This is a genomic window from Bacillus sp. EE-W1 (assembly GCF_009760835.1).
Lineage (GTDB): Bacteria > Bacillota > Bacilli > Bacillales > Bacillaceae_G > Bacillus_A > Bacillus_A wiedmannii.
The window spans coordinates 193,739-309,081 of the sequence record NZ_WIPE01000056.1 but is presented as its reverse complement, the minus strand read 5'-3'; the positions used below and the strand labels follow the sequence as shown (position 1 = coordinate 309,081).

At 33.9% G+C, this 115,343-nt stretch carries 108 protein-coding genes, 5 pseudogenes and 2 other annotated features (1 of these 115 cut by a window edge); of the genes and pseudogenes, 22 read left to right on the top strand and 91 right to left on the bottom strand.

The genetic code is table 11. The features are described 5' to 3' along the window. Nucleotides 1-867, top strand: partial view of an ABC transporter ATP-binding protein gene (locus tag GFJ36_RS09185; RefSeq protein ID WP_087982832.1) — the 3' portion only. It extends 237 nt beyond the left edge of the window; the window shows 867 of its 1,104 coding nt (coding positions 238-1,104); its start codon lies beyond the left edge, outside the window; it ends in the stop codon at nt 865-867. A 145-nt stretch (nt 868-1,012) separates the two neighbouring features. Here the strand turns inward: GFJ36_RS09185 and GFJ36_RS09180 are convergent, their stop codons facing one another. The 3 genes from GFJ36_RS09180 to GFJ36_RS09170 form a co-directional block, all read right to left on the bottom strand. Further along, nucleotides 1,013-1,963 (bottom strand): serine protease, encoded by a 951-nt coding sequence (locus GFJ36_RS09180; RefSeq protein ID WP_098146049.1) that lies wholly within the window; start codon nt 1,961-1,963, stop codon nt 1,013-1,015. A 275-nt stretch (nt 1,964-2,238) separates the two neighbouring features. Further along, nucleotides 2,239-2,526 (bottom strand): AbrB/MazE/SpoVT family DNA-binding domain-containing protein, encoded by a 288-nt coding sequence (locus GFJ36_RS09175; protein ID WP_048543174.1) that lies wholly within the window; start codon nt 2,524-2,526, stop codon nt 2,239-2,241. 115 nt (nt 2,527-2,641) lie between these two features. Next, nucleotides 2,642-4,522 carry an ABC transporter permease gene (locus tag GFJ36_RS09170; RefSeq protein ID WP_087982837.1) on the bottom strand — a complete coding sequence of 627 codons (1,881 nt, stop codon included), beginning with the start codon at nt 4,520-4,522 and terminating at the stop codon, nt 2,642-2,644. 270 nt (nt 4,523-4,792) lie between these two features. On the opposite strand from GFJ36_RS09170, the gene nadE reads away from it, so the two are divergent. Beyond that, on the top strand, nt 4,793-5,611 hold the full coding sequence (gene nadE / locus GFJ36_RS09165; protein WP_087982839.1) for an ammonia-dependent NAD(+) synthetase: 819 nt from the start codon (nt 4,793-4,795) through the stop codon (nt 5,609-5,611). A gap of 45 nt (nt 5,612-5,656) precedes the next feature. Here nadE and GFJ36_RS09160 read toward each other — a convergent pair whose 3' ends face one another. The 4 genes from GFJ36_RS09160 to GFJ36_RS09145 all read right to left on the bottom strand — a co-directional run bounded on the left by GFJ36_RS09160 (nt 5,657) and on the right by GFJ36_RS09145 (nt 8,504). Continuing rightward, nucleotides 5,657-6,118, bottom strand: a complete 462-nt coding sequence (locus GFJ36_RS09160) for an NUDIX hydrolase (RefSeq protein WP_046954986.1) — start codon at nt 6,116-6,118, stop codon at nt 5,657-5,659. Between the two features lie 30 nt (nt 6,119-6,148). Further along, nucleotides 6,149-6,346, bottom strand: a complete 198-nt coding sequence (locus GFJ36_RS09155; RefSeq protein ID WP_087982841.1) for a DUF4083 domain-containing protein — start codon at nt 6,344-6,346, stop codon at nt 6,149-6,151. 99 nt (nt 6,347-6,445) lie between these two features. Further along, nucleotides 6,446-7,606: a transglutaminase domain-containing protein gene (locus tag GFJ36_RS09150; protein ID WP_097889413.1), complete on the bottom strand. Its 1,161-nt coding sequence runs from the start codon at nt 7,604-7,606 to the stop codon at nt 6,446-6,448. 145 nt (nt 7,607-7,751) lie between these two features. Continuing rightward, on the bottom strand, nt 7,752-8,504 hold the full coding sequence (locus GFJ36_RS09145) for a YwqG family protein (protein ID WP_097889412.1): 753 nt from the start codon (nt 8,502-8,504) through the stop codon (nt 7,752-7,754). 223 nt (nt 8,505-8,727) lie between these two features. Between GFJ36_RS09145 and GFJ36_RS09140 the strand changes: the two genes are divergently transcribed. Then, nucleotides 8,728-8,874, top strand: a complete 147-nt coding sequence (locus GFJ36_RS09140) for a YjcZ family sporulation protein (protein ID WP_000540425.1) — start codon at nt 8,728-8,730, stop codon at nt 8,872-8,874. 87 nt (nt 8,875-8,961) lie between these two features. Next, nucleotides 8,962-9,927 carry a patatin-like phospholipase family protein gene (locus GFJ36_RS09135; protein WP_087982847.1) on the top strand — a complete coding sequence of 322 codons (966 nt, stop codon included), beginning with the start codon at nt 8,962-8,964 and terminating at the stop codon, nt 9,925-9,927. Nucleotides 9,928-10,036: 109 nt separating this feature from the next. Here the strand turns inward: GFJ36_RS09135 and GFJ36_RS09130 are convergent, their stop codons facing one another. Continuing rightward, nucleotides 10,037-10,204 carry a DUF3933 family protein gene (locus GFJ36_RS09130; protein ID WP_087982849.1) on the bottom strand — a complete coding sequence of 56 codons (168 nt, stop codon included), beginning with the start codon at nt 10,202-10,204 and terminating at the stop codon, nt 10,037-10,039. Between the two features lie 12 nt (nt 10,205-10,216). Beyond that, nucleotides 10,217-11,659 carry an aminotransferase-like domain-containing protein gene (locus GFJ36_RS09125; RefSeq protein WP_087982851.1) on the bottom strand — a complete coding sequence of 481 codons (1,443 nt, stop codon included), beginning with the start codon at nt 11,657-11,659 and terminating at the stop codon, nt 10,217-10,219. A gap of 118 nt (nt 11,660-11,777) precedes the next feature. On the opposite strand from GFJ36_RS09125, the gene GFJ36_RS09120 reads away from it, so the two are divergent. Further along, a complete protein-coding gene (locus tag GFJ36_RS09120) occupies nt 11,778-12,392 on the top strand; it encodes a LysE/ArgO family amino acid transporter (RefSeq protein WP_097889411.1) in 615 nt (204 codons plus the stop codon). A 53-nt stretch (nt 12,393-12,445) separates the two neighbouring features. Here GFJ36_RS09120 and bcbE read toward each other — a convergent pair whose 3' ends face one another. The 20 genes and pseudogenes from bcbE to GFJ36_RS09020 all read right to left on the bottom strand — a co-directional run bounded on the left by bcbE (nt 12,446) and on the right by GFJ36_RS09020 (nt 34,182). Beyond that, a complete protein-coding gene (gene bcbE / locus GFJ36_RS09115; protein ID WP_097889410.1) occupies nt 12,446-13,675 on the bottom strand; it encodes a bacillibactin exporter BcbE in 1,230 nt (409 codons plus the stop codon). Between the two features lie 237 nt (nt 13,676-13,912). Beyond that, entirely contained in the window at nt 13,913-14,119 is a 207-nt protein-coding gene (locus tag GFJ36_RS09110; protein ID WP_000113545.1) for an alpha/beta-type small acid-soluble spore protein, read from the bottom strand. 126 nt (nt 14,120-14,245) lie between these two features. Then, complete coding sequence (gene asbF, locus GFJ36_RS09105; protein ID WP_087982857.1) at nt 14,246-15,088, bottom strand: petrobactin biosynthesis 3-dehydroshikimate dehydratase AsbF; 843 nt, start codon at nt 15,086-15,088, stop codon at nt 14,246-14,248. A gap of 25 nt (nt 15,089-15,113) precedes the next feature. Next, nucleotides 15,114-16,109: a petrobactin biosynthesis protein AsbE gene (asbE, locus tag GFJ36_RS09100; RefSeq protein WP_097889409.1), complete on the bottom strand. Its 996-nt coding sequence runs from the start codon at nt 16,107-16,109 to the stop codon at nt 15,114-15,116. Nucleotides 16,110-16,153: 44 nt separating this feature from the next. Further along, nucleotides 16,154-16,408, bottom strand: a complete 255-nt coding sequence (asbD, locus tag GFJ36_RS09095; protein WP_073518665.1) for a petrobactin biosynthesis protein AsbD — start codon at nt 16,406-16,408, stop codon at nt 16,154-16,156. Beyond that, nucleotides 16,405-17,643, bottom strand: coding sequence for a 3,4-dihydroxybenzoic acid-AMP ligase AsbC (gene asbC / locus GFJ36_RS09090; protein WP_087982861.1), 1,239 nt, complete (start codon nt 17,641-17,643; stop codon nt 16,405-16,407). Before asbC ends, asbD begins: the two co-directional genes overlap by 4 nt. Further along, on the bottom strand, nt 17,630-19,468 hold the full coding sequence (locus tag GFJ36_RS09085) for an IucA/IucC family protein (protein ID WP_137035786.1): 1,839 nt from the start codon (nt 19,466-19,468) through the stop codon (nt 17,630-17,632). The genes asbC and GFJ36_RS09085 overlap by 14 nt, the downstream gene beginning before the upstream one ends. A 58-nt stretch (nt 19,469-19,526) precedes the next feature. Further along, complete coding sequence (asbA, locus tag GFJ36_RS09080; RefSeq protein ID WP_087982863.1) at nt 19,527-21,335, bottom strand: petrobactin biosynthesis protein AsbA; 1,809 nt, start codon at nt 21,333-21,335, stop codon at nt 19,527-19,529. 297 nt (nt 21,336-21,632) lie between these two features. Then, complete coding sequence (locus tag GFJ36_RS09075; protein ID WP_097889408.1) at nt 21,633-22,154, bottom strand: GNAT family N-acetyltransferase; 522 nt, start codon at nt 22,152-22,154, stop codon at nt 21,633-21,635. 94 nt (nt 22,155-22,248) lie between these two features. Continuing rightward, nucleotides 22,249-22,929, bottom strand: a complete 681-nt coding sequence (locus GFJ36_RS09070; protein WP_097889407.1) for an MgtC/SapB family protein — start codon at nt 22,927-22,929, stop codon at nt 22,249-22,251. Nucleotides 22,930-23,087: 158 nt separating this feature from the next. Further along, the gene (locus GFJ36_RS09065) at nt 23,088-23,744 is read right to left on the bottom strand and encodes a YkyA family protein (protein WP_097889406.1); all 657 of its coding nucleotides are present in this window, start codon (nt 23,742-23,744) and stop codon (nt 23,088-23,090) included. Nucleotides 23,745-23,758: 14 nt separating this feature from the next. Then, nucleotides 23,759-24,580, bottom strand: coding sequence for a peptidoglycan-N-acetylglucosamine deacetylase (locus tag GFJ36_RS09060; RefSeq protein WP_097889405.1), 822 nt, complete (start codon nt 24,578-24,580; stop codon nt 23,759-23,761). Between the two features lie 100 nt (nt 24,581-24,680). Then, nucleotides 24,681-25,136: pseudogene (locus tag GFJ36_RS09055) on the bottom strand (sensor histidine kinase); the annotation flags it as partial. 83 nt (nt 25,137-25,219) lie between these two features. Beyond that, complete coding sequence (locus GFJ36_RS09050) at nt 25,220-26,221, bottom strand: LCP family protein (RefSeq protein WP_000093639.1); 1,002 nt, start codon at nt 26,219-26,221, stop codon at nt 25,220-25,222. Nucleotides 26,222-26,504: 283 nt separating this feature from the next. After that, on the bottom strand, nt 26,505-28,808 hold the full coding sequence (locus GFJ36_RS09045; protein ID WP_087982871.1) for a glycoside hydrolase: 2,304 nt from the start codon (nt 28,806-28,808) through the stop codon (nt 26,505-26,507). Between the two features lie 213 nt (nt 28,809-29,021). Then, nucleotides 29,022-29,231 (bottom strand): DUF6366 family protein, encoded by a 210-nt coding sequence (locus tag GFJ36_RS09040; protein ID WP_087982873.1) that lies wholly within the window; start codon nt 29,229-29,231, stop codon nt 29,022-29,024. 112 nt (nt 29,232-29,343) lie between these two features. After that, nucleotides 29,344-30,237, bottom strand: coding sequence for a homoserine kinase (gene thrB, locus GFJ36_RS09035; RefSeq protein ID WP_087982875.1), 894 nt, complete (start codon nt 30,235-30,237; stop codon nt 29,344-29,346). Beyond that, complete coding sequence (gene thrC / locus GFJ36_RS09030) at nt 30,234-31,292, bottom strand: threonine synthase (RefSeq protein WP_000276442.1); 1,059 nt, start codon at nt 31,290-31,292, stop codon at nt 30,234-30,236. The genes thrB and thrC overlap by 4 nt, the downstream gene beginning before the upstream one ends. Further along, nucleotides 31,285-32,580 carry a homoserine dehydrogenase gene (locus tag GFJ36_RS09025; protein ID WP_087982880.1) on the bottom strand — a complete coding sequence of 432 codons (1,296 nt, stop codon included), beginning with the start codon at nt 32,578-32,580 and terminating at the stop codon, nt 31,285-31,287. Before GFJ36_RS09025 ends, thrC begins: the two co-directional genes overlap by 8 nt. Nucleotides 32,581-32,731: 151 nt before the next feature. After that, nucleotides 32,732-32,963: a binding site (T-box leader), on the bottom strand. A gap of 115 nt (nt 32,964-33,078) precedes the next feature. Further along, nucleotides 33,079-33,310: a binding site (T-box leader), on the bottom strand. A 233-nt stretch (nt 33,311-33,543) separates the two neighbouring features. Next, on the bottom strand, nt 33,544-34,182 hold the full coding sequence (locus GFJ36_RS09020; protein WP_088608616.1) for a pyridoxamine 5'-phosphate oxidase family protein: 639 nt from the start codon (nt 34,180-34,182) through the stop codon (nt 33,544-33,546). An 81-nt stretch (nt 34,183-34,263) separates the two neighbouring features. Between GFJ36_RS09020 and GFJ36_RS09015 the strand changes: the two genes are divergently transcribed. Then, nucleotides 34,264-34,872: an NUDIX hydrolase gene (locus GFJ36_RS09015; RefSeq protein WP_097889404.1), complete on the top strand. Its 609-nt coding sequence runs from the start codon at nt 34,264-34,266 to the stop codon at nt 34,870-34,872. An 88-nt stretch (nt 34,873-34,960) separates the two neighbouring features. On the opposite strand, the gene GFJ36_RS09010 is transcribed toward GFJ36_RS09015, so the two are convergent. The 5 genes from GFJ36_RS09010 to GFJ36_RS08990 all read right to left on the bottom strand — a co-directional run bounded on the left by GFJ36_RS09010 (nt 34,961) and on the right by GFJ36_RS08990 (nt 38,926). Then, nucleotides 34,961-35,788, bottom strand: a complete 828-nt coding sequence (locus tag GFJ36_RS09010; protein ID WP_088063072.1) for a peptidoglycan-N-acetylglucosamine deacetylase — start codon at nt 35,786-35,788, stop codon at nt 34,961-34,963. Nucleotides 35,789-35,905: 117 nt separating this feature from the next. Next, complete coding sequence (locus GFJ36_RS09005; RefSeq protein WP_097889403.1) at nt 35,906-36,778, bottom strand: aminoglycoside 6-adenylyltransferase; 873 nt, start codon at nt 36,776-36,778, stop codon at nt 35,906-35,908. A gap of 125 nt (nt 36,779-36,903) precedes the next feature. Then, nucleotides 36,904-37,344 (bottom strand): ASCH domain-containing protein, encoded by a 441-nt coding sequence (locus GFJ36_RS09000; protein ID WP_087982892.1) that lies wholly within the window; start codon nt 37,342-37,344, stop codon nt 36,904-36,906. A gap of 53 nt (nt 37,345-37,397) precedes the next feature. Then, nucleotides 37,398-38,069: an O-methyltransferase gene (locus GFJ36_RS08995; RefSeq protein WP_087982894.1), complete on the bottom strand. Its 672-nt coding sequence runs from the start codon at nt 38,067-38,069 to the stop codon at nt 37,398-37,400. A gap of 137 nt (nt 38,070-38,206) precedes the next feature. After that, entirely contained in the window at nt 38,207-38,926 is a 720-nt protein-coding gene (locus GFJ36_RS08990) for a 3-ketoacyl-ACP reductase (RefSeq protein WP_000818985.1), read from the bottom strand. 196 nt (nt 38,927-39,122) lie between these two features. Between GFJ36_RS08990 and GFJ36_RS08985 the strand changes: the two genes are divergently transcribed. Next, nucleotides 39,123-39,710, top strand: coding sequence for a DUF3139 domain-containing protein (locus tag GFJ36_RS08985; RefSeq protein WP_137035593.1), 588 nt, complete (start codon nt 39,123-39,125; stop codon nt 39,708-39,710). 23 nt (nt 39,711-39,733) lie between these two features. Here the strand turns inward: GFJ36_RS08985 and hitS are convergent, their stop codons facing one another. The 3 genes from hitS to GFJ36_RS08970 all read right to left on the bottom strand — a co-directional run bounded on the left by hitS (nt 39,734) and on the right by GFJ36_RS08970 (nt 43,330). Beyond that, nucleotides 39,734-40,807, bottom strand: coding sequence for an envelope stress sensor histidine kinase HitS (gene hitS / locus GFJ36_RS08980; RefSeq protein WP_097889402.1), 1,074 nt, complete (start codon nt 40,805-40,807; stop codon nt 39,734-39,736). Beyond that, entirely contained in the window at nt 40,804-41,481 is a 678-nt protein-coding gene (hitR, locus tag GFJ36_RS08975) for a response regulator transcription factor (protein ID WP_217993520.1), read from the bottom strand. The genes hitS and hitR overlap by 4 nt, the downstream gene beginning before the upstream one ends. A gap of 88 nt (nt 41,482-41,569) precedes the next feature. Continuing rightward, entirely contained in the window at nt 41,570-43,330 is a 1,761-nt protein-coding gene (locus GFJ36_RS08970) for an ABC transporter ATP-binding protein (protein ID WP_087982900.1), read from the bottom strand. A 240-nt stretch (nt 43,331-43,570) separates the two neighbouring features. Between GFJ36_RS08970 and GFJ36_RS08965 the strand changes: the two genes are divergently transcribed. Then, the gene (locus GFJ36_RS08965; RefSeq protein ID WP_060490040.1) at nt 43,571-44,335 is read left to right on the top strand and encodes an alpha/beta fold hydrolase; all 765 of its coding nucleotides are present in this window, start codon (nt 43,571-43,573) and stop codon (nt 44,333-44,335) included. A 98-nt stretch (nt 44,336-44,433) separates the two neighbouring features. Here the strand turns inward: GFJ36_RS08965 and entFM are convergent, their stop codons facing one another. Further along, the gene (gene entFM / locus GFJ36_RS08960) at nt 44,434-45,714 is read right to left on the bottom strand and encodes an enterotoxin EntFM (protein ID WP_000755539.1); all 1,281 of its coding nucleotides are present in this window, start codon (nt 45,712-45,714) and stop codon (nt 44,434-44,436) included. Between the two features lie 700 nt (nt 45,715-46,414). Between entFM and GFJ36_RS08955 the strand changes: the two genes are divergently transcribed. Then, nucleotides 46,415-46,585: a hypothetical protein gene (locus GFJ36_RS08955; RefSeq protein WP_048543210.1), complete on the top strand. Its 171-nt coding sequence runs from the start codon at nt 46,415-46,417 to the stop codon at nt 46,583-46,585. On the opposite strand, the gene GFJ36_RS08950 is transcribed toward GFJ36_RS08955, so the two are convergent. After that, nucleotides 46,576-47,178 (bottom strand): nitroreductase family protein, encoded by a 603-nt coding sequence (locus tag GFJ36_RS08950; RefSeq protein WP_170968397.1) that lies wholly within the window; start codon nt 47,176-47,178, stop codon nt 46,576-46,578. The two genes, GFJ36_RS08955 and GFJ36_RS08950, sit on opposite strands and share 10 nt — an antisense overlap. A 245-nt stretch (nt 47,179-47,423) precedes the next feature. Further along, nucleotides 47,424-48,377: a D-alanyl-D-alanine carboxypeptidase family protein gene (locus GFJ36_RS08945; protein WP_087982905.1), complete on the bottom strand. Its 954-nt coding sequence runs from the start codon at nt 48,375-48,377 to the stop codon at nt 47,424-47,426. 186 nt (nt 48,378-48,563) lie between these two features. Between GFJ36_RS08945 and GFJ36_RS08940 the strand changes: the two genes are divergently transcribed. Next, nucleotides 48,564-49,565 carry a S66 family peptidase gene (locus GFJ36_RS08940; RefSeq protein WP_087982907.1) on the top strand — a complete coding sequence of 334 codons (1,002 nt, stop codon included), beginning with the start codon at nt 48,564-48,566 and terminating at the stop codon, nt 49,563-49,565. A gap of 91 nt (nt 49,566-49,656) precedes the next feature. Here the strand turns inward: GFJ36_RS08940 and GFJ36_RS08935 are convergent, their stop codons facing one another. The 15 genes and pseudogenes from GFJ36_RS08935 to GFJ36_RS08865 all read right to left on the bottom strand — a co-directional run bounded on the left by GFJ36_RS08935 (nt 49,657) and on the right by GFJ36_RS08865 (nt 65,763). Further along, nucleotides 49,657-50,103 carry a DUF6376 family protein gene (locus GFJ36_RS08935; protein WP_087982909.1) on the bottom strand — a complete coding sequence of 149 codons (447 nt, stop codon included), beginning with the start codon at nt 50,101-50,103 and terminating at the stop codon, nt 49,657-49,659. A 90-nt stretch (nt 50,104-50,193) separates the two neighbouring features. Beyond that, nucleotides 50,194-50,415 carry a hypothetical protein gene (locus tag GFJ36_RS08930; protein WP_087982911.1) on the bottom strand — a complete coding sequence of 74 codons (222 nt, stop codon included), beginning with the start codon at nt 50,413-50,415 and terminating at the stop codon, nt 50,194-50,196. A 128-nt stretch (nt 50,416-50,543) separates the two neighbouring features. Then, nucleotides 50,544-51,110 (bottom strand): acyltransferase, encoded by a 567-nt coding sequence (locus GFJ36_RS08925; RefSeq protein ID WP_088608624.1) that lies wholly within the window; start codon nt 51,108-51,110, stop codon nt 50,544-50,546. Next, nucleotides 51,103-52,233, bottom strand: a complete 1,131-nt coding sequence (locus GFJ36_RS08920) for an aminotransferase class I/II-fold pyridoxal phosphate-dependent enzyme (RefSeq protein WP_087982915.1) — start codon at nt 52,231-52,233, stop codon at nt 51,103-51,105. Before GFJ36_RS08920 ends, GFJ36_RS08925 begins: the two co-directional genes overlap by 8 nt. A gap of 19 nt (nt 52,234-52,252) precedes the next feature. Then, on the bottom strand, nt 52,253-54,814 hold the full coding sequence (locus GFJ36_RS08915; protein ID WP_087982917.1) for a glycosyltransferase: 2,562 nt from the start codon (nt 54,812-54,814) through the stop codon (nt 52,253-52,255). 106 nt (nt 54,815-54,920) lie between these two features. After that, on the bottom strand, nt 54,921-56,069 hold the full coding sequence (locus GFJ36_RS08910; RefSeq protein ID WP_141542722.1) for a hypothetical protein: 1,149 nt from the start codon (nt 56,067-56,069) through the stop codon (nt 54,921-54,923). A 162-nt stretch (nt 56,070-56,231) separates the two neighbouring features. Next, on the bottom strand, nt 56,232-57,956 hold the full coding sequence (gene cydC / locus GFJ36_RS08905) for a thiol reductant ABC exporter subunit CydC (protein ID WP_097889401.1): 1,725 nt from the start codon (nt 57,954-57,956) through the stop codon (nt 56,232-56,234). Between the two features lie 2 nt (nt 57,957-57,958). Beyond that, complete coding sequence (gene cydD / locus GFJ36_RS08900; protein WP_087982922.1) at nt 57,959-59,674, bottom strand: thiol reductant ABC exporter subunit CydD; 1,716 nt, start codon at nt 59,672-59,674, stop codon at nt 57,959-57,961. Beyond that, nucleotides 59,674-60,690: a cytochrome d ubiquinol oxidase subunit II gene (gene cydB, locus GFJ36_RS08895; protein WP_097889400.1), complete on the bottom strand. Its 1,017-nt coding sequence runs from the start codon at nt 60,688-60,690 to the stop codon at nt 59,674-59,676. Before cydB ends, cydD begins: the two co-directional genes overlap by 1 nt. Then, nucleotides 60,677-62,080 (bottom strand): cytochrome ubiquinol oxidase subunit I, encoded by a 1,404-nt coding sequence (gene cydA, locus GFJ36_RS08890; protein ID WP_087982924.1) that lies wholly within the window; start codon nt 62,078-62,080, stop codon nt 60,677-60,679. The genes cydB and cydA overlap by 14 nt, the downstream gene beginning before the upstream one ends. A gap of 617 nt (nt 62,081-62,697) precedes the next feature. Further along, a complete protein-coding gene (locus GFJ36_RS08885; RefSeq protein ID WP_087982925.1) occupies nt 62,698-63,753 on the bottom strand; it encodes an LLM class flavin-dependent oxidoreductase in 1,056 nt (351 codons plus the stop codon). An 83-nt stretch (nt 63,754-63,836) separates the two neighbouring features. Further along, entirely contained in the window at nt 63,837-64,280 is a 444-nt protein-coding gene (locus tag GFJ36_RS08880) for a MarR family winged helix-turn-helix transcriptional regulator (protein ID WP_001205523.1), read from the bottom strand. A gap of 152 nt (nt 64,281-64,432) precedes the next feature. Continuing rightward, a complete protein-coding gene (locus tag GFJ36_RS08875) occupies nt 64,433-64,756 on the bottom strand; it encodes a carboxymuconolactone decarboxylase family protein (protein WP_087982928.1) in 324 nt (107 codons plus the stop codon). 1 nt (nt 64,757) lies between these two features. Then, nucleotides 64,758-65,172, bottom strand: a pseudogene (locus GFJ36_RS08870) (tautomerase family protein). 42 nt (nt 65,173-65,214) lie between these two features. Further along, complete coding sequence (locus tag GFJ36_RS08865; RefSeq protein WP_087982932.1) at nt 65,215-65,763, bottom strand: DUF4865 family protein; 549 nt, start codon at nt 65,761-65,763, stop codon at nt 65,215-65,217. A 120-nt stretch (nt 65,764-65,883) separates the two neighbouring features. On the opposite strand from GFJ36_RS08865, the gene GFJ36_RS08860 reads away from it, so the two are divergent. Then, complete coding sequence (locus tag GFJ36_RS08860; RefSeq protein ID WP_097889399.1) at nt 65,884-66,672, top strand: LysR family transcriptional regulator; 789 nt, start codon at nt 65,884-65,886, stop codon at nt 66,670-66,672. A 92-nt stretch (nt 66,673-66,764) separates the two neighbouring features. Here GFJ36_RS08860 and GFJ36_RS08855 read toward each other — a convergent pair whose 3' ends face one another. The 6 genes and pseudogenes from GFJ36_RS08855 to GFJ36_RS08830 form a co-directional block, all read right to left on the bottom strand. Continuing rightward, nucleotides 66,765-67,718 carry a branched-chain amino acid ABC transporter permease gene (locus GFJ36_RS08855; protein WP_131933559.1) on the bottom strand — a complete coding sequence of 318 codons (954 nt, stop codon included), beginning with the start codon at nt 67,716-67,718 and terminating at the stop codon, nt 66,765-66,767. 49 nt (nt 67,719-67,767) lie between these two features. Beyond that, nucleotides 67,768-68,628 carry a branched-chain amino acid ABC transporter permease gene (locus GFJ36_RS08850; protein WP_000382797.1) on the bottom strand — a complete coding sequence of 287 codons (861 nt, stop codon included), beginning with the start codon at nt 68,626-68,628 and terminating at the stop codon, nt 67,768-67,770. A gap of 21 nt (nt 68,629-68,649) precedes the next feature. Further along, nucleotides 68,650-69,351 (bottom strand): branched-chain amino acid ABC transporter ATP-binding protein, encoded by a 702-nt coding sequence (locus GFJ36_RS08845; RefSeq protein ID WP_097889398.1) that lies wholly within the window; start codon nt 69,349-69,351, stop codon nt 68,650-68,652. After that, nucleotides 69,329-70,102, bottom strand: a complete 774-nt coding sequence (locus GFJ36_RS08840) for an ABC transporter ATP-binding protein (RefSeq protein WP_087982938.1) — start codon at nt 70,100-70,102, stop codon at nt 69,329-69,331. The genes GFJ36_RS08845 and GFJ36_RS08840 overlap by 23 nt, the downstream gene beginning before the upstream one ends. Before the next feature lie 90 nt (nt 70,103-70,192). After that, a complete protein-coding gene (locus GFJ36_RS08835; RefSeq protein ID WP_097889397.1) occupies nt 70,193-71,410 on the bottom strand; it encodes a substrate-binding domain-containing protein in 1,218 nt (405 codons plus the stop codon). Nucleotides 71,411-71,589: 179 nt separating this feature from the next. Beyond that, nucleotides 71,590-72,022 (bottom strand): annotated as a pseudogene (locus tag GFJ36_RS08830) (3-oxoacyl-[acyl-carrier-protein] synthase III C-terminal domain-containing protein); the annotation flags it as partial. A 199-nt stretch (nt 72,023-72,221) separates the two neighbouring features. On the opposite strand from GFJ36_RS08830, the gene GFJ36_RS08825 reads away from it, so the two are divergent. Beyond that, nucleotides 72,222-73,217, top strand: a complete 996-nt coding sequence (locus GFJ36_RS08825) for an S-layer homology domain-containing protein (protein ID WP_087982942.1) — start codon at nt 72,222-72,224, stop codon at nt 73,215-73,217. 110 nt (nt 73,218-73,327) lie between these two features. Here the strand turns inward: GFJ36_RS08825 and GFJ36_RS08820 are convergent, their stop codons facing one another. Next, nucleotides 73,328-74,251 carry a CobW family GTP-binding protein gene (locus tag GFJ36_RS08820; RefSeq protein WP_097889510.1) on the bottom strand — a complete coding sequence of 308 codons (924 nt, stop codon included), beginning with the start codon at nt 74,249-74,251 and terminating at the stop codon, nt 73,328-73,330. 104 nt (nt 74,252-74,355) lie between these two features. Further along, nucleotides 74,356-75,792, bottom strand: a complete 1,437-nt coding sequence (locus GFJ36_RS08815) for a flavin monoamine oxidase family protein (protein ID WP_097889396.1) — start codon at nt 75,790-75,792, stop codon at nt 74,356-74,358. 201 nt (nt 75,793-75,993) lie between these two features. Here GFJ36_RS08815 and GFJ36_RS08810 point away from each other — a divergent pair, with 201 nt between their 5' ends. Continuing rightward, nucleotides 75,994-76,938, top strand: coding sequence for an L-lactate dehydrogenase (locus tag GFJ36_RS08810; protein WP_000715320.1), 945 nt, complete (start codon nt 75,994-75,996; stop codon nt 76,936-76,938). Nucleotides 76,939-77,023: 85 nt separating this feature from the next. Here the strand turns inward: GFJ36_RS08810 and GFJ36_RS08805 are convergent, their stop codons facing one another. The 3 genes from GFJ36_RS08805 to GFJ36_RS29960 all read right to left on the bottom strand — a co-directional run bounded on the left by GFJ36_RS08805 (nt 77,024) and on the right by GFJ36_RS29960 (nt 80,066). Beyond that, nucleotides 77,024-78,037 (bottom strand): AI-2E family transporter, encoded by a 1,014-nt coding sequence (locus GFJ36_RS08805; protein WP_087982946.1) that lies wholly within the window; start codon nt 78,035-78,037, stop codon nt 77,024-77,026. 177 nt (nt 78,038-78,214) lie between these two features. Beyond that, entirely contained in the window at nt 78,215-79,825 is a 1,611-nt protein-coding gene (locus GFJ36_RS08800) for an amidase family protein (protein ID WP_097889395.1), read from the bottom strand. Nucleotides 79,826-79,934: 109 nt separating this feature from the next. After that, nucleotides 79,935-80,066 carry a hypothetical protein gene (locus tag GFJ36_RS29960; protein ID WP_000997338.1) on the bottom strand — a complete coding sequence of 44 codons (132 nt, stop codon included), beginning with the start codon at nt 80,064-80,066 and terminating at the stop codon, nt 79,935-79,937. 184 nt (nt 80,067-80,250) lie between these two features. Between GFJ36_RS29960 and GFJ36_RS08795 the strand changes: the two genes are divergently transcribed. After that, the gene (locus GFJ36_RS08795) at nt 80,251-80,670 is read left to right on the top strand and encodes a GNAT family N-acetyltransferase (protein WP_097889394.1); all 420 of its coding nucleotides are present in this window, start codon (nt 80,251-80,253) and stop codon (nt 80,668-80,670) included. Nucleotides 80,671-80,821: 151 nt separating this feature from the next. On the opposite strand, the gene GFJ36_RS08790 is transcribed toward GFJ36_RS08795, so the two are convergent. The 4 genes from GFJ36_RS08790 to GFJ36_RS08775 all read right to left on the bottom strand — a co-directional run bounded on the left by GFJ36_RS08790 (nt 80,822) and on the right by GFJ36_RS08775 (nt 83,624). Then, nucleotides 80,822-81,424 (bottom strand): nitroreductase family protein, encoded by a 603-nt coding sequence (locus GFJ36_RS08790; protein ID WP_001277030.1) that lies wholly within the window; start codon nt 81,422-81,424, stop codon nt 80,822-80,824. A 57-nt stretch (nt 81,425-81,481) separates the two neighbouring features. Further along, the gene (locus GFJ36_RS08785; RefSeq protein WP_000216675.1) at nt 81,482-82,132 is read right to left on the bottom strand and encodes a DsbA family oxidoreductase; all 651 of its coding nucleotides are present in this window, start codon (nt 82,130-82,132) and stop codon (nt 81,482-81,484) included. Nucleotides 82,133-82,202: 70 nt separating this feature from the next. Next, entirely contained in the window at nt 82,203-82,634 is a 432-nt protein-coding gene (locus GFJ36_RS08780) for an Rrf2 family transcriptional regulator (RefSeq protein ID WP_097889393.1), read from the bottom strand. Between the two features lie 120 nt (nt 82,635-82,754). After that, nucleotides 82,755-83,624 (bottom strand): LysR family transcriptional regulator, encoded by an 870-nt coding sequence (locus GFJ36_RS08775; protein WP_097889392.1) that lies wholly within the window; start codon nt 83,622-83,624, stop codon nt 82,755-82,757. Nucleotides 83,625-83,721: 97 nt separating this feature from the next. Here GFJ36_RS08775 and GFJ36_RS08770 point away from each other — a divergent pair, with 97 nt between their 5' ends. Both GFJ36_RS08770 and GFJ36_RS08765 read left to right on the top strand, forming a co-directional pair. After that, nucleotides 83,722-84,627, top strand: coding sequence for a DMT family transporter (locus GFJ36_RS08770; protein ID WP_000192802.1), 906 nt, complete (start codon nt 83,722-83,724; stop codon nt 84,625-84,627). Between the two features lie 119 nt (nt 84,628-84,746). Further along, nucleotides 84,747-85,523, top strand: coding sequence for an alpha/beta fold hydrolase (locus GFJ36_RS08765; protein WP_097889391.1), 777 nt, complete (start codon nt 84,747-84,749; stop codon nt 85,521-85,523). Nucleotides 85,524-85,646: 123 nt separating this feature from the next. Here GFJ36_RS08765 and GFJ36_RS08760 read toward each other — a convergent pair whose 3' ends face one another. From GFJ36_RS08760 to GFJ36_RS08740, 5 genes are all read right to left on the bottom strand, one after another. Beyond that, nucleotides 85,647-86,267, bottom strand: a complete 621-nt coding sequence (locus GFJ36_RS08760) for a YcnI family copper-binding membrane protein (RefSeq protein WP_097889390.1) — start codon at nt 86,265-86,267, stop codon at nt 85,647-85,649. Nucleotides 86,268-86,357: 90 nt separating this feature from the next. Further along, a complete protein-coding gene (locus GFJ36_RS08755) occupies nt 86,358-88,007 on the bottom strand; it encodes a copper resistance CopC/CopD family protein (RefSeq protein ID WP_098230245.1) in 1,650 nt (549 codons plus the stop codon). Nucleotides 88,008-88,339: 332 nt separating this feature from the next. Next, a complete protein-coding gene (locus GFJ36_RS08750) occupies nt 88,340-88,759 on the bottom strand; it encodes a VOC family protein (protein ID WP_000750833.1) in 420 nt (139 codons plus the stop codon). Nucleotides 88,760-88,842: 83 nt separating this feature from the next. Next, nucleotides 88,843-90,198, bottom strand: coding sequence for a branched-chain amino acid transport system II carrier protein (brnQ, locus tag GFJ36_RS08745; protein ID WP_001284769.1), 1,356 nt, complete (start codon nt 90,196-90,198; stop codon nt 88,843-88,845). A gap of 235 nt (nt 90,199-90,433) precedes the next feature. Beyond that, nucleotides 90,434-91,126 (bottom strand): FMN-dependent NADH-azoreductase, encoded by a 693-nt coding sequence (locus GFJ36_RS08740; RefSeq protein ID WP_088063037.1) that lies wholly within the window; start codon nt 91,124-91,126, stop codon nt 90,434-90,436. Nucleotides 91,127-91,571: 445 nt separating this feature from the next. Between GFJ36_RS08740 and GFJ36_RS08735 the strand changes: the two genes are divergently transcribed. Continuing rightward, nucleotides 91,572-92,528, top strand: coding sequence for an arsenic resistance protein (locus GFJ36_RS08735; RefSeq protein WP_088063036.1), 957 nt, complete (start codon nt 91,572-91,574; stop codon nt 92,526-92,528). 133 nt (nt 92,529-92,661) lie between these two features. Here the strand turns inward: GFJ36_RS08735 and GFJ36_RS08730 are convergent, their stop codons facing one another. Both GFJ36_RS08730 and topB read right to left on the bottom strand, forming a co-directional pair. Next, nucleotides 92,662-93,909 carry a DUF4153 domain-containing protein gene (locus GFJ36_RS08730; protein ID WP_098082528.1) on the bottom strand — a complete coding sequence of 416 codons (1,248 nt, stop codon included), beginning with the start codon at nt 93,907-93,909 and terminating at the stop codon, nt 92,662-92,664. 267 nt (nt 93,910-94,176) lie between these two features. Next, nucleotides 94,177-96,321 (bottom strand): DNA topoisomerase III, encoded by a 2,145-nt coding sequence (topB, locus tag GFJ36_RS08725; RefSeq protein ID WP_097889387.1) that lies wholly within the window; start codon nt 96,319-96,321, stop codon nt 94,177-94,179. 333 nt (nt 96,322-96,654) lie between these two features. Between topB and GFJ36_RS08720 the strand changes: the two genes are divergently transcribed. Then, nucleotides 96,655-97,206 (top strand): hypothetical protein, encoded by a 552-nt coding sequence (locus tag GFJ36_RS08720; protein ID WP_098082527.1) that lies wholly within the window; start codon nt 96,655-96,657, stop codon nt 97,204-97,206. Nucleotides 97,207-97,624: 418 nt separating this feature from the next. On the opposite strand, the gene GFJ36_RS08715 is transcribed toward GFJ36_RS08720, so the two are convergent. The 5 genes and pseudogenes from GFJ36_RS08715 to GFJ36_RS08695 form a co-directional block, all read right to left on the bottom strand. Next, nucleotides 97,625-99,118, bottom strand: coding sequence for an SH3 domain-containing protein (locus GFJ36_RS08715; RefSeq protein WP_097889385.1), 1,494 nt, complete (start codon nt 99,116-99,118; stop codon nt 97,625-97,627). Between the two features lie 139 nt (nt 99,119-99,257). Then, entirely contained in the window at nt 99,258-99,422 is a 165-nt protein-coding gene (locus tag GFJ36_RS08710; RefSeq protein WP_097889384.1) for a sulfite exporter TauE/SafE family protein, read from the bottom strand. Nucleotides 99,423-99,713: 291 nt separating this feature from the next. Next, a pseudogene (locus GFJ36_RS08705) lies at nt 99,714-99,805 on the bottom strand (BlaI/MecI/CopY family transcriptional regulator); the annotation flags it as partial. A gap of 432 nt (nt 99,806-100,237) precedes the next feature. Continuing rightward, nucleotides 100,238-101,878: a multicopper oxidase family protein gene (locus GFJ36_RS08700; RefSeq protein WP_097907228.1), complete on the bottom strand. Its 1,641-nt coding sequence runs from the start codon at nt 101,876-101,878 to the stop codon at nt 100,238-100,240. Between the two features lie 117 nt (nt 101,879-101,995). Beyond that, nucleotides 101,996-103,279, bottom strand: a complete 1,284-nt coding sequence (locus GFJ36_RS08695) for an aminopeptidase P family protein (protein ID WP_098133639.1) — start codon at nt 103,277-103,279, stop codon at nt 101,996-101,998. A gap of 221 nt (nt 103,280-103,500) precedes the next feature. On the opposite strand from GFJ36_RS08695, the gene GFJ36_RS08690 reads away from it, so the two are divergent. Then, entirely contained in the window at nt 103,501-104,484 is a 984-nt protein-coding gene (locus GFJ36_RS08690) for a F510_1955 family glycosylhydrolase (RefSeq protein ID WP_098230244.1), read from the top strand. 15 nt (nt 104,485-104,499) lie between these two features. Further along, nucleotides 104,500-105,219, top strand: a complete 720-nt coding sequence (locus GFJ36_RS08685) for an urease accessory protein UreH domain-containing protein (RefSeq protein ID WP_222124026.1) — start codon at nt 104,500-104,502, stop codon at nt 105,217-105,219. A gap of 46 nt (nt 105,220-105,265) precedes the next feature. Here the strand turns inward: GFJ36_RS08685 and GFJ36_RS08680 are convergent, their stop codons facing one another. Beyond that, a complete protein-coding gene (locus GFJ36_RS08680) occupies nt 105,266-106,189 on the bottom strand; it encodes a hypothetical protein (RefSeq protein WP_142314800.1) in 924 nt (307 codons plus the stop codon). Nucleotides 106,190-106,436: 247 nt separating this feature from the next. Here GFJ36_RS08680 and GFJ36_RS08675 point away from each other — a divergent pair, with 247 nt between their 5' ends. Next, complete coding sequence (locus GFJ36_RS08675) at nt 106,437-106,667, top strand: DUF896 domain-containing protein (protein ID WP_000789775.1); 231 nt, start codon at nt 106,437-106,439, stop codon at nt 106,665-106,667. 50 nt (nt 106,668-106,717) lie between these two features. Here the strand turns inward: GFJ36_RS08675 and GFJ36_RS08670 are convergent, their stop codons facing one another. From GFJ36_RS08670 to GFJ36_RS08640, 7 genes are all read right to left on the bottom strand, one after another. Continuing rightward, nucleotides 106,718-107,197, bottom strand: coding sequence for a CcdC family protein (locus GFJ36_RS08670; RefSeq protein WP_088063026.1), 480 nt, complete (start codon nt 107,195-107,197; stop codon nt 106,718-106,720). 217 nt (nt 107,198-107,414) lie between these two features. Continuing rightward, a complete protein-coding gene (locus GFJ36_RS08665; RefSeq protein ID WP_000358522.1) occupies nt 107,415-107,810 on the bottom strand; it encodes a cytidine deaminase in 396 nt (131 codons plus the stop codon). A gap of 33 nt (nt 107,811-107,843) precedes the next feature. Then, nucleotides 107,844-109,145 carry a pyrimidine-nucleoside phosphorylase gene (locus tag GFJ36_RS08660; protein WP_001983022.1) on the bottom strand — a complete coding sequence of 434 codons (1,302 nt, stop codon included), beginning with the start codon at nt 109,143-109,145 and terminating at the stop codon, nt 107,844-107,846. 36 nt (nt 109,146-109,181) lie between these two features. After that, a complete protein-coding gene (locus GFJ36_RS08655) occupies nt 109,182-110,363 on the bottom strand; it encodes a NupC/NupG family nucleoside CNT transporter (protein WP_000876170.1) in 1,182 nt (393 codons plus the stop codon). Between the two features lie 102 nt (nt 110,364-110,465). Then, a complete protein-coding gene (gene deoC, locus GFJ36_RS08650) occupies nt 110,466-111,137 on the bottom strand; it encodes a deoxyribose-phosphate aldolase (protein ID WP_001017444.1) in 672 nt (223 codons plus the stop codon). A gap of 307 nt (nt 111,138-111,444) precedes the next feature. Continuing rightward, entirely contained in the window at nt 111,445-112,392 is a 948-nt protein-coding gene (locus GFJ36_RS08645; protein WP_098230242.1) for a sugar-binding transcriptional regulator, read from the bottom strand. A gap of 387 nt (nt 112,393-112,779) precedes the next feature. After that, a complete protein-coding gene (locus GFJ36_RS08640; protein ID WP_098230241.1) occupies nt 112,780-113,370 on the bottom strand; it encodes a TetR/AcrR family transcriptional regulator in 591 nt (196 codons plus the stop codon). A 674-nt stretch (nt 113,371-114,044) separates the two neighbouring features. On the opposite strand from GFJ36_RS08640, the gene GFJ36_RS08635 reads away from it, so the two are divergent. Then, nucleotides 114,045-114,698, top strand: a complete 654-nt coding sequence (locus GFJ36_RS08635; protein WP_157349530.1) for a CPBP family intramembrane glutamic endopeptidase — start codon at nt 114,045-114,047, stop codon at nt 114,696-114,698. A 568-nt stretch (nt 114,699-115,266) separates the two neighbouring features. Here the strand turns inward: GFJ36_RS08635 and GFJ36_RS29460 are convergent. Further along, a pseudogene (locus GFJ36_RS29460) lies at nt 115,267-115,343 on the bottom strand (LysE family translocator); the annotation flags it as partial.

Below are 115,343 nucleotides of genomic sequence, written 5' to 3'. Positions count from 1 at the left end.
ATGGTATTTCAAAATTACGCACTATACCCGCATATGACTGTTTATGATAATATCGCGTTTGGCTTAAAACTACGCAAACTTCCAAAAGATGAAATTAATCGCCGAGTAACGGAGGCAGCGAAAATCTTAGGGCTTGAAGATTACTTACAACGAAAACCGAAGGCATTATCAGGTGGGCAACGCCAACGGGTTGCCCTAGGAAGAGCTATCGTCCGTGACGCAAAAGTATTTTTAATGGACGAGCCTCTATCGAATTTAGACGCAAAATTACGCGTCAGTATGCGTTCAGAAATCTCCAAACTGCATCGTCGTTTAAATACGACCACTATATATGTAACACATGATCAAACAGAAGCTATGACAATGGCATCACGCCTTGTTGTTATGAAAGATGGGCTCATCCAGCAAGTTGGTACTCCAAAAGAAGTATATGATACTCCTGAAAACATATTTGTTGGTGGATTCATTGGTTCTCCAGCTATGAATTTCTTTACCGGGACATTACAAGAGAACTATTTCTATATAGAAAATATTCGCTTCAAAGTACCAGATGGCCAACTAAAAACATTAAAGCAAAAAGGATATAATGGGCAGAAAATCATACTCGGCATTCGTCCTGAAGACATTCATGATGAACCAATTGTTCTTCAATCTTCGCCTGAATCAACAGTCGAAATTACAGTAGAAGTTGCTGAATTATTAGGTGCTGAAACGATGATTCATGGAAAACTTTCGAATCAAAACTTTATTGCGCGAATTAATGCTCGTTCCGAGATTAAAGCTAACGATACACTTCTATTAGCTTTTAGTTTAGCGAAAGCACACTTTTTCGATATCGCTACCGAACAACGTATTCGTAATATTTAATGGATGCATAGCTTCTATTTCAAAAAAATAGATATAGTTGTGTCAACCCTTTCGTAAAAAAGAATTAAATACTAGATTCCCCTGTATATGCGACAGAACCATACGAAAAACATCTCATATTCATATGAGATGTTTTTCGTATTTGCTATTCTTTTAATAAATCTATTAATCCATTCCCTTCAGATGTACGTTCATACCCTAAAGGTACAGTTCTTTTAATAAGTTGTGCATATATTTCTGGCTCTGATAACTTTCTACCATATTCTCTCTCGCACTGCTTAATGAGCAATGCCAGCGCTCCAGCGACATGCGGTGTCGCCATAGAAGTTCCACTTAATACCGCATATTTCCCTTCAGGATACGTAGATAATATTTCATCACCTGGCGCCACTAAATCAATTTCTTGATTCGAATTACTAAAACATGCGATTTTCCGTTCTAAATTGATAGCGCCGACTTCAATTACTTCGGAATAAGCACCTGGGAAATCTAGTTCCTCTGTATTATCATTACAATCTCCATTATTCCCAGCAGCACATACGACGAGAACATCTTGCTTTACTGCATTTTGAATCGCTTCATGTAATTCTGGAACGTCCTGCGGGCCACCAAGTGACATTGAAATAACTCTAACTCTTTCTTTATTAGGCCCTCTCCAATTTACAGCATAATGAATCGCCTCAATAATTTGCTCATAACTTCCAGAACCATCTCCCGCTAAAACCTTTAACACTAACATTTTAGCAAGTGGTGCGACTCCTAAAACACCGACACCATTTTCAGTCGCTGCAATTGTCCCCGCTACATGAGTACCGTGTCCGTTATTATCAAGATAAATATTTGGATCCCCTTCGTAATCTTTCGTGAAATTTCTTCCACCGATAATGCGATCCTTTAAATCTATATGATTCACATCACAACCTGTATCTAATACGGCAACAACAATATCATTTCCTTTCGCACTCTTCTCCCATACTTGTGGAGCATGAATGAGTTGTACACCTGGTGGAATTTCATTTACTTGTTCAACCACCTTATCTACTGTAAAAGGAATCAATTGTATACCTTTTTGTTTATTCGCTGTACTACTATTCATCGTAATCCCTCCTGAAAATATATTATTTTCATTTCAGACCACTTTTGAAAAGGTTTAAATGTAACATTCGTTTTATTCGTTTCGTTTTCCTTCCTTAAAAATATTTCTCAATATAGCTTACTAATTCTATACTACTCTTTTTATTTATCTCGTAATTTTTATTCACCAAAAATTCGATTGGTACAACCAATAACCAAAATAAAAGGACCAATTTAATGGTCCTTTTATAGTTTTTAAAGAATGATATGAAATTTTAAAAATAAAATAAATTAAGACTAAGCCTCACTCTTATTTAAAAACTTCTCTATTTCTTTTATTAAATGTTTCGCTCCATCTATACTAACAGTAATGTTTCCATTTGCTAATGATATGTTTTGATTTGAAACATCACCTGTTATTTGACAAGCATTGTAAGGTTGATATTTTTGTAAAATGACTTTATCTTCTTCTACGAAAATTTCAAGTGGTGATTTGATTTGTATTCCTAATACTTCTCGTAACTCTTTAGGAATAACAATTCGTCCTAATTCGTCTACTTTTCGAATAATTCCTGTTGCTTTCATATTAATCCCCCCTTACTTTCTATTAATTTTTCCACCTCGCTCTTTCCATTTTATCACTTTTTGGTAATACTTGTATCTTTTTAGAAAATTTTGTACTCAAGTTAAAAATACACATTTAACTAATACGTAATCTCTCTTTCAATTGTTTTAAATAACGAGATCGTATCAATAAGAAATATACAACTTGAATTCCTACGAAAACACTTAATACAATCGCATTTTCTTTAAATAATGAGTACTCAAACATCTGTCCCAATGCAGTTAACGCTACTGCCCCGTGTAATGTTGCAACACCTATTGGAACGAAGAATAATAGTGCTAATCGAATTGTAACTACTTTCGATAATTCTCCGCTCGTTAAACCTACTTTTCTAATCATTTCAAACAAACGAGTATCATCCTCTAAATCAGAAAACAAACGGAAGTAAAGGAAGCTTCCTGCACATACGAAAAATACTATACCAATAAAGAAACCTACAAATAAAATTGGTCCTGCTATTTGTAAACTTTGGTTTTGTTCGTACTCTTCCGCACTAAACGTTGCATGTTCTTCATAAGCCTTCATTTGATGAGTAAGCTCTTTACCAACCTCTATTTCATCTTTCGTTCCTTCTGTTTTGTACACATAATCTTTTTCCTCTTTAAATCCATCTTGTAATGCATCATATTGATTTTTAGAGATTACATAAACGTTACCTCTTAGTATTTTACTTAATGAAGAAGTATTAACTTTTTTCACTTTTAAAGATTCATTCAAATGTGGTAAAGTAATTTCTTTTCTTTCTTTCATCGGTGGGCCTGGTATATCGACTGATAAAAATAAAGCTTCTTTATTTGCTACAGTTTGAAATGGTTCTCCTGTTAACTTCGCATATTCCTTATAATCTGATTCTTTTATGAAAATAGCACTTCTTAACGACTGCTCCTCCGCCCTTTTCGTTGAAATAGTAGCTTTAGAAGCTGTTATACTATGTTTCTTTAATCCTTCATCAATCATCTTCAAATGCTGTGATTCATTACTATTTCCTTGCTTAGAATGATACTGAAACGCAATTGGTCTCTCCATAATCCCTTTCGTCATGGACGTGAAACCTACTAATGTACCTATTGCTGAAAATGCTACAGTTGAAATAATAGTTACAATAAAGAACATTCTGGCGTTGTCTCTCATACGGTAAGCTAAATCTGATAACGTAACAATATTTGTCTGTGTCCAATAGAAACGTTTACTTTTTTTACATAGTCTAATAATAAAGACACTCAACTGCTTGTACAGCAAATACGTACCAATAATGACTACCGTTGTAACAGGAATCATCATGACAAATACCATTGCACCGTGTGACATAAGTGCTCCCGCATATCCCGCACTAAGCAATATGACTGCTAATACAGAAGAAATAATGGAAGCTTTCGGTTCCGGCTTCGCTTCTGCTGATCCTCTAAACAATTTCATAATTTTATTTTTCCGAATCATTCCCGCACTAAACAATGAAATGATCATAAATAATACGAAAAACATAATACTCGTTACAACAATGGCTTTCATTGGTATGTAATAAGCTAAGGAAATATCTAATTTTAATATCATCGGAGCTACAAATATTAACATTCCGGAAAATAGCATTCCTGCAAGTATTCCAAAAATAATGGCCCCTATCCCAATCATAATATTTTCAAAGAAGATAAGACGCTTTAATTGATATTTCGTCATACCTAACATCATTAAAATTCCTAATTCACGCTTTCTCGTTTTTAAAAACATTCCCATCGAATATAAAATAAAGAAAAACGTAAATAAGTAAATAATGGACTGTGCAAAAGACATACTTACGAATACGTATCGTCCCAATTCTCCAGCACTTAATGCGGGATGAAACGCAAAAAATGAATAAACAAAAAAGGCCATAATGGCAAATGCACTACTTAAAAAATATGCTGAGTATGTTCGTCTATTTCGCGTTACATTTCGATATGCGAGTTCTCTAATGTTCATATTCCTTCTCCGCCCTTCTACTAACTATGTTCTTATATTAGTAAAGTCCGGAAATACCTTCCATCGATTCAAATGACAAAAACCTTACATTATTGAAAGGTTTCAAAAAAATTGCTTAAACGAAAGAGTTTCATTATAATGACTACATTCATATTCATACACGCATCCTATTGTATATTCGTTAGTTTTGCGAAATAATAAAGGATAGAAGTATGTACCAATATACATATAAACTTATTTACCGCTTTAATATGAATAGGAGGAAACATAATGACATTACAAGAACAGATTATGAAAGCATTACATGTTCAGCCTGTAATTGATCCGAAAGCAGAAATCCGTAAACGTGTTGATTTCTTAAAAGATTATGTGAAAAAAACAGGTGCAAAAGGATTTGTACTTGGCATTAGTGGCGGACAAGACTCTACATTAGCTGGACGTTTAGCTCAGCTTGCAGTGGAGGAAATTCGTAATGAAGGTGGTAACGCAACGTTTATCGCCGTGCGTCTTCCTTATAAAGTGCAAAAAGACGAAGATGATGCACAATTAGCATTACAATTTATTCAAGCTGATCAATCTGTTGCATTTGATATCGCTTCAACAGTTGACTCTTTCTCAAACCAATACGAAAACTTATTAGGTGAATCATTAACAGATTTCAATAAAGGTAACGTGAAAGCACGTATCCGTATGGTTACACAATATGCAATTGGAGGACAAAAAGGTCTACTTGTTATCGGAACTGATCACGCGGCAGAAGCTGTTACAGGATTCTTTACAAAATTCGGAGATGGTGGTGCAGACCTATTACCATTAACGGGTTTAACGAAACGTCAAGGACGTGCTCTTTTACAAGAATTAGGTGCGGATGAGCGACTTTACTTAAAAATGCCAACTGCTGATTTATTGGATGAAAAACCAGGTCAAGCTGATGAAACGGAGTTAGGTATTTCGTATGATCAACTAGATGATTATTTAGAAGGTAAAGCAGTTCCAACTGACGTTGCAGAAAAAATTGAAAAACGTTACACAGTGAGCGAACATAAAAGACAAGTTCCAGCATCAATGTTTGATGATTGGTGGAAATAAATAAAACATAAAAAAGAAGCTAATCTCATTAGCTTCTTTTTTATGTTAACGATACACCCCTACTCTTTTCTCTAGTAAGTCCTGTAAACAATCCTCATGTTGTTGATTAAACAATGGTGGCATTTTGTTTAGCGGGAAAAACTTCAATTCCAACGTTTCATCACCGTCTACTTTTTGCTCTCCACCGGCAATTGAGCATGAAAAGAATATTAAAATTGACTGGGCATTATCTCCATTTGGATATGCTTGAAAATATTTTGTATACACCCCGATAAGCTCATTTATTTCCACGTCATAACCTGTTTCTTCTTTTATTTCTCGAATCGCGGTTTCTGCGGCAGATTCTCCAATTTCCATTGCACCGCCAGGAAATCCCCAAGCGTTAAAATCACCTCTTTTTTGCAGTAATACTTCTCCATGTTCATTCAACACACAACCACCCGCAAAGTTTATGAGAACACAGTCGTGACCTACTTTTTCACGTAATTCTTTTATATAATTAGCCATCCTCTTCCCCTTTTCATACATCTTCTATCATTATTTCTTATCTTTTTCAAGCAATTCAATCATTCGATCTAGCTTATTATTCATATTAATTACATGTTGTTTTTTTGCAGCGCTGTTTTGCAATAATTTTCTAAGGAACAAAGTAAATGATAGGAAAAACAAAACGATAAGTCCGATTACTAAACAAGTATATATCAATGTAAAAATATTACTTTCGAACAAATTCATTCAAATCCCACATCCTTCCTTTTTATATTTTATCACACAATTCTGTTTTTTAAAGTGATACATAATAAAAAGAGCACCTTTTACAGATGCTCTTTTTAATTAATAAGTAAATGTAATTGTCGCTAATGAATAATCTGCCATCGCACTATATGGTGCTACTTCATAAGATACACGTTTTGCACCTTTTGGCCAATTTATTTCATTTAACACTTTCTTTATATCTTGCATTGTTCCATCCATCGATTGCTTATATCGTACTTCTACTTTTTCTGGCTTAGAAGCGAATTGTTGCTGTAATTTTTTCTTAAATTCACTATAATTATCTGCCCCGTATTGTGCAGACAAATATTTTAAATTTGTTTCTTTTAACATTTGTTCATACGCAGCAGTCTTTGAACTACCCGTTTTTATTTTGTTTGTTAATTCATTAAAGTAACTTGCAGTTGCCGCCGGATATTTACTACGATCCCATTCATGATCTTTACTTAATTGCTCATCAGACATATTAAAATATGAATATGTTACACGCCCAGCTTTATCTGGCACTGGATCATCGAATGTCGTATCAATGTGGTACCATTTGTTTTCAATGTTTACTAAATTCCATGCATGAGCTTGTCCATTCCCTGTGCCTGTTACAATATGGTTTTGGATACCTGCTTCTTTTAGCAATTCATATGTTAATAACGTATATCCTTGGCAAACGGCAGAACGATTTGCTAATGCTTCATATGCTGTATACGCTTTATAAGACGTATCATACGATACATGCTTTACAACGTAATCATGAATAACTTTTACTTTCTCATGCTCATCCATTCCAGGTTTTACAATTGAACCGATAATTGCTTTTGCCTGGGATTTTACATATTGTGTTTGCTCTTTTGATTCACGGTATTTCACTTGCAATGTAAACGTATAGTTTCCTGGTAACCCTTTAATAGAATATTTAGTAGACGCTACATTATATTTTACATACTCATCTGCATCTACGATTTTATTAAACTCGCCATACAATTGGTCCATAACATTTCTAGCATTTCTATCTTTCGTTTTATATGTGATTGTAATATTTTCTTCTCGATTATCAACCTGTTTTTTTAATTCTTTTCGGAAATCATCTAATAGCTTTGCATCTGATTGTGTTGTCGCTACAGACGGATTCGTAGCTGCATAAGATACCGTTGACGCGTGTAAGCCTCCCATTACTATAGTTGAACAAAGCAGGGTAGCTGTCACATACTTACTTGTCTTTCTCATCCCGTCACTCCTTACATTCTATAACTATACGAAAAAGTATCGTATAGTTTCAGAGTATACAATACTTTTCCGTATAGGTCATATGAGATTATGCATATTTAACATTGTAAAAAGGTTGTTCTTTTTACAAGAACAACCTTTTTCATTAACAAGTTTGTAATACACAACACGCATTTTCAAAACGTCGATTTTTTAAGTCTTCATTTCCAATACAGAAATAAAGCATTCCTAAATCTCCCCACATCATATTACAATTTTTAGTATCTGAATCGATTTGGAATAAAAGCGTCATTTGCTGCGGGTCTATCCCCATATATTCTCCTGTCTCATATAATACTTCCTCTTGTACAGAGAATGGCTCACCAAACATTTGATGGTTATCATAGTTGTCTGGGATTAGTTCTTCAAGCAATTGTAAGAAACGATCTGAATCAGCCTCATCTTCAATGAAAAGCTCTGGCAATTTATATGTCAGTTCAAAAGTAGTTGCACACTGGTTATAATTTGTTTGCAATTCATCTGCTCTTCGTAATTGCTCTACAGGAACATCATAATAAAGTACACGCCCCGCTTCAGTTGGATTCACATCTTCTTCAAAGTAATTTTCAATGCTAAAGAAATATAACATCCCTGACTTAGGAAGATTGTGACCCATACCAACATTTTGTAAATCATTTAAATTAAATTGAGCGATAAATTGTAATGGATTTCCTTTGTGCATTGGGTATTCCAATGTAGCTGGCAAGTCAGGAACTCCTCCCATTTTCGAACTACCTACCGCAACTGTTTCCTCCTGCTTTGGCACAACTTTTACACAAGGAAATACAGTGTGAATAAGTTCCTCTTTTAAATGTGTCAGCCCATATTTATCAATTAATACTTCAATTTGTTTATTCATAAATTCTCCTTATATTTACATACTTATTTGTATCATCGCACAAAAATTATACTCCATTCTTTGTAAAAACAACAAGCCTCCAAAAAACGGGCTTTTCCTCCATACGCGAACAAGTTTAAAAAAGCATAGTATACATTGTTCCTACAAACACGATAGTTCATTATTTCTTCCAGTACATTTTCCCCTCGTTCATTTTTATTTTTAATTTAAGGAGGAATTCCACATGGGTTACGGATATAGTTGCGGCGGTTACGGTTACGGCGGTAGTTGTGGTGGATGTGGTTATGGAGGTTTCGCTTTATTAATCGTTTTATTTATCCTTCTAATCATCATCGGAGCTAGCTGTTGGGGCGGCTTTGTAGGCTGCTAGTAAATTTAAAAACTATTGCAAAAAAGCACGTACAATACGTGCTTTTTTGCCATTTTCAAATCTTTTATTCGAAAGGAAGTATGATTGATGAAGATTGATGGTGTTTTTGAAGGAGGCGGTGTACGCGGAATTGCGCATGTAGGAGCAATTTGCGCGTTAGCTGAAAAAGGCTATGAATGGGAGCGTGTAGCTGGAACATCAGCTGGTTCCATTATCGCTGCGCTCCTAGCAGCAGGATATTCTTGTTCAGAGTTAAAAACGATTATAACTGATATCAATTATAATAAATTTACGAAGAGAACCTTTATTGACAGAATCCCGTTTATCGGAAAAGGATTAAGCGCATGGACTACTCTTGGTATTTACTCTAATATTTTTATAGAAGAATGGATTGAAGAATTACTTCGCAAAAAAGGAGTTCACTTATTTACAGATTTACCTGATTTAAATAAGCTTAAAATTATCGCTTCTGATATAAGTAATGGCAAAATGGTTATCTTTCCCGATGACTTACCGAACTACGGATTTTTAAATTATCGCTTCTCTATTGCTAAAGCTGTAAGAATGAGTAGTACAATCCCTTTCTTCTTTGAACCGGTAAAATGGAGAACCCCTAAATGGAAGCAACCTTGTTATATGGTTGATGGAGGGATTTTAAGCAATTACCCAATTTGGATTTTCGACTCACCTTCCTCTCCTCGCTGGCCAACATTTGGATTTCATTTCGTAAAAGATGAGATTCAAGCTGATCCTGCCCATTATAACGAGCCTATCTCCATGTTCAAAGGACTTTTTAAAACGATGATGCAAGCCCATGATTTACGTCATTTAGATAAGGAATCAAAAGCAAGAACGATTACAATTCCAACAGGATCCATTACAAGTACAAACTTTGAGTTAACAAAGGAAGAAAAAGAGTGGCTTTACAATTCTGGTTATAACGCCGCAAATAAGTTTTTACAATCTTGGAACTTCAGACAATATATTGATGACTATAGAAACGGAAACCAGGACCGAAAAACAAATCGCTATTTCCGTCAACTTGACTCATAATACTATTATTTTTCATACGAGAACACGTAACGCTTTCAAAAAAAATAAGCCTAGTAATATCATAGATTACGAGGCTTATTTACTCCCTGCATAAATTATTATACGTCTCTTAAGGATACGTTAACCCTTTAGCTTCTTCCGCAGTAATAACGGTATATCGATTTCCCGTTCGTAACCCTAACAATTCTGCTTTTTCAATTGCATCCTGCTTCGTCTCCGCATAAGCAGCTAAATATTTTTCTCCATTAATAATTTGGCAAATTACGTATTGTTTCATTACTTTCTCCTTTTACTTTTTCATTAGTTGTGCAAGCTTTTTTATACCTATTTCAATTTCTTCTAACGTTGCGTATGAATAGGATAGACGCAAAAATTGGTTTGCACTTCTATCATACAAAGTACCTGGATTTAATAAAATCTTTTCTTTCAAAGCTTTGTCGAATAAGCTACGGTTCGAAACGGGTACATTCATATGTAACCAAATATAAAAACCACCTGTAGGTTCATACCATGTTGCTATATCACGACAATATTTCTCTAACATTTGCAACATAAAATCTCTACGTTTTTTCAACTTAGTTCTTACAAACTGTAAATGTTCATCATACAATCCATCTGCAAACCATTCCGCTGCAATTTGCTGGGATATAGAACTTGAACCATAATCTGTTTGCATTTTTATGTCTGCCAATCTTTGAATGACTGGCTCAGATCCAACAATCCATCCAATTCTTAATCCTGGACTAATGACTTTAGACATACTCCCGATATGTAGTACAATTCCGTTTTTATCATATGCTTTTAAAGGCTTTGAAACAGGCTCATCAAACCATAAGTCTTGGTACACCGCGTCTTCTATAATAGGCAAACCAATTTCGTTACATATTTCCATCACTTCTATTCGTTTCTTCACATTCATACTAAAGTTCGTCGGATTATGAAAAGACGGAATTGTATATAAAATAGATGCATTAAATTGCTTCTTATATTTCGTAATATATGATGCATGTAAACCGTTCTCATCCATTGGTATACCAATTAAACGCATTCCTGCTGATTGAAAAACATTAAGAGAATATAAATAAGATGGTTTTTCTAATAAGATAGATGCCCCTTTTGGAAGAAGTCCCATAGAAATAAGTTGCAACGCTTGAATTGCTCCTGAAACAATTAATATAGAATCAGGAGTTACATCTATACCATGTCCTTTTAAATAGTCCGCAATTTTCTTCCTTAAATAGAAATTCCCTTTTGGTTCTTCATACCCAAGTATCATGCTCGACTTTAAAAGCTTATTCATAATATCTTTCATCTTTTTTTCAGGTAAAAGACTCGGCGCGAGCTCACCTGTTCCTAAACGAATTACATGCGGATAAAATTCAGCTTGATTAATCTCTTGAATAGCAGGCAGATTCGGGTAATGAAGTCCTGTTTCTACATAAGACTGCCAATTAGGCGGGGGTGCGTACGTTGAAGCATTCTCATTATTATTTACAACAATTGTTCCTTTCCTGCCATTTCCTTCAATGTATCCCTTTGCCACTAGCTCATCGAAAGCCATTACAATTGTACTCCGGTTCACACCGAATGTATGTGCCAAATCTCTTTGTGAAGGTAATTTCGTTCCAACAGTCCATTCTCCATTAACGATTCTTTCTTTTATATACGTTTCTATTTGTTTATACAGGGGAGTCGCTAGAGACATATTCGGTTTCCAAACTAATCTTTCCATCATATCACCTTATATTCTTTTTGGTTGGTAACCTCTCCAACCATATGGATGGATACAAATTTTCATTTCTTCTATACAATATACACTATCATACTGAATTAAAATAGGAGGTAATATGATGAGTGAAGCAATTATTCATGGTATCATTCTTGCATTTGGTCTTATCATTCCATTAGGTGTCCAAAATGTTTTCGTCTTTAACCAAGGTGCGAGCCAACCAAACATTTGGAGGGCAGCCCCTGTAGTATTAACTGCCTCTATATGTGATACGTTACTCATATTGATTGCAGTGCAGGGTGTCTCCCTTGTACTCCTTACTTTTTCTTGGCTAACTAACACGTTATATATAATTGGATTTTTCTTTCTCCTATATATGGGCTTTGTTATTTGGAGAAGTAACCCTTCCAACGATATAAAAAAAGAAAACAGTATGCCATTAAAAAAGCAAATCCTTTTCGCTGCATCGGTTTCGTTATTAAATCCACATGCTATTTTAGATACAATCGGTGTAATCGGAACAAATTCTATTCAATACATAGGAAGTGAAAAATGGGCTTTCACACTTGCAACTATTATCGTTTCGTGGATTTGGTTTATAAGCTTAGCTTTAGCGGGGAAACTTCTAAAAAGAATAGACTCAACCGGAAAGACAATCGTATTATTAAATAAGTTTTCGGGTCTCATCATTTGGGGTGTCGCGCTTTATATGTTAAAACAAGTTATGTATTCTTAATGAACGAAAGAGAATTGCATGTTCCTTAAAACACCATGCAATTCTCTTACAAATTATGAAGTAGGTTCCCGTTTCTGTTTTACGTTCTTTGCATCTTTTGCTGGTTTAATCCAAATCATCGCTATAACAGCACCGATACCAGCGAAAATACTTGTTACATAAAACACTTCATGGTCAGCACCTTTCATGAAAAAAGAGTATAGAGGTGGGCCGGCTGCTACACCGATAAATCGCATGGAACTATAAAAAGATGTAACCGTTCCCCTTTGCTCCTTTTCAATTCCTTGTGTAATTAGGGAGTCTAAACATGGGAGTGCCATACCAATTCCTATCCCCATGATAACGAGACAAAGAAGTAGTAAATAAATCCCTTTTATAAATAAAGGAATGATGACTGATGCAGCTGCCATTAAAAAACCAATATAAATACACTTCTTCATTACATTTTGATTATCTCCAATTTTTTTACCCGCCATATATGAACTAAGTGACAGTACAAGTAACGGGATAGCAAGTACACAACCTTTCCATATACCATGTATGTCATACTTTGATTCCAGTATTGTCGACAAATAAAAGAGAATTCCGAATAAAATAAGCATAATAATTGCACCTAATACAAAAATGGCAATTAACCATCTTCCCTTTTCTCGAAATGTAGAGATAATCGATTTTATAAACTCTTTAAGTGGTGGCACTTCTCCTTCTTGTTTATTTGCCTTTACTAGAATAAGTAATAAAACAATTGATACTATGCATAAAACTGGAATTGCCCAAAATGGTAAGAACCATACAATGGCAGCAAGAGCAGATCCTACAATAGGGCTCAGCACTTTTCCAAATGTATTGGATGTTTCAATGATTCCTAAACCTGTACTAACTTGTTTTTCATCCTTGTATAAATCACCAACACATGGTATAACAACTGGCATTGCACCAGCAGCACCAATACCTTGAATCGCTCTACCGACCAATATCCAAGTGTAGGGATTATCAACTTTCCATGATACCCAACCAGTTATCGCTCCTCCTATAGCCGCAATCAGCAAACTCGGAACCATTATCATCTTTCGTCCCCATCTATCTGATAAATAACCAGCAATCGGTATAAGAAGAATGGCTACGATAGAGTAAATTGTAATAATCATGGATACTTGAAACGATGAAATATGTAATTTCTTTTCGATTGTCGGTAGAATTGGAATGAGCATTGAATTCCCTAATGTCATAACAAGTGGAACTGATGCAAGCGCAATTAAACAACAGTTTTCTTTTTTTAACATGTTGGCTTCGGAACCCTTTCATCGTATATTTCTGACCATATAATAGCCCTGCTGGAACGTAATTTTTCATTCCACCAGGGCTATTACATCTTTACTACTTCCCATTTACAACAAAAGAAATTGGGGAAAATATAGTATTATTCCTATTCTTTGAATCCGGTTCGCAATATATTCATACCAATTAATTGAAAAAAAAAGAAAGGAAGAATCCTTCCTTTCTCCTATAACCTTCTACAATTAGCGAGTATATCCGCCACCAAGTTGTTGTTCTGCCATCGCTACTAGACGTTTTGTAATTTCACCGCCTACAGAACCGTTTGCACGTGAAGAAGTGTCAGCGCCAAGTTGTACACCAAATTCTTGTGCAATTTCATATTTCATTTGATCTAAAGCTGCTTGTGCTCCATGTGATGCTAATTGATTAGAGTTACGATTTCTAGCCATTACCAATCACCTCCTTATTTATATATAAATTGTGTTAAATTTCAATTTAAATACATGGTAATTTTTGGTTATTTATATTTTTAAAAAAAGAGTCTCTACAATGAGAGACTCTTACATCATTTTATATTAAGAAGTTACTACTTCTAAATTTCTATTTGTTAATACTTTCATTTCTTCTTTTAATATATCTTTCGCATTATGTCCAAACCATTCGAGTGAAGCAAAATGGTCAGTATCTCTCACTTCCTGAATAATCTCATCATAATTTACCACACCTTCAAATAATGGAACCATACCAATTCGACTTCCCGCTGCTGCATATACATTATTTGGTTCAAACACATGCAAATAATCTGCTGACGATATATTCTTAAAATGATAATGTTGTATCCACGGCTTTAGTCGATGGAAGCTGTCTATTGGATCTGCACCAGACTCCCATATATGAAGAAAATCAAGGTTTATTTTCAAATTCGGATGATCTACTTCTCCTAATAATTCCAAAGTAGAAGGCAGCGTATCCGTTAACGTATTTGGATGTGTTTCTAAAAGTACATACATATTATGCTGAGCAAATACTTCACAAATCATGCGAATACGATTCACATACTCTTTTCTCTCCTGTTCCGAGAAACCTTCGCTACCTTTTTGTCCAGCAAACGTACGAATTTTGTTCGTTTTAAACCAATTAGCTAATATTGCCAGTTGTTCACATTTCTCTATCGTTTTTTCAAAATCTGCCGATAATGATATGTCTAAGTAATCACTTATCATCGTAATTTCCAAGTTTTTATTCTTTAAACAATTCAATTCTCGTTCTGTCGTTTCATACTCTTGCATATACAAATTTTGTGCATGAGTGCCCCACAATTCAATCCCTTCAAAACCGTTGTCATATGCAAATTGAACAATATCAGTAAATGAAATTAATTGATGACGAAAGGAAATAGTACATAATGAATATTTCATAGGTTCGAACTCCCTTATCTTAAATTCAGTTAGGTTTTTTTAATGCTAAGACAGACTCGTTTGTTTTCATTTCTTTCCATAATAAAAACTGTCTCTCTAATTCATCCTTTATTTGCAGTTCAATTGCATTCATTTCTTCCAACTTTTCAACAATTGCTAATAACATACCTTTATTATTCATCATTGCCATTTTAATTGCACGATACTGTACATTTGTAAATCCTTGTACAATATCTTCTACCCGATCACACCAATAATCAAACTCTTGCTCCGAATATTGCAACGTTTCACGGAAGTATGCAAAGGCATGTTCATAACTATATTTTCGAATTGCAAGTACTGGTATTTGTTTTACTGCCGCTATAAGGTCAGAAAGCGAATACCCTTCTTCATCATTTGCCATTTTTATAATTAAATTTTTCAGCTCCATAGTCAGTTCATTGTCATTTTTTTTGAAGGTTTCTATGAAATAACTTGCTACCATTTCTTCTGTTGGCTCCTGAATTTCTTCTACATCAATGAAATACCCTCCACCAAATGGGTTATCTTGAACAGAGTGAATCACTTTTTCTCTTTCCATATTCCCTTCCCAGCGAAAATCAGGATCTAGCATGAACCATTCTTCTTCTTTCTCCGTCTTTGATATCATTAAATAATGCGGAAACGGTTTTTGATGGAATTTATTTTCCCTCTCTGGCAATAGAGACATATCTACCATTACAATGACATAGCGATTCTCCGGCTTGTTTTCTACTAATTGTAAAAACGTTTCTACATTGTTATCCTTATCTTTTGCATGATCATACCATTCGTTCACTTTTACGCCATACAACTTTTCATACCATAATAAATAATTATCATGGTTAATATTTTCGGAGTGATACGATATAATACCACCTTCCGTTATATCAAAATCGCCGTCCCATAGTCCAAAATAAAAGGGACGAAAATCAATATCGCTACGCCTTTTTATAATTTCACAAAAACAACTCACTAAACAGTGAACTTTAATTGAAGTCATATTCTCATCCACTTTCCTAAAGGTTAGTTATTTACATTCACTTCTTATACCGGCTGTAACTCCTCCATAAAATCAAGCAAAGATCCTACAGTAAGAAAAGCTTTTGGGTCTACCTCATCTTCTGGAATGCATAGCTTTACATCCATTTCTATGTAAACTATAAGTTGTAACATCATTACCGAATCTATATATAAATCTTGGTTTAAACGCATCGTTTCTTCTAAATGCGTTACATTTTTTAGTTCCATTTTTTCTGTCATAATTTTCAAAACTTCATTTTTTAATGTTTCACGTCTCACGTTGTAACCTCTCCCATCTCTAGTAACTTTCTACTTACTTTTCCAGTTTTATTTTTCGGAATTTCAGTTACACTTTCAATCTCATGTGGAACTTTATAAGCTGGTAAATGCTGTATACACCATTCTCTTATTCGAACTGGTTCAATATGAGAGATTACTTTTGCTTTAACTATTTCGCCCATCACAGGATGTTTCCCTCGATATACAATTGCCTCTTGAACGCCTTCTAATCGAAGCATCGTTTCTTCTACCTCTATAGGAAAGACTTTTAATCCTGAAACGTTAATCACATCATCCATGCGCCCCATAAAATGAAGGCCGCGCTCAGATTTATAGCCCAAATCTTTCGTGAAAATTTCCTTATCATTCATTTTCACTACGATTTCTTCAGGCATATTTTCATCTGAACCTATGCTTATACTCGCATGAGGTAATGGATTTCCTAAATCTAAATGGCTTTTCATATCATGACATATACTAATACAACCTGCTTCAGAACATCCGTATTGTTGCATCATATATGTTGTCGTTTCTTTTAGTTTATAAAACAATGCTTCTGGCAAAGGCGCTCCTGATGTCATAATTTTATGAAACTGAAACGTTCCTTGCGGGAAACTCCCCATAATATGTAGCATAAGTGGTACTGCATATATGATATGTTTTTCTGTATGGCGAACTATATTTAAGGTGAATTTAGGGTTTTTATTCGTAATGATGATTGGTTTACTTCCTCGCGTAATTGCAGATAACGTACCACATATTAGTCCGTATGAATGTGAAACAGGAGCCATAACGATCGGCACTTCATCTACTTCACAGTTTAAAGCTTCATTATAAGCAGTAATTTCTGTATCCACTTCCGCCCATGCTCTACGAATCAGTTTTGGTTCTCCTGTTGTTCCAGAACTATATTGCAATAAAGAAGGCTCTTCTAGTAAAACGTTCACTACTTCTAATTTCGTAAAATCGGGATATTCTCCATATAATATCCCGATACAATTTGCACGCTTTGCCATTTCAATAGCCGTTTCTTTTGGCGTATCTTCATGTATAAGCAATACTGATGATTTCTTTTCTTTTAAGAAAAACACAAGCGTAATAATATCGAATGGATCTTTCAGACAAAGCGCGAATCTATTTCCTGCTGCTTTTTGAAATTGTTCCATTTCCTCATAAACTTGTAATCTCAAATCAAAATCACTTTTGCTATACTCTTGTTTATTAACGATTAGCATAATTTCCCCCTGTAACAACTGATTTTTGTTTGATAAGTTGTCTTGCTCTATACAATGGATTTGGAACTTCATGAACAAGCGAGTCCACATCCATATATAATCGTCGCTTCGTTAATTGCTCAGCATAGAATGTAGGAGTGTATAGCTGAATACTTTCAAATCTATCTTTCAAGTGTGGATATTTTCTAAAATGATTTTCAATTTCTTCGACAACTATCATCCAAAAAATTTCTTCTTTCCAATCATATTCGTCTGCAAGTACGAAAGCTAATTCTCCTACATTAAATAAGAACAGTGCATCTAATACCATCTCTTGTAAACATTCAATACGATCCATTTCAAAGAAATCATTCATTTTCCCATTCGCATACGTTTTATGCATTTTAGTAAAGTCTGGACATTTATTCATTTCTTTTAAGAATGGACGATAAAACTCAAGTCCTTCATGGAAATCCTTTAATGCAATACGGACAGGTAGCCCTTCTTTATGAACTAAAATCATATTTTGTCCATGTGATTCTAATGCGATTCCATACTCTACAACAAGATGTATAACTGGTATGATCGCTTTTTGAATCAGTAATCGTAGCCAATTTTCTATCCCGTATTTGTTTAACCATGCATCAATAACTGGTGTCCCGTCTTTCTCCTTTGCATATAAGCCGTTAAAGGGAACCGCATCCTCTTGCTCATCTAAATATTTATGAACGCTTTCACGCCAAATGCACCCTAATGAACCATATGTGGCTTTCTTATTCGTATCATACGTTACACTCGAAAATTCCTTTAACAAAATAATGCGCGATTCATCCCTTAAATAAGAATCCTGACTTACGACATCACTTAACCAATTCGATATAGCTGGTGCACTCACAACTGAATATGGTTTCAGCGTACGGAGTGTTGAAGTGTTAAGTATGTTCAGCGATAACTTTACATATGGTCTCTTTGGATTCGTAACATTTCTTAACGTCCTCATCGATTGTTGCGCGCAATAATCATCCGCTGATTGTCCTAAATAAATTATATTTTTATCCTGTATATGATCAGCGTAATTTGGAATGATGAAATTCTCCCACTGCCAAGGATGAACAGGTATAAACACGTACTGTTTTGGATTACATCCCGCACTGTGAATTCGTTCCATATACGTTTCTAATGTATGCGCGCCTATCTCACCCTTTAAAATATTGTCATAGATCATTTCATTTTCATAACCTACAGTCGCATACTTCTTATGAGCTGCAATCCATATAATTTTTATAGGTCTCATAAATTCATATCCATATTGAAAATTGTCACGATATTGAAACCCAATGCGTGCTTTATAGCTAGGATGATATGGATGACCGTCTATTAAATGGCTTTCAAATTCATCGTACGATTTTTGGGTATATTTCACCTTATTATGTCTTTCATATTTTGCAATCGTGTCTTTAAATATCGTTTGTTCTAATTCATGAATAAAAGAATCTAATTTCGTTTGTTCTACGTTAACAATTCGAAAAACTTCTTCCAAAAATTGCGAAACTGATTGTATTTCTTGTTTTTCCTCTTGAACTCTTATTACTAATGAATCTATAGAGATACGTCCAAATGTCATTCGTTCTCTCCCGTAACATTCATACGTGACACTTTTGTTGTCCTCATCAAGTCCTTGTATAAGAAAAAGAATTTGTTCTTCGTTTTCTATGCGAATTGGCGTAATAATCCCCTCATAAATTAACGACTCTACTAATTGACGTAACACTCTTCTTCGTACTGAAATGTAATCTTTTGATTCAAGCGCTTTCAATATTCTCGTATGATACATGTCCACTCTCATAACTCCTCCACCTTATGGAAAATACCATTATTTGTATTACGTGAAATTTTAACGTTATTTATGAACGGACAGCCACTTCTCTAACGAGCGGATTCTGTACCTGTACGTAAATTGCTTGTTCTAAAGGATTACTTAACTCATCGACATCGAAAAATCTCGTTAATAAATTTGCTTTACATGCCAACTTATCCTCTTCTAACAATTCTCTTAAAAAGGTAGAAGGTTCACGGTTATACGGAAGGAACGATTCAAGTACAGATCTTAATTCAGAGAGAAGAATTTCCTCCTTAATTAATCCTGCTGTGCCAAAACCGTTAATGAGACCAAACATATGATTGAAAATTAAGTAGTAACGAAATCTCTCATCTACAATATAATCGTCATATAGATTTCCAGTACGTTCTCCAATGCCAGCCAACTCATTATTAAGCATCTCTTTCATTGAATTACAGAAATAAAACCCTTGATTATCACGGAAATAATATTTGACCGGATAACCATCCTTTAGCTGAACAACACTATTTTGCTGATGCGCTTCTAATGCAACACCATAACGTAAGTACATCCATACCATCGGCTTTAAAGAAATATTCATATATCGTCTAAACCAATCTAAACTTACTTCTTCACAGCTTCTACTTTCTACATCTGCTAGTCGATGAATAATATTCGATAAACGAGTACGTTCCCCAGGTATAGCATCTTGAACTAATCCAGCAATTAAAGTAGCGTCATTTGCATGTTCACCATAAAAAGGGTTCTCTCGTATAATTACTTCAAATCCAGATTCTTTTGCCCCGTAATTTAATGTAATAAATGCTGGATCACAAATAAAATCAAAACCTGGAAACTTATCTAACACTTCACCAATTGCTGCATTTAGCATTTCCTTTCCTTCAAGACCACTCTCTAGTTCCTTCAATTTATTAATACGCATTGAATTTGTTACTTTTACTGGGAATGAAAACTTAAGCATATATTTTGATTGGGGATGATATAACGTCCTAAGTGATGATGTTGCCATATAATACTTACCGACAGGACCGATATATTCAAGTACTCCTTGATCTATCCAATCCTGTACGTATGATTGGTGTAATAGCCATTCTGCCTGAAGCGGATGAATTGGAAGTAATGAATATTCATCTTCATTACAATACTTCGATATAAATTCTTTACAAACCATCTCATCATTACGTAACTCTTCTTTTAGAATTACTGTTGTAGAATCTAACAATAATGATTTTTCATTTACTATATTTTTATGTGCCCTAAAATAATGAAGCTGACATTCTCCTTTTAATTCTGGAGAATACATTGCGCTTTTCCATTCCAAAATACCTTGTCTACTCTTTGGGGTTGGATGCGTTAAATGTCCAAATAATAAAGATTGCTCCGCTTCTATAAAGGATGTATGGAAACCGTATAATGCAGATGTATCTTCTATTCTCTCCTTTGTAAATTCTTCAATATTTTGACAACTACAAATAACTCGAAGCATAAGTTCAGCAGGATTCGTCCCTTCTCCGTAGTTGATAGACATCTCTTTTATTAAGAATGTAATAACAGTAACGTAATCTGCTTTTATAACATTCTTATTTTCTCCCATTTGATAATAAAATTGTTCTCCAAACAAATGGCGATCTGTTGCTGATTTATATATAACTTCTCCATACAAAGTAATGTTTTGTGCCGATAACCGACAGCATAAATAAGTAGAGCCAGTATCTCTTTGAAATGAATTGTAGAAAGTATCCTCTATCCTTTTATCCGCTGTAATCCATTCTCCACTTCCTGTTTCTCTTAAATAACAATTTAAAAAACTTTGTATTGTTGCATGTTCCGCGATTTGTTTCGCACGCTGCATACTTGTCCTCCTCTTTATATGAACACTATCGGAATTTCATATTACAATCGATAATTGAATATCGTTATCAATTAAAATTTTAATTGATTATCATTATCAATTCAATAGTTTATTTCAGAATTTTTAAATCCGAATAAATATTTCTTTTTTTCAGCCTTTCTTTAATCTAATTAAAAATACACAAGAAAAATTCTCACTTTCAAACTACATACTTATTTATTTCATTAGTAATCCCCTTCAAAATAGTTAAACAAAAGAGGTATACATTAATTCGTATACCTCTTTCAAACATACAGTTTACATAATAATATTATTTATATCCCTCCAACAATAGGCTGTCTCTTCTACCTGTACTCCCTCTAAAAATTTCGTATCAATTTTTTCTGGATTAAATTTTTCATAAAAATTTTTAGAAGGGTTATTCGTAACAACCCATACTAAAAGTGATTGCATATCATTGTTTATACATTCCGATAATAAAGCTTGAAATAACTTTTGTCCTATTTTCATTCCTTGATACTCTTGTAAAAGGTAGATTGCATATAATTCCCCATCACAATTATATGTACCACTTCTTTCCACTCCCCTGTCAATGAATCCGATTATTGTTTCATCTGACGTCTCTGCTACAAATCTATATTGGTATGTATCTTCTTGTTGAAAAATATTTTTCCATTGTTTTTCTCGTTGCTCATATGTTATATTTTCTAAAAATTCGTCAGCAAATATCCCTTTATATGTTGTTTTCCAGCTATCAACATGCACCTTGGCTATACCTCGTATATCATCTTTTATCGCTCTTCTAATATGTATTTCCATCATTTCTCCCCCTTGTTATTCATCATTATATCAATTTATTTCCTTAAAAATCCAAATAAAAAAGAGTGAATGCACTTCACTCTTTTTATCACAATTATCTACTTTCCACTTCAACTGAAACAACACGATCAATCTCTTTTAGGGAACTGTATAACTCAGTTGTATATAAATCTTCTGGAGCTAAAATAACCATCTCCAATTGCTGGAATGCTCCATTATCAATATCTTTAATTTTCACTCGTTTCACATGCATACCTAAATTTTTAATTTGCTTAAATATACCATCTAACTCATGATGCTCTTTTACAGTAATTTTTATAGATAAGTCCTTTTGTCTTAATGAATAAGGGCCTGCAATTTTCACAATTTGCGGAAGTACGTTAATCGCTAAAATAATTAAAATCATAGCAACCGTCGCTTGTACATAAAATCCTGCTCCAATCGCAATACCTAAAGCTGAAGCAGCCCACACCATAGAAGCTGTCGTTAATCCAGAAATAACATCATTACTTCTTCGTAAAATAACACCTGCCCCAAGAAAACCAATCCCACTCACAATTTGAGCAGCAAGACGCATTGGATCCATATTTGTATGACCCGGTACAGAATAAACATTCACTGATTCAATTGAAACCATTGTAATTAAACAACTTGCTACAGAAATAACCATACTTGTTTTCACACCAAGCGGTTTATTCTTTAGCTGCCTATCTATCCCGATGAATAATCCTAAAAAGAGTGCTAAACCTAATTTGAATAAAAATTCATATGACATATTTCATTCTCCTTACTTTACAATGTTTCCCTTGGAACAATTCACTATAACTCTTTTATGATATCAATTCCAGTCTTTTCTATTCATTTAACGTAAAAAGCCGAAAAAACATTTGTAACGATGTTTCTCCGGCTTTTTATTATGCTTAAGATTCTTCTTTATTTCTGATCTTTAATCTTAATCTCTGCATCTTTGTAGAATGCTAATTTACTGTCATTATACTCTTTTGTAAAATTGTTAAATTGCTCTTTTGATTTTTGTGCTTCCACAGTTAATTCATTAACAGCCTTAACTTTTTCACCAATCTCTTTTAATTTCGTTTCTTTTACTTTTAAATTTTCATACAGTTCTTTTTCAGTCGCTAACGCCTTCGTATAATTTTCATTCATCTTTTGGAATGCATCATAACGTTTTTTATACGACTCTTCTACTGCTTTCGCTTGTTTTTGTAACTTCTTATCTTCAAGCTTCTCTATATTTCCTTGAACAGATTTTGTTTCTTTCTGAGCTTTTTCTAGCATCTCTTTCTCAGTTTTTAATACTTTTTCACGGTCATCTACATTTGCAGTAGCTTGCTCTATCTTCTTCATAACAGCGTCATTATGATCTTTACCTTCTTGTAAAATTTGAGAATATAGCTCTTGACCTTCCTTCTCTAACTTCTCTAACTTCTTCGCTTCATCAACTAATGATTTTTCTTGTGTTGCCGCTGTTTCAAAAGCTGTATAAAGGTTTTCTTCTGGTTTTTCACCGAAACAACCTGTCAATAATCCTACTGATAGTGCTCCAACTACTGCTACTTTTCCATACTTCAACGTTCATTCCTCCATTACATACGGTTATCATGCCAGAAATTCACTGGGAAGTGACTCTCTTCATGATAAGCTTCAAACTCATAACCCTTTTCTTTTAACCCTTTTAAAATTGCTGGCACAGCAGCAACTGATTGTGGGTGAATGTCATGCATTAAAATAACTTCCTGTGGTTTTGTTGCATTTGTTATTACATTTTGAGCAATTTGTGCTGCCGCTGCATCAACTTGCATTTTGTTATATTTCCAATCTAATGAATCAATTGTCCAATCCCATACTTTAAAACCGCCCTCTACTACTTTATTTCGAAGACCTTCATTTAATCCAGGCATCGAACCGTATGGTGGACGTGTTAATTTAGGTGATTTTCCAATAATATTTGCGATTAAGCTTTGATCTTCTTTCATTTCATTTACATACTCGCCATTTTTATATAACTTTGCAAAATTATGTGTCATACTATGCATACCTACATAATGACCCTCTGCATTTTCACGTTTCACTAAATCCGGAAATCCTTTTACATTCGCTCCAATTAAAAAGAACGTCGCCTTCGCATCATGCTGTTTTAACGTATTTAACAATTCAGCCGTATATTTCCCTGGGCCATCATCAAATGTAAGGTAAGCAACTTTTCTTTCTTTTCCATTAAAACGACTTGGTGCCGTTTTATTCATTTCTACTTTCGGTTGTTCACTTGCAAGCTGTACTACGTTTTCTTGTTTTGCAACAGCCTTTGCTGGTGAAGTAATGGATTGAAACATGAAATACCCAATAGCTACTGCTGCAATCGCTATTAAGCCGACTACTACTCGTTTAACTTTAAAAGCTTTTTCCATTCTATCGAATTCCTCTCCCTATTAATCTTATATATAAATCACCCAATATAATTATACATCTATTTATTTTATTACACTATATAAACAGACTTTATATGTATTATAATGGGAGTTTTATCAAAATGGTTGTTCCTTTTCCTTCTTTACTTATAATAACTAAGTGTACCTCCATGAAGCTCCACCATTTTTTAACGATAGCTAAAACACCTGTAGCACGGTTATTAATCTAGTAAAATGACTGTTCTATATATGGTAAATGCTCTGTAGCAATTCCAATCCCTTCGTCTTTCACCTTTATCACTGCTTGTCCTTCTTTTTTAGTCGCTTCAATATATACTTTACCATTTTTATGTGAATATTTAATGGCATTTTGAACAATATTCAAGAAAACTTACTTTAGCCTATTTCGATCTCCTATCAATTTAATTCGTTCTATAGTTTTGATGAATTGCATTTGCTTCTCTTCAGCATTAGGAGTTAATTGCCAAATCGTCTACTCTAGTATATCGTATAATTGCACCTTTTGTTTATATAAATTGAAATGATTTAAGTATAAGTTTTCTAAAATAAAAAATCGTTACAGAAAAGTTACAAATCTATCTCGATAAAAAAAGATTGGCAAAGGCCAATCTTTTTTTATTATTCATTTCGAACTGGTTTTGGTGTTACACCTAAATGCTCATTTAATTTTTTCGAAATATCTTTTACATTTTTTTCGTTTGGAATGTAATAATAAATACCTCCGATACGTTTATCCGTACCTTCTATTTGCATTTTTTCCATTTCTAAATTAGATCCTGCCATATTTTTTGTAATCGCAAGCATATCATCGAAAGTTAAGTTCGTTTTCATATTTTTATCAACCGCATCAAGTAAAGAGCCCATTTTGCTAATTGATTGCACAGACATCGCTTTTTTTGCAATTGCTTCTATTACAAGTTGTTGTCTTTGTCCACGCATTGCGTCACTATCAATTTTACGCGTTCTTGCAAGTGCAAGTGCTTGTTCTCCATTTAAATGTTGGAAGCCTTTTTCTAAATGAATCATACCCGCTTGGTCTTTACTATCTTGCTCTGTGAAAGTAACAGGTACATCAATATCAATACCACCAAGTGAATCGACAATTTGTACGAATGATTCAAAGTTAAACTTCACATAATAATCAACAGGAACATTTAAAAATCTTTCCACCGTATCTCGTGTACTTTCAACACCACCAAATACGTGTGCGTGTGTAATTTTATCTAATTTCTTTCTAGATGGAATATATACACGTGAATCACGCGGAATACTTACTAATTTAACTGATTTATCATCTTTATTAATTGTTGCTAATAAAAGTGCATCTGTGCGAACAGCTTCACCATATTGACTTTTTCGCATTTCACTACCATCTACACCCATAATTAAAATAGAGATGTTATCCTTTAAAGGCTCAACTTCTTTATCACGTTTTGATGATTTATCAATTTGTGCATACGCATCACTTACAACAGCTTTTGCTTTATTATATATTAATGATCCATATCCTACTCCTCCAAAAATAAGTAGGAAAAATGGAATTAAAATGAACCATTTTATTGACCTTCTTTTAGAACGTTTTTTATTGCTTCTCGTATTTTGTTCTAATTCAGAGCTCATCTTCATTCGCCTCTCTTTCTCTTTCCCTAGTATAATGTATGTCTAGTATTCTTCATATTGAATTTCCTTTCAAACACCTTACATTTTTGTAAGGTTACATGATGAATCCAATATGTATTCCATTTCACATTATACTCTCGTGCTTATTTTTGGCAAGTCACTATTTTCCAACTTCAAATATTTAGCACTTCGCAACATTCGAAATTATAGATTTATAAATTTATTCGTTTCGAATCCTTCAATTTTCACCTAAAAAATTAGTAATGCAACAATACATTTCATATTATCTCTCAAGCGGTGTATACATTGTTTTCTTCCCATGATTATTAATGAAAGCGGATTTTGCTTTTAGTTTCGTCTTTTCTATTTCTATATCTTCATTCGAGAAATTCACAATAATTTTAATACCTTTTCCATAAGAAGCAGATTGAACTAATTTATCTTCTGACAAATATACAAAGTTCGTCATTTCTTCTTTTACTGCCTTTTCATGAACGTCATTCCAAACTTTCAGGTGCTGCGTAATTTCTTGTTTATGCTTATTCCACTCTACTTCATCTAAATGGTACAACGGAGGAACATTATACAATAATTCGTATAGCATACGGTTCCCTACCTCATCTTTTACTTTCAAACTTCCCCATTCCCAGTGGTGCGTTGTAATTACAGAATCATTGTATACTAATTTATATAATGGTACTGAATATACAGGGTTTAAATACACTTGTTTATATTCTTCTTTTAACGGTACTTGTTTTGCATATTTTTCTGGAACATTTTGATTCGGTGACCAATATCCGCCCACATAATACGGACTTGTTTTATTTTTCCTCATATCTTCATCGTCCCATTTAATAACCGGTGTTTCAATACCGTGAGCAAATGCAATCGTGCTACTTGCAAAGTCATTTCCGCCTTCTGAGCCAACTACCATACCTTTTTCTTGCGCAATATAATCCATTCGTTGCAATCTTGCTTTTAAATCTTGTTCTTGTGTCGTTATATGTTTGGCTGAATAGTCATCATAAATTTCACCTGTTGCATCACAATCAATAAACCATGAATTATATTTAGGTCCATTTTGTAAAATATCGTTCATTCGCTCTTTTACACTAGGAAGAGATAAAGTTGGATTTAACTTTCGCCCTCTACCTAAAAACCCTTGCACTTTTTCTCCATTTTTCTTCGTCACAGTTCCCTCTTCATATAACGATGGATCCTGAAAAGAAGCTGTATTCCAATTTTTATCAGCTTTTTCGTGAATAGAATGATAAGAATCATACGGACCAACTAAATATCCCATTTTCTTAGCTTCTGTCACGAAATCAGGCTGCATATACCCTTGTTCCCAGTTCGGTAGCCCAATCCATGCATTGTCTATTCCTGATTCTTTCATTTCCTTTATAATATCCGTTCCATCTGCCTTACCCCATTTACTTACTTCTTCAACCGCATCACCGAGCGCTGACTTTAATACATGCTTATTTAAGTTATATAACTCCATCTTCGATAAATGGTCTATCCCTTTGTTTAATAACTCACTAGCGTTCTGATCAACCTTTTGAAAAATATCATCTTTATACAATTCCTTCATTGATAATACTTCATTTACATAACGCAAAATAACATTTTTTTGGTACTTATCAATGAAATCTTGTTTACTTACTTGCTCAAACACACTCAGTTCTCCAGGCTCCGAACTATTCTTTTGAATAAGCCCTTTTATATGACTAAATACAGGACTATTTATTTGCTCTCTTATTTTAGGCCAATTTACGTTACTGTTAGACAAACCATTTTGATTCCAAAAATAAAAATGAGCAGCACCATAAAGTTTTTCAATCTCTTTATTTTTTCTAGCCTTTTCTTGTAATGTTTTAAATTCACCTTTTTGAGCAATATTATCCTTATACAGTTTAGCAATACTGACTGCATCATTATTTGTCACATATAATTGAAATCCATATGCTTTATTTTTATTTATACTCGGGAATTCATGTATAAAATCAAATCCTATTTTCGGATCCGAATGAAATTTCAATTCATTATTAAACATATTGTTCGCAATAAATACAATTGAATATTTCGAACCATTTAACGCAAAAAACTTCATAGAAAATGATTCAGCAAATGAATATGCATCATCCTTTAAAAACTTCTTCCAATTTTCATCATTACTCGGAATTTGCTTACCTTCCCATAACGGAAGTGTATAATTTTCAGCTTGTACTTTCGGCCACGTAAAGCTTTCTGCACCAGTCGATTCCACTTCAATATTTAAGTGATCTTTTTTCTTTTCTAGATTCACTTTTACTTTTTGATCTGGATATTCCCAAGATGTTCGATCCTTGTCTTTTTTTACATTCGACACCTTCATTTTCGGTAACGGCTGTGACGCCTGTTCCTTTACACCATCATGTTCTACAGTTAACATGAAAGTCTCTGGATTTACATCGTAAGTAAACTCTTTATACGTCGCTTTCTTTACTTTAGAATCTTGTACAGCCTTGTTACCTTTTACATCACACCCGACTAAAGTCGAAAATGACATCGTTGTAAGAAGACATATTGCTATCATTTTTTTCATCTTCTGCACCTCCACCACTGAATATACAGGGGCTTTGTTACAGGAATGTGGCAAAAAAATAGAACTAGCATAACGCTAGCTCTATTTTGAGTATTATAAATAAGTTTGTATGAACAACTATAATCTGCTTAAAGTATATGTAGTACAATAACCGTGTTTTTTCATCCCCACTAAATATAAAAGCAAATAATTCGAAGCCTTAACACTTATTTTTCAACTAAAAAAATAAGTGTATATAATATACCCTAAAACTAGCACTAAAATTACTAGCGCTGTACCTTTCCAATTCATACCACCCGTCATATCAACTGGACTACCTGATTCAGCTCTGTTAAATCCATCATTTAAAGAACCGGTAGGATTATTTTTCAATTCACTTTGCCTTATACGTTCTCTGTGTTCTTCTGGTGACTCTTTTTTCATACGATCACCTCCAAATTAATACATGCTTTACCAAATTATACATTATTACTTTTCTTTTATATGCCAACTGAAAAGATATTTACAACAAAAAAAGCTAGCAATGCTAGCTTTTTTATAGTTCTATATGTTCTTCTTTATTTACAGTAATTCCTCTATGATCGATTTCTAGCACACACACTTTCATAGACGTAAATACTCTCGCTAATTGCTCAGCAATTTCTTGACGCTTATCATATGGCGTTAATATAAAAATGGATGGACCTGCACCACTAAGCGCTGTGCCGTATGCTCCAAACTCTTTTGCACATTTACGAATTGAGGGTAATAACGGTACGAGTTCTAAACGATACGGCTCGTGAAAATGATCTCTTTCCATCATTTCACCTACAACTTCCCACTTCTTTTGACAAAACGCAGCTACTAATACGTTGCTGATTGCACTAGCCTTAACTGCTTCATGAAACGGAAACACATCTGGTAATACAGATCGGCTTTCCTCTGTATTTAACTCTTCATTTGGAATAAGAGAAATTACACCTAATTCCTTACTTTCAATTCTTACAACCGAAACATTCTTTCCATCAAGTGCTCCGATTACAGTTCCTCCTAATATAGAAGCCGCAACATTATCTGGATGCCCTTCAAAATTTGTTGCAATTTGAACTTTTTGATCAGTCGTTAAGTTTAAATTGCCAAGTTGATTCGCAAGCTCTATCCCTGCTACAATTGCTGATGCACTACTTCCTAGTCCTCTTGTAAGCGGGATATTACTAGTAACTTCTATTCTGTGAGGTGATAAAGAAGGACATACTTTACATGCCGTGCTAACGATTAAATTTTTATCATCTGTCGGAATTAATTCTTCAAAGGAATGGATTACTTGCCATCTATCAGCTTTTTCTTTTACCACCACATCTAAATATAATGACAAAGCTATGCCTACTGAATCAAATCCAGGTCCAACATTCGCTGTACTAGCAGGAACACGAATACTTAATGGTATCACGACATAATCACCCCTTTAATATGTTCTTTAATTTGTTCTATATTATTTGAAACACTTGCAATATCTAATGTATTAGAAGAAATTGCGATATCAGGATCTTTCAAACCGTTTCCAGTTAAAACTGCAACAACTGTCTCTCCTTTTTTGATTTTTCCAGATTGAACATGTTTAATTACACCTGCTAATGAAGCATTTGATCCTGGCTCAGCGAAAACCCCTTCCGTTTTTGCTAATAATCTATACGCATGTAAAATTTCTTCATCTGATACCATATCTATTTCACCGTGAGACTGTTCAGCAGCCTCTACTGCATATGACCAACTTGCGGGGTTACCGATACGAATCGCTGTTGCAATTGTTTCAGGTTCTTCAATGACATGTCCTTTTACAATAGCAGCTGCTCCTTCCGCTTCAAATCCGTGAATTCTTGGCTTCTTATAGCCTTTTTCTTTCTCATATTCACAGAAACCTTTCCAGTATGCTGTAATATTTCCGGCATTCCCAACAGGAATCGCTAAAACATCTGGTGCACTTTGCAACTGGTCACAAATTTCAAATGCTGCTGTCTTTTGCCCTTCAATTCGATAAGGATTCACTGAGTTTACTAATGTAATCGGCTCTTCCGCAGCAATATTTCTTACAGCCTTAAGTGCATCATCAAAATTTCCTTCTATTGAAATGATTTCAGCTCCGTAAGCGACTGCTTGCGCTAATTTTCCATGTGCAATCTTTCCTTCCGGGATTACGATTATACATTTCATTCCAAGGCGTGCCGCGTATGCTGCGGCCGATGCCGAAGTATTACCTGTTGATGCACAAATAATTGCCTCCGAACCTTCTTCTTTCGCCTTCGCAACAGCCATTACCATACCACGATCTTTAAAAGAACCTGTCGGATTCGCACCTTCGTACTTACCGTATAACTGAATCCCTAATTGTTTTGATATATTTAATAGCGGAATAAGAGGTGTATTTCCTTCCATTAAGCTAACATCAGGTGTATTTTCATTCACCGGTAAATAAGAAGCATACTGTTTTAATAATCCTTTATACATATTGTTTTTCCTCCTCAATAATGTAATAACTGTTTATTTCACTTGCGACACTTTCTATCGCTCCTAGAACTCGTTCAAATTGATACTTTGAAGTTTGATGTGTCACAACAACGACTTCTGCAAGTTCACGATTTAAAGGTAATTGAATAACTTCTTTTAAACTTACAGAATAATTAACGAAACATTCTGTTATTTTTTGCAACATCCCAGGTTCATCTCGTAATGAAATACGTAAGAAATATTTCGAAACGACTTCTTCATCCCCCTGTAATTCATACGGTTCTGGTTCTTTTAATGCGCTTTTATTTTTCTGAACTTGATTCATATTTTTAACGATTGAAATAATATCACTTACTACAGCAGAACCAGTTGGTAACTTCCCAGCTCCAGGTCCGTAAAACATTACTTCTCCTACTGCTTGACCATGAACATATACTGCATTAAATTCATTATTTACATTCGATAATGGATGATGACTTGGTAAAAGAGTCGGTTCTACACTTAAATGAATGGCTGACCCTTGTTTCTCTGCTTTACCAATTAATTTCATAGTAAATCCTAACTTTTCAGCCATTTGTAAATCTTCTTTTTCGACCTTTCGAATCCCTCTTACTTGCACATCATCTAAAGAAACATTCATCGAAAAACCTAAGTTTGCAAGAATGGCTACCTTTCTCGCCGCATCTAACCCATCTACATCCGCTGTTGGATCCGATTCTGCGAAACCTAATTTTTGTGCTTCCTGTAAAGCCTCTTCATACGACCATCCATTTTGACTCATCTTTGTTAACATGTAATTTGTTGTTCCATTTACAATTCCCATTATTTTTTCAATTTGATCTGAAGCTAATCCGTCTGTTAATCCTCTTAACACCGGAATACCGCCCGCTACACTTGCTTCATAACATAAATCACAATCATTATCGTTCGCCACTTGGAGAAGCTCTGCACCGTATACAGCCATTAAATCTTTATTTGCTGTTACGACATGTTTTTTATTTCGTAAAGCCTTAACAATATGTTGCTTTGCTTCTTCAATTCCGCCCATTACCTCTACTACAATATCAATATTTGGATCATTTAGAACTTCATCGACATGACTTGTTACTACGATTCCATCAATGCAAACATCACGTTCTTTTTCTAAGTCACGTACAACGACTGTCTTTACTTTCACTTCATACCCTGTATCAAGTGTAATTTTTTTATAATGTTCTTTCAAAATATGGACAACACCACTTCCGACCGTACCTAAGCCTAACACCCCAACATTAATAACGTTATTCATTTTCTAATCTCCTCCTACAATTTTATTTTTTATCTCTATCAATCACCTTGCTCTGCTTTTTAATCATGCAGGTGGTGGTTATTTTCGTACGTACAAATCGTTTCATTTTACTGCACCTCCTTTCAAAGTAAAAAAACACACTCATCCCTAGGAAAGGGACGAATGTGTTTTCGTGGTTCCACCCTTGTTCCAATCCAGACTTAACTCCTTCTAGATTGCTCAAGTTCAGATAACGGCTGATTCCGTCAATAATTACTAGATTACTCGTTCACTATTGAAGTTCAAAGGTGGTAAAATCATTTCTCGTGTTAGGAAGCTCACACCCTTGGCTTCCCTCTCTGTAAACCGTAAAAATGATTCCGTGTCCTTATCGTTACTTTTTCGTTCATGTTTATTTGTTAACTCATTATACTCGTATAAACAACAAAATCAATACTATTTTTTAATTATTTTTAATTTTCAATCCCTAATTCAATAAAAAAACACACTCATCCCTAGGAAAGGGACGAATGTGTTTTCGTGGTTCCACCCTTGTTCCAATCCAGACTTAACTCCTTCTAGATTGCTCAAGTTCAGATAACGGCTGATTCCGTCAATAATTACTAGATTACTCGTTCACTATTGAAGTTCAAAGGTGGTAAAATCATTTCTCGTGTTAGGAAGCTCACACCCTTGGCTTCCCTCTCTGTAAACCGTAAAAATGATTTCATGTCCTTATCATTACTTTTCGTTCATGTCTATTTGTTAACTTATTATAGTTATCAACTTTTTAAAAAGCAAGCCTATTTTTACTAACTATTTTCAAAATCTTTTTTTATTATATTTCACAATAACATTTTACAATTGCCGCTCGATTTACCTATTTTGCTATTTCTCCATTTTGTAAATCAACAGTTCATATATAAATATCCCATTCTAAAATGTGTACATATTCACCTTACAAAGATATATTAATAAAGTTTTTTAATACAATCTTTTCGTATAACTTTCTTCTAAAGAACGTGCAACATCTTCTTCTGAAGCATTCACTTTCGCATGCTCCAGCAACATTTTTGCTGCTGAAGGTAATTCTTTTTTATTTAACCAAAATTCTGAATCCCACATCTTAGAACGAATAAAAGCTTTTGCGCAATGAATATAGCATTCCTCTATTTCAACAACAATTCCAAGTAACGGATTGCGTCCATTTGCCTGCATTTCTTGCAAAATTTCTTCATCGTTTGTAATGAATGCTCGGCCGTTTATTCGGAGTGTCTCCCCAAGACCAGGGATCAAAAAGAGTAACCCTACGTGCGGATTTGAAATAATATTCAAAATGGAGTCTATACGACGGTTGCCTGGTCTTTCTGGAATAATAATTTTATTATTATTTAATACGTATACAAATCCAGGTGCGTCTCCTCTCGGCGAAGCATCACACTCTCCTAATTTATTTGCAGTAGATAATACTAGAAAAGGAGATTTAGACAGAAAATCTATGCAATGATGGTCTAATGATGAAATAACTTTTTTCAAAGCTCGCTCACTTGGTCGCCCCAATATTTTTCGTAACTCTTCCTCTGTTGAAATAATCGATTTTATTTCCTTATTCTCTATCCCCACTTATACTCAACCCTTTTTCTTTATTTTCCCAAGATTCAATACAAATATTGTATAATAAAATTTGCAGAAAGGGGAATTTAAATGACAGAGTGGTTAACAATATTTGATACTGAAAGAAATATACTTGGGAAGAAATTACGTGATGAAGTGCATCGTGACGGTGATTGGCATGAAACATTTCATTGTTGGTTTGTAGAAAAAGATGCTGAAGATATGTTTTTATATTTTCAATTACGCTCTAAAAATAAAAAAGAAGCGCCGAGTATATGGGATATTACTTCAGCTGGACATATTATGCATGATGAAGATGTACAAATTGGCGGTCTTCGTGAAATTGAAGAAGAACTAGGACTTTCCTTTCAAACTACTGATTTAGCATACAAAGGTATCTTTAAAATAGATTATGAAATTTCAAATCTTACTGATCGTGAATTTTGTCATATTTATTTTCACAATGTCATCAATACACTTTCATTTGCACCAGGTGAAGAAGTAGACGATGTGATGAAAATACATGCAACTTCTTTTCTACAACTATTAAAAAGAGAGATTTCATCTTTTACGGCTATTTCTGTTTTAAGCAATACACCGATAACAATAACATTTGAAGATATTTATCCATATGATCTTGCATACTATGGATTTGTTATAGAAAAAGGAAAAAACTTACTAGAAAATAATAGTTTATAAATAAAATAGGACTTCCATTTTAAAGTACTTGGGAGTCCTATTCTTTATAGTGGATGATTGACAATACCCGACTGATTTAAATTCCAGTTTATTTTCTCTCTTTCGATGTTTGGAACATACTTGGCAGCGTTACAAAGCGTGCCCCTTTCGTTTTTAACTGCGGAATAATTTTGTCTAGTGCCTCTACAGATCCTTGCAAATGCCCACCTGGTGTTGAATGCTGAAGTATAACACTGCCAGGAAATGAATTCCCTAACACATTATTTGTAATCGTATCAGCGCTTACTCCTTTCCAATCAACCGTATCAACACTCCATTGTACAATCATAAAATTTTGCTCTGTTGCCCACTTCAATTGATTTTCAAGTATTTCACCGTATGGCGGACGAATAAATTTCGGTGCATAACCAGCTAAACGATTTAATATCTCTTCGGTTTTCATAATTTGATTACGGTACTCAGCATCATTTACTTTCGCTAAATTTGGATGGCTATACGTATGATTGCCAATTACATGCCCTTCATTCGCAATACGTTTTACTACATTCGGAAACTTTTCTGCATTTTCACCAAGCAAGAAGAAAGTCGCCTTCACATTATGTTGTTTTAACTTATCTAAAATTTTCGGCGTAAATTCTAAATCTGGTCCATCATCAAATGTAAGAGCGACTTCCGCTTTATTGTACGGCCCTGAAAATGCGTACGCATATTTTTCGACCCACGAAAATGGCGTCCACGATCCACGCTCATATGCTTTCATTTGTACTGTATATTTTTGAGGGATATATGTGTATGGCAATGAACTCATATAGTCTCCATAATAAAATGAGTGATATGGCATATAGGCGTACGAAACATCTCGTTCTAGTCCCCATTCATATGGGGCAAACATTTCTGACGAATAAAAATAATACATGATAAAAACCTCCCTAAAATTTCATATGTGATTCATCTGCACTTTGTTAGAGAAATTATTATTCATGAACAAAAATAAGACTGTCCATAATTAGGACAGTCTTACTGCTATATACAATTAATAAATCGATGCACTATCTTTCGGCAAAGCTTTTACATGTTTTAAATAGCTTGTCACTCTGTCATCATCACCTTGCGGGTATTGATACCCATATGTGTTACCAATTTCGTTCGCAACTTTTCTAAATAAATCGCCCATTACAAAAAACGACTCCCAAATGTCTTCATATTCAGCATTCGAATAGGTCCTTTTAAATTGCTCCCACATATCTTTTTCAATGTATTGCTCGAAAAGCTTTCCAAACTTTCCTGCATTAACTGTAAAGTCTGTTTTCATACCAATATGCCATTCTAACATTACGATGAACATATCTCGTACTGGACCATCAAGCATTCCTTTCGCATAAGAAAGTTCTTCCCTCCATAGTCCTTTTGCCACATTCGTACTACACCACCAAAATTCATTACAGCAATCTAAAAACTCTTTTTCTGTAGGCTTTTTTATTAAGTAATCCCTATCGCTTGCTGGTGGAAATTCGTCAATACAATTATCTTTATCCAGAAGCAGTTCACTTAAACTATCTTGTCCAATGAACTTATTTATCAATTCAAAGGGAACGAGCGTTAAATCAATTCGGTTTCCATCCATAAACTGCATTAAATACGGAAATTTCCCGTCTTCATCTGGTGGAACTAATGACATTTCTTCCGGCATTTGTACAATCATTATTTCGCCAAATCTATGAATCCAATTATGATTAGACGTAAAAGATTGTATATCATTTACAACATACATAATATCATAGTCTTGAAAACAATCTTTTTTCACATGTTGATTTACACGTGACCCATTCATGATGACAGCTCGAATTCTTCCATCCTCTTTTGCTGTACTAATAATTAAGTCTAACATTTCTTTTTCAGTTCTCATCTATTCCTAACCTCCAATTTTTATATAAACTTATATTTCCAAGTATGTTGGAGGTCCACGAGGTAGCTGTGTTGTACACGATACATGTTATAATTTTTGAAACATCTTTTTCATTTTCTCTCCTCCTATTTTTTTATATCTATTCTTCTAAATCGTTCACATACAAGCAATATATCATCAGAAAAATCATGACCCACTTCATTCAATTTACTTCTGAAATATCTTTCATGAATCTCCTTCCAATTTTTATAGCTTTCATCCCCTTCAGCAATTGCAAATTCTTCTGTAATTTCATTCATAGGTACTATTGTTACTTCAATCGTCTTTACAATTGCTATCGGATTTTCATCGTGATCCAAAATAACAGTGTAGTCCTCTGTAGTTGGTAACGGTATATTCTTTAATTCATAGAAGAGATATGCAGAACAAGTTGCCGTTTTCGTTCCGTCAACTACTTGCTTAGCAAGACGATTTGGGGTATCACCAAATTTCCATGCACTCACCGATTTTGGTATCTCAGCATTTTTCCAATACTCCGTCCAGTATTGTTGTGCTGCTTCATTCATTATCTCTCACTCCCCTAAACTCTACTATAAGTGTAATAGACTTTCGAACCGTATCACTCTTTTACAACTGCCATTACAAACCCATCGTATCCTTTACTTCCGACAGTTTGAAGCGCAGTAGCACTTACACGTGGCTCTGCAGCTATTAATTCATAGAAGCGACGTATCCCTTGTACGCGAGGATCGTTACTCGTATTGTCAATAACTTCTCCTTCACGTACTACGTTATCACCAATAATTATAGTACCAGGGCGTGATAGTTTCAGTGCCCATTCAAAATAAGTAGGATTATTTTGTTTATCGGCGTCTATAAAAATAAAATCAAATGGTTCATAATTCTCATTTTCGATTTGCTGTAAAGAATCTAAAGCTAATCCTGTTCGCACTTCAATTCTATCATTCAAATTGGCACGCTCAATATTGCTACGTGCAATTTCAGCATGCTTTTCACTTGCCTCCAATGTAACAACTCTGCCTCCTGATGGCAATCCCCTTGCAAGCCATACCGTGCTATATCCGCCTAGAGTACCAATTTCCAAAATGTTTCGAGCTCCTTGAATTTGTACTAATAGTTGCAAAAACTTCCCTTGCGTTGGCGATACATCATGTGCTGGTAAATTAGCTGCAGCGTTTGCTTGAAGTACTTCTTCTAATGTAGAATCTTTCGGTATTAATACATCACTCACATATTGATCAACAGCCGTCCATTTCTCAATCGTACTCATGTAAATACCATCCCTTTCAATATTTTTCTACTATTCACATATTATACAGAAAATTCTGTCTCGTAAACAAAAATAAAGAAGGGACATCTACTCCATTACAGAATAAATATCCCTTCTTTTGTTTATGAAATTATCCCTTACGGATTAGTAGACCAAAGTCCTGCTGATTTAATAAATGTACGTTTATTTAATTTCAGCTGCGCTACGATAAACTCTGCAATATCTTCTGCTTGCATTACTTTATCTGGGTTTCCATCAGTTAACCCTAAATCTACAGCCATATCAGTTGCTACTGTACTTGGAGTTAAAGCTGTTACACGAATATTATGTTTGCGAACTTCCATCGCTAACGATTCTGTTAAGCCAAGAACACCAAATTTAGAAGCACTGTATGCACTTGTTACAGGTGCACCTTTTTGTCCTGCTGTAGATGAAATGTTAATAATATCACCAGATTGTTGTTCAATCATACTTGGTAAAGCTGCACGAGTTGCATAGTATACACCCATTAAGTTTACTTGAATGATTTTTTCCCAATCAGCAACGTCTAATTCTAAAAACTTACCGAACTTAGAAATACCAGCGTTATTAATTAAAATATCGATAGACCCTAAACCATTTTTTAACGTTTCAATTGCAGTCGTTACCTCTTCATATGAAGATACATCAGCAGTCGCAATAACAGCTTTTACGCCTTCTGCTTCTACTTCTTTCGCTACAGCTTTCAAGTTTTCTTCTGAACGAGCTAAAAGACCTACATTTACGCCCTCTTTCGCTAATGCGATTGCTACAGCGCGACCAATTCCTCTACCTGCTCCTGTAATTAAAGCATTTTTACCTTGTAATAATTCTGCCAAGTATAACACTCCTTAATCATCTCAGTTATGTATTATATTAAAATTGTATCTGTGTTTATGTAAAAAGGCAATGATGCACTTTCATGTGCGTAGGTTACTTATAGGTAACTATGGAAAATTTTTATTGATAAGTCTCATGTTTTTGCCATAATTCATGTAAAATAAAAATAAATCCAGCATAGGAGAGTGTATGTGTATGAAAAGAAAAAAATGGTTCTTGTCACTAACTGCAGTCGGACTATGTATCATATTTTTGGCTATGTACTTTATATTTGGTAATCCACTACATTATAAAGTAATAGAAAAAGATACTAGCGACTATCTCTATACTATACAAGGCTATAAGCAAAAAGAAATACAAAGCATAACCGGAAAATATACTCCCATTTATAATATCGGCTATTATGCAGAGGTAGTATATAAAGACGAACCTTATTTTACATACTCTTATACATACGATAATAATAAGAAAATAATACAAGACAACGGCATTTTAGAAAGACATACTGAGTCATTTAAAAATCTTAATTTAAACTGGTCATTGTTTGACGAGTTAGTAGACGGTATCCATACTAACTTGCAAGAAAGAGGTTTAAGCGAAAAGAAAGATTATTCTATACGCTATGTTCAATTCATTGATATCGATGATGATACAAACGGTGCAGAAGCATATGTTGACTTTAAGAAAGATAAAGAATCAGATTATTCATACCGTATGAATGGCCAAGGAACAGCTTATCAATATAGTTGCAGTAACGGGGAATGTATTTTTAAAGAAAAATAGTGTTAGAAGATATCCTCCTAACACTATTTCTCTTCATAATTCGGAATACACACAATAAATTCTGTTCCATTCCCTTCCTCACTCTCGACTTTTATTTCTCCTTGATGAAGGTCAAGTACCTTTTTTACAATGGCCAAGCCTAAGCCACTTCCTCCATAAGCACGATTTCGTGAAGAATCCGCTTTATAAAACCGTTCAAAAATATGTTGTTTTTGTTTTTCAGATATACCAATTCCCGAATCATGGATACGTATTTCTACGAATTTCTCATATTCTTTTAACTGAATTGTAATTGTGCCACGACTTGGCGTAAATTTAATACTATTATGAATTAAATTAATCCACACTTGACTCATACTTTCTTGATCCGCAATTATATACACTTTTTCTAAATCAAGATCTAATTCAATTTCTTTTTCAGCCCAGAGCGGTTCACTATTTAACACAGTTTGCTTTAACTGTTGATCTAATCGATAATTCACTCTTTCTGGTGTATACTCTTCCGACTCTAAAAGAGTTAGTTTCAGTAAATTTTGGCTTAGTTTAGATAATCTCGTCGTTTCCGTTTCAATAATGGTAAGATAATGCTTTCGTTTTTTCTCGGAAAGATTGTTATCTTGTAGCGCTCTAGCAAATCCTTTTATAGATGTTAATGGTGACTGTATTTCATGAGAAACATTCGATACAAATTCCTGGCGCATTTTCTCCATCGCATTCAGTTCATCTGTCATATCATTTATACTTTTTACGAGTACACCAATTTCTCCATCATACTTTTCTTCATTTCGTATTTTTACGGAGAAGTCTCCTTTTGCAATTTTTTGTATCGGTTCAATAATAGTCCAAATCATTGCCTCTCGTTTTGGTCTCATTAATATCCCAATCAATGTCCAGATAAGAACAATAAATACAAAACCGACCATATCACTAATTAGAAAGGCCACAAACGACGATACGTTTACTTCAAAAGCATTCAATATACTAGTTGCTACATAAAATGCGATAGACCAAATTATAGTGAGAAAAGAAAAAAGCGCTAATACCGCTCCCGTTACTTTCAACATCTTCAACTTACTCATTCGTTTTCTTTTCCTCATTTACTTACCTCTAAGCGATACCCTAATCCTCTTATCGTTTTAATACTAAACTTCGACTTCTCTTCTTGAAACTTCTCACGTAGCCGATTAATATGAACGTCTAGTGTACGTTCATTCCCTTCAAAATCATATCCCCATACATCTTCAATTAACTGCTCTCTCGCACAAGTTCTTCCTGCTTTAGAACCTAAAGTAAAGAGCAATTCGAATTCTTTTAGCGGTAATGTGACTGTTTGTTCTCCGGCTGTAACTTCAAATGTTTTACGATTTAACAGTACATTCCCAATTTGAATCGATTGCGACACTGTAATTTGGTAACGTTTCAATAACGCCTTAACTCTCACTACTAGTTCTATAGGATCAAATGGTTTTACAAGATAATCATCCGTGCCAAGGTGAAATCCTTTTACTTTTTGAGACGTTTCCCCTTTAGCAGTTAGCATCAAAATCGGAATATCATAGTACTTCCTTAATTCAAAACATACATCAAATCCATCCATATTTGGCATCATGATATCAAGAACAACCATATCAACTTTTACTTCGTCTATTTTCTGAAGTGCATCTAGTCCATCAATTGCCTCATATGTTTGAAAACCTTCTCGTTCTAAAAATACAGAAACAAGTTCCCTAATATGCGGATCATCGTCCACTATTAAAATGTTAGGTATCAAAGAAACCATTTCCTTTCTAATTCGCATCCTTTATAAAACTTTTAAAAATGAATCATTAGTGGAGTAAAAACCCCACTGATGATTCATTTTATAATACGCCCTCTTTAATTTTCAATTGTTGCGTTGCAAATTCACGATACATATCATGTGTCTGTAATAATTCATCATGTGTACCGCTTCCTGTAAGATTCCCTTTTTCTATAAAGATAATTTTATCTGCATCCACAACAGTAGAAAGTCTATGTGCAATAACTAATGTTGTTCTGCCTTTCATTAAGTTATTTAACGCTTTCTGAACGACAGACTCTGATTTACTATCTAGACTGGAAGTTGCTTCATCTAACATAAGAATTTGTGGATTTCGAAGTAACGCTCGAGCAATTGCAATTCGCTGTCTTTGCCCTCCAGAAAGCTTCACACCACGCTCTCCAACTTCTGTTGCATATCCGTTTGGCAAATCATGAATAAATGCATCAACATATGCCATCGCTGCTACTTTTTCAATTTCTGCATCAGTCACTTCACCCTCAACACCGTAGCAAATATTATCACGAATTGTCCCATCAATTAACGGACTATCTTGTGAAACGTAACCAATTTGACGTCGCCATGATTGCAATGAATAACTCGTAATTGAGTCTTTTCCTAATTTAATGGCACCGCTAGTTGGCTCGTAAAAACGTTCTAATAGTGAGAATAACGTCGTTTTCCCGCTACCACTTGGTCCTACAATCGCTGTTACTTTTCCTGATTCAATTGTGAAATCAATATTCTTTAAAACTTTCTCTTCTTCGTTATACTCAAAATGTACATTTTCAAGAACGATTGCCTGCTTAGCATTTGTGACTTTCACACCAGTTTCATGATCTTCTACTTCATATTCTAAAATTGTATTAATTCTTTCCGTTGCACCAATTGCCTTTTGGAATTGTGTAAAGAACATAGATAATTGACTCATCGGCATTATAATTTGAACTAAATATAAAATAAATGCTACTAGTTCTCCTGTTGTTAATGCACCGCTAGAAACTCGCATTCCACCATACCCTACGATAATAACAAGTAATGCCATTAAAACAAACGACATAATTGGTGAAATTAACGCTTGCACTTTTCCCTCTTTCAAGCCAAATTGTAATAGCTTTTCAATACCTTTATTTCCAGTTTCATATTCCTTTTTTTCTGTGTTCGAAGATTTCACTAAACGAATTTCTGATAATACTTGTGTTAATACACTAGTAAAAGAAGCCGTTTCATCTTGAAGTGCTTTTGAAATCTTATACATTTTTCGTCCAAGTGGAACTAAGATGAGTACTGATAACGGAATAACCGTTAAAAGTAAAAGTGTCATTTTCCAATCTAAAACAAATAGTACAATTAATGATCCAACAATTGAAATACCGCCTGTTAATAAATTTGACAAATGCTCAGAAATTAACGTTTTCACAACTCCTGTATCATTTGTCATACGGCTAATTGTATCGCCTGTTCTATTTTGATCATAATAAGTTACCGGTAAAATAAGCACCTTTTTCCACAAACGTTCTCTCAGTCCAGCTACAATCTTCTGTCCTATATAATTTAGTAAATATATAGACAATCCCGCGGCTATAGTTTGCATAATAAAGAATGCAATTAGCCCAACAATTTGTCCTGTACTAATTGACGAAAGTGAAAAATTATCTACTAAGCCCTTCGTTAACATCGGTATAAATAAACTTGCTCCAGTAGAAAGTAAACTCATTAATAACGCAAAAGCAAGAATCCCCTTTGGAGGATTTGTATCTTGAATAAGGCGTAAAAACTGCCTCCAGCTCCCTTTTTTCTCCATCTCATTTCTAACTTCCATTTTTGTTCATCTCCTCGTGTTCAACCAAACTGTTCTTTCTAAAAGTAGAATACAATACAAATGTAAACTGAATGTAAACACACTTTTTCTGTTTTTACAAAATATACATACAAACGCATCTTTACAACAGATATAAATATCTGATATTATTACCTGGTACTTAATATTATTCTATGTGAATTATAGATAACTAATTTACAATACTGTATAAATCTCCCGTTATTGAAAGGAGTATCCTTTTTGCAAACAAATATACATTCCGAAAAGGAAACAATCATTTTTATTCATGGATTAGTCGGCAATCGTCGTGCCTTCAAAAAAGAGCATAAGCGATTTTCCGCCTCTTACAACATTATTACTTATGACTTATTAGGTCACGGCGACGATAAAGGAGAAGCTATCGAATTTTCATTACAGCGCCTCGTAGATCAACTATTGAAATTATATGAAAAAGAAGGTATTACAAAAGCTCATATTTGCGCTCTAAGTTATGGCTGTTATATCTCTACAATTTTTGCACAAATGCACCCAGAAAAAGTATTAAGCATTTGTCATATTGGTGGACATTATAATAATCCATCCCTTTTATATAACGTATTTCAAAAATTTTGGGAGAAGCGCGGAGATGAATACTCTAAATGGCTCTCTCAATATGCAAATACCATTTTTCCAAGTGGCATACTAAAGGCAAATCCGTTCGCAGTCATTTCAAGAAATATTTATTACCGTTTCGGATTGCAATTACATTCATCAATTATTTCCCAATCATTACGGCATCGTTTAGAATTCGATTTAAAATCTAAATTAAAATCACTTCCCCACCCTATATTATGGGTAATGGGTGAACACGATCATCTCTATAAATCTTGTCTTTTTGATTTAAAGTCCATTCTTCCTAACGTTTTATATAAAGAAATACCGTTAGCAGGACATGCAGCAAACTTATTTCGTCCCAACTACTTTCATGACCTATACGCTCGATTTTTAAATGGGAAGTTACAGTAAAAACTACTACATTCCCAATTTACTCAACTATAAAAAGGCTTCCCAAGTTTCCCTGGAAAGCCTTTTCTCTATACGAAAAGTATATAAACTACTTTTTCTTAGTATGCTTTTGTGTAACCTAACATGTGCTTGCTCCAGTAAGAGTTACTTACAGAACTAATACGTACACCAGTTGCATCAGTTTCTGCACTAATGAACTGACCGTTTCCTAAGTAAACACCCATGTGAGAAGGACCTGATTTATAAGTATTTTGGAAGTATACTAAATCACCTGGTTGCGGATTGCTAGTTTTTGTTTTAGAGCTCCAGTATCCAGCAACTGTTTGACGAGCGCCTTTATGACCAGTTTGATTTAATACGTAGTGAATGAATCCACTGCAGTCAAAACCAGCAGGTGTTGTACCAGCAGTTCTGTATGGTGAACCATTTAATGATCTAGCGAATCCAGCGATTGAAGATGTATCTCCACCTGTTGTTGGTTTTTGTACGTCTTTACCTGGTTGTTGAACGTTATTTGTAACGTTATTGTTATTTGTAACGTTGTTTACTCCGCCTTTTACAAACTTAACGAAGTCTGCACTTACGTAACCTGTACGGCCGTTATGGTTAATTTTGTACCAACCATTTTCAGCGCCAGTAACGTTTAATACTTTACCTTGTGTTACGCCACCGATTACAGCGTTGTATGTAGCTGGGCCTGTACGTACTTTTAAAGCACCAGTGTTAACAACATAAGAACCACCAGTTTGAACTGTAGTAGTATTGTTGTTTGTAGTTGGTTGTTTTGTTTCGTTAGATACAGCAGAACCACCTTTTGTTACGAAGTCTTTGCTTACGTATCCAGTTCCACCATTGAAGTTGATTTTAAACCAATCTTGTACTTCTCCAACAACTTGTACTGTTTTACCTTTATTTACAGAGCCTAATACTGTATGAGATGTACTTGGGCCTGTACGTACGTTTAGTGAAGAAACGTTTACTGTGTAAGTACCAGTTCCTTGTTGAACAGTAGTTCCTGTTTTACCACCAGTCGTTACGAAGTCACCACTTACATAACCAGTTTGACCGTTTACAGTTACTTTGAACCAACCGTTTTCTTGTCCAATTACTTGTAGTACTTGACCTGATTTCACTTTAGAAATAACGTTATGTCCTGTACCAGCACCTGAACGTACATTTAATACATCAGCTGTTACCGTGTATTTTAATTCAGAAGTTGTTTCTACCTTTTTTGTTTCAGTTACAGTCGTTTGAGTTTGAGTTTGTCCATTAATTTCTTTTAGCGCCTCATTTGAAACTTGTGCCTGAGCAGAATCCATACCTGGAACTGCAACACCCACTACAGAAGCTGCTGCTAAACCTGCAATTACTTTTTTCATAAGTTGTCTTTACTTCCTTTCCCTACTATCCTCTTAAAAAAACTTATAAACTTAATACATTACAATATTATCAAAGTAAAATATTCATTAAGTTCCATTTTTTAACAAGAGTTTTATTTTTCACACAGAGTTCATTTTAAATGAATGAAGTGAATTCCGCGTGAACTTCATGTGAACTTTACCATTAAACTTATTGTTTTTGCAATGCTTTTTTCAATTCTCTTATGTATTTCATTGAAAATTCGACATTTCATTCATTATCTTAATATACATTTTCTATCCACTTTTAAAAACTCTATTCATCGAATCCAATGCAAAGAATGTATTTTCTAGTAAAGTCCCTTACATAAAGCATACTCTTATCATGACAAAAAATGCTTTTTTAATCAATAGTATAATATTTTTAGAAAACTTTTTTGATACTATCTATCACTCATAAAAGATTTGACGATTTGTAAGATTTAACTTCAAAAATTCTGTTCTAATTTGGCGAAAACACACACACACCACTACCTATTTTTCACTAACTATGGAATTTATAGGATATTTATATTATCATATATATAGCGGCATTTTAACCAATACAAATTTTATTTACCCTACACTGAAACCTATGGAACTTTTACAAGGCGGTACATTGAATTTTGAGATGGAAGTCTTATTGCCCGCAAATAATGGGATTAAAAAAGGAGGTATATTTATGAAAAACATAATAGATGATCCTATAAATAAAAATATAGAATTGTACTCTGCTTTTTTTCAATTCGTTTCAATTATTACCTTACAAAAAATATCAACTATTGAAACACGTAAAAACGAATTAAAAGATCAGATGAAAAATTCCTATCAAAAAAATCCTTATTACTTATAAATTTTCACACGATTTTCTAAAGGTTGGTATTCTTTTTCACCTGCAGGTACCACCGGTTTACCAAACGGCATTTGCGCAGTAAGTTTCCAGCTTTCTGGAACTTCCCATTCTTTTCTCACTTCTTCATCAATTAATGGATTGTAATGCTGCAATGTAGCACCAAATCCTTCAATTTCTAAAGCTGTCCAAATTGCAAATTGTAACATTCCTGAGGATTGCTGTGACCACGTTGGGAAATTCTCTTTGTATAATGCAAAGTTTTCTTGCAGTTCTTCCACTACTTGACTGTCTTCAAAGTATAAAACCGTTCCATAACCACTTTTAAATGCATTCATTTTTTCTTCAGTAGATGCAAAGTTATTTTCAGGTACAATTTTTCGTAACGTTTCTTTCGTAATATCCCATAACTTATCATGTTGTTCTCCTAGCAAGACGACAACGCGGGCGCTCTGAGAGTTAAAAGCTGAAGGTGTATGTTTTACAGCATGATAAATCACTTCTTGAATTTTTTCATCAGAAACTACTTGCTCTTTACTAATCGCGTAAATAGATCTTCTGTCTTCAATTGCTGTGTAAAAATCTTTTGCCATCATAATTCCCTCCAATTTTCATTTGAGGCTTTTTCATATGTATACATCATGTTCCGCCTCTTAAAACTTATCATTAATAAGCTTCTAACTTTATACTATCAACAAACAATAATAAACTCAAATAATAACACTCACATTTTTTACCTTTTTACTTCCTAATACTAACAATAAAAAGGCAATTTATTGTTACCGATAATAAGTAACAACAAATTGCCTTGCTTATATGATGATCCAACTCAGTATTTCACTTAATTAACTAAGCCAAAAGCATAAGACATTAGCTTGTTCGTCTCTGTAAAACGCTGCGTTTTACCTTTCGTTCCCATTACAACAGTAATAATACGAGTATCACCTTGTTTTGCTGTACCCGTAAAACAATACCCCGCGCTATCTGTAAATCCTGTTTTTAATCCGTCTATTCCTTCTATATATAAAGCTTTATTATTTTTGTTTAACATATCATTTGTACTTATAACATTAATATTATTAAATGCTAACTGACTTTGACGTAAGTGAGTCACTTCTAATATTTCTGGATAGTCTTTTATTAGATGATACGCCAAGTTTGCTACATCAGCAGCCGTCATCTTCGTCTCACTTCCATCAGGTTCTTGTAGTCCTGATGCATTTGCGAATTTAGCATAATCCGACATTTTTAACTCCTTCGCTTTTGCATTCATAAGCTGAACGAAATCTTTCTCCGTCTTAGCCATATGTTCTGCTAAAGCTACAGCCGAATTATTTGCCGATTCAATCATTAATGCATGGTACAAATCTTTAACAGTCAATGTGTCATTCACTTGGACTGGGATTCTCGCACCCTCTGTTTGTGCCGCTTTCATACTCATTTTCACCGGATCTTCCCAGCGAACTTTCCCATTATGTACATTTTCTAATAGAAGATACGCTGTCATCATCTTAGACATGCTTGCTGGCGCAAAAGCTTCTTTTTCATTATGTTGATAAATAACTTCTCCATTACTCGCATCAATAATCATAGCTGCTTTTGCATCAATTTTCGGTGGTATGTACTTTGGTGGCACTACTTTTTCAGCTAATCCTGTTTTAGGTAGTTCTGCCACCTGTAAAGGTTGTCCCTCTATATTTGTTGCACTCTTTTGAGTTCCTTGGAATAAGAACCAACATATCCCTAAAATAATGACTACTAGGATCGTCAGCCTTCCCCATTTTAACCGCTTCATTTCAAAACTCCTTTAGCAAACCTTTTATACACTCACGTTTAACCATAACAATAATTACTTTATATCGTCAAGGTAAAAAGCATATTTATTCATCTAATACATTTATGTTACACTAATAATACCGAAATATAAGAATATTCAATAGTAATATTAGAAACTCATAATTCAATAGAAAGGATTCTTACGATGCTACTTCCAAAACCATTAAAATACGGAGACACAATCGGCATTTATTCGCCCTCTTCACCAGTAACCTATACTTCTCCTAAAAGATTTGAACGAGCGAAATCTTATTTACAACAGAAAGGATTTCACATATTAGAAGGTTCACTAACAGGTCGATATGATTATTATCGCTCCGGCAGTATACAAGAGCGTGCCGAGGAACTGAATGCTTTAATAAGGAATCCTAATGTATCTTGTATTATGTCAACAATTGGCGGTATGAATTCCAATTCCTTATTACCTTATATTGATTATGATGCTTTTCAAAATAACCCTAAAATAATGATTGGCTATTCAGATGCAACAGCTTTATTGCTAGGGATTTATGCCAAAACAGGAATCCCTACATTTTACGGTCCGGCACTCGTCCCCTCCTTTGGAGAATTTGAGCCTTTTGTAGATTATACATACAATTATTTTGTAGAAACATTACTACATGATCAATCGCTTCCTTACAACATAAAACAGCCTTTATTTTGGTCAGATGAATTTATTAATTGGGAAGTGAAAACGAAAGAAAAAGAACTTAAACCAAATAATTGGATTTCCGTAACAAATGGACAAGCTACTGGACGTATTATTGGAGGAAACTTAAATACAATAGAAGGAATTTGGGGTAGTCCTTATATGCCATGTATTCAAAATGGGGATATTTTATTTATTGAGGATAGTTCAAAAGATGCAGCTACTATTGAAAGAAGCTTTTCATTACTTAAAGTTAACGGCGTATTTGATAAAGTTTCAGGTATTATTCTTGGAAAACATGAGCAGTTTGATGATTGTGGTACAAATCGCAAACCTTATGAAATATTATTAGAAGTACTGCAAAATCAAACAATTCCTTTATTAGCTGACTTTGATTGTTGTCATACCCATCCGATGATCACTATGCCGATAGGTGCTCAAGTGAACATGGATACAACTAATAAAACAATACATATTTTAGAACAATGGAAGATATAAAAAAACACTTATATTATAGGAAGAAAATATTATAAACTTTTCCAATAGAAAACATAAAAAAGCTCCGTTCATCACAAACGGAGCTTTTTTATTATTGTCCTAAATTTTGAACCTTCTCTTTCAAATCACGAACTTGATCAATCGTCTGCATAAGCTCAGAGTTTTTAAATTGCTCTACATCCACTTTTCCTTCTTCTATCTTCGTCATTGCCGTATCAATTAATGTATTTAACTTTTCGTTATATCCGACGATTTGCTGATGAAGATCCTTTGCTACATCAGGTGGTGTTAATTCATTGAAAGCGGGTATATCTTGTTTAATTTCACTAAGCTTCGTTTCTAACTCTTTTCGAGCTTCGCTATCATTAACAGCCTTTTCAGCTAATGCTGGTGCATCATTTGCAAATGCACTTATTTCATTTACATAGTCTGTCGCTTTTTGAGCATAATCTATGGAGTTCTTTCCTTGCTCTACTAGTGAACATCCCATTAAACCAATTGAAACTATACATACTAATAAAATTGATTTGATTTTCATTTTAGACTCCCTTCGCCTTTATAATTGTCTGCAATTTTCTCTATGCATAACTTCTAGCTAAATTACTTATAACCTTTTTCAAATAGTTATTTACCCTCTTACATGCCCTATTATCGTTACAGCATCTATTTCTATATTTACGCTAATAATATCTTCAATTATATCCATATATCCTTGTCCTATAGCTGTTCCATAGTGTAATGTAAGCCCCTTCTTTTCATACACTGACTTTGGCACCGAAAAAATAAACCTCCTCAAGTTACTTTCATCAGCTGGTTCCATAATTAAAACAATCCCATCCTCATCAAACATATATGCTCGCCCTCCAACTTTACATTCACTATGGCTCAGTATTGCCTTTGTCAGCTAAATTTAAAACATAATAAGTTAAGATACAACTTTGCTGTATCTTAAAAATAAAAAACATTAATTCTTTTTTGTTAAGAATTAATGCTTTTTAAAAAATCATTTTCTGACTCTAGCATCTTTTTTTGACGAGGTTTTATTTTTTTTACGGGAACTCCAGCATAAATATACCAATCATCTAAACTCTCTTTTACCATACTCATCGCACCAACTGCTGTGCCTTCTCCTACAGTTACATTTGGAAAAATAATAGAATCAGCACCAATAATCGTATGCTTTTTTAAAATAACTTTTCCTGTTTTCACATTCCTATATTGATTCGGGACAGTTGGCCCCATTAATGTATTTCCACTGAAATCATCTAGTACTGCATATACGATTGTTTTAGCTGAGATATTTGCAAAGTCATACATTTCAATCCCAACTTCCCCTCCATATAACGCTGTATACGCTGATATATGCGAATAACTTCCAATTGTGATTTTACCACTTAAAATACAAAAATCATCAATTCTTACATTATTACCAACTGATATAACACCTGGATTATATATACTTGCTTTTTTACTAATCAATACATTTTTCCCAACAGATAAAAATCCAATTTTCTTTAGCTCTTCTTGACTATAAAAACTATTCATCTGCCGACACCACCTTCTGCCCTAAACAGATTACAATTTGTTCTACTATTTCTTTCGTCATTCCTTCCCATAAAGGTAAACTTACTATTCGTTTGGCTATTTTATTCGTTTCTATTAAATCTGTAGACTTATAAGTTCTAAAAAGAACTTGTTGGTGGCATGATGGTGAAAAGTATAATCTTGCTTCTATTTTCTGTTTTTTCAGTTCTTCTATTACTTGTATGTTGTGAACTTCTTCCGGACAAAGAATAGGCATAAATTGTTGAATAACTGCTTCTGTCTTTTGGAGTTTCCATCCTTTTTTCATTAATCCATTACTTTGTAACAATTGTTTATACCATTCAGAAATACGGGTGCGTTCTTTTAATTTTTGATTCCATTTTTTCATAGTCGCAATCCCAACAGCTGCCGCATATTCAGACATTTTACAATTAAACCCCATCATCGTACATTCACGATTTTTATCAAATCCGAAATTACCCATTCTTTTAATACGTTGTATATCTTCTTCCTTTTTACTATATATGAGCCCTCCTTCACCAATTCCGAACGGCTTTGTTGCATGAAAGCTATATACGATCATACCACTAAAATCCTGACCGTAATGCATACTTCCATTCATTAACCCAAATCCCGGTGCCGCATCTACGACAACCGGAATACCCTTTTTCTCTAATTCTTCATATTCTTCTAAGTCCATCCATGATCCAAAAGTTGCGTACGGGACAACAATCGCAACCTCTTCTTTTAATTCTTCAATCTTATCCCAAAGTACTGTTTTATCCATATACCAATCATCTATTGAAATATCAATAAAATAAGGCTCCAATCCACACCAAATAGCCGCTAATGGAGTCGCAGGGAATGTAAAACTAGGCATGAGGGCATATTTTCCTTTTCTTCTTTTCTTAAGTTGAATAGCGGCCATTAACCCTAACGTTGCGTTTGCCACTGTTGTAACAGCGCCCCTGTTCTGAAAAAATTCCGACATAATTGTTTCTTCAAAACGTTGATTTATAGGTCCATAATTCGTATATATGTGAGATGTATCAATTTCCTTCAATTCGTCCAAATACTCAATTACAGGTACAGTTGAAGCACGCAAAAAAGGAATATTCTCCATATCTATCTATTCCTTCCTATCATTTTCGGACAATATAGAGCGTATCTGTTTCAGATAATCCAAATTTCCTAGCACTTTTCATTCCTTTTCTTTCAGCTACGTTATATAATTCCACCTTAAACCCTGCATTCATTAATCGTTGAATGAATCCCGATTGATTATAAATTCTCACATGATCTTCTTGACCAAAAGCTAATTTTCTCAATTGTGGTGTTACAATTAATTTATTTTCTATAATAGAATCTACATTCATTACGATTGGTACTTGAATAATTCCCCATCCATTTGGCTTTAATACTCTATATAACTCTCGCATTGCTTTGTCATCGTCAAGAACGTGTTCTAATACATGGCTACATAAAATTACATCAAAAGTATTACTATCATATGTAATGCTTGTAACGTCAATTTCCTTCATTAATGGATCCTTTGGCTCTATATCCCCACATACATACGTAATATTTTTATACTCGTTAAACCAATCTCTTAACTTCTCTTCAGGTGCAATATGAAGCATAGTGTATTCTCTACTTAACAAGTCCGTTTCCATTTCAATGTACGCACGATACAACCTTTCACGATCCATTGAACTACAAACTGGGCATATCCCTGTATCTTTATTCCACATCTCAAATTTATATTTCGGAAAATCATAATGTGCTGGCCAAGGTGAAAATTTTTCAAATTGCTGATTGCAATATTGACAATAACAAGATTCTTTCTCAAACATATGAGCGACTAGCTTGTTTAACCCTTTTTTTATCTTTTCATTATAAATTTGATCTAGTTCCCCATTTCTTACCGCATCCTTAACTATAAATCCCGCATTTTCTAAACAATAAGATAAACTCTCTTTATAATCTCTCTCAGAACTTAAAAATCCACTATTATATGCATCTATAATTAATTCAATCCACTCTTCAATTGTCATTAAAATAAAATGTATTTGTTTTTGATTTTGTCCACTATGTTGTCTAAAATAACTAAGAGGTTCTTGTATATAAACTACTTTTCCTTTCCTCATCATATCTAGCCAAGTTGCAATGTCATTAATAGAAGAATAAGCCTTTCCTCTAAAATACCCAAACTTCCCTTCAAACAAATCTCGATTAAACAGAACAGTTGTCGGCTCACCAACTATATTTTTTAAATTTTTTAATATGTAATTTCCTAATTCTTTCCCTTCAAAAAGTGTAGTTTCTTTCGCAATTTTCATATTCAATGTTGAGGGTGGTAATATCTCTCCATTCTCATCAATCAGTTCACGATATGACGTCACAAATGAAATATTTTCTAACGTCAAAAAGTATTTCATCATTCTCTCGATCTTTTCATGATGAAATAAGTCATCATCTAATAAAAAGTTTATATAATCCCCGTTCGCAAGTTCTATACACTTATTAAAGTTTTCAGCAACTAACGGAGTTTCATTTTTAGCATATGTAATACACTCATATTCACGTAAATACGGTTGAATCATAGCATTAACTTCATTATTTGTACTGTCGTCAGAAATAATAATTTCAATATTTTCATATGTTTGATTCAGTGCGCTATTGAGCGCTAATTCTAAGTAATAAGGTCTATTGTACGCGGGAATAAGTATACTTACTTTTGGTAAAGGAGAATTATTATTTATATGTTGTTTTTTCTTTTCTATGTTTATTTTCTTTCTCCTAATTTTTTGATAATAGTCTAATGTATACAATATCGATGATGGAACTATCCTTCTTGCATAATCTAGAAAATTAGTTATCGCTTTGTCTAATTCTTTTTCGTCGGATAAGAAACCATATTTTTTTCCTGCTATAATACTATGTGAAAAATCTTCTAACCCATCCATCATTTTATTAGATTCATTTAACTGTTGATCTGGATGTAATCGAAAGTAACTAAGTGTCTCTGCTATATATACTGCTTTTCCTTTACTTAATAAAGATAACCATGAAGCTATATCTACGTTACATAGATACCGCCTCTTATCAAAAATCCCATACGGTTCTTGTAAATCATTTTTACGAAATAAAACTGTTGTCGGTTCTCCGATATAATTTTTTTGATCCACAATTACCCTATTTGCTAATTCTGTTCCCTCTATAATCGTATCCTTTTCAAATAAACGGACAGTTGAATAAATATGTCGTAGTTCTTGCCCTTTATCATCAATTACTTGGCGATGAGATGTTACAAGCTTAATTTCATTATCTAGATCATTCAAAAAATACTTCATCATTTTTTCAATTTTATTCACGTGAAATATATCATCATCCATTAAAAAGTTTACATACTCACCGTTCGTTTCATTAAATAACATTAGCGCATTTTCAAATTGTCCGAGAGTTGACCTGTTTTTTATATAAATAATATTTGAATGATTACATAAGTATTTTTGTAACACCTTTTCTGTTTCGTCATTCGTACTATCATCTCCAACTATAATTTCTATATTAGGATACGTTTGTTCTAACACACTACATAATGCCTTTTCAAAGTAGCGAGGTCGATTATACGTAGGAATTAACACACTTACCAACGGAAGTTGATCTACCACCTCTACAGTTCTTTCAATACGAGTTCTCATTTTACTCTCTCACCTCTTCGCATATTATTTGTATACGCGATGCAAAAATCACATTACTTTAACTGTATGGAGCCTATATACTTTTATGCAAATATGAATCGAAATATCATACTTTTCGTTCCTGAATAAACATATTTAATAACGCGGACATTTTATTTGCACCTTTTTTATTCATATGATCACTATCATAAAAATCTTCATCACAAAATAATGGTGAATCAAATAGATCTATGATTTGAAAAGAATATTGTGCTTGAAAATCATTTATAACTTTATAAAAATCTTCTTTTAATTTCTTACTACTACAATTGAAATAATGTGAAGTAACAGGGAAGACAACAATTAGTGGCTTTATATCATTTTTTAACAGTAATTCTAAATATGTTTTAAAAATCGTTTTATTTTCAACTAAAGTATGAGGATACGACAATTTAGCATGTGAAGCTGCTCTCATTTTCCCATGTTCTTCAAAAGGAATATGAAGGGGAGTAGTATTCCATTCAGCATTTATCCAAGGTAGTATCAATGATTCATCTTTTTGTTCGTCTAATAAAATATATTCAAAATGCAAAGTAAAAATAGAAAAAAGTGGTTTCGGACTATCTAGATGTGAGAATCCATCAGTGGGTAGAGGAGAATGAACTACAGTATGATGACCGTCTTGAAACAATGGATAATATACTTTGTGAATTCTATATGCTTCAGATGATAACGACATGTCAAAGTAAAAAGAGAAATAGGCTATTCCTATCAAACAATATTGAAATGAATGATCGTTTGATAGAAGTTGTGACGCTATTAAATAATCATAGTATAGATCTTGCGATGGAAGTGTTAATTTTATTGACTTTTTTGAGAGGAGCTCCGTACTTATGCCACAATGCGGATAAGACAAACCGGTAGCAAACAATTCATATGTGGGATCACTCTTTACTTTTTTCATAGACATGTATAAAAACATAAGATCCGGATTTATTTGATATATAGAAATTAATTTATTCCTCCATTCATACATGTATTTTGTTAAATTAATAATTTTTTTACTTTGCACGCCCTTGTTTATCAATTCATTTGTAAGTTTTTCTGCGTCCACTCTCCAAATGACTATATATTGAAAAGAATTTTCTATACGAACAATAGTTGAAACGTCTACAACATGAACTATTATTTTACATTTATTTTTGTCTAATGCATTTTGAATCCTTCCCCCTGATACTTCATCACTTAAAACAATAATTTTATACTGCTCCTTCATGTATATCCCCTCCATTATATGTATAATATGAAATTCATTTTTCATTCATAATGATCATATACATCTGCAATCCAACATTAAAAAAGAATAGAATATTCATTTCAAAACAAAAATAGCTCCACCATTTGGCGTAGCTATTTTTACAATTATTACTTATTCAAACTATATTCCTTTATCTAACTCATAAAGCTTTCGATACTTCTCGTTGTCTTTCAGAAGTTGTTCATGACTGCCTTGCATCACAATTTGACCACGATCAAGGAATATAACTTCATCTACATGTTCAATTCCTACAAGGTGGTGTGTAATCCAAATAACAGTCTTTTCTTCTGTTGCAGAAAACATTGTTTCTATTAAAGATAGTTCTGTCTTTGGATCTAAGCCGATCGTAGGTTCATCAAGTACAATAATTGGAGCCTCTTGCATTAGCGTTCTAGCAAAAGCAACCCGTTGTCTTTCTCCACCAGAAAACCTTTTCCCCATTTCATGCATTTTTGTTTGCAATCCATCTGGAAGAGAAGCTATATGCGAAGCTAATTGTGCTTTCTCTAAAGCTGTCCATATCTCTTCATCCGTAGCCTCTGGTTTACCGATTCGCACATTATTTCCAATTGTCGTATCGAATAAATGCGGCTTTTGATTCAATACAGAAATATATTTTGATAAAAGATTCGTATGAGCATATTCACTATTCAATAAAACTTCACCATGTAACGGGCTTAGCGCACCTGCTAACAATTTTAACAAAGTAGATTTTCCTGTTCCACTTCTTCCTAAAATGGCGATTTTCTTTCCTGCCTTTATTTGCAGTGATACTTCTTTCAATACAAATTCATTACTATCTGGGTAACTATACGATACATTATTTAATTCAATGCCTATATATTTTGATGCAACATAATTTTTATCCTCATGTAATTCCTTTTCATCCTGTAAAACATCATTAGCTTCTACTTTATTTAGACGATGAGCAGATTCTACATATGATGGAATGCGATCGATAGCATCTGAAAGTGGAATTAACGCATTTGTCACAGATAACGTCATTAAGACGAAAGCCGCAATAACGGTAGGTGCAATCTGTTCACTTGCTGCCTCATTTCCAGTCCATATGATCATTGAAATGACTACGATTCCCACTACTAATTGAATGATACTGTCCCGAATATGATTCCAGCGCTTCATTCTTTTTTCCGTTTTTAACAACTGAGCATTTTGCTCTACATACTTATCAATGAATTCATCTTTTCTACCACTTGCTTGCCAATCAGATAACCCAAAAACAGCGTCTGTTAGTTGTTGATACAAACGGCTTCTTCCTTGCTTTAAAGTAACATGATGTTGCTTCATTAAAAGTAATGATACAAACGGAAGAAGAAAAACGATAATAGCCAACATACATGCTGCAATAAGTGCAAATACTACGTCAAATGCTCCAATAACAAGTACGAATATGCTATATACAACTAACGCTAATAGACTAGGAAATATTGTACGTAAATATAGGTTTTGCAAATGCTCTATATCTTCGGATAATATACCTAACATATCGCCCGTTTGAAATCGTGAGCGGAAAAATAACGCCTGCGGTTCTACTATTCTGTATAGTTTCGTTCTCATCTTTTCTAATATGCGTAGTACGACATCGTGTCCAACTAAACGCTCTAAATAATGAAATACCGCTTGTCCTATACTAAACGCACGTGTTGCAACAATAGGAACATATACAGCCATTACATTTTCTGGTCTAAGAGCAGATTTAGAGATTAAATAACCTGAAATGAAAAGTAACATCGCACCTGAACTAACTCCAAGAAGACCAAGGAAAATAGTTACAGTCATTCTACCTTTATTTTGCTGTATATAAGGTTTAATCCAGTTACTCATCTCTATCCCCTCTCTTTCCTTTGAAAATGTAATGCCTCATTCTTTAAAAGTTCTTCATACGTGCCGCTTTTTATCATTTCCCCTTTATTTAAAATAAGAATATGATCCATCTGTTTCATCCAGTGAAGACGATGTGTTGCAAGAAATACTAGCTTACCTTCAAACAGACGTAACATCGCTTGCTTTATTTCAAATTCAGTTTCAATATCAAGATGTGCTGTAGGCTCGTCTAATAAAATAATTGGCTTTTTGCTTAAAAGTGCACGCGCCATAGCGACACGTTGTTCTTGCCCGCCACTAAGCATACGTCCACCTTCTCCAATTCTTTCATACATCCCGTTCGGAAGCGATGTAACGAGTGAACGAAGACCAACTTCATTAATAACTCTTTCCACTTCTGCATCAGTTGTATTTGTTTCATAGAAACAAATGTTATCTTTTAATGAAAGCGGGAAAATATAAGGTTGCTGCGGAATATAAGCAATATTCTTTTGCCAATCTTCTCGAGTAGACCCGTCAATTTTCACACCATTTATTATCAGCTTTCCACCCGAAGGAGTTAAAAATCCTGCTAATACGTCAATTAACGTCGATTTCCCTGCCCCACTTTCACCAATTACACCTATAGCGCCGGTGCCTTTCCAAGTAAAATCAATTCCCTCTAATATAGCTTTTTCAGATTCATTATTCTTTACTTTTACATCTTGTAATTTCAAGTTACTAGAGGCATTCCATATTAAACCTACATTAGATTCTTTCGTTCCTATTTCTTTTTGTTGCTGTAAAATCTCTTCTATTTGCTCCATTGCAAGTTGTCCATCTAACGTAGCATGATAATTCGCTCCAACTTGTTTAATTGGCAGAAAATATTCCGGAGCTAAAATTAAAATCGTAAGGGCTGGCAATAGTACAATTGTCCCATCTATTAAACGTATCCCTAATCCGACCGCCACAAATGCAATGGATAAGCTCGTAAAGAAATCTAATGCAAAAGAAGAAAGAAAAGCAACTCGCAAAGTACGCATCGTTGCTTTTCTATACCTTTTACTTACTTTTTCAATCTTTCCTTCGTGTTGTTTACTTTTCCCTAAATACTTTAATGTTTCTAATCCTTTTAACGTATCTACAAAATGATTAGAAAGTACTCGATATGTTTCATATTGGCTATCTGCCATTTTCTGCGCTGCTAATCCTAGTAGGATCATAAATGTAATTACGATAGGAATCGTTACAACTAAAATGATTCCAGACTCAATATCTAACGTAAAAACATATAGTACAATTAGTCCCGGTACGATACTACTTCTAATCATTTTAGGAATTGTTAATTCAATATATGTTTTAAATTTCTCAATACCTTCAATCGATAAGGTAACCAGATGACCTGTTCCAGCAGTTTGAACATACCGTGGACCTAATGTGAAATACGCCTCTATTAATTGTTTTCGCAGTAGCGATCCTGTTTTTTCAGCGAAACGTTCCACTAATATTTGCGAAATTCGAACTAGCATATGACGTACTGCAAACGTAATTCCAAAATAAACCGTTTCATTTAACACAGATTGCACTGTTTCTCCTTGAAATAAAAACGTAATAGCCCGTGCTAAAAACACTGTTTGCCCAATAATACTTATAGCTTCTAAAATGCTAATGATTGTTAACACTACATATAAAACTCGGCTACCAGGATACGACGGAAGTCCTCTTTTTCTTTTCATTAGTACTCCAAATCTTTATCTGACTTAACAGGTTGTCTAAACACATAGAAACTCCATATTTGACTTCCCAAAACAAATGGCAATATAGCAATTGAAAAATACGTCATCAGTTTTAGTGCATAATCTCCCGATGCTGCGTTATAAATCGTTAAATCGTATATTGACCCTAACGAGCTAATTAAGACACGTGGGAACATGCCGGCAAACACACTCGCACTTAGTAAAACGATTGTTAAACTCGTCATAACGAAAGCCCAACCATCTCTTCTTCTTTTATTTAATAATGTTGACGCACATAATGCTACAAAAGCTCCAATCGGAACCATAATCCACTCTGTACCATGACCAGTGAAAATATCTGTTTTCCATAACCCTACACCGGCAAAAATAAGAAGTGCTATAATTGCAAGCGGTGCAATTTTCAACGCAGCAATACGTGCACGTTCTCTTAACTTACCAGTTGTACGTATAGTAAGGAATTGCAATCCGTGAACAATACATAGCAGAAGGAACATAACTCCTCCAAGTAATGCAAATGGATGAAGTAATGGTAAGAATCCACCTACAGCATTTTTCGTTTCATCAATCGGAATACCTACCATAAAGTTAGCAATTGCAACTCCCCAAAGAACAGGCGGTAGTAAACTTCCTAAAAACATACCCCAATCCCAAAAACCTTTCCATTTATGATTGTCTATTTTCGCACGGAATTTAAAGGAAACCCCTCTTATAATTAAAGCAAGAAGCATAAATACAAACGGAATGTAAAACCCGCTAAATAAAGTTGCATACCAGTGCGGGAATGCCGCGAACATAGCTCCACCAGCACAAACAAGCCATACTTCATTCGCGTGCCAAAATGGGCCAATTGTATTTAAGTAAATTCTTTTCTCTAAATCGTTTTCCCCTAAAAACCTTGAAACTATACCTACACCGAAATCGAAACCTTCAAGTACAAAGAAGCCTACGAATAAAACTGCAATAATGATAAACCACAACTCATTAAGAGATAACATACTCTTCCTCCTTATCAAATGGATCATGGCTTTGAGAATCCTGTTTCGCTTTCTTATTCTCATGTCCTTTAATAATACGAACGAATAAGTAAATAGTGATTCCACCTATAATTAAATATAGTGATGTGAATGAAACTAAAGAGAATAATACTTCTCCGAACGTAACATTTGGAGATACAGCATCTTCCGTTTTCATAACACCGAAAACTACCCAAGGCTGACGTCCCATTTCAGTCATAATCCATCCTACTGTATTACCGATAAACGGTAGTGCAATTGCATACACCATTAATTTTAAATACCAAGTTTTTTCAGCTAAACGATCTTTTCTTGATAAGAACCATCCGTACGCTCCTAGAAGAAGCATAAATGTTCCACTCATTACCATCGCTCTAAAACTCCAGAACATAGTGTGTACTGGCGGTATATAATCTCCAGGCCCATATTTTTCTTCATATTGTTTTTGAATTTGATTCATCCCTTCTACTTGACCACTAAATTTATCAAATGATAATAGACTTAGCATATAAGGGATTTGAATTTCAAACGAATTTTCTTGCTTCTCTGCATCAATTTTCGCAAATACTGTAAATGGCGCTGGATCCCCACTCGTATTCCATAACGCTTCAGCTGCTGCCATTTTCATTGGATGCGTCTTAATTAATTGTTGTGCTTGCGCATGACCAAAGAATAATACTAACGCCGTTGTAAGTGTTCCAACAATGATAGAAATGCGGAACGATTTTTTAAACACTTCAGTTTCTTGAGCTTTCGTTATTTTCCATGCACTCACACCTGCAATAAAGAATGCACCAGTTGCAATCGCAGCTGTAATTGTATGCGGGAATTGTACCCATAATTGTGGGTTTTGAATAATCGCTAAGAAATCATTCATCTGTGCACGTCCATCTGCTGCCATTTCATATCCTACTGGCGATTGCATAAATGCACTTGCAGTTAAAATCCAAAATGCTGATAACATTGTTCCAATTGAAAGGAGCCAAATACATAACAAGTGAATTCGCTTCGGTAATTTGTCCTCACCGAATACCCATAAACCTAGGAATGTAGACTCTATGAAAAATGCTAATAAGCCTTCAATTGCAAGTGATGGACCAAACACATCACCTACGAAACGTGAATATGTTGACCAGTTCATGCCAAACTGGAATTCTTGTAAAATACCAGTTACTACACCTACCGCAAAGTTAACTAGGAATATTTGTGTCCAAAACTTCGTCATCTTCTTATAAATTTCTTGTCCCTTTACCACGTATAACGTTTGCATTAACGCAATGATAAAAGCTAAACCAATAGACAGCGGAACAAAAAAGTAATGGAAAATCGTTGTTGATGCGAATTGTATTCGTGCCAATTCGAGCGTTTCCATACTACAATCACTTCCTTCATAATTTTTTATATCGTAATTTCAATTGAGTTGTATGTATAAAACAACTCAAACCTTAGAAATATAGAAAGATAAATTTGTTTATGTACTTTTAGAAAATATAAATTTTCAGTTTTCAAGATAATTACAAAAAAACTTTCTCATAAAATTTACCTTTTCACTATTTCAGTAGTGTTTTATCCGTTAATCGAATTGTATAATATACCTGCATAGTAAATTCAGCTGATTTTTGACGTATTATTGACATCATTTTGTCTGAAATATGTCTTTTGTCATTTTTTTGAATTAGATTTTTCTCATTACTAAAATGTATTTTTTTAATATAAGACTTACTCTCATATCAATAAAAAAATCATTTTTCTCTACATACGCTTGACTTATACGCGAAAAAATGTCCTCTTTACCAATGAAGAAATCAGTTACTTTTTTGTCAAGAGAAAAATACATTCCTCAAATTCAAACACGAAATAATGTTATTCAAAAATAGAAAATCCCTTCCCTCTTTCTAGACTAAAAATTCATTTTTTTGCCATTTTTTCAAACTAAATTAATACATAAAAAAATACCGAGAATCGATTAGACTCTCGGTATTTTTTAAATTATTTCGCTGTATGTTTTCTAACAGCCGGTAAAATTTCAGTAGCAATTAATTCGATATTTTTCTCAATTTTATTAAGTGGCACACCACCAAAATCAATTTGTGCCATAAAACGTTGTTGTCCAAACAATTCATATTGGTAAAGCATTTTTTCAATAATTTGTTGCGGGCTACCAACCATTAATGCGTCACGATAATCTACTGCATTTGTAAATTGTTGCTTCGGATACCCACCACCGCGCAGTGTAAGCATACCAGCATTAATATGAGGATAGTATTCACTAAACGCATCTTGTGAATTTTTTGCTGTATAAAATAAACTCGTTGTTGCAACTGGCAAACTTGCTGGATTAAATCCACTTTGCGCCGCAGCCTCACGATAAGCATCTACTGATCCTTTAAAGTTAATAGCTGGACCACCTAGTGTTGTTATCATCATTGGTACACCCGCACGTCCTGCTTTAATCGCACTAGCTGGTGGGCCACCAACTGCACGCCAAATTGGTAAGTTATTATTTTTAGCTCTCGGAATAACCGATGCATGTGCAAGCGGCGCTCTGAACTGTCCGTTCCATGTTACATGTTCCTCTTTATTAATTTTTAATAAAAGTTCCATCTTCTCTTCAAATAGCTCTTCATAATCATTCACGTCATAACCAAGTAAACTATATCCCCCAATACGAGATCCACGACCAGCCACGATTTCTGCACGTCCATTAGAAATTAAGTCAATTGTAGCAAAATCCTCATACACTCGTACCGGATCAGATGTACTTACTATCGTTGCTGAACTTGCAATTTTTATATTTTTCGTAGCTTGTGCAATAGCTCCTAAAATAACTGTATGAGCTTGCGTTGTAAAATGCGTTTGATGACTTTCACCGACAGCAAATACATCAAGTCCAGATTCATCCGCTAACTTTGCTGTTTCAATTAATTCATGAATTCTTTGTTCTGCACTAATTTTCTCTCCGTTATGTGGATTTAAAACATGATCCCCAATTGAATATAATCCAAACTCTATTCCTTTACTTGTATCCATACGGTATTTTTCCATAGTTGCTCTCTCCTTTAATTCAGTCGTATTCATTTTCTTCAATCACCCATCACTTGATTAGTCAATTGATAGTGTAAAAAAAATTACTCTTGCGGCAATTCTTTTTTTTCACTATGCTTATGAACTTTCGTCATCAGCTCGTATAATATTTTCTGCTCTTCTTCATTTAATACATCATCAAAAAACGATGATTGAAATGCAAGTTGCTCTGGCAATGCTCGCTCTAAAGCTGCTTCCCCTTGCTCTGTAAGACTAATTGTTTTCGTTTTCCAATCTTGTTTTCGTACAATATATCCTTCTTTTTCAAGACGAGTTAACATTCGAGAAATACCGCCTTGTGTAACAGTTACCTTTTCAGCTAACTCCATTTGTGTGAGTGGCTGATACGTACGTATTTGCAAAAGCACATCAAATTGAGCTGTCGTTAAATCAAACCGTTTTAAAAACTCATTTGACATCTGATTACTTTGGTTCGTAAATCGTATTAAACGTAACCATATTAATGACCCTATCGTATTATCACGCATATTTAATCACTTCCTATCGTGAATCTTACTATCACTTTACTACGCAAGTGATAAAAAAGCAAGAGAAAAAGTGAAAAATATCTCATTAGATATTGCATAAATAACGATAAGAAAGAATTCATATTTAAATGAATTCTTTCTTATCGTTATTCTTAACCTTCCATTTCATTCATTGCTATATTTAAAGCAGCTACCGCTTTGGGCCAACCAACATAAAAAGCCATATGTGTTATTAATGCGATCATTTCATTTTCTCCAATTCCATTTTGTTTGGCCAGTCGCAAATGAAATGGTAATTGTTCTGTATGACCAAGACTGATTAATACCGACACTGTACATAAACTTCTTTCTCTTAATGTTAAAGTGTCATCCCGCCACACTTCCTCAAACAATATCTCTTCACTATAATGAGCAAATGCAGGTGCCATTTCTTTCATTCTCTCTTGAATACAATATTTAATTGATTCATTCATCATTTCACTCTCCCTTCACTTTTACCAATTGTGCCAATCCTTGACCAAATGACCAATTTTCAGCAGATGTCTCATTTAGCGTAATAAAAATATCTGCACTTTTTATACTAGAGCATTCAGAAATCTTCGAGGATATCGACTGATACAGATCACTTTTCTGTTTTATCGTTCTTTCCGGTCCGCATGTAATAGAAACATAAATCATATTCTCTGTTCTCTGTTCTCTTTTCTCCTCCTTCCAACAAATAATATGGATTATATAAAAAGTGATTTTGCGAGTAAGATAAAAACAGTTGAAAATAATCATCTTTAGGGATGTTAAAATGTTCAATTAATGAAAGATGAATACATTCACCTATCTTTTTCAACTCTTCTTTATTTAATTTATTTTCATGATAATAAACGTTCACAAAAGGCATACATTTTCATTCCTTTTCCTTAATTTAACATTAAACAAATTTTCATCGTGAAATGTGTAAAATCTCATATACTGTAACATCTTTATTCGTTACCATATCAGGCTTTTCATTGTAAAATCTGAATTGACTATATCCCCATTTATCTGGATTATAAACTATTACATTTCCTAAACACTTTTCTATATTTTGTATATTTTCATTCATAGTTTTTAATTGAGTCTCCCTCAGTGAATTACTTTGAGAAATACTCCCTACCTGTTCAACAACATATTTACTTTTCTTAAAGTCATCACTTAGATTAACAACTAATGGAACACCTATATTTATTTGTTGCCACCCAAAAGATTGTAAAATATTATCGTAATACCCTTCAAAGATAAATCTGTTCATTCCTTCATGACCATTCCAAATATATAACGGTGCATAACAGTTATAGAAGTTCCCATCCTTACCTGCCTCAGTAATTAAATATGCTTTGAAATTCAATTCTTGAAAACCATCAGTTTTATATCCATTATCCTTTACCCTTTTTTTAATAATCTCCATGTCATAATCCTTTGGCAAAATAACCTTATATTGCATTCCAATCATGTTTATCACTCACTTTCTATCTTATATACACAATGATAAACCGGTGATTGACTAACGTAAAATAGGTATAAATTATGTTTGTTATCATTTATAATGATACCGTATAAGGGGCTGTGATAAATGGAAATAAATGATCTTATTATATTCAAAACTGTAGCTAGTGAAGGTTCTATTAGTAAAGCTGCTAAAGAGTTAGGATATGTTCAGTCAAACGTAACTGAGCGAATCAAAAAATTAGAACAAGAATTAGAAACTCCTTTACTACGTAGAGATAACAAAGGCGTTTCCTTGTTACCTTCTGGTGACATTTTATTAGACTACACGAATCAAATATTAACTTTAGTAGAAGAAGCGAAAGATAAAATTAAAACGAGTGGTTCTTCTTATATAATTGCGACGTCACAATCTATTTTGACTAATTATGTAAGTAAGCGTATTAAAGAAAATTTCAGGAATTATCAAATATATGTAGAAAATAGTAGTCATTTACAAAAATTACTGCAACAACAAAAAGTTGATATGGTCATCACTTATGAGGATGATCCCGACGCAGCTTTTAAAAAAGTATTTACTACTTCAATTTCTATAGGCTTATTAAAAACGAAAGAAACACGTACCATTGACTATTCGCAGGAACTCTTCTTCGTTAGTAATGACAAAAAGTGCCCTTTTAGAAATAAGACGATACAATTTCTAAAAGAAAATCATTTATCTCAGCGTCAACTTCAACAATTAGATTCTTATTCGCTTATGGAAGAGTTTATTCAGGACGGAAAAGGAATAGCCTTTTTGCCGATTAGAAATGATACATTGGTACCAATTGAAAATGTTCCAATTGAGAAATTAGCTGTTCATTTTTTTACAAATGAAAACTCTTTAAAACAAATCCCTGATGAACTATTTGATTAATAGAATAGCTATAAACTAATTACATACACCAATAAAAATCCCTCCTTTACGAATTTAAAAGAGGGATTTTCATATTCTATACAATTGATTTTTCACACATTTTGCTCCACTTCTGCACTTTTCTCCTTCTTACTCTGTTTCACATTCTTCAGTCTCTTAATCGTGCCAACTAATCCTTTCGGAAAAACTAGCAAGACGATAATGTACAATAAACCAAGAATAATTGTCCATCTTTCAAAAATCGGATACGCTGTGGCTAGTTCTGATAAATAATATTTCAGTGATTCAATAATTCCAGCTCCAGCAATTGCTCCAATTAACGTTCCAACGCCTCCAATCATTGTCATCAATAATGCATTTAATGTCATTTCAATTGAAAATACAGTCGTATTAACAAAGCGTAGTGTGATAACAAATAAACCACCGCTAATCGTAGCAACTACTCCTGCAACAATACTAGCAATAATTTTATAATGAAGAACTTTATATCCTAATGCTTCAACACGTTGCTCATTTTGTGAAATTGCCTTTAATACTTTTCCAATAGAAGATTTTGTGAAAAGACGTAACAGAATAAAAATGACAATTAAACATATAAGTGTTACATAATAAAACGTAAAACGATCACGGAATAAGTCTGGTACACCAAATGTAAAACCGTCCCCTCCGTGAGTGAGTCCACGCCATTTTTCAGCAAGTACGAAAAACAACTGTGAAATAGCAAGTGTTAACATTGCATAAAAATGACTTTTCAGCCGTAACGAAAGCAAACCGATTATATAACTAACAATTGCTGAAATGATAATTGCAGCTACTATCCCTATTAAAAAGTTCGTTATGGATACTCCTTGCCGATCAAATAAAAGTGCTACCCCATACGCTCCTATTCCAAAGAACATACAATGGCCGAACGATACAATTCCTGTATACCCAAGCAATACATCAAAACTCATTGCAAAAATAGCAAAGATGAAGATTTGAGTGAACAAAATTAACAAGCTCCGTGAATCATTTACGAATGGAAATACACTTAAACAAATGAGCATAAATACTCCGAAGTATACTTTAATTCGATTTGATGTGCTGTTCACCATTTCACCCCTTTTCACTAACAAGTCCATTTGGCTTCACTATTAAGAAAAATAGTAACATTAACATATTGATTGCAAGTGATAAATCCGGTATAAAATACGCTGTAAAAGCACCCGCTAATCCGACAATTAAAGATGCGATTGCTGAACCTTGTACGCTTCCTAATCCTCCAATGATTACTACTATGAAAGCTAAAATCGCATACTGCATACCCATCTCGGCGAAAATAACTCCTGAATACGGTGCTAATAAGAAGCCTCCCAACGCTGCCATCCCTGCTCCTAATAAAAAGACGAAAGAAAATATTGCTTTTACGTTAATACCGAGCGCTTGAACCATCTCTTTATCTATTACACCAGCGCGTATCATTAGACCTATCTTTGTTTTTTTGAGCAATAATAGTAAGGCAATGTAAATGATGATCCCAATTAAAATAACGAATAGACGATATTTAATTAATATAACGCCTTCAAATGTATAACTACCTTGTAACCATAACGGTAATTTAGCACCAATTGGATTTGGCCCCCAAAATACTTTAATACATTCACTAAGTACAAGCATTCCTCCAAGCGTCACAAGAAGCTGGCGAACATGATTTCCATATACCGGTCTAATAAGAAATCTTTCTAAAATGAATCCAAGAAACATCCCCATAGCAATTGCTCCAATTAACGCTAATACATAACTACCTGTCATATTAAATAACCAAACACCTGTAAACGCTCCCCAGGCAAATAAACCACCATGTGCGAAGTTTAGAACGCTCATTAAACCGAAAATAAGTGAAAGTCCTGATGCTAATAAAAAAATGAGCATCCCTGTTGAAATCCCATTTACAAATAAATTGATTAACACATCCATCCTTCTCACCTCGGATTCATGTTAAGAGATTCCTAAATATTTGTGACACATTTCCTTATCCTCTTTTAACTCATGCATAAAACCGTTATGAACAATTCTTCCGTTATCCATAATATAAAAGTAATCACCAATTTGACTAGCCATCATAAAGTTTTGTTCAACGAGTAAAACTGTTGTTTTCTCCTTCATTTTCAAAATGGCTATCATTAATTTTTCTATCATAATAGGGGACAAGCCTTTACTCGGCTCATCAATAAGTAATAAACCATCACTATTAATAAATGCTCTTGAAATTGCTAGCATTTGTTTTTGTCCTCCGCTTAAGAGTCCACTTTTTTTGTGCCAAAACTGCTTTAAATCTGGAAATATTTCAAGCATCCACTCAATTTTCTCTTCCGCTTCTTCTCCCTTACCCCTAGCAAGAGCGAATGTTTCTTCTACTGTCAGATCGTGAAAAATACCTTGATTTTCTGGTACATAACCTATTCCTTTCCTTGAAATTAAATGTGTAGATAATCCATTTACTTGTGTACTATCATAATAAATTTCACCATGTGCGATATGGTGAAATCCCATAACCGAACGTAATGTCGTCGTCTTCCCTGCCCCATTTCTTCCAAACAGTACAGTAATCGTTCCTTTCTCAACAGCAAGAGATACCCCTTGTAAAATATGAAACTGATCTAAATACGTCTCTATATTATTCACTTGTAATAGTGCCACTATATAATCCCCCTAAATAAGCACTTTGTACACGCTCATCTTTCATCATTTCTTCGGGCAAACCTTCAGCTAATAACTCTCCATGGAATAAAACGATAAGATGGTCTGATAAACCTAGTACCATATCCATTTTGTGTTCAATTAGTACAATTGTACTCTCTGGATGTTTTTTAATATTTTCAATCACTTGTAAAATAGCCGGTACTTCCTCAACTGATATACCTGCCGTCGGCTCATCAAGTAGTAATACATCCGTTTTTAAAGCTAGTAACATCGCAAGCTCTAACTTTCGTTTTTCCCCATGTGCTAAATCTTTCGCTAATACATGTTCTTTCTCGTGAAGTAAGACTGTTTTTAAGAAACGCCTCGCCTCTCCCACTTGTTGCTTAAATTTTGCCGAACTCTGAAAAAAACTATAGTAATCTTGAACAAATGATTGAACACTTAAACGAACATTTTCAAGTACCGTTAACTCTGGGAATATATTTGTAAGTTGAAAAGAACGACCAATTCCTAATCGAGTTCGATCCGAAATTGATAATTTTGTAATCTCTCGTCCTTTAAAATATACTTCCCCCTTTGTTGGAGAAATTTGTCCACTTAGTAAATTAAATAACGTTGTCTTTCCTGCACCATTTGGTCCAATAATGGAAATAAGTTTTCCTTTTTGTACCGTTAAATTCACATCCTTAATAACATGATGCTCGCCAAAAGATACGCTAAGATTTTTCGTTTCTAGCAAATGTGTCACGAAATCCCTCCCTTTAAAGCTTTAAGTATGAAAGAAATACGTATAAAGAGGGCATCCCCCTCTTTATACAAAAACAACAGAAAATTCAGTTTATTTGTTTTGAACTGGTGGTTCTGTCTCTTTCATCGTTAATTCTCGCTCTAATACTGGCACCGGATAATCAACACCATCTTGCTTTTTCAATATGATAGAATAAAGTGTTTGCATCGCTTGGTGATCCTTTTCTCTAAACTTCATCTTTCCTTTCGGTGTATCAAATTCCATTCCTTCCATTTTCTTAATCAACGTATCAACATCTGTATCACCTTTTGTTTTCTTTAAAGCTTCTACAATAGAAATTGCCGCTGACATTCCACCTGCTGTAAATAAATCTGGCACCGCACCATTAAATCGTTTTTTATGTTCTTCCACTAACCAATCATTCACCTTATTTTTCGGGAGTGTATGATAATAAACAGAAAAACCTTGCATTCCTACTAACGCATCCATCGTTTTTAATGCCGGTATATCTGGTGCACCGGTAGAAATTTTAATACCTTGTGCTTCCACATTCATATCTTTTAACTGTTTCCAAGGTGAGTTTGCCCCTGCCCAAACGATAAATAAATAATCTGGTTTTGAGCTAATGATATTTTGAATATTTGCAGTGAAGTCAGTCGAATTCGTATCAGCATATTGCTCGTTTACAATATTCGCACCTAATTTCTTCGCTCCAGCTTTAAAAGCTGCAATCCCTTCACGGCCAAATGCATTATCCGGAGCAAACGTCGCAATCTTTACATCTTTTTTTGCAATTGCCGCTGCTCCTGCAATCGCATCTTGCGAAGAACTTCTTCCTGTTCTAAAAATATATTTATTCCAGTTCTTTCCGGTAATACTATCAGCAACTGCCGGTTCAACAACCATTATTTTTTCATATTCTTCAGCTAGTGGTAATACCGCTAATGTATCACTTGAACTAGATGATCCGATTAAAAAATCGACTTTCTCTTCTTCTAATAACTTCGTAGCTTTTTTAACCGCCACCTCTGCTTTTGTTTCCGTATCTTCTACAACAAACTTAATCTTCTTCCCTTCCACTTTCCCAGTTCCACCCGTTGCATAGTCTAACCCTAATTCAAATCCGTTCACTGTTTGTTTTCCATATGATTCTAATGGACCTGTTAATGAAGCAAGAACCCCTACCTTAATCGTCTTTTCATCCTCTGTACTTGTTTTCTTTCCTGAACAAGCTGCCGTTATTAATAACGAACTTAAAATACAACCAGTAGCCACCGTTCTTAGCCATTTACGTTTTTTCATCGACATTGTGATCCTCCCCATACTTTACTTTCTGATAGAGTCAAACACGCCAAAGTTGCCCATCCGTAATTATGACTTTTCTTTGATTATACAAACAAATCTGTTAAAAAAATTTAATGAAGTACCTTTACATTCGCCGCCTCTTTCCAAATACCTCCATTTACCATATATTCATCTAGCATTTTTCACCACCTAATTACAGTCGCTGCCCACGTATATCCAGTCCCTGCACTAACTACTACTGCAATATCTCCGGCCTGTAATTTTCCCTGTTCATTTGCAAAGTGAAGACCAATGCAAGGATCCAGCGCTGACATATGTCCATAATGATCTAAATATACAACTTGTTCTTCTGCTAGCCCTAGCCCCTGTATCAATTCTATTAACATAGAACGTTTTGTATGCAGTGGTAACAATACTTTAATATCTTTAGGAGTAAATCCACTTTTTCTTAACGCCTCCCGAATCACCTTGTCAAAATTAGGAGTTGAAACCCGGTCTAGACGTTCTTTCATACTAATAGGATCTATTACATCAATAATAATGTTGTCGATTCTCAACAGTATCATAGCTCGCAACCTGCTTCGATCCACCAGCTGGGATACGAACATCTTCATGATCAAAATGAATCAACGCCCCGTCAGTTAACTTTTTATACTTCCCTCTTATAACACCAAATATATTTAAGCAATATTCCGAAAGTAAATCCATATTTTACAAAAACTAAATATACTAATATAATAGATAAGTGATTATCACTTAAAAGTAACGGATATGGGTGAGAAAATATTGTTTTATATACTTAGGAGGAATCATAATGAATTTTAAACATGTACTTGCAACAGGCTTAATTACCGCCACATTATTCGGTGCAACGAATGCTCATGCACAAACTGAACGTTTCATCGATGTACCAAAAGGGCATTGGTCTGAAGATTCGATTGACCATTTAACTGAACAAAATGTCATGAATGGTTATGGTAACGGAAAATTTGGATTTGGGGACAATGTAACTCGTGGGCAAGTAGCTGCGATTATTTCAAGATACTTAAAACTAGAAAATACCGGATCTACAAGTAAACATTTCTCTGATATTCATGGGCATATGTTTGAAAACAATATTAAAGCAGTTGCTCAAAAAGGAATCATGACAGGGGACAATAGCACTGACAAGTTTAGACCTGATGATACATTAACTCGATATGAAATGGCTGTTATCTTACAAAAAGCGTTTCATTTACCTGTAAAAACAAACGACCTTTTCTATGATGTTCCAAATAATCATTGGGCAACAAACTCTGTTCGTTCATTGTATAGTAATGGTATTACAAACGGAATTGGAAACTATCAATATGGCGGAAAACTGAATGTAACAAGAGAACAATTTGCAAAGTTTATGTATAGCGCAATTAATGTAAGTCCTTATTTTATTCCTGATTCTATTCCTGCGAAAGATGAGGATAAGTATAAAGAAATTGAGAATATACTGATTGATTCTGGGTTTTTAAAAACCGATTATAACTATGTATTCACTAAAACTGGTCAAACATATGATGGCATTATGCAATTTAATTTTTCTCCCTATGATGACAGTGCATATAGAATGTCTATTCATAGTGATGATCCTGTATTAAACGAGCCGGTGAGAAAAATCCTAAATACACTACTACCAACTAAAGCAGATTATCTGTATAGTCTAATTAAAAATCCTACTGCAAGCTCTCGAACAATAGAATTAGATGGTCGCAAAATTGAATTTAGTAGAGACTCTAGTACTAGAGTAAATGTTTATCTTGGAAAACGAAAATACTAAAAGAGTGACTATTTAACATGAATACAAGTAGCTAAATGGTTACTCATAAGAAATAAAAAGGCTGCCCCACAAGTCGGTTTCAACGACTTGTGGGGGCAGCTCCTTTAATCTTAATTAGAATTAAGTTCCACTTTCTCTAACCCTTCAGCCAATTGTTTCTTATCTAGCCCTTCTCCTATTACTACCAAGTTCGTTGGGAAACCAAAGTCTTGTTCCAATAAAGTCGGTACCCCGAACGAGTATTGGAATAAGTGAGGATATTTGTCCCCATGAAATTTCACAAAACCTTTTACACGATAAATACTATCTGGTAAATTCGAAAGCCATTCGTATAATTTATCTTGATCAATTGATTTCGTAAATTGATATGTCATCGTTTGTATATGTAAATGCTGTTTTACATGTAGTGTCTCATGTTCCCCATCATTCGTAAATTCAACTTCTTCTATATCCTCTAAAGATATATTACAATACTTTGTTTCAAACAATTTCGCATGATTATTTATTGCTTTCACATCTTCAATTACTTTGTTCTTATCCGCATCTGTTAGTAAATCTGATTTATTAATTAAAATTTGGCTACCAAACTTCAGTTGCTCATGTAATAATTGCTGAACGTTTGCACTTAATACACTTCGATTTAACCACCTTACTGCATCTAAAACGACTACTATTGATTTCACTTCTAGGAAAGGTGCTAAAATTGGTGATACACATGCATCTAACACTTCAATTGGATGCGCAACACCTGTCGTTTCTATATAAATGACATCTGGTCTTTCTTGTTGATATAACGAATGTAATTGTATTTCAAGCTCTTCTTTTAGCGTACAACAAATACAACCTTTCAGAAGCTCTCTTAAAACATTCTCTTTTCCAATAATATCTGTATCTACTGAGTACTCACCAATCTCATTCATCAACACTGCAACTTTTCTATTCTTCTTTTTTTCCGCTAACAATAAATTTTGTAATAATGTTGATTTTCCACTACCTAAAAAGCCACCTAATATATGAATTTCTACTTTATTCATTTGATCAACCATCCATTTCTTTATTTCAAAACGTATTCAAAGCGTAATAATTACGATTTATATTTATTATTTTATTAAAAGAGTGGTGATTTGTAAATATATCTTCACTTTTCGTTTACTTCATGAGCAACTCGAATTCCAGACTCTATTGCTCCTTGCATCCACCCATGTGTTAATGTCGTATGCTCTCCGGCAAAATGCACTTTCCCAGATGGTGGTGTAATATACGGAAATAACTCGAGTTCTTGGCCCGGTTCGAAAGCTGTAAATGCGCCGCAAGAATATGGATTTTGACTCCAGCTAAAAGATGCCCCTGTAACAAACTCACTATAAACGATGTCACCGTATATTTCCGCTAAATTTCTTAATGCATAACGAATGCGTTCACTATTCGGTAAACTATCCCATGTTAACGCCTCATCTGCCCACGTATAACTCGCTAAAACGGTAGCTGCCCCTGGTGTATGAATGCCATAACTCGGATAATATGTAAACCGTATAGGTAAATCTGTAATAGATTTACCGCCACACTGTCTCGCTTTCTCCCAAAATCTACTTTTAAACTCTATCGCAATTTTAGTTGCAGCAATATAATTTAATTCACGAATTGCTCGTCTTTTATAATAAGAGAATAAATGATACGGCCGAACTTCTACAAATCGTAACGCTGAAAATGGAATTGTGATAATAGCAATATCACTTGTTATAGTAAATCGCTCTAACGTTTGCTCACGATTTCCTTGTAACATTACTTTATTATCTTCTTGTATAATTTTCTCTATTTTATATGACATAAAAATATTATCCTTTAGCTGTGGCAAAAATGAATTGGGTAATACATCCATTCCACCCGTTATCTCATAATATTTCGTCGTTGAAGTAAAAAAAATCATTTCCCGTAATACTTCAATTAAAGACATTCCCATATATGCTTCCATATCTAGAAGTACCCCAATCATATCTATTGCTCCATCTGAATAATACTCACTTAAAAATGATCCGAGCGAATATGTTTTATACTTTTTTTCAACGATAATCCAGTTTTTATTAGAATCTTTTTTTATAAAATTAAGTATTGGTTCTAGCACTACTAACATTAACTCTTCTGCCGTTTTCCCTTTTTCATTCTCTAAAATTGGATATCCAAGTATACTTGGATTTTTTTCAAATACGCTCAATCTCGTTTTAATATTATTCGTATAAATAATATCTGAAGCGGTTTTATTTATAAAAAGATTTAATGGTAATTTAAATTTACGAATGTAAGCTAAAGTTAACTCGTGTGTTTCAGGAATTCGCATTGGCCCTGCATTAAAATATAAGCCTCTGCTAAACGGTTCACGGATCGTATATATTCTTCCGCCTATTCGGTTATTCGCTTCTAAAATTGTTATGCTATGCCCTGCTGCTTTCAATAACGATGCTGCAACTAATCCTGAAATTCCTGCACCAGCAATAATAATTTGCTTTGGATTCTTCGTTTTTACGAGCCCCACATTAATAATATGGAGCATTCTTTCCAGCGTTAATGGCTGCATCATGCCCTTTTCCCCTTCGATAAAGGATTTTATTGCATTATATTCGGTTCACTTACTCCCTATGTTTCGTGCAAAGAATTGCACGGATACATTTTCAATTACTTGAATATCTTTTATAAAATGTAATAAACTAGATATGACTCTATAGAAGTAAGACGTATTATCTTACATAATAAAATCAATGAAATTGCGAGGAATTTTGAAATGAAAAAAGGGATTAACCGTGTTGTATTAGTAGGAACAGGAGCAGTTGGATGTAGTTATGCTTACTGCATGATTAACCAAGCTGTAGCTGAAGAATTTGTTTTAGTTGATGTAAACGAGGCAAAAGCTGAAGGAGAAGCAATGGATTTAAGTCATGCTGTTCCATTCGCTCCAGCTCCAACTAGAGTATGGAAAGGTAGCTACGAAGATTGTAAAGATGCTGATCTTGTAGTCATTACGGCTGGATTACCACAAAAACCAGGCGAAACACGTTTAGATTTAGTTGAGAAAAACGCGAAAATCTTTAAACAAATCGTTCGTAGTATTATGGATAGCGGATTTGATGGTATCTTCTTAATCGCAACTAATCCTGTCGATATTTTAACTTACGTAACTTGGAAAGAATCTGGTTTACCGAAAGAACGCGTAATCGGTTCTGGTACAACTCTTGATTCTGCTCGTTTCCGCTATATGTTAGGTGAGTATTTCGATATTGGTCCACACAACATTCATGCTTATATTATCGGTGAACATGGTGATACGGAACTTCCTGTTTGGAGTCACGTATCAGTCGGTATTCAAAAACTACAAACGCTTCTTGATAAAGACAACACATACACGCAAGAAGATTTAGACAAAATCTTCATAAACGTTCGTGATGCAGCTTACCATATTATCGAGCGAAAAGGTGCAACTTACTATGGTATTGGTATGTCACTTCTACGTGTTACAAAGGCGATTTTAAACGACGAAAATAGCGTATTAACAGTATCAGCTTACTTAGAAGGCCAATACGGTCAAAAAGATGTTTATATCGGCGTACCTGCTGTTTTAAATCGCGGCGGTGTTCGTGAAATTTTAGAAGTGGAATTAAGTGAAGAAGAAGAATTAAAATTCGATCACTCTGTTCAAGTATTAAAAGAAACAATGGCTCCAGTTCTTTAATCGTGTATGCAAAAAAGCAATCCAATTTATTTTGGATTGCTTTTTTGATTGTTCCTTGAAAACATCAGTTACTTTCTATCATTTCCTATTTTTTAAACTGTTCCTCATTGTTTACATCAAGTACATCTAATAAAAAGATAAAGATTGGTATCCCGATAATAAGCCCCCATATTCCAAGGAAATGTTCTGAGAAGATGAGAATCATAAATGTATAAAAGATTGGCAAATTCGTTTTCGCAGACATAAACTTCGGGTTTAAAAAATAACTTTCAAGAGCATGGATTACTGTAATGAACACAAGTATGTATAAAACGTACATAACTCCGCCTACGTTATATGCAATAATACAAAGTGGAAACAAGGAAATGATTACCCCGGCAACAGGGATTAATCCAAGTAAGAAAATCATGACAGCTAATACGAGAAGCTGCGGAAATCCTAACACAATTAATGCAATGACAGTAAGAATACAATTTACAACTGCAATTAAAAACTGCGCTTCAATTACTTTACCGAACGATCTTGCAAACCTTTCACCAAAATATGCAATCTCCTCATAAAAAACCTTCAGACTACTATCTTTAAATTTCGAAGTAAATGATATGATGCGTTCTTTTTCTAATAAGAAAAATAAACTTAAAATAAGTGAGAGTAATATTTGCAAACTGACTTTTCCTATATTTGCAATCGATTGATATATGACATCTACACCTTGTTCTATATATTTTGATACTTCCATTCCGTTAATTGTCGAAAGTGCATATTTAATGATTTCATTATCAGGTGGGTTTTGAAAAAACAATTTAAATTGATAAATCAATTGTGAAATTTGTATCGTTAACACAGGTAAATATTTATATAATGTCGTGCCAATAAAGGAAACTAATATGATATACAAACAGGCGATAACAATTTTCCGGTTCACTTTCAATTTCTTTGAAATAAAACGTTGAAAACGATCCATTAAAAATGTCAGTATAAACGTAATTAATATTAAATTGATCATACTTTTTAATCCATATAATACTAACGCTACTATTATTAAAACGAGAAACCGTTGAAACCCTCTACTTCGAAAGAAATTTTTCACTTCATTCATTAAGATTTGACCTCCCCCTTCAGTGGATGGAAATTGAATATATTATATTTTATGAACTTCTATAGACAATCTTTCTTACTAATTAGAAAGAATCCTTTTTTTCTTTTTATATTGTTAGATTCTATTTACATTAGCCACCTACTTACTTCAATGGAGCTCTTTTTTTCGTTTACCCTTTTACAATTTAGGTGATTTTCTATTTTTAGACTGCTGTTCATACGCATAACCAATATTGAATAGTTCCTTCTCACTGAATTGCTTCCCGACAAACACTGCACCTACTGGCTCTCCATTGTTATCATATCCTGCTGGCACCGCTAATTCTGGATAGCCAGCTACAGCTGATAGAAGAACTTCATCGTTGTTAATCATAACTAAAGCATCCAAACCTTTTTCTACTAAATATCTATCTAGCTCTTTTCTTGCATTTTCTTGACTCGTTTGCACTACTTTTTCAAACTCATCTTTCGTTATAACAGATTTTTCAGACGCCTCAATTAATGTTTGTCCATATTTTATTCGTCTATTACTATCCTTTTTATTAAACGCTATAATCTCTTCTAACGATTTTACCGGTACATTTTTTTGCTGTGAAAAATAATCGTTAACATTATGTTTGAATTCATATTCTAATGTTTGCAGATTATCTACACCCTCGCTGTTTAACTGAATATCATCAGTCAATATCGCACCTGCATCTTGAAGGTCTTTTCTAATCTTTTCTGCTACTTTCTTTCTATTCTCATCTTGTTGATCTATTGAAAAAACAACCCCTATTTTTTTCCCTTTCAATCCATCTATTGATAAATCCTTCGTATAATCAATTCTTTCTTTTTCTTTCATTTTTTCTGTCATAGTATCTTTTTCATCATAACTTACCATTATGTTAAATAACGTTGCCGCATCCTTTACCGTTCTTGCCATCGGCCCTGCTGTATCAAGCGTTTCAGCTAACGGAATAATGCCTGATCTACTCACCATACCTAGTGATGGACGTAATCCAACTACTGATTGCTGCGTCGCTGGTGCTACAATTGATCCAGTCGTTTCTGTCCCGATTGCAAGCGGTGCAAAATCTGCCGCAACTACTGTAGCAGATCCAGAGCTTGATCCTGATGTATCAAACGTAATCGGACCGTACGGATTCAAATTTTGTCCTTTTTTCCCGCTATATCCGCTAGGCATTGTAAAGGATAAATAATTTGCCCATTCAGACATATTCGCTTTTCCTAAAACAAAAGCACCTTCTTCTTTCAACTTCTTCACGATTGTCGCATCTTCATCTGCAATCCAATCTTTTAACACATACGTGCCCGCACTTGTCGGCATCACCTTTTCTGTTTGTACATTATCTTTTACGATAACCGGCATGCCGTATAAGTTCGATTTCTTATTTGAAGACCTTTCTTTATCTAACTTTCGCGCTTTTTCCATTGCATTTGGATTAATCTCTGTAACAGCATTTAATGCTATTCCATTTTGGTCATGTTCTTGTATTCTAAAAAGATAAATACTCGTTAATTCTTCATATGATAATTTTCCATCATCAATCATTTTTTGAAGCTCGTTTACAGTTGCATTTACAACCTCTTTTTCTTTTATCTTCACATTATCTATGTTAATCCCTTTCAACTGATTATGTATCGGTTTTAACACTCTCTCTTTATCATATACGATACGCTCAGGTTCCTTTGGAAAATAATTTTTATACACGTAATATCCTCCGGCACATGTCAATAGGACGATACCCCCAGCAATTGACAGCGTTATCTTTATCCACTTTTTCATGCTGTTTCCTCCGCTCTAAAAGTTGCTCCATTGTATTGAAAAAGAGAGTTATCCTCATAACTCTCTCTAATTAGAATGCTACATGAAAAAATAAAGAATTTCGATTTCATTACTTCTTTTTTTGCATTTGCTTTGCTAATAATTCTTTCACTTGATTATATGATAATCCCGAATTTTCATTTAAACGTTTTACTTCTTCAACATCAGTACCTACCACTGTATACTTTTTCTCATCATTCATTTTCCCACTTCCCTTTCGATTATTTCTTATATTTTTCCCCTAAACTCTTATTAATTAACACAAATACAAATACGGAAACTGGACGAAATTCAATAGCTAAAGGGAATTCAGTTACATAAGAGGAAAAGATAAAAAAATGTCGAATGTATATACTTGTTAAATTTAAGGGCTTGGAGGGTACATTTTGAAAACATATGAGTTTGAACATAACATTCCAACATTAGAAGAGTACAAATATTTGTGTGATTCTGTTGGATGGACTGATTATATGAATTTTGAAGTAGCAGATACTTCACTGAAGAATTCTATTCACTGCATCACAGTGAAAGATAATAAACAAATAATTGGCATGGGGCGAATTGTTGGTGACGGATCTATCTATTTCTATATTCAAGATATAGTAGTTCATCCGGATTATCAGAAACATGGTATCGGGAAAGAAATCATGCATCGTTTAGTTGCATACTTACATGAGAATGCCCCTGATAAGGCGTTTGTCGGTTTATTTGCATCAGAAGGTAAAGAATCGTTCTATGAAAAATTTGATTTTAAGGATTACTCACCAAACATGACGGGGATATTTACTGTCATTACAAAACAATAAACATAACAGATTTTTAATTGTAAGGAAAAACTTCGATTCATATGAAGGAAATCGTTCTTGCAGTAAGAGTTTAACATTGCATACGAAAGGAGAGTACATATATGACTAATACGTACTCTCCTTTTATTTAACTTTTTATATATTAAATTTCTTAATAAAATTTCACTACATCTTCAGTAGGTAAGAAAGTTCTTTCTCCTGGTTGTTCATTTGGCTCACCAAATGGCATTTGTCCTACTAAGCTCCACTCTGCTGGAATGTTCCAAGTTTCTTTCACTTCAGCATCTACGATTGGATTGTAGTGTTGCAGGGATGCACCAATTCCTTCAGCCGATAATAACATCCATACAGTATGCTGTAACATTGCATTTCCTTGATGAGACCAGAATGGGAACTGATCTTTATATAATGGTGCATTTTCTTGCATTTTTTCTACTGTTGCTTGATCTTCAAAGAATAACACAGTCCCAACACCTGTATGGAAACCTTTTAATCTTTCTACAGTCGCTTCAAAGTTTTCTGCTGGTACGCGGGCTCTTAGTGTTTCTTTAACAATATCCCAAAACTTTTCATGTTCTCCATCCATTAATACAACCATACGACCACTTTGCATATTGAAAGATGTTGGTGCGTGTAAAGCTGTTTTTAAAACTTCTTCAATTCTTTCTTTCGTAATTGCATCGTTTTTTGTTACTTTACGAATAGAACGACGGTTCACGATTGCTTCTTTTAAATTTGTTGTAGTTGCTGACATTTTAATTCCTCCAAATATTTGTTTTATAATTTATTTTGTTATTTCATAACAAGCGAATTAGCAATATCCATCTGTATTACATTGCATACCTTCAAATGAATTTGTTTTATCCTTTTCAATTTCTTTATCGATGACTCTTTGTAGCGTTTCTTTACTAGCAAGCCCTTGAATGACTTCATCTCCAATCATGACAGTTGGAACAGCCATAATATTTGCTTCATCATATGCATGCTGAATTGCTTCTTGATGCTTTTCTTTATATTTACGCGTTACTAAAGCATCTTTAAATTCAGCTTCAGGAAGACCTACTTCTACCGCTAATTTTGTTAAAACATCAATATCTTCAATGTTTTGCTCTTCTTGGAAAAATGCGGTGAATACGCGGTGATGATACTCATTTCCTAGTCCACGTTCTTTCGCAAATTGACATCCTTCGAAAGCTAAATGTGTATATGGATGCGGTGAAACACGCGGCAAACGCATATCGATTCCTAACTTCTTCGCAGTTGGAAGAATAAAAGCATCCCATGAGCCTAATTTTTCTGGCTCATTCCATGGATCTATTTTTGAATATGGACTTGGACGTAATTCAAATGGCATCCATTCAATTTCTACATCTTTCTCTTTCGCTACTTCATCTAATGGACCTTTTGCTAAAAAACAAAATGGACATATAAAATCTGAGTATACTTTCATTTTTACAGTCATACTTTTACACCTTACCTTTATAGTTGTAATCGAATCAGTTACATTAATAATAAAAAAATATAAATATGATTTAAGCATTCATTTTTTCTTGCAAAGTTTCAAACAAATGCCCCATCGTAATATTTCTCAAAACTTCTTCCATCGCGGATTGCGCTTGTATTAATATAACTTCTAACACCGCTTGAATATTTGCTCCAATTGGACAATCTGGATTTGGTTGCTCGTGAATATGAAATAGTTTGTCTTCTTCGACTACATTTACTGCATGGTATACATCTAACAATGTGATTTCATGTAAATCCTTTAATAATCCCGCACCACCTGGACCGCGATTTACATATACAAAACCAGCTTGTTTCAAGTACGACATCATTTTACGAATGACTACTGGATTTGTGTTTACACTTTCAGCTATATAGTCTGAAGTACAAAGTGAAGATGGATTGTTTTTCAAAATAGATAAAATATGAACAGCTATAGAAAAGCGGCTACTAATTTTCATCGTGATCACCACCTCGATGTAATCATTATAGTTACAACAAAAAGATAAGTCAATCCTTTTCATAGATTTTTTATAAGCAAATTAAAAAGTGTCCCATTATGATATATGAGACACCTCTTTTTATTCTGCAAATAGCGCTTGAAATTCTTCAATAAATAGCTGCACAGCGATTGAGGAATCCTTTAATGAAGGAACAGCTAAAGCAATTTCTCTCCATACTTGTGGTTCCAATTCTCTCGTTTGCACATTCTGTGGTAAATTCGTTAAAGATAATTCGGCTAATATTGCAATACCTAACCCTTCTTGAATCATATTTAAAGCTGTAGTAACGGTCGATATTACATACTCAGCCCGAAGTGGTACGTTGGCTTGTTTAAACATATCAATAATGGGTGGTTCGTATCCACCCTTACATAATATGATCGGTTCATTCTCTAAATCGCTAATTACAATAGAGTCCTTCTTACAAAGAGGATGATCATCTCTTAAGATAGCAACCATTTTCCCCTTCGTTAATGGGACAATCTCCATCTCTTTATTAGGCAAAATGACAATTCCTATATCAACAACCCTCGATACTAACCAATCTTCAACTTCTTTAATCGTTCCTTCACAAAGAACGACTTCTAAGTTCGGATACTTCTCCTTAAAAAGGTTTATCATTTTGGGTAAGAAATGTGCAGAAGCACTCGGAAAACTCCCAATTCGAATCGTCCCAACTTCGTGTCCTTTCTCCATCGCAACTTCTTGTTCAATCTTCTCTACACCGTTCAAAATCTCTCTAATATGCACAAGAATTCTGTTTCCTACATCCGTAACGATTAGCCCTTTTCGTTTATCACGTATAAGAATCGTAACTCCTAACTCTGACTCAATACTTGAAATCGCATGACTTACAGCTGGCTGCGTCATATTTAACACCCGAGCAGCCTTCGTAAAACTACCTAACTCAACAGTTTTTATTAATACTTGCAGTTGTGTAATGGTCATAACTAATCACTTATACTCCTTATAAAAAAGATTCATTTTATTTATTACAGTCGATATCATATCATAGTGAAATGAATAACAACAAGGAGGTCTTACCGTGACACAGCTTTCTCGAACTAAGACGGCCATAATCCTTACCTTTCTCGTTTTCATGTGGGGAATCAATTGGCCTTTATCTAAGTTTGCCCTGCATTATACACCACCCGTTTTATTTGCAGGCGTTCGAACTTTAATTGGAGGATTCATTTTACTTCTTTTCGCATTACCGAAATACAAAGAGTTACACTTAAAAGAAACTTGGCATTTATACGTTATTTCTTCTTTACTTAACATCATTATATTTTACGGATTACAAACTGTCGGCCTTCAATATATGCCTGCTGGGCTATTTTCCGCCATCGTATTTCTACAACCAGTTTTACTCGGCATTTTCTCATGGATTTGGCTTGAAGAATCTATGTACGGTTTAAAAATTTTCGGGCTTGTTCTTGGATTTATTGGCGTAGGTGTGATTAGCTCTAGTAGTTTAACTGGACATATTTCTATTATCGGAATCCTTCTCGCGATAGGATGCGCGATTGGCTGGGCACTAGGTACAGTATTTATTAAGAAGACTGGTCACCGCGTTAATTCCATTTGGATGGTAACACTGCAGCTTATTATTGGCGGACTTTGCTTAATTGGATTCGGATCAGAGTTTGAAAGCTGGTCTAGTATTGCTTGGAGTATACCGTTTGTTAGTGTTCTACTCTTTATTTCATTCTTTGTTATTGCAATGGGATGGCTTGCATACTTCACTCTTGTTGGAGCCGGTGAAGCAAGTAAAGTTGGGGCTTATACATTCCTCATTCCACTAATCGCTATTATTGTAAGTTCAATTTTCTTACATGAGGCCATTACTATTAGCTTATTCATCGGACTATTATTTATTGTAGTGAGTATTTGTTTCGTAAATATAAAGCCGAAAACACTTGCTGTAAGGCAGCAGGTTGAAGTGAAATAAAAATAAGAAAGAGTCTACGTTTGTAGGCTCTTTTTTATTGTATGATGATATTTAAGTAGTAAGAATTTTTTCTAATATATACGAATAGACTAACAATTCTAATCATAAGGAGGAATTATATGGTGTTACAATATAAAGAATTTGGAGATTCAAGCTCTCCACTTATGGTTTTTATTCATGGGGGTGGAGTCAGTGGTTGGATGTGGGACAAACAAATTAAACATTTTACTAACTTTCACTGCCTTGTTCCTGATTTACCTGAGCAAGGAAAAAACAGAAGTAAAGATCATTTCTCAATAAACTTTAGTGCTGAAAAAATCATAGAACTAATTGAAGAAAAAGGAAGAGGTAAAACTGTTATAGTAATTGGTTTTTCATTAGGCGCTCAAGTATTAATTGCCATGCTCAGCATGAAACCAAACTTAATTCAATATGCTATGGTAAATAGCGCATTAGTTAAGCCAATTCCTTTCGCTAAAACATTATTAAGCTCCCTTAGCTTAACCTACTTCCTAGTAAAGTGTAATTCATTCTCCAAAATACAAGCAAAATCAATGTACATAGATGAAACACAATTTGATAACTATTATCATGACAGTTGTCAAATAAGTAAAAATACATTTGTAAGGATATTAGAAGAAAACATGTCGTTTACAATACCAAAAGTTTTCAAGGATGCTAGTATTAATATATTAGTAACTGTTGGAGACAAAGAAAAAAGAATTATGAAAGACTCGATGAATGAAATCCTTGAAAGTAATACGAATTGTACTGGTATTATCATTCCTAAAATTGGTCATGGAATCTCTTTGGCAAATCCCATACTATTTAATACTTTAATTGAAAACTGGCTCGAACATGATATTTTGCCGGAAGACTTAATAATCGTCAATTAATTTCCATACATTAATAAATTTCATTATACAGTGACTATAATGGTGCCACTATCCTCATTCTTACTAATCCATAGACGTAATAAAAAAGGTCTCATTATTTACGATGAGACCTTTCAATCTTACTTATCTTTTACGACGTACTACAAAAACACACGTACCTACCGAAGATACAATCGCCAAAATAGATAAAACAATCGCTATCAATTGCAAATTACTAGTACCTTCATTTTTTTCTACATGAGACACTTCACCATGTTCCCCTGTTAATGACATACCTTTTGCAATTGTAGTAAGTGAATGTGGTTTTTCAGCTTTTTCATCGCCTGTCCATTCAACAATTTCTCCGTCTTTATATTGTTGATATGCATCCCAAGCTATTTTTTGTTCTTTATCCGGATTTTTAGCGACGAAAGTAAATCGCTGGAACTGACTGGGTAAAATCCCTTCTCCTGTTGCTTCCCATACTACAGTTCTAACTTTTCCAGCATTATCTTTCTGCTCTTCCACTTTCCATCCTGTCACTGGTTCATACTGTTGGAACTCTACTCCAGACGGTATTTTCAATGTAACTTTTGTCGTTGCTACATTCTTCTCAACTGGTACTTTTATCGTGTAAGTCTCCCAAGAATTAACGTCCGAAGCTTCTGGTTTCACAGTGACGTGCGCACTAACAGGTAACGAAAAAATCCCCATTGCAATTATTGTTGCGATCATTGTTGTGCCAAATTTTTTTATACGTTTCATTTTCTATTAGCTCCTTTTTATCTATACCTTCTCTTTATCCCGGCTATTCGCCGGATAACCCGATTGATGAGGGCTGATTAAAGTTTCACTTTATCTGCCGCCTACAATAAATTTATAATCCGTATCAAAACTATCAAGAGATTTTGTTAATCCGTGCACTTGCATATTCCAGTTTCCTGTCATGTTAATATACATGCCTTCCGCTTCATATTCTCCTGGTGACACGGCCGAAACTTTAAATGAACCCTTCCCCATATTCATATCCAATGATTGCGTGGTTAAAATAATTTGCTCCATATCAGTAACAGGTTGGCCATTTTCATCCTTTAAAGTAATATGGAATGTATTTTGTCCTACTTTATTAGGACTTACATGTAAAGTAAGTTCATACCCATTATCTAATTGCTTACTCTCTGTAAAAGGTCCAGTAGGAGGCATCGGTGGTGTTTGTACGTTTGTCATAAAAGCTACGATGACGAAAATGATAATTCCAATGATAAACTCTACTTTCACCGTAGCGCCTAATCCTTGCTCCGCTCTCATTTTCCCTTTCACATAGTGAACAATTCCCAATATCCCCATGAAAATGAATAAAAGTATCTTTGCTAATAAAGCTAATCCATACTTCGTATCAAATAACGAGTGGATAGTTGGAATAAAGAATGTACTGTTAAAAAGACCTGTTATTAAAATCACGATGACAGCACCTGTTGCCCACGGCGAAAAACGCTTAATCATATCCCAATACATACTCCACTTGTCATCCTCTTTACGTAAAAGAAGAATAATGGATGATAGACCACCAATCCATAATGATGCTGCAAATAAATGCAGAAAATCCATAACGACAGCAATCTCTTTAAACTTTAAACCATATGCATGACTATTAAATGCTTTCATAACAAGGATCCCAATAAACAATACTATCGGAATGCTCCATACTTTAAACGACGACAGCTTCTCACGCTTCATCGCAAAATAAGTAACAATTATAAGCGAACTAATAAGAACCATTTGAGTAATCCATACATATCCAAAAACAGAAAGCTGTAATGTTTCTTTTAATAGTAATGGATCGAATGCTTCTAACCATGAAACATCAGCATTTATTTTCGCTTGCAATGGCAGATTGAATAATAAGCTAATCAATATACCCAATAATGAGATCCATATTATGTTCTTACTCCTTGATCGAACCGAGGTTGCATTCCCTTTATACATAATAAGATTAAAGAATAGCACTCCTATAAATAGTGAGAAACTTGTATATAGTACTCCACGTTCCATAATCATATCTATTTGCGGGAAATATCCCATCTCTTCTACTTGTACGTCGTCTGCTCCCGCTTCTGCTGCCCCAATGCGGAACGGAATAACTCCTTGAATGGGATGCCCATCAGCAGAAATCACTTTCCACTGAATAGAGTAGAGACCGTTTTTCAAATTTCCTTTTAACCCTGCTTCTAATAACTTTTTGTTTTTCTTATCAATATGAGCATCTTTTAAATCTACTCTTGTACCTGAGGTATCTCTTACAAACAATGTATTAAAATGCGAAACTTGTATATCCTCATCAAATTCAATTTTCACTACAGATGGTGCTTTCTTCAACGTTTCATTTTCAGCAGGGTTTGATTTCACAATGTACGCATGAGCAGATGCCCTTTTTGGTATCAATATAATAAGCACACATGCAATTAATAGCCATGCCCCTAACCTTCTCATTACTTTCACAACCATTTCACTTCTTTCTTCCACATCACTATATTTTCATTCCTTTAACTTCCCAAGTTCAATTTTCCGGCGAAATATTAACCTGATTAAATATAAGTTTCTACACAGTGTAACTCTTTATTTCTCTCTCACCCCTAAACTTCCAATACAATAGTAACTACCTTCAGTGATACAACTTACATTTTTAAAGTCGATTGTTATTATATCATAAAATATATTTATGTAAGTTCCTGACGAAGAAAAGTTATCGTGAATCATTTGTGAAGAAAGTGTGAAATACATAAATAAAAAAGGTATTACGTTATTACGCAATACCCTTCTTCTATCATAAAATTTCTTTACTTCTCTTCTGGATAATCACAATACTCAATGATTGTTCCCTCTGTATCAGCTGGGTTAAGATATATTAATCTTCTACCGTGCTTATTAATTCGAAGTGTATGCTCTAACGTTCGAATACCTTGTTCTTTTAGCTCTTCTAGGGCCACATCTAAATCATCGACACGATATGCAACGTGATGAACACCTTTACCTTTTTGTTTAATAAAGCGTGCTATTGGAGATGTCGTATTATTCGTAGGCGCAAGTAATTCAATTCTATCTCCATCCACTTCAAGAATGGCTACTTCGCTTTCAACACCAGGAGCTTCACTTACGTAACGATCTATTAAAGTTCCTAACAACACCTTTTCATAAAAACGTATCGTACTATCTATATCTCGAACTGCGATGCCGATATGATCAATTGTTTTTTTCATTTTATTTCCCCTACTACTTTATTTTCTTTCATTATTAATAGTAACAAAAAAAGTTATAGAATCAAATTCTATAACTTTTTTATTTACCCTATTTTCTTATTCGCACTAGCGGGTTGAACTTGATTTTTTGCTTTTAACACGCTAATGCCATATCCGATAAATCCACCGATAATCGCTGGGAAGATCCATCCTAATCCTACTTCTTGCATCGGAAGGAATTTAGTGAACACTCGGCTTACTACTTCAATGTTAACTCCAGCTGCACTTAATCCATCGAATAAGCTGATGATAAATGTTACGATTAAGCTCACTTGATAAACTTCAGCTCTTCCTTTGAATAATGAATGGAAGAATGTTAAGAAAATCAATACGATTGCTAGTGGATAAATTGCTGTTAGTACTGGAACAGAAACTGCGATTAATTGTGTTAATCCTACGTTTGCAACAATTGCACTAAATACACATAGCGTGATTGCAATCGCTTTGTAAGGAACATTTGGGAATAACTTATGGAAGAATGAAGAACATGCTGATACAAGTCCCACACTAGTTGTTAAACACGCTACTGTAATCATTAATCCTAATAATACTCCACCATATGATCCAAAATAGTAGTTAGAAACTTTTGCTAATACTTCTCCACCATTCTCTAAATGTCCAAGCTTTGCAACACTTGAAGCACCCATATAAGAAAGAGCTGTATAGATAATTGCTAAAATAGATGCTGCAATGATTGTCGCTTTTGCACAAACGATCATAATCTGCGTTTTCGTTTTCGCACCTTTTTCTTTAATTGCATTAATGATGATGATTCCAAATACGAATGATGCAAGCGTGTCCATTGTTAAGTATCCTTCTTGGAATCCTTTAAAGAATGCATGTGATGTATAAGCTTCCACTGGTGCTTGCATATCTCCAATCGGATGTATAAAAGCAACGATTACTAAAATACCAATGAAAGTTAACTTAATTGGCGTTAAGATTTTTCCAACAATATCGACAATTTTCGCAGGATTTAGCGAAAAAAAACAAGTGATGCTAAAGAATACAATTGTGAAAAGAATTAAAGGTGTAGAACCTAATCCTTCTGGCATAAACGGTTTAAGACCAATTTCATAAGAAACATTTCCTGTTCTTGGTATTGCAAATAACGGGCCAATCGCTAAGTATAAAACTGTTGTAAACACAATCCCGAATACTGGGTGTGCACGACTTGCTAATGACTGTAAATCATCTTTACCCGAAAAACCAAATGCCAGTACACCTAGTAATGGTAATCCAACACCCGTTACTAAAAATCCAGCGTTAGCAATCCATACATTCTCTCCTGCCGATTGACCGAGCATTGCTGGGAATATTAAATTTCCTGCTCCAAAAAATAGTGCAAATAACATTAATCCAATAACTACTATGAACGAAAACGGTACTTTATTCGCCATAATATAACCCCCATTCAAATTTCCTTATCTCATTTTCCATTTTTAACTAATTGAATTTTCTGAATATTAAATTCGACTATCAACTATTCTTGAACTCATTATAGTTTGTCATATAATATTTTGCAATACTATTTTCAAACTTTTCTTTTATTTTATAAATATACATTTTTTAACATAGAAATAGACTAAAAAACCAACATGGTCATCCATGTTGGTTTTTTACATTTACTATCAATTAAAATTTCGCCGCTACTTTTTTAACGTTCTCTAAACCTTCTTCAACAATTTGTTGTGAACGATCTGGATATTGATTGTGCCCTTCAATTACAACAGTCTCTGGATTTGTAATTCCCCAGAACCCAAGCACATTCGTTACATAATTAACTGCCATTTCCATAGGAGCCATTTGTTCTGAAGAGTAATCTGAACCACGCGCACCTAATACAACGACTTTCTTATCGCCAGCTAAACCTACTGGGCCATTTGCTGTATATTTAAATGTTTTTCCAGCTTGAGATAAGTATGAAATATATGTGATTAATGGCGCTGGTACTGTGAAGTTCCATAGTGGGAACGCAAATACAACTTTATCAGCTTCTAAAAACTGATTTAAATATTGATCTACCGTTGCTACAGCCTTCTCTTCTTCTGCTGTTAACTCCATTCCTTGACTACGTTTATATCCACCTGAAATAGCGATATTTCCGTAATACGGAAGATCTAATGCAAATAAATCTAACTCCGTAATTTCTGTATTTGGGTTGGCTTCTTTATAAGCACTTACAAATGTTTCATACATTCTTGAACTAACTGCTTGCTCCGCTGGACGATCGTTTGCTTTTACAAATAATACTTTTGACATTGTTTTATTCCCCTCTACTTTTGTATTTTCTTCTTTTTTACCAAATAAAGAGCTAAATAATCCCATTTTCTTCACCTAAACTTTCTTATCATATTCATTATTCATCATCATAAAAATTCTTATTCTAATAAAGTGAAACTTTAATCAGTGGGGGATTTCTTCATTCCCCACTGATTATTAGTTGAACCAATCGGGCTTTTATGGGCAGTTGATCTCCGCCTAACTTCTTTGCTTTCGCTGAATTCTGAGGTGGGGGTCTTACTGCCCATTAATGCGGGATAAAAAGTTCCAATTGATACCTTAAGTAAAACAATTAATACTTTTTGTTATTTAATTACCTTATGTAAGTGATTGTAATACACTTCACTTACTTTAGTCAAGTAACTTTAAATAAAAAATAATATCTCGAATTAAAAATAAAAACCTCGATACAATTAAAACATCCATTGTAACTTTATTATTTGTATAATGGATGTTGAGAGGGCAATTCATATTTAGAAAGGATTTACTCATGAGCACTATAGAAAAGATTCAAACTTTTATTATTCTTTTTGCTGTTACATGCGGCATCGTACTCGGACAATTTAATTTGATACATATGTATGCAGAGCAATTTATTGTCCCCTTCTTATTTTTCATGCTGTATGGATTATTTCTCAGCATTCCATTGAAAGAAATAAAAAATGGATTCCGCAATTTAAAATTCGCTGGAACAAGCCTTACTATTAATTTTGTATGGACACCTTTACTCGCTTGGGGATTAGGAGCACTATTTCTTTCAGATCACCCAGCACTTTGGGTTGGATTTATTATGTTAATGGTTACTCCATGTACAGATTGGTACTTAATCTTTACTGAAATAGCGAAAGGAAATGTAGCACTTTCTACTGCAATTTTGCCTGTAAATTTAATTTTGCAAGTACTACTCCTTCCCATTTATTTATTTTTATTTGCTGGTGTCATGAAGACTGTAGCGGTTTCTGTTTTAGTAGAAAGTATTGTTATCGTAATCTTCTTACCATTTGTACTTGCACACGCTACAAAATTCATTATGAATAAACTGAAAAAAGCTGAAACACTCGAGAATAAACTCATTCCGTTTTTCAGCTCTGCTCAAATTGTATTTTTAAGTTTAGCAATCGTAGCGATGTTTGCATCACAAGGAAAATATTTACTACAAAATATGAATGTCGTTTTATTACTACTCATTCCTGTTCTATTGTTCTTCATCATTAATTTTGTACTGGGACAATTTATCGGACGCATAATGCGTTTATCTTATAAAGATACAGTAAGTTTAAACTTAACAACATTAGCAAGAAACTCACCTGTTGCACTCGCCATCGCTGTAACAGCTTTTCCGGACGAGCCTCTTATCGCACTTGCACTCGTTATTGGACCGTTGATTGAACTGCCAGTACTTGCTTGTGTTTCACAAGTGTTGTTACTTATTAAGAAAAAACAGTAATATACATAAAAAAACGTCCTACTTTAGGACGTTTTTTTATTGTCGAGAAATTATAGAAGTAACGATAATTATCAGCTCTAAGGATTTTATACGTTATAGAAAATTAGCTTGTCGTTACATTAACAAAACCTTTCTAATTAAACATTATAGGAAAAGTAAATATAACGAAAGCTGCCCAAAGTCCGTAGATTGGCAAATACTTCGTAACAGCATCTTGGATAGCTGTCGGTCCTGATTTGTTTTGTAGAAAACGCATATAGGAAAACATAATCCAAATGAGATTTGCCCAAATCAGTATGTTTACGCCTAAAACAGCAAGTCTATTAGGTGTAATCCCGTAAGAAGAAAGTCTGAATACAATGGCTGACAATGCGACAGTGTCTATAATAAGCGCCAGAACAATTAAGGCAAAATTTATATAATCTGAAATGCTCTTTTTCTCGTCTGAATCACTCTCAACGATAGAAAATATAGTAACAGCCAATACACCAAGGAGTATTCCGTTGAAGGCCATTAGGAAATTGCGGTCCAAGAATGGATTTTTCCCGACCCAAATTACCGTTATTAGATAGATAAACAATGTGATCAAGACAAGCGGACTAAAAATTTTAGATATGTATGGTGTAATATTTTTAGCAAGTTTAAGATTCAATGATACTAAGTATGCAGCCACTACAGCGAGAGCGGCAGCTCCAAATAAAACAACATTACTAAAATAGAACTCTCCTATATCCAAGTCAACGAAGCTAAATAATCGCATGGTGAATAATGCTAGTATCATTCCGCTCACTGCCATACTCGCGTAGAGAAGACCATATTCTAAATTAAATTTAATATACGCTAATCTTGTACTACCTTTTGAATATTCATTTCCCGTAAACGCAAGTCCCAATAAGACCCATAACATTATAGGAAGATGTAAATACGCAAGGATACTGCTGTCTTTATAATTTAATGGCAACATATTAAGATACAACCCGGCAATTAGGAACAACGCTGCAAGTAAGTAAATAATACTTTTTTTCGGAGTATTATTGTAAATAAAATAAGCAGCAATAAAGGGAATTACACCAAAAGCCAAGTTAATTGGAGCAATTGCTTCCTGCTCGACAAAGTGGAAAATGATTCTAGTGCTTAGCCCAGCTAGAATAGCTAACATGCCCATGAATAAGAAACCTTTTTGAAACAGCGATATTTTTTCTTTATTTGCCGTCTCCTTGAAATTCAATCTTTCATACCAAGCAGCTAGAAGCTGAGAATCAGGGTTTTCATCCCATGCTTGTGAGAATGACTTTTTAAAAGCTTTCGGGTCTTTTCTATACATTCTCTCCAACTCATGAGGGTTATCCATATTTTTAATAATCAAATTGTGATTGTTCATAGTTTTACCTCCTCTAATAAAAAACAGCGTTGTTAACTTTCTATAAAAAGCACCTCACTGATTTATTATGATATTGATTTTAATACACAATTTATTGTTTTACAATAAATATTTATCAATTACAAAGATTTTTTTATTGTATATTTTATTTTAAATAAAAATATATAGTACTACTTATTCAAAAAAATATCCTATAGAATAGACTTTTTTAGTGTCTATTCTATAGGATACAGTTTAATTATCATATTTTTTTATTTGTTGAACAACTTAATTCTCAAACACAAAATTAATCTTATTATCTTTCCACTCTAACATCGCATCAAACGTTTTCTCGCCTTTTTTAAAGCCTTTAATTAAATCGGTCTTTTCACCTTTTAAAAGTTTTGTCATATTCTTTTGCGAAATTGTTTTGCTTAATATTTTCTTTGAGATTGTAAAGTCACATTGTGTCGTGTTGTAATTAGAACAACCGTAAAACGTTGACTTATCAATCACATCGCCATCACATTTTTTACAGCTACCAACCTTTTTACCTGTTGTAAATTTCGATCCTTTTCGCTCAATCGATTCAACATGTAATCCAGTAAAATCCCATTTCTCTGACATTTCCACTGCATCTTCAATAATTTTAGCTGATAGCTTTTTCGTTTGTTCCATAAATGTAGCTGGTGATGCTGTGCCTTCACCAATTTCCGCAAGGCGTTGCTCCCATTTCGCTGTCATTTCTGGTGAAGCTAGTATTTTATCACCGATTGCGGTAATTAATACTTTCCCTTTATCGGTTGCATACACTTGGTTCTTCTGCACATCTATATATTTACGGTCTTTCAGCATAGTAATAATACCTGCACGCGTTGCCTCAGTACCTAAACCTTCTGTTTTCTTTAATACTTTCTCCAGCTCTTCATTTTCTAAATACTTACCGGCCGTTTTCATTAACGTAATAAGTTGTCCTTCTGTATAACGCTTCGGCGGCTGTGTTTTTCCTTCTTTCACTTTCACCTTTACAACTTTTCCTTGTTCACCTTCTGCGACAATTGGAAGAATTGTTTCGTCATCTTTATCGTCTTGGAAAATAACTTTACGCCAACCTTCTTGAATTTGCTGTTTTCCTTTTGAAATGAATTCAGCACGTTCGTCTACAAGAGTTGTAATCGTTGTGTAGTCAAAGATTGCTACTTCATAATGCGCCGCAATCAGTCTTCTTACGATCATATCGTAAATTTTCTTTTCATCACCTGATAGTTTGCTTGGATTTGTAACTTGCTCTGTCGGTATAATTGCATAGTGATCTGTAACTTTTTTTTCATTCACATAACGCTTATTATTCATAATCGATTCAATTGGTGCTGGCAATAAACCTTTATATTCATCAAACTGACTTAACTTCTGTAAAATATCAGGGAACGTCGCTGCTTCTCCTTGTGTAACATAGTTAGAATCCGAACGCGGATAAGAAACTATCCCTTTTTGATATAGTGCTTGTGTTATATCAAGCGTCTTTTTCGGTGAAAATTTAAAAGCTTTATTAGCTGTCGCTTGCAGTGCTGATAAATTAAATAAAAACGGGGGCTGAAACTCTTTACGCTCCGTTTTCATTTCTTTTACTACAGCCGGTTTACCTTGGCAAAATGCTGCAATTTTATTTGCCATATCAGGGTCCTTTAAGCGGGATTCACTATCCTTCTCCCATTTCCCCTCATACTTCTTTCCTTCTATATTAAAGGTTGCGAACACTTCCCAAAACGGCTCAGACTTAAAGTTTTCTATTTCCTTTTCACGCTTTACGATTAACGCGAGTGTCGGTGTTTGTACACGACCAGCTGAAAATACATCGTTCATTCCTTTTTTCTTTAACAAAATACTAAAGACACGCGATGCATTCATACCAACGACCCAGTCCGCACATGACCTTGTATATGCCTCATAGTACGTATTAATTGTATCTGCTTCATCTAGTAAATTTTTAAATCCTTGGTATATAGCTTGTTTCGTTAAAGATGAAATCCAAAGACGCTTCATCGGCTTTTGCACGTTACAAAGATTAATAATGTTTCGTACGATTAATTCCCCTTCACGCCCAGCATCGCCCGCATGAATAATTTCTGTTACCCCCGGATTATGTAACAGCTGTTTCACAACGTTAAATTGCTTATACTTTGACTTTGTTACTTCAAATTGAAAACGCTCTGGAATCATCGGTAACGTATTAAGTGACCATTTTTTCCACTCAGCGTGATAATGTTCTGGATTACATAACTGCGTCAAATGACCAATTGCCCATGTACAGTACGCTCCATTTGGAAATAACTCATTCGCTTCTACTTCTAAATATCCATCTTTCCGGCGATATTTAAATTGTGAAACAAGAGCCAAACCTTGATCTGGTTTCTCGGCAATAATTAATTTCATTTTATAACTCCCTATCTGTATTCCAGTGTTACTTTCATTGTCTATCTGTTTAGAGGCGATGATAAAAGAACAATCTTATTTATCATTCGCGGGTTACTCCCAGTAATGGGATAACTATAATATTATACGCTGATTCTTTATGGCTTCACAATAGAAACTCATTATATAACAATTTCTTTCTCATGCTCACAAATAAAAAAGATGCTCAAAAAATCAAGCACCTACTTACTTACATTTATTAAATTGTGCAGATAATATGCAGATATAAATAAGCATAAGTAATCTCCATACGAACATATGATGAAATGAACGATAGGACAGGGAGGTATCATAATGTTCGTTTACACATCGACTGCCTTAACACTTTGTTGTATCTCGATTCTTATTACATCATATATTTCTAAACGTAACGGTACCCTAATGGGGTATATGGTATTTATTATGTCTTTTAGTATGAGTATCGGTTTAAGTATAGGTTTTTATTTAGGTATTCTTTTTAAAGGTGAATTACTATATTCTACTTTGCTTGCGATTTTGATTAGTGGTTTTATCGGTTTTTTAGTCGGTCTACGGTTTCACCTATTTACCGCTTTAGAAGGAATGTTTTCTGGATTAATGGCAAGTATGATGGGAGCAATGATTACAGAAATGTTAAACGCTCAACAAGCTCATAGTATACTGTTTATTAGTCTTTTACTTACGATAACAATAACTATGTCATGTATGATTCAACTTTTATCAGAAACCTTTTCTACTTTTATCGAACGGCGTTTTTTATTATTACTTTCGATCAGCGTAGTAATTGTTCTTACTGTATTCGTAACATTCCCAGATCATACCCTACCGCTCCCCTCTGAACATGAACAACCTATCCATAAACACTAGCAGCTATAATCGATAATTTTATTTTTTAACAAATGAAAATAAAAAACACTTTTGAATCGTCAGCCCCAAATGAAATGTGGTTTACGGATGCGACTTACTTATTATTTGGAGTATTTGTAGATAATAACTATAGTTTAGCTTCTGGCATGGGATCAGGATTAATAATTATACAGAAAACTAATAAATAATAGCTTTGCATTATATAATAAGAGGTCACAGAATTACAATGCTGTGACCTCTCTTTTTCAAATTAATTCATGTCGTAATCTTCACCATCAATTATTTTTCTACTTTTCTACACTTAATGAACCTTCTAAATCTACATGATTGATAGTATATTTTTTCAGCTCATAGATATTCAATTCTCTTAGTTTGATGAGGTATACAATACCCCCATCTTGAAATAAAAAATTCTTACTTAACTAATATATTGTTTTGGATCCATAGCATTGCTCTTCTGTGCATTCCATTCACCTTTATGGATTTCAAAATGTAAGTGTTGTCCTTCAGATTGTCCTGTATTCCCCATTATGCCAAGTTGTTGTCCTTTCTTCACTTTTTGACCTGCAGTAACAGAACGACTCTTTAAATGAGCGTATACAGTTATATATGTTTGTCCGTTAATATTATGAGAAATAAACACCACATTACCGTAGCTTGTGGAATAATATGAGCGAGTGACTACACCTTTTGCCGCAACAACAACTGGCACTGTTCCTGAAGCAGCAATATCTAATCCGTGGTGCATTTGCCCACCACGTTTCTCAAATCCAGAAGTATATCTTCCTGCAGCTGGTTGAATAAAGTCATTTGTTTTAATTTCATTAGTTGTATTTACCTCTTGGGATTGTCGCTGCTCCTCTGTATCAGTCTCACTTGTTTTTGATAGAAATTTACTTGATACATAACCGTTTTTACCGTTGTAATTAATTTTCCCCCATCCATTTTGTTCAAATAGAACTTGTACTTTTATTCCTTTTGATAAAGCACCGATTACACCATGATTTGTACCAGCACCGCTTCTTACATTTAACATGCTTACGTTAACATAGTAGTCACCAACTGTTGCTCCAGTAGATGGATTACTTGTTTCAGGTTTTGATGGTGTACCCTCTTTAACGAATTTTACATATTCACTGCTCACATAACCAGTTCTGCCATTATGATTAATTTTCAACCAGCCATTTTCACCGCCAGTTACTTGCAATATTTGTCCGTTTAATACACCACCAATTACACTATGGTAAGTAGCAGGACCTGTACGCACACGTAAAGAAGTAGCGTCTACAATGTATGTACCGTCAGTTTGAACCGTAACATTATTTTGTTGTTCATTTGTTTGGTCTACATTTGCATTAGAGCCACTCTTTGAAATGTAATCTTTACTAATATAAGCAGTTTGTCCACTATAGTTAATTTTGACCCAGTCTTGAACTTCACCAGTTACTTGAACAACTTGTCCTTTATGTATAGAGCCTAAAATCGTATGGGAAGTACTTGGACCTGTACGAACACGGAGGGAGGATACATTAACTTTGTAATTCCCACTCGCTACTTGAACTTTTCCATTGTTATTGTCACTTCCATTTGAGCTATCGTCTATTACAAATTGACTGCTTACATAACCTACTTTTCCATTATGGTTAATTTTCAACCAACCGTTGTCTTCTCCAATAACTTGTAAAACTTTCCCTTCATACACGCGCCCCATTATTGCACTAGACGTATTTGGCTGTGTGCGAACACGTAGAACATTCGTGTTTACTGTTACTGGATTTTCATATGTTACTGTATCAGTAGGTTGCTCATGTTTTTTGTCTTTTGGCACTATAGAAGTTTGCGCTTGAGCAGTACCAATAAATGTACTTCCTGTAACAGAAACTACTGCCACACTAGCTAAAATTCTTTTCATAGGTATTAAACACCTTCCCATAAATACATTTAAGTATCATCATATCTTTAGTTTATTATTTTTTATATCAAATGCTTTTCTACTCATGTTGTACTCTTCTTTTCTATCAACCTCTATTTCTAGATATACAACGGAGGTGTTATTCCATTCTTTCGTAACGTACGAAGGCAATTAAGAAAAAAGGAATCGCAAATCCCAGCTTGTAAACTGTAATGTAAATAAATGCTTGATCTGGATTCTTTGTACCAAGCATTAATAATGCGGTCAAAATTGGACCGATGCACGATGAGACAAATGAAAGCATTCCCGTTCCTAGTACAATCCATATCTTTTAATCTGCTGCATTCATTTTGCCTCTTTTCACAAAACACTACACTGTGTAGTTTAAATTCTTAAAAAAAACCACAAACACTCACCCATAAGTTAGTCACTGTTTTCCAAAAGATGCGGTCACAAGATCATTGGAAGCTTTTTTCCATTCCAATAAACTTAAGCAAAGCACTTCCCATTCCAAAAGGTGACTTTATTTTATCTATCACATACTGTACTACTGATCAGCTAACAATTTTTGATATGTGCTGTAACGTTGTAACATTAATTTTTTCTGCACACTTTTCATTGTGATACCTTCTGAGCACCAAATAATTTCTATGATTTTTGCTTCAAGCGGTCAAAAAAATAATTTATGCCTTATTCATTTCACTTATAGTTTTGCTTGAACATACCCGTCCTCCCTTCGCACTACGAATTGTAGTATAAAATAAAAAAAAGGTCAAATGTAAGGGGCTATTATCTATCCTTTTTGAACTACAACACATTAAATTTACCACTGTAATTTTATCAACTGAGTATACAAAAAATTAGCGATTTCTTCTATTATCTACTTCCAAACCAGAAACGAATATGTTTTTTAAATCCATAAATAACAAAAATCGCATTTTTTATCTTGTAAACTCTTATACAGGGCATTATCGCTCCCGCTTCCTAAACTTTTATAAAAATAATATGCCCAATACACAACATTACATTTAAAAACAGCTTTTTTCATGCTAAAAATCATTAAAACAGCTATCCCTAAGATAGCTGTTTTATATTATCATCAACTCCATAAATTTTATATTATTCTGGCTTATTAGGAATGTTTGGGTTTGGAACATAATCAGATTTATAATCTGTATATTTCACTTCTGTTACCATCCCAGCGGAAGCATGGTGTAAATCATGACAGTGGAACATCCAATCACCCGGATTATCTGCTACAAAGGCTACTTCATATTCTTCACCTGGTTTTAGGTTCAAAGTATCTTTCACAATTGGAGAACCTTCTATCGGTTTTCCATCTTTACTCAACACCTGGAAGAAGTGACCATGTAAATGCATCGGATGATCGTCCATTTTAGAACGATTTACCAATTTTACTTTTACTAAATCACCCTTTTTTACTGGAATCGGGTCAATGTCTGGAAATACCTTTCCGTTAATTGTATATACCATTTCATTTCCATTCATTTGCGTATTCAAGTCCATATTATATGTGGCAGTATACTGCTGATTTAACGTGAAACTACCTAGTTTTTTAGCACCATATTTCGTCATATCTAATTTCGATAATTTTTCTTTTTCATCTGCTTTATCTTTCATCTCTTTGCTGCCATCATATTCAATAACAGCTTTCATTCCTTTTGCACCTTTATTTGCTGAATGGTCTTCAACATACCATTTCCCAGGATTATTAGCAGTAAATTCAATATCATAACGTTCACCAGGTGCGATTGAAATTACTTGATCCTTTATAACTTTTGGATCGTTTATTGGTTGACCATCTGTCGCAATTACTTTTATATCATGACCGTGAACGTGTATATCATGTGATAGATAACCAGCATTAACGAGTCGAAGACGGACTTTATCCCCCTTATTCACTTTTAATGGTTCTACTAAACCCCCGCTTTTACCATTGATTGTGAATAAGTCATACATACTCATATCATGGCCTTCCATCTTCATATTTCCATGGTCCATTCCTGTCATATTACTAGAGTCTTTTTTATCACTGCCCATGTCCATACCGGAATGATCCATGCCGTTCTTATCTTCATTCTTTTTCGTATTTTCATTATCCTTAGATTTATTACCTTTTTGCCCTTTTGTCATTTCTTTTAACTGTTTATTAATCTCTTCTTTATCTGTTACCCATTCATCTAACATTACTGTGTAATCTTTATCATATTTTTCCTTTGTATCTTCTACAATGAGCGCTCCATACAAACCTCTATCTAATTGATTTACAGAATCTTGATGTGAATGATACCAATACGTTCCTGGTACGTTCGCTTCAAACTCATAGGTGAAACTTTTTCCAGATTCAACCGCATCTTGCGTCACACCTGGAATTCCATCCATATTATTTGGGACAGGATACCCATGCCAATGAATAGATACTGGTGCAGATAGTTCATTTTTTAATGTCACTTTCACCTTTTCGCCTTTTTTCACCCGAATTTCTGGACCAGGAGATGAGCCATTAAATGTCCAGACTGGAACAATAACACCGTTACTTAATTTTTGCTTTTCTTCTTTCGCTATTAAAGTAACTTCTGGTCCTATTTCAACTTTCAATGGTTTTGTAGCCGTTTCAGTCTGTGGTGTTTTTTTATCGTTCATATTTTTATGATCATTTGTTGTATTTGTGGTCGCAGAACATGCAGCAATTAAAGATATGACAGAGACTGTAACTGCTGTTAACACAAATCTCTTCATGGAAACCCCTCCTTTTTCTTTTTCAAAATCATTATAAAAAATGATTTTCAAGAAAATATGGAGATATGCAATGAGCTAAATAAAAAGACGCCCAAAATTGAGCGCCTCTTCTAATGATTATTTCGTAACAACTTCATCTTTTTTTATATTTACATTGTTTTCTCTCATAAACGCTTCAATCTCTTCAACTTCTCTAATAATATCTTTTGACAAGTTTTCATGTCCGTCTTTCGTTACAAGAATGTCATCTTCAATACGAATTCCAATTGCTTCTTCTTCAATATAAAGACCAGGTTCAATTGTTATAACCATGCCTTCTTCTAACACTCTATCTTTATATGTTCCTACATCATGCGTATCTAAACCAAGGAAATGGCTAACACCATGATAATAGTATTTTGATAACTCTTCGTCTTCTTGAATTAAACCAATTTCTTTACACTCTTCTGCTAGTACCTTTTTTGTATGCTCATTTAATGCAGCAAACTTTACTCCTGGCTTAATGAGTTTCGTTGTTTCTTTCAATGCTTTTAATACAATATTATACATTTGTTTTTGGCGACTAGAGAATGTTCCATTTGCCGGGAATGTATAACTAATATCAGCGTTATAGTAGTCTTTTTGAGCGCCTAAATCTAGCAGTACTAAATCACCATTTTGAATTTGTGCATCATTGTCTTCATAATGAAGAACTGTAGCATTTTTCCCACTTGCCAAAATTGTATTGAATGCATGATGCTTAATACCAGATGACTTCAATGTGAAATCAAACTGAGCTTCTAATTCATACTCCATCATGTCTGCTTTTGCATGCTTAAGTACGTTGTAAATACCCTCTTTCGTTACAGCAATTGCTTCTTTTATGATTTCAATTTCTTCTTCTGTTTTAAACACTCGTAATTCACAAATATTCGGATATACATTACCAACTAAAACGTGTGGATACTGTTCTCTTACATGTTTAGCAAAAGCAAGCGTTTTTGTCTCCGTACCATTCCACTCACGACGCTCTAAATCTAAATATAGATGCTTCACATTTTCTGTAAAAAGTATATTTGACATTGTCTTTTCAAAGCTATCTAAATATACAACTTTCTTTATACCTGAAATTTTCTCTGCTTCTTTGTTAGAAACTGTTTTACCGACCCATTTTTCCATGACTGGATCCGATTTTTCAATGAACAGTGTTTCTTCAACACTATTTCCAAACTTCTTCAACATGAAAATAACATTTGGTTCCTCGATTCCTGTTACATAGTAAAAATTTCGATTCGGCACAAATTTATAATGTGCATCCGCCGACATATGAGGTGCTTGTCCAGCAAATAAAATAGTAATAGATTCATCTGGTAATGTGTTTACTAATCGTTCTCTATTTTGAGCAAAAAATGTTGATTTCATAATAATCCCCCTAGCGTTCTATGTATACTTGTAAATCTAATTACCCAATACAATTCATTTTATTATTGTTATAATTTTTCGTCAATTGATAGTACTCATATAAAAAGGAAAATTTTCATTACTAGAGCCCATTCCAATCTAAATGATGCATACCACTCCACAATTTCTTGACATTTATTCCATATACTTAAAATCTCATATATAGGAAAGGAGCTACAACTTTGAAATATTATGTAGCAACAGGGATAGCAATTACTTCTTTATTCATCATTACAGGATGTTCTAGCAACGCCGAAACAGCACCAGTGAAGAAAGACACGGTGCAATCTCAACGAAAACATACAGAAACAGTAAATACGAGTCCGCAAAACTTCTATAAGGAAACTACATCTGGAAAAATCGAGCACATTCATGGAATTGGCTATGCAGGAAATATGCCCGGAGTTTCTATTGCCACTCACAGTGGTATAAAAGTTTATCAAAATGGAAAATGGTTTGAAACTAAGACTGAGCTACATGATTATATGGGGTTTCAGGCAACAAAGAACGGATTCTTTGCCAGCGGCCATCCTGAACCAGGTGCAAATTTAAAAAATCCTTTAGGATTAATGAAAAGTTCTGATGGCGGTAATACCCTCGAGAAGCTAGCGTTTTATGGAGAATCTGATTTTCACAACTTTGCTGTTGGATATAATACGGAAGCAATTTATTTATACAATGAGCGTCCAAATTCTAAATTACAACAAGGTTTTTATTTCAGTACGAACAACGGACAAGATTGGAAAAATAGTAAGTTAAAAGGTCTTTCAAGTACAATTCATTCCTTTTCCGTACATCCTGATCAATCTAGTGTAGTCGCGGTAAGTGCTAAAGATGGTGTTTACTTATCTACAGATTACGGAAATACATTTGAACTATTCTCTACATCACTTGAATCGACAGCAGTTACATTAAGTAATGAAGATGTTTTTTACGCCCCTATCAATAAGCAAATGATAACGAAGAAATCAATTGCTACAAATGAAGAAACAAACATACAAACTCCATCTTTAGATTCTAAAGATGCAATTATGTACATATCACAAAATCCTCAAAATTCATCTGAAATAGTATTTGCTACAATGAAAGCAAATGTGTTCCTTTCTACAGATGAGGGGAAAACTTGGAAGCAGATTACGAAAGAAGGAGCATTTCAATTTAATTAGAAAGGTGAATATAACGTGTTTTCAACAATTAGCGAGTGGAGTTATCAACTCATGTCTCCTTTAATGGATGTCGCGAATGCTACGAAATCAATTCCTCTTTTATTTGCATTTTTATTAGGCATTGTAGGTACCCTTGCTCCTTGCCAATTAACAGGAAACATTAGCGCTATTACACTTTATGGGAATCAATCTTTACAAAAGGGACATGCATGGAAACATATATTGTTATTCATTTTAGGAAAAATAATAGCTTTTACGACACTTGGACTATTAGTATGGTTTTTAGGAAAAGAGATTCAGCAAATATTAACTTTGTATTTCCCATGGTTACGAAAAATAATTGGACCTTTATTAATTTTAATGGGGCTAATGTTGGCAGGTATTATAAAAGGAAGAAGTTTCTTCTCGATCAAATTTATACGAAAACAAAATGAGGTTGGCTCATTTTTACTTGGATTCTTCTTTTCCTTAGCTTTCTGTCCGACTATGTTCGTTCTATTTTTCGGAACGTTAATCCCTTTATCTTTCTCATATAATTATGGTTACTTGTTTCCGACATTCTTTTCGATAGGAACTGCTCTCCCTATCGTTATATTAATGTTCATCATCTCCTACCTTGGATTAAATGGAGCACTACTTAAAAAGAGCCGAAAAATAGGAAAACACATTCAACTTATAGCAGGGGTACTACTCATTTTAGTTGGAATTTATGATATATCCTTATATTGGGTATAAATAAAAAAGGTAAGTTCAAGTGATTTGAACTTACCTTTTTTACAAATTATATTTCACTCTTCTGCATGCCCTTTTGTTTCATCTCCCACTTCTTATACAATAGTACTGCACCAAATAAAAATACCCCTGCAATGAATGAACCTACTGGTAACATTTTTATCATTTCATCAGGAAATACGAGCGGAAGTAAGGGAAATGCATACGCTGCTGGAATACGTACTCCAACTATTTTTAATAAAATAAGCATTAATATCATATTGAATAAAGTAACTACAATCCATGAATCAATTGCAAAATACAATAAAGTTCCAACAGTTGCTGATGTAGTTAATACTACTATTTGTTTAAATGCCATTTTTTCATTGTACATCGGTTTTTGAAGTGATTCATACACAACGACTAGAATTGGCGGAATAACCGCTAATTGTTCATAACCAGTTATCCAACATAAACTGATCCAAACGAAATTTAGTATTAGAAATACAGTCATATATTTATACTGTATATTCACTTTTAGCTCAATACCGTTATTCAATTTAAAAATAAGAACACCAATCATTAAAATAAATGTCAAAACGAAGACTGAGATAACAAATGACCATTCCGTCGCATTTGTTACTAATGGTAATAAACCTGTCGCAATAGATGGTGCTAAATTGGACTGAATAACACGTAAAAACAGCATCATCAATACAAGCGTTAAGCTTACTTTCCCTAAATAGGCTATATCCATTTGATTCACCATAAAACCAATTACAGCTGTTATTGACGGTGCAATAAAGATTTTTTCTGGTTGTCTTAGCCATCCCGGCTCACGATACGCCCATAAAGCGATTGCCATCGCCGCTATTTCCGGCAAAATGACTTCTGGATCATTTAATAACACACCTGCTGTTACCATAGCTAAAATAAATAAAATAGCAATCGTATATGAGATGATTGTTTCTTTCTTTGAAATTACTGCATTCATTATTACATACTCCTTTTTGCTTATTACTTTCATAATGAAAAACAACACCTTTATATACCCTGCTAAGGTATTGTATATTAACATCTTTTCTATTTCAAGTATTAGTATTTATTTACATTCTCTATCATTCCATACACATACAAAACAAGGAATATTTACAGGCATTGACACTTATTAAAAGATACGTTACAATAACTATATATTAGTAAGTAACTAATATAATTAAATCTAACTAGAGGTGAAACAAATGAAAAACATTTTATTCCGTATTAACGAATTATCAAAAAAAGAAAAAGCATCTGGATTAACAGTTGATGAAAAACAAGAACAACAAATGCTACGTCAAAACTATACAAAAACATTTCGTGGCAGCTTAGATTCCATTTTATTAAACACAAAAATTGTTGATCAACATGGTCTTAACGTTACACCAGCCGCATTACAAGATGCTCAAATACGTTTAAAATTAAGCAAATGAAATCAAAGCTAAAAAAACAATCGTATAAAACATAAAAAGAGCCGGAATTCCTATTTAGAAATTCCAGCTCTTTTTATTGTCTTTTCCAATTTAACATATGAGCGATACATCGCAATTCTCCACGACACAATCATCGCAAATGCAAGTAAGAAAAACATTCCGCTTAACTCTGCTAAATCAATTGATTGACTTAAATACGATTTTAACGCTACTCGTACAGCCAATAAGCCCACTAAAATAAATATGAATGCTTTTGACGGTTTCATATATATATGTTCGTTTCTTATTTCAAACTTAGTTGTTTTAATAAGAAATATAGAGAAAATAAGTCCTATACTAATCGCCTCTACTATTTCTAACGATGTTAATCGAAACTCCGGTAAGAAGTACATCATTGCGCCAGTACTCATAAAAATTGGCGGTAATATAATTTTCTTTTTCGTTACCGGTTTTTTCGCTGCTTTAAAGCGAAGAAACATGACACCAACAGCCATACAAACCGCTACAATACTTGATAAAAGTGCTATCATACTATCCACTCCTATCTATATAATAAACCTATAATTAAGTAAATAAATGCTGCATTATATAATTTCTTCATTTTATTCCTCCTGCTGTAAACTTTCCATATTCGCTGCAATCATTTTACACAAAGTTTATGAACGGAATATGAACAAAATATTACATTCAACTTTTGAAAATAAAAAAGCCATTCCACAATTAATATTTACGGAATGACTTTTCAACTTATTTTAAATCTTCTATCGAGAAAGCACCTGGAAGTAATTGCTCAACAGTCACTTCTTTTTCATCACCTTTTACATTCGTTAGTAAAACTGGCATTTTCGGTTCACAGAATTCAGCAATTACTTGTCTACAAGCACCACATGGTGATATCGGTCCGTCCGTTTCGCCTGTAATAACTAAGTAACTAAAGTCGCGCTCCCCTTCTGATACTGCTTTAAAGATCGCTGTTCTTTCTGCACAGTTACATAAACCGTAAGAAGCATTTTCTATATTACAACCAGTATAGATTTTACCTTCTTTCGTAACTAATGCTGCGCCAACAGGAAATTTCGAATACGGAATATATGCTTTTGCTAACATCTTATTTGCTTCTTCGATATATTTTTTCTTATCCATATTATTTCCCCCTTAAAGTATGTGTAATTATGATTAGTCAGTAATAACTGTATGAACTAATTTAGGAGCCACTGCTGTTTCAGCAATAGAAATATTTTCATAAATTTTTGCTTTTACATCTTCTACATTTTCACGATTTGCATAGATCGTTACGAATGGCTCGCCTTCTTTTACTGCATCGCCAACTTTTTTACGTAACATTAATCCTACTGCTAAATCGATTTCATCTTCTTTTGTCGCACGGCCAGCACCAAGTAGCATAGCTGCGATACCAATTTCATCTGCAACAATGTTAGAAATAACACCTGAAGTTTTTGCAGGTACATCAATTACATACTTCGCCTGTGGCATTTTTTCTGGATTGTCTACAATTGAACTATCTCCGCCTTGATTGCTTAAGAACTCTTTAAACTTCTCAGTTGCTTTTCCGTTTTTCATAACTTCAATTAGCATTTCACGAGCTTCTTCTAACGTATTTGCTTTTTTCGCAAGTACGACCATTTGACTTCCTAATACAAGTACTAATTCCGTTAAATCTTCTGGACCTTCACCTTTTAACGTATCAATCGCTTCTTTCACTTCTAGAGCGTTACCAATTGCAAATCCAAGCGGTTGTGACATATCTGAAATAACAGCCATCGTTTGACGTCCTACATTATTTCCGATACGCACCATTGCATGTGCTAATTCTTTTGCATCTTCTTCTGTTTTCATAAATGCGCCAGCACCTGTTTTTACATCAAGTACGATTGCGTCAGCACCAGCTGCAATTTTTTTACTCATAATTGAACTCGCGATTAAAGGAATTGAGTTTACTGTTCCTGTTACATCACGTAATGCATAAATCTTTTTATCTGCAGGTGTTAAGTTTCCAGTTTGTCCAATAACAGCTACTTTGTCACGGTTTACAATATCAATGAACTGCTCTTTCGTAATTTCAACGTGGAATCCTTCTACCGCTTCTAATTTATCAATTGTTCCGCCTGTATGTCCTAAACCACGACCAGACATTTTTGCTACTGGTACATCTAAAGCAGCTACTAATGGTCCTAATACTAATGTTGTCGTATCACCAACACCGCCAGTTGAATGTTTGTCTACTTTAATTCCTTCAATTGCTGATAAATCGATCGTTTCTCCAGACTCAACCATCGCCATCGTTAAATCTGCACGTTCGCGATCTGTCATATCTTTAAAGAAGATTGCCATTGCAAGTGCACTCACTTGATAATCAGGAATACTTCCGTCTGTATATCCATTAATAAAGAATTTGATTTCTTCAGTCGTTAATTCTTTGCCGTCACGTTTTTTCGCAATAATATCTACCATTCTCATTACAATCACCATTCCTTTTTATATGATATGAATCTGTTAAAATAATAAGCCTACGATTGTTGCTGATAAGAAACTTACTAATGTTGCACCGAAAAGTAATTTCAAACCAAATCTTGCGACTACATTCCCTTGCTTTTCATTTAAGCTCTTAACTGCCCCTGCAATAATTCCAATTGAAGAGAAGTTTGCAAATGAAACTAAGAATACAGATATAATCGCTGTCGTTCTATCTGAGAAATTAAAGTTTCCTTGTGCTAAATCTGTCATAGCGACAAATTCATTTGATACTAATTTTGTTGCCATAATATTTCCGGCATTAACTGCTTCATGCCAAGGTACACCCATAATAAATGCAAATGGTGCAAATACATAACCAAGAATTTCTTGGAATGAAATACCGATTACACCTTTAAATACTGCATTAATGAATGCGATTAAAGCAACGAAACCGACTAACATAGCTGCTACTGTAATTGCAACTTTAAATCCATCTATAATGTATTCCCCTAATACTTCAAAGAAAGTCTTTTTCTCTTCTTCTTGTACTTCTAACATATCTTCTTCTTCAGTAACTTCATAAGGGTTAATGATAGAAGCGATAATAAAACCACCGAATAAGTTAAGCACTAAAGCGGTTACAACATATTGTGGTTTTAATAACACCATATATGATCCAACGATAGACATTGAAACGGTAGACATTGCAGATGCACATAATGTATACATTCTTTTCTCTGGCAATAATCCTAGTTGTTTCTTAACTGAAATAAACACTTCAGATTGTCCTAAAATCGCAGAAGCAACAGCGTTATATGATTCTAGTTTCCCCATTCCATTTACTTTACTTAATGCTAGACCGATAGATTTCACAATAATAGGTAATACTTTAATGTGTTGCAAAATACCTATTAAAGCTGAAATAAATACGATTGGCATTAATACACTTAAAAAGAACGAAAACTCTTTTTGATTTACTAATCCACCAAATACGAAATTCACACCGTCAGCGGCATATTTTAATAGCTCTCCAAAACCATCTGCTATTCCGCTAATTAATATATTCCCTACACTTGTATTTAATAATAAAAACCCCAAAATGAATTGTAATATAACCATCGTTATGATTGGGCGATATTTGACTTTCTTTCTATCATTACTAGCAAGCCAAGCGATACCTAAAATCAATACGAGGCCAAAAATACCGATTAAATATTTCATAAGCCGTCTCCTCCCATTCGTATCCGCTTACATTTTTTTCAATTATTAAAGCAATAGATACACTTTACTTTGTGTATCTATTGCTTTTGACTTCATTAATGATTAGTAGTTATCTGTAGCACCTTTTGCATCATTTAATACGATTGCAACACTAGCACTTGCTCCAACGCGAGAAGCTCCAGCAGCTACCATTTTGTCTGCATCTTCACGTGTACGAACGCCACCAGATGCTTTTACACCAACGTTTGGTCCAACTGTTTTGCGCATTAATGCGATGTCTTCAGCAGTTGCTCCGCCAGTTGAGAATCCAGTTGAAGTTTTTACGAAGTCAGCACCAGCTTTTACTGATAATTCACAAGCGCGTACTTTCTCTTCATCTGTTAATAGGCAAGTTTCAATGATTACTTTTACAAGAGCTTTTCCTTTTGCTGCTTGTACTACTTCATAAATATCTTTTTCAACGAACTCGTTATCGCCGTCTTTTAAAGCACCTACGTTGATTACCATATCAACTTCAGTTGCACCTTTTGCGATAGCATCTTTTGTTTCAAATGCTTTTGTTTCAGTAGTGCTTGCTCCTAATGGGAAACCGATTACAGTACAAACATCTACATCATGTCCAGCTAATTCTTCAGCAGCTAGCTTCACCCATGTAGGATTAATACAAACAGAAGCGAATTTATATTCCTTTGCTTCTTCGATTACTTTCATAACATCTTCTTTAGTAGTATTAGCTTTTAAAATTGTATGGTCAATTAACTTTGCAATATTCATTATCTTCACTCCTCATATCTTTTAACAACTTCATTCTAACTCTTAGTTGAACAAATGTAAATACACTTTTGAAATTTTGTTCATTCTTTTCAAAAAAGAATTTTCTTGTAGTAAATAAAGCGCATTCTAACTAAGAAACAATTCATATTTAAAATCAAAACTTTTATATTAACAATGGTAGTATGTATCTCAATATCCATAATTATTTTTAAAAAGGCAATTTGTATTCAAAAAACACTCCCATAATTCATACATAACAAAATAAAAGGCTTTCTCAAAATTAACATCTTGAGAAAGCCTTTTATTTCTAACCTTTTTGATAATGTAACAATTCTTTTGCTGTATGCTGATCGATAATTAATACATTTGCATACCCGCCACGTAACGCACCATCAATTGCTTTTATTTTTCTATTACCACCAGCAACTAAAATAGAACGTTTCTTTAATTTCAGTTCTTCTAACTCAATTCCAATTGTACGCTGATTAATCTCTTCGCTACTAATCTTTCCGTCTCCATCAAAGAAACGTGAACAAATGTCACCGACCGATTGTTTTTTGAGCAAATTCGTTTCATCCTTATCGAAATAACCTAATCGGAATAATAGTGCTTCGTCTCTCACTGTTCCTACAGTGAAAATTGCAACATTCGCTTGTTTCCCCATTTCGATAATGTGATGAATATGTCGATCCTGCTCTACTAATTCTTTTGTCACTGCATTATCAAATATAACTGGAAGGGGTAGATTTCTTGGTGTCGTTTGAAAAGCATCTGCAAATAAAGCAATCGTTTCATTCGCATATGTATTTACACTCGAATGACTAATACCACCTTTTAACTGAACAACTTCTACACCTTTTACATGTTGTGGTACAATTTTTCTAGCGATTTCATACATCGTCATTCCCCAGCTTACACCAACGATATCACCAGTTTTAACCGTCTTTTCCATATACTCAGCTGCATATTTACTAATATACTCTGTAATCGTTGCATATTCTGGCACTGGAGAAAATACGACATGTGCCTCTAACAAGTTGTACTTTTCTTTCAGTAAATTTCCAACGTTATCTAAATCAGCAAATGGATCGGCTATGCTAATTTGAACAAATCCTTTTTCTTTCGCGTACTTTAATAATCTAGAAATAGTCGGCCTTGAAATATTTAATTTACTAGCAATTTCCTGCTGACTATAATCTGACTGATAATATAATCTTGCAACTTCAACGCTTAATTGTTGTTTATCTTTATCCATAGTAACTCATTACATATCCTTTCCTGTATTTCCTTTTCGTTACAAGTATTATACAGCTTTATGCAAGAAATTTCGACTACCGAATTTTATCTAACTGAACTTCTACTACACTTCGTATTTAAAATGAAACTTTATTGTATATATTTACAACCTCAACATAGATACACTTGAAACATATAAATCGATTTATATGTAATTCATTCTTTTTTGCTTTTTCTGTAGTAACGATAACAAAGCCTTTCAATAAGAAACATGAAACATCGTCTAAAAAGTTACCTTTACTAATAACTATTCAAATACCCCTCATAAACAGAAAATACTGTTTATGAGGGGTATTTATTCAATTTAAGTCTATAAAAATTGGATAAAAACAATGCAAGTTTTCACTTATTTAGAATAAGTGACAAGATGATGTTTTATTTGTTCAATAAAATGATGATGGTGTATATTATCGTTAGATACTCGACTTGCCATAATAGCTCCCTCCATTGAAGATGCAAGAAAAGAAGCAAGTGATATAATGTCTATATCTTCTTTAAGTTCTTGTTCCTCTATTCCTTCTTTTATGAGAGAAGCCATTAACATTACTGTATCGTCATAACCTTCTGCTGCTGCTTTTTGTAATTCTGGAAATACTCCAGTACTTTCAATTGCACTATTAAGTAATGGACAACCTCCAGCAATAGGAGGATTATTAGCTGCATCTTGATATACAAGGAAAATTGCAAGGATTTTATCGATTGCTGTCTTTTTATTTTCCATTGCTTTATGAAAATGACTCCACATAATCTCACCACTTTTGTCGTAGGCAGCAAGGACAATTTCTTCTTTATTTTTGAATCTACGATAAATAGATCCTTTAGGTAGTTCAGTAGCTGTCATTATATCCTGGATGGATGTGCGAGTTATCCCATTAGTATTAAATAAATATAAAGATGTTTCAATAATTTTTTCTTTTACCTTATCAACTTTAGTCATGCTTTGTAATCCTCCTAATAAAAACGATCTTAATATTCCAGGTAATGTTTACCTCTATTTTCTTAATTTTTTTGTAAGTATAAATAAATTTGGAACAGAAATATCTTATGGAAACCTCAAACAATACAGTTTGAAAAGAGGTTAATCAAATTGTATTACCCATATAATCAGAGTGAATTTTCTGCCAAAAACAACATGACCAATTGTTTAATTCAGTCATTTTATTCAACTAATTTTACCTAAAATCGTAGAAGATGTAAAAATATATATTTTAGTGTATAGACATATGATTATTATATATAATCTCTATTAATATGTTTAGCTAAAGTGTTTGAACTACCCCCACTTTCACTTCATATATTAGGATATCTACCGCATTCCTTGCGGTTAAAAGCCTTATCACTTCATTCTTTAAAAAGGAAATCGTTAATAATTAATGAGTACTGAAATTTAATTGTAAATAAGAAACTCACATATAAGTATTTTGTATTTTTGTCATTTTGATTTTGTTAATCCTTTGTAAAAAGGATTAACAAAACTAGAAACTTATAGTATTATTAGTTTCCGGACCGAACCGTCCGGTTTTGAATCTTATATAAATATATTTAGAAGGAGAACTTAATGCAGAAAGAAAATTCAAAGATTGTAGGTAATTTAATTAGGAGGATAATAAAATGAACTTTATAAAAATGAATAAAAAAGAACTTATTATGTTAGTAATCTTTACACTGTTTGTACCATTTCAAATTGGCTTGTACATATTATTTGGCATATCACTTTTAGCTAATGTCAATTTAGTTGAATCAGAATTTGTTCTTAGTGCCATCGGTTTTACTGTACCTGCTATTATAGGAATAATTTTCTTTAGGAAAGAAATCATTCAAAGTTTTACTTATTTTAAAGAGAAGACAATTTTGAAAATAGTAAGTATTCCTATGGTGGTTTTATTTACGGTAATTGTGGAACAGTCTATTATGCGTTTTCTAGCAACTGGTCAGCCAGAGAACCAAGAACAGCTTCTTGAAACGGGTGCAGAGGTACCTATTATATTTACATTGCTTATATTTGGTATTCTGGGACCAATACTTGAAGAAATTGTGTTTCGTCACATATTAATAAATCGTTTTTCTTATCATATTGGTACTGCTATTGCATCTATCATTTCGATCATTATTTTTACACTTCTTCATACAAACCAGCTTTCGGATATTGCTATTTATTTACCTGGCTCGGTGATACTTACTGTGGCTTATCTTATTTCTAAAAGATCCATTGCATATGTAATAGCGATACATATATTAAACAATTGCCTTGGTTTCATTCTATAAGAAATTAGACTTAGTTCTTTTGCAAAGTAAAAAAATAGAAACAGATATTGATAAATGAGGAGTACAATTTAGACAGTGACTAATGATTTATGAAATTCCTTGTACGTCGAAATACCGCAGTTTGGATGTAAACTGCGGTTTCTTTTATATAGGGGGGCCCACTGCATCACAATTAAACTAAAAAAGGAAATACCAAGACTAATATATGTTCTCCTTATATCCCATTACAGTAAACATTTTTGGAAAATATCCAGAATTTTATTAGCGAGTTAGTAGTTGAAGAAAAATTTGTTCCTCAGCCCTTAAGTTATAATACATAAAAATTAAATTGCTTAGTTAAGAGAAAAGATGAAGTATCAATTTTGCTTAAAGTATCTAAACTACCTTGATTTTTTCTTATACAGCAAACTATATCAAGTGATTAAGGAACTCATTTTTGAGGCTCAAGTTAGATATGTATATAAAATTAGTATGAAGGTGTGAAATCAATTATAAAATAGTAGCTTTAGAATAAATGAAAAGAGAAATAAATAACCACCATTATTTATTTCTCTTTTCATTTACATATTTATTTTTGGAAAAACAATCTAACTCCAAATACTAATAATACCGCGCCTGTAATACCCTCTATTGTACGGTTCACTC

Coding starts and splice junctions, on each gene's coding strand:
- GFJ36_RS09180 (WP_098146049.1), bottom strand. CDS start 1,963: ATGAATAGTAGTACAGCGAATAAACAAAAAGGTATACAATTGATTCCT.
- GFJ36_RS09175 (WP_048543174.1), bottom strand. CDS start 2,526: ATGAAAGCAACAGGAATTATTCGAAAAGTAGACGAATTAGGACGAATT.
- GFJ36_RS09170 (WP_087982837.1), bottom strand. CDS start 4,522: ATGAACATTAGAGAACTCGCATATCGAAATGTAACGCGAAATAGACGA.
- nadE (WP_087982839.1), top strand. CDS start 4,793: ATGACATTACAAGAACAGATTATGAAAGCATTACATGTTCAGCCTGTA.
- GFJ36_RS09160 (WP_046954986.1), bottom strand. CDS start 6,118: ATGGCTAATTATATAAAAGAATTACGTGAAAAAGTAGGTCACGACTGT.
- GFJ36_RS09155 (WP_087982841.1), bottom strand. CDS start 6,346: ATGAATTTGTTCGAAAGTAATATTTTTACATTGATATATACTTGTTTA.
- GFJ36_RS09150 (WP_097889413.1), bottom strand. CDS start 7,606: ATGAGAAAGACAAGTAAGTATGTGACAGCTACCCTGCTTTGTTCAACT.
- GFJ36_RS09145 (WP_097889412.1), bottom strand. CDS start 8,504: ATGAATAAACAAATTGAAGTATTAATTGATAAATATGGGCTGACACAT.
- GFJ36_RS09140 (WP_000540425.1), top strand. CDS start 8,728: ATGGGTTACGGATATAGTTGCGGCGGTTACGGTTACGGCGGTAGTTGT.
- GFJ36_RS09135 (WP_087982847.1), top strand. CDS start 8,962: ATGAAGATTGATGGTGTTTTTGAAGGAGGCGGTGTACGCGGAATTGCG.
- GFJ36_RS09130 (WP_087982849.1), bottom strand. CDS start 10,204: ATGAAACAATACGTAATTTGCCAAATTATTAATGGAGAAAAATATTTA.
- GFJ36_RS09125 (WP_087982851.1), bottom strand. CDS start 11,659: ATGGAAAGATTAGTTTGGAAACCGAATATGTCTCTAGCGACTCCCCTG.
- GFJ36_RS09120 (WP_097889411.1), top strand. CDS start 11,778: ATGAGTGAAGCAATTATTCATGGTATCATTCTTGCATTTGGTCTTATC.
- bcbE (WP_097889410.1), bottom strand. CDS start 13,675: ATGTTAAAAAAAGAAAACTGTTGTTTAATTGCGCTTGCATCAGTTCCA.
- GFJ36_RS09110 (WP_000113545.1), bottom strand. CDS start 14,119: ATGGCTAGAAATCGTAACTCTAATCAATTAGCATCACATGGAGCACAA.
- asbF (WP_087982857.1), bottom strand. CDS start 15,088: ATGAAATATTCATTATGTACTATTTCCTTTCGTCATCAATTAATTTCA.
- asbE (WP_097889409.1), bottom strand. CDS start 16,109: ATGACTTCAATTAAAGTTCACTGTTTAGTGAGTTGTTTTTGTGAAATT.
- asbC (WP_087982861.1), bottom strand. CDS start 17,643: ATGCTAATCGTTAATAAACAAGAGTATAGCAAAAGTGATTTTGATTTG.
- GFJ36_RS09085 (WP_137035786.1), bottom strand. CDS start 19,468: ATGAGAGTGGACATGTATCATACGAGAATATTGAAAGCGCTTGAATCA.
- asbA (WP_087982863.1), bottom strand. CDS start 21,335: ATGCAGCGTGCGAAACAAATCGCGGAACATGCAACAATACAAAGTTTT.
- GFJ36_RS09075 (WP_097889408.1), bottom strand. CDS start 22,154: ATGGAAATACATATTAGAAGAGCGATAAAAGATGATATACGAGGTATA.
- GFJ36_RS09070 (WP_097889407.1), bottom strand. CDS start 22,929: ATGTCATATGAATTTTTATTCAAATTAGGTTTAGCACTCTTTTTAGGA.
- GFJ36_RS09060 (WP_097889405.1), bottom strand. CDS start 24,580: ATGGAAAAAGCTTTTAAAGTTAAACGAGTAGTAGTCGGCTTAATAGCG.
- GFJ36_RS09050 (WP_000093639.1), bottom strand. CDS start 26,221: ATGAGCTCTGAATTAGAACAAAATACGAGAAGCAATAAAAAACGTTCT.
- GFJ36_RS09045 (WP_087982871.1), bottom strand. CDS start 28,808: ATGAAAAAAATGATAGCAATATGTCTTCTTACAACGATGTCATTTTCG.
- GFJ36_RS09040 (WP_087982873.1), bottom strand. CDS start 29,231: ATGAAAAAAGAGTCACCAGAAGAACACAGAGAACGTATAAGGCAAAGT.
- thrC (WP_000276442.1), bottom strand. CDS start 31,292: ATGTATAAAGGATTATTAAAACAGTATGCTTCTTATTTACCGGTGAAT.
- GFJ36_RS09025 (WP_087982880.1), bottom strand. CDS start 32,580: ATGAATAACGTTATTAATGTTGGGGTGTTAGGCTTAGGTACGGTCGGA.
- GFJ36_RS09015 (WP_097889404.1), top strand. CDS start 34,264: ATGACAGAGTGGTTAACAATATTTGATACTGAAAGAAATATACTTGGG.
- GFJ36_RS09010 (WP_088063072.1), bottom strand. CDS start 35,788: ATGTATTATTTTTATTCGTCAGAAATGTTTGCCCCATATGAATGGGGA.
- GFJ36_RS09005 (WP_097889403.1), bottom strand. CDS start 36,778: ATGAGAACTGAAAAAGAAATGTTAGACTTAATTATTAGTACAGCAAAA.
- GFJ36_RS09000 (WP_087982892.1), bottom strand. CDS start 37,344: ATGAATGAAGCAGCACAACAATACTGGACGGAGTATTGGAAAAATGCT.
- GFJ36_RS08995 (WP_087982894.1), bottom strand. CDS start 38,069: ATGAGTACGATTGAGAAATGGACGGCTGTTGATCAATATGTGAGTGAT.
- GFJ36_RS08985 (WP_137035593.1), top strand. CDS start 39,123: ATGAAAAGAAAAAAATGGTTCTTGTCACTAACTGCAGTCGGACTATGT.
- hitS (WP_097889402.1), bottom strand. CDS start 40,807: ATGAGGAAAAGAAAACGAATGAGTAAGTTGAAGATGTTGAAAGTAACG.
- GFJ36_RS08970 (WP_087982900.1), bottom strand. CDS start 43,330: ATGGAAGTTAGAAATGAGATGGAGAAAAAAGGGAGCTGGAGGCAGTTT.
- entFM (WP_000755539.1), bottom strand. CDS start 45,714: ATGAAAAAAGTAATTGCAGGTTTAGCAGCAGCTTCTGTAGTGGGTGTT.
- GFJ36_RS08955 (WP_048543210.1), top strand. CDS start 46,415: ATGAAAAACATAATAGATGATCCTATAAATAAAAATATAGAATTGTAC.
- GFJ36_RS08950 (WP_170968397.1), bottom strand. CDS start 47,178: ATGATGGCAAAAGATTTTTACACAGCAATTGAAGACAGAAGATCTATT.
- GFJ36_RS08945 (WP_087982905.1), bottom strand. CDS start 48,377: ATGAAGCGGTTAAAATGGGGAAGGCTGACGATCCTAGTAGTCATTATT.
- GFJ36_RS08940 (WP_087982907.1), top strand. CDS start 48,564: ATGCTACTTCCAAAACCATTAAAATACGGAGACACAATCGGCATTTAT.
- GFJ36_RS08935 (WP_087982909.1), bottom strand. CDS start 50,103: ATGAAAATCAAATCAATTTTATTAGTATGTATAGTTTCAATTGGTTTA.
- GFJ36_RS08930 (WP_087982911.1), bottom strand. CDS start 50,415: ATGTTTGATGAGGATGGGATTGTTTTAATTATGGAACCAGCTGATGAA.
- GFJ36_RS08925 (WP_088608624.1), bottom strand. CDS start 51,110: ATGAATAGTTTTTATAGTCAAGAAGAGCTAAAGAAAATTGGATTTTTA.
- GFJ36_RS08920 (WP_087982915.1), bottom strand. CDS start 52,233: ATGGAGAATATTCCTTTTTTGCGTGCTTCAACTGTACCTGTAATTGAG.
- GFJ36_RS08915 (WP_087982917.1), bottom strand. CDS start 54,814: ATGAGAACTCGTATTGAAAGAACTGTAGAGGTGGTAGATCAACTTCCG.
- GFJ36_RS08910 (WP_141542722.1), bottom strand. CDS start 56,069: ATGAAGGAGCAGTATAAAATTATTGTTTTAAGTGATGAAGTATCAGGG.
- cydC (WP_097889401.1), bottom strand. CDS start 57,956: ATGAGTAACTGGATTAAACCTTATATACAGCAAAATAAAGGTAGAATG.
- cydD (WP_087982922.1), bottom strand. CDS start 59,674: ATGAAAAGAAAAAGAGGACTTCCGTCGTATCCTGGTAGCCGAGTTTTA.
- cydB (WP_097889400.1), bottom strand. CDS start 60,690: ATGTTATCTCTTAATGAGTTGTGGTTTATCATTATTGCAGTTTTATTC.
- cydA (WP_087982924.1), bottom strand. CDS start 62,080: ATGGAAACGCTCGAATTGGCACGAATACAATTCGCATCAACAACGATT.
- GFJ36_RS08885 (WP_087982925.1), bottom strand. CDS start 63,753: ATGGAAAAATACCGTATGGATACAAGTAAAGGAATAGAGTTTGGATTA.
- GFJ36_RS08880 (WP_001205523.1), bottom strand. CDS start 64,280: ATGCGTGATAATACGATAGGGTCATTAATATGGTTACGTTTAATACGA.
- GFJ36_RS08875 (WP_087982928.1), bottom strand. CDS start 64,756: ATGATGAATGAATCAATTAAATATTGTATTCAAGAGAGAATGAAAGAA.
- GFJ36_RS08865 (WP_087982932.1), bottom strand. CDS start 65,763: ATGATTGGAATGCAATATAAGGTTATTTTGCCAAAGGATTATGACATG.
- GFJ36_RS08860 (WP_097889399.1), top strand. CDS start 65,884: ATGGAAATAAATGATCTTATTATATTCAAAACTGTAGCTAGTGAAGGT.
- GFJ36_RS08855 (WP_131933559.1), bottom strand. CDS start 67,718: ATGCTCATTTGTTTAAGTGTATTTCCATTCGTAAATGATTCACGGAGC.
- GFJ36_RS08850 (WP_000382797.1), bottom strand. CDS start 68,628: ATGGATGTGTTAATCAATTTATTTGTAAATGGGATTTCAACAGGGATG.
- GFJ36_RS08835 (WP_097889397.1), bottom strand. CDS start 71,410: ATGTCGATGAAAAAACGTAAATGGCTAAGAACGGTGGCTACTGGTTGT.
- GFJ36_RS08825 (WP_087982942.1), top strand. CDS start 72,222: ATGAATTTTAAACATGTACTTGCAACAGGCTTAATTACCGCCACATTA.
- GFJ36_RS08820 (WP_097889510.1), bottom strand. CDS start 74,251: ATGAATAAAGTAGAAATTCATATATTAGGTGGCTTTTTAGGTAGTGGA.
- GFJ36_RS08815 (WP_097889396.1), bottom strand. CDS start 75,792: ATGATGCAGCCATTAACGCTGGAAAGAATGCTCCATATTATTAATGTG.
- GFJ36_RS08810 (WP_000715320.1), top strand. CDS start 75,994: ATGAAAAAAGGGATTAACCGTGTTGTATTAGTAGGAACAGGAGCAGTT.
- GFJ36_RS08805 (WP_087982946.1), bottom strand. CDS start 78,037: ATGAATGAAGTGAAAAATTTCTTTCGAAGTAGAGGGTTTCAACGGTTT.
- GFJ36_RS08800 (WP_097889395.1), bottom strand. CDS start 79,825: ATGAAAAAGTGGATAAAGATAACGCTGTCAATTGCTGGGGGTATCGTC.
- GFJ36_RS29960 (WP_000997338.1), bottom strand. CDS start 80,066: ATGAATGATGAGAAAAAGTATACAGTGGTAGGTACTGATGTTGAAGAA.
- GFJ36_RS08790 (WP_001277030.1), bottom strand. CDS start 81,424: ATGTCAGCAACTACAACAAATTTAAAAGAAGCAATCGTGAACCGTCGT.
- GFJ36_RS08785 (WP_000216675.1), bottom strand. CDS start 82,132: ATGACTGTAAAAATGAAAGTATACTCAGATTTTATATGTCCATTTTGT.
- GFJ36_RS08780 (WP_097889393.1), bottom strand. CDS start 82,634: ATGAAAATTAGTAGCCGCTTTTCTATAGCTGTTCATATTTTATCTATT.
- GFJ36_RS08775 (WP_097889392.1), bottom strand. CDS start 83,624: ATGACCATTACACAACTGCAAGTATTAATAAAAACTGTTGAGTTAGGT.
- GFJ36_RS08765 (WP_097889391.1), top strand. CDS start 84,747: ATGGTGTTACAATATAAAGAATTTGGAGATTCAAGCTCTCCACTTATG.
- GFJ36_RS08760 (WP_097889390.1), bottom strand. CDS start 86,267: ATGAAACGTATAAAAAAATTTGGCACAACAATGATCGCAACAATAATT.
- GFJ36_RS08755 (WP_098230245.1), bottom strand. CDS start 88,007: ATGGTTGTGAAAGTAATGAGAAGGTTAGGGGCATGGCTATTAATTGCA.
- GFJ36_RS08750 (WP_000750833.1), bottom strand. CDS start 88,759: ATGAAAAAAACAATTGATCATATCGGCATCGCAGTTCGAGATATAGAT.
- brnQ (WP_001284769.1), bottom strand. CDS start 90,198: ATGGCGAATAAAGTACCGTTTTCGTTCATAGTAGTTATTGGATTAATG.
- GFJ36_RS08740 (WP_088063037.1), bottom strand. CDS start 91,126: ATGGGATTATTTAGCTCTTTATTTGGTAAAAAAGAAGAAAATACAAAA.
- GFJ36_RS08735 (WP_088063036.1), top strand. CDS start 91,572: ATGAGCACTATAGAAAAGATTCAAACTTTTATTATTCTTTTTGCTGTT.
- GFJ36_RS08730 (WP_098082528.1), bottom strand. CDS start 93,909: ATGAACAATCACAATTTGATTATTAAAAATATGGATAACCCTCATGAG.
- topB (WP_097889387.1), bottom strand. CDS start 96,321: ATGAAATTAATTATTGCCGAGAAACCAGATCAAGGTTTGGCTCTTGTT.
- GFJ36_RS08720 (WP_098082527.1), top strand. CDS start 96,655: ATGTTCGTTTACACATCGACTGCCTTAACACTTTGTTGTATCTCGATT.
- GFJ36_RS08715 (WP_097889385.1), bottom strand. CDS start 99,118: ATGAAAAGAATTTTAGCTAGTGTGGCAGTAGTTTCTGTTACAGGAAGT.
- GFJ36_RS08710 (WP_097889384.1), bottom strand. CDS start 99,422: ATGCTTTCATTTGTCTCATCGTGCATCGGTCCAATTTTGACCGCATTA.
- GFJ36_RS08700 (WP_097907228.1), bottom strand. CDS start 101,878: ATGAAGAGATTTGTGTTAACAGCAGTTACAGTCTCTGTCATATCTTTA.
- GFJ36_RS08695 (WP_098133639.1), bottom strand. CDS start 103,279: ATGAAATCAACATTTTTTGCTCAAAATAGAGAACGATTAGTAAACACA.
- GFJ36_RS08680 (WP_142314800.1), bottom strand. CDS start 106,189: ATGAATGCAGTAATTTCAAAGAAAGAAACAATCATCTCATATACGATT.
- GFJ36_RS08675 (WP_000789775.1), top strand. CDS start 106,437: ATGAAAAACATTTTATTCCGTATTAACGAATTATCAAAAAAAGAAAAA.
- GFJ36_RS08670 (WP_088063026.1), bottom strand. CDS start 107,197: ATGATAGCACTTTTATCAAGTATTGTAGCGGTTTGTATGGCTGTTGGT.
- GFJ36_RS08665 (WP_000358522.1), bottom strand. CDS start 107,810: ATGGATAAGAAAAAATATATCGAAGAAGCAAATAAGATGTTAGCAAAA.
- GFJ36_RS08660 (WP_001983022.1), bottom strand. CDS start 109,145: ATGAGAATGGTAGATATTATTGCGAAAAAACGTGACGGCAAAGAATTA.
- GFJ36_RS08655 (WP_000876170.1), bottom strand. CDS start 110,363: ATGAAATATTTAATCGGTATTTTTGGCCTCGTATTGATTTTAGGTATC.
- deoC (WP_001017444.1), bottom strand. CDS start 111,137: ATGAATATTGCAAAGTTAATTGACCATACAATTTTAAAAGCTAATACT.
- GFJ36_RS08645 (WP_098230242.1), bottom strand. CDS start 112,392: ATGGATAAAGATAAACAACAATTAAGCGTTGAAGTTGCAAGATTATAT.
- GFJ36_RS08640 (WP_098230241.1), bottom strand. CDS start 113,370: ATGACTAAAGTTGATAAGGTAAAAGAAAAAATTATTGAAACATCTTTA.
- GFJ36_RS08635 (WP_157349530.1), top strand. CDS start 114,045: ATGAACTTTATAAAAATGAATAAAAAAGAACTTATTATGTTAGTAATC.